This is a genomic window from Massilia psychrophila, assembly GCF_002760665.1.
Classification (GTDB): Bacteria; Pseudomonadota; Gammaproteobacteria; order Burkholderiales; family Burkholderiaceae_D; genus JAFCUW01.
Genome location: NZ_PDOB01000002.1, coordinates 57672 through 173014, shown reverse-complemented (window position 1 = coordinate 173014; position 115343 = coordinate 57672). Strand labels below are relative to the sequence as shown.

The 115343-nt window shown below is 63.1% G+C and carries 103 protein-coding genes, 1 tRNA gene, 4 pseudogenes and 1 riboswitch (2 of these 109 cut by a window edge); of the genes and pseudogenes, 56 read left to right on the top strand and 52 right to left on the bottom strand.

The features are described from left to right. The 5 genes from CR103_RS02620 to CR103_RS02600 form a co-directional block, all read left to right on the top strand. Positions 1–681, top strand: partial view of a S1/P1 nuclease gene (locus CR103_RS02620; protein WP_099914518.1) — the 3' portion only. The gene continues 369 nt to the left of window position 1, outside the view; the window shows 681 of its 1050 coding nt (coding positions 370–1050); its start codon lies off the left edge, out of view; it ends in the stop codon at positions 679–681. A gap of 3 nt (positions 682–684) precedes the next feature. Continuing rightward, positions 685–1518 carry a MipA/OmpV family protein gene (locus CR103_RS02615; RefSeq protein ID WP_099914455.1) on the top strand — a complete coding sequence of 278 codons (834 nt, stop codon included), beginning with the start codon at positions 685–687 and terminating at the stop codon, positions 1516–1518. Positions 1519–1594: 76 nt separating this feature from the next. After that, complete coding sequence (locus CR103_RS02610) at positions 1595–2695, top strand: sensor histidine kinase (protein ID WP_218968440.1); 1101 nt, start codon at positions 1595–1597, stop codon at positions 2693–2695. Next, a complete protein-coding gene (locus tag CR103_RS02605) occupies positions 2692–3474 on the top strand; it encodes a LytR/AlgR family response regulator transcription factor (protein ID WP_099914454.1) in 783 nt (260 codons plus the stop codon). Before CR103_RS02610 ends, CR103_RS02605 begins: the two co-directional genes overlap by 4 nt. A gap of 57 nt (positions 3475–3531) precedes the next feature. After that, positions 3532–4461 (top strand): DUF2306 domain-containing protein, encoded by a 930-nt coding sequence (locus CR103_RS02600; protein WP_218968439.1) that lies wholly within the window; start codon positions 3532–3534, stop codon positions 4459–4461. 37 nt (positions 4462–4498) lie between these two features. On the opposite strand, the gene CR103_RS02595 is transcribed toward CR103_RS02600, so the two are convergent. The 7 genes from CR103_RS02595 to CR103_RS02565 all read right to left on the bottom strand — a co-directional run bounded on the left by CR103_RS02595 (position 4499) and on the right by CR103_RS02565 (position 12459). Beyond that, a complete protein-coding gene (locus CR103_RS02595) occupies positions 4499–5467 on the bottom strand; it encodes an ABC transporter permease (RefSeq protein ID WP_099914452.1) in 969 nt (322 codons plus the stop codon). 3 nt (positions 5468–5470) lie between these two features. Further along, the gene (locus CR103_RS02590) at positions 5471–6556 is read right to left on the bottom strand and encodes an ABC transporter permease (protein WP_099914451.1); all 1086 of its coding nucleotides are present in this window, start codon (positions 6554–6556) and stop codon (positions 5471–5473) included. Then, a complete protein-coding gene (locus CR103_RS02585; RefSeq protein ID WP_099914450.1) occupies positions 6553–8082 on the bottom strand; it encodes an ABC transporter ATP-binding protein in 1530 nt (509 codons plus the stop codon). Before CR103_RS02585 ends, CR103_RS02590 begins: the two co-directional genes overlap by 4 nt. A 116-nt stretch (positions 8083–8198) precedes the next feature. Then, entirely contained in the window at positions 8199–9194 is a 996-nt protein-coding gene (locus tag CR103_RS02580) for a BMP family lipoprotein (RefSeq protein WP_099914449.1), read from the bottom strand. A 258-nt stretch (positions 9195–9452) separates the two neighbouring features. Beyond that, positions 9453–10358, bottom strand: a complete 906-nt coding sequence (locus CR103_RS02575) for a LysR family transcriptional regulator (RefSeq protein WP_099914448.1) — start codon at positions 10356–10358, stop codon at positions 9453–9455. 23 nt (positions 10359–10381) lie between these two features. Beyond that, positions 10382–11320: a pseudouridine-5'-phosphate glycosidase gene (locus CR103_RS02570; RefSeq protein WP_099914516.1), complete on the bottom strand. Its 939-nt coding sequence runs from the start codon at positions 11318–11320 to the stop codon at positions 10382–10384. Positions 11321–11322: 2 nt separating this feature from the next. Then, on the bottom strand, positions 11323–12459 hold the full coding sequence (locus tag CR103_RS02565) for a carbohydrate kinase (protein WP_370659411.1): 1137 nt from the start codon (positions 12457–12459) through the stop codon (positions 11323–11325). A 283-nt stretch (positions 12460–12742) separates the two neighbouring features. On the opposite strand from CR103_RS02565, the gene xapA reads away from it, so the two are divergent. The 7 genes from xapA (at position 12743) to CR103_RS02530 (ending at position 21420) form a co-directional block, all read left to right on the top strand. Beyond that, on the top strand, positions 12743–13615 hold the full coding sequence (xapA, locus tag CR103_RS02560; RefSeq protein ID WP_099914515.1) for a xanthosine phosphorylase: 873 nt from the start codon (positions 12743–12745) through the stop codon (positions 13613–13615). Between the two features lie 27 nt (positions 13616–13642). Beyond that, positions 13643–14836, top strand: a complete 1194-nt coding sequence (locus tag CR103_RS02555; RefSeq protein ID WP_099914446.1) for a phosphopentomutase — start codon at positions 13643–13645, stop codon at positions 14834–14836. Continuing rightward, a complete protein-coding gene (deoC, locus tag CR103_RS02550; RefSeq protein ID WP_099914445.1) occupies positions 14833–15789 on the top strand; it encodes a deoxyribose-phosphate aldolase in 957 nt (318 codons plus the stop codon). The genes CR103_RS02555 and deoC overlap by 4 nt, the downstream gene beginning before the upstream one ends. A 37-nt stretch (positions 15790–15826) precedes the next feature. After that, a complete protein-coding gene (locus CR103_RS02545) occupies positions 15827–18241 on the top strand; it encodes an aldehyde dehydrogenase family protein (protein WP_370659410.1) in 2415 nt (804 codons plus the stop codon). A gap of 184 nt (positions 18242–18425) precedes the next feature. Beyond that, positions 18426–19766, top strand: a complete 1341-nt coding sequence (deoA, locus tag CR103_RS02540) for a thymidine phosphorylase (RefSeq protein WP_099914443.1) — start codon at positions 18426–18428, stop codon at positions 19764–19766. A 13-nt stretch (positions 19767–19779) separates the two neighbouring features. After that, a complete protein-coding gene (locus CR103_RS02535) occupies positions 19780–20184 on the top strand; it encodes a cytidine deaminase (protein WP_099914442.1) in 405 nt (134 codons plus the stop codon). Positions 20185–20199: 15 nt separating this feature from the next. Next, entirely contained in the window at positions 20200–21420 is a 1221-nt protein-coding gene (locus tag CR103_RS02530; protein ID WP_099914441.1) for a nucleoside deaminase, read from the top strand. 138 nt (positions 21421–21558) lie between these two features. Here CR103_RS02530 and CR103_RS02525 read toward each other — a convergent pair. Next, positions 21559–21696: pseudogene (locus CR103_RS02525) on the bottom strand (VOC family protein); the annotation flags it as partial. A 170-nt stretch (positions 21697–21866) separates the two neighbouring features. Between CR103_RS02525 and CR103_RS22415 the strand changes: the two are divergent. Then, positions 21867–22034, top strand: coding sequence for a hypothetical protein (locus CR103_RS22415; RefSeq protein ID WP_180279251.1), 168 nt, complete (start codon positions 21867–21869; stop codon positions 22032–22034). A 27-nt stretch (positions 22035–22061) separates the two neighbouring features. On the opposite strand, the gene CR103_RS02520 is transcribed toward CR103_RS22415, so the two are convergent. The 6 genes from CR103_RS02520 to CR103_RS02495 all read right to left on the bottom strand — a co-directional run bounded on the left by CR103_RS02520 (position 22062) and on the right by CR103_RS02495 (position 27142). Continuing rightward, on the bottom strand, positions 22062–22904 hold the full coding sequence (locus CR103_RS02520; protein ID WP_099914440.1) for a LytR/AlgR family response regulator transcription factor: 843 nt from the start codon (positions 22902–22904) through the stop codon (positions 22062–22064). Then, entirely contained in the window at positions 22894–23796 is a 903-nt protein-coding gene (locus CR103_RS02515; protein WP_099914439.1) for a sensor histidine kinase, read from the bottom strand. The genes CR103_RS02520 and CR103_RS02515 overlap by 11 nt, the downstream gene beginning before the upstream one ends. 2 nt (positions 23797–23798) lie before the next feature. Continuing rightward, on the bottom strand, positions 23799–24047 hold the full coding sequence (locus CR103_RS02510; RefSeq protein ID WP_099914438.1) for a hypothetical protein: 249 nt from the start codon (positions 24045–24047) through the stop codon (positions 23799–23801). Between the two features lie 118 nt (positions 24048–24165). Further along, positions 24166–24729, bottom strand: coding sequence for a GNAT family N-acetyltransferase (locus CR103_RS02505; RefSeq protein ID WP_370659416.1), 564 nt, complete (start codon positions 24727–24729; stop codon positions 24166–24168). A gap of 236 nt (positions 24730–24965) precedes the next feature. After that, a complete protein-coding gene (locus CR103_RS02500; RefSeq protein ID WP_099914436.1) occupies positions 24966–25664 on the bottom strand; it encodes a TetR/AcrR family transcriptional regulator in 699 nt (232 codons plus the stop codon). After that, a complete protein-coding gene (locus CR103_RS02495) occupies positions 25661–27142 on the bottom strand; it encodes an aminotransferase-like domain-containing protein (RefSeq protein WP_099914514.1) in 1482 nt (493 codons plus the stop codon). Before CR103_RS02495 ends, CR103_RS02500 begins: the two co-directional genes overlap by 4 nt. Before the next feature lie 171 nt (positions 27143–27313). Between CR103_RS02495 and aptA the strand changes: the two genes are divergently transcribed. From aptA to CR103_RS02460, 7 genes are all read left to right on the top strand, one after another. Next, on the top strand, positions 27314–28630 hold the full coding sequence (gene aptA / locus CR103_RS02490; RefSeq protein ID WP_099914435.1) for an omega-aminotransferase AptA: 1317 nt from the start codon (positions 27314–27316) through the stop codon (positions 28628–28630). Between the two features lie 13 nt (positions 28631–28643). Beyond that, complete coding sequence (locus CR103_RS02485) at positions 28644–30173, top strand: CoA-acylating methylmalonate-semialdehyde dehydrogenase (RefSeq protein WP_099914434.1); 1530 nt, start codon at positions 28644–28646, stop codon at positions 30171–30173. 62 nt (positions 30174–30235) lie between these two features. After that, positions 30236–31630: an NAD(P)-dependent oxidoreductase gene (locus CR103_RS02480; protein WP_099914433.1), complete on the top strand. Its 1395-nt coding sequence runs from the start codon at positions 30236–30238 to the stop codon at positions 31628–31630. Further along, positions 31618–32889 (top strand): NAD-dependent dihydropyrimidine dehydrogenase subunit PreA, encoded by a 1272-nt coding sequence (gene preA / locus CR103_RS02475; protein WP_099914432.1) that lies wholly within the window; start codon positions 31618–31620, stop codon positions 32887–32889. Before CR103_RS02480 ends, preA begins: the two co-directional genes overlap by 13 nt. Before the next feature lie 213 nt (positions 32890–33102). Further along, a complete protein-coding gene (locus tag CR103_RS02470) occupies positions 33103–34599 on the top strand; it encodes an NCS1 family nucleobase:cation symporter-1 (RefSeq protein WP_099914431.1) in 1497 nt (498 codons plus the stop codon). 13 nt (positions 34600–34612) lie between these two features. Next, on the top strand, positions 34613–36007 hold the full coding sequence (gene hydA / locus CR103_RS02465) for a dihydropyrimidinase (protein WP_099914430.1): 1395 nt from the start codon (positions 34613–34615) through the stop codon (positions 36005–36007). A gap of 12 nt (positions 36008–36019) precedes the next feature. Continuing rightward, positions 36020–37261 carry a Zn-dependent hydrolase gene (locus CR103_RS02460; protein ID WP_099914429.1) on the top strand — a complete coding sequence of 414 codons (1242 nt, stop codon included), beginning with the start codon at positions 36020–36022 and terminating at the stop codon, positions 37259–37261. An 82-nt stretch (positions 37262–37343) separates the two neighbouring features. Here CR103_RS02460 and CR103_RS02455 read toward each other — a convergent pair whose 3' ends face one another. The 3 genes from CR103_RS02455 to CR103_RS02445 all read right to left on the bottom strand — a co-directional run bounded on the left by CR103_RS02455 (position 37344) and on the right by CR103_RS02445 (position 41525). Further along, positions 37344–38546 carry an ammonium transporter gene (locus CR103_RS02455; RefSeq protein ID WP_099914428.1) on the bottom strand — a complete coding sequence of 401 codons (1203 nt, stop codon included), beginning with the start codon at positions 38544–38546 and terminating at the stop codon, positions 37344–37346. A 189-nt stretch (positions 38547–38735) separates the two neighbouring features. Beyond that, a complete protein-coding gene (locus CR103_RS02450) occupies positions 38736–40493 on the bottom strand; it encodes an allantoate amidohydrolase (RefSeq protein ID WP_099914427.1) in 1758 nt (585 codons plus the stop codon). Between the two features lie 96 nt (positions 40494–40589). After that, entirely contained in the window at positions 40590–41525 is a 936-nt protein-coding gene (locus tag CR103_RS02445) for a LysR substrate-binding domain-containing protein (protein WP_099914426.1), read from the bottom strand. A 133-nt stretch (positions 41526–41658) separates the two neighbouring features. On the opposite strand from CR103_RS02445, the gene CR103_RS02440 reads away from it, so the two are divergent. Next, positions 41659–42873 (top strand): urate hydroxylase PuuD, encoded by a 1215-nt coding sequence (locus CR103_RS02440; RefSeq protein WP_099914425.1) that lies wholly within the window; start codon positions 41659–41661, stop codon positions 42871–42873. A 24-nt stretch (positions 42874–42897) separates the two neighbouring features. After that, positions 42898–44127 (top strand): M20/M25/M40 family metallo-hydrolase, encoded by a 1230-nt coding sequence (locus CR103_RS02435; RefSeq protein WP_099914424.1) that lies wholly within the window; start codon positions 42898–42900, stop codon positions 44125–44127. Positions 44128–44292: 165 nt separating this feature from the next. On the opposite strand, the gene CR103_RS02430 is transcribed toward CR103_RS02435, so the two are convergent. Further along, positions 44293–44559, bottom strand: a complete 267-nt coding sequence (locus tag CR103_RS02430) for a hypothetical protein (RefSeq protein WP_143752499.1) — start codon at positions 44557–44559, stop codon at positions 44293–44295. Between the two features lie 267 nt (positions 44560–44826). Between CR103_RS02430 and CR103_RS23950 the strand changes: the two genes are divergently transcribed. Then, positions 44827–45312 (top strand): glycine zipper 2TM domain-containing protein, encoded by a 486-nt coding sequence (locus tag CR103_RS23950; protein ID WP_307719661.1) that lies wholly within the window; start codon positions 44827–44829, stop codon positions 45310–45312. 22 nt (positions 45313–45334) lie between these two features. Here CR103_RS23950 and CR103_RS02420 read toward each other — a convergent pair whose 3' ends face one another. The 5 genes and pseudogenes from CR103_RS02420 to CR103_RS02405 form a co-directional block, all read right to left on the bottom strand. After that, positions 45335–48172: a M16 family metallopeptidase gene (locus CR103_RS02420; RefSeq protein WP_099914421.1), complete on the bottom strand. Its 2838-nt coding sequence runs from the start codon at positions 48170–48172 to the stop codon at positions 45335–45337. A gap of 227 nt (positions 48173–48399) precedes the next feature. Next, positions 48400–49629, bottom strand: coding sequence for a hypothetical protein (locus CR103_RS02415; RefSeq protein WP_099914420.1), 1230 nt, complete (start codon positions 49627–49629; stop codon positions 48400–48402). A gap of 141 nt (positions 49630–49770) precedes the next feature. Next, complete coding sequence (locus tag CR103_RS02410; protein WP_099914419.1) at positions 49771–49992, bottom strand: hypothetical protein; 222 nt, start codon at positions 49990–49992, stop codon at positions 49771–49773. A gap of 194 nt (positions 49993–50186) precedes the next feature. Further along, positions 50187–50339 (bottom strand): annotated as a pseudogene (locus CR103_RS23150) (transposase); the annotation flags it as partial. A 162-nt stretch (positions 50340–50501) separates the two neighbouring features. Beyond that, positions 50502–50846 carry a hypothetical protein gene (locus CR103_RS02405; protein WP_099914418.1) on the bottom strand — a complete coding sequence of 115 codons (345 nt, stop codon included), beginning with the start codon at positions 50844–50846 and terminating at the stop codon, positions 50502–50504. 502 nt (positions 50847–51348) lie between these two features. On the opposite strand from CR103_RS02405, the gene CR103_RS02400 reads away from it, so the two are divergent. Together CR103_RS02400 and CR103_RS02395 are read left to right on the top strand one after the other, a co-directional pair. After that, the gene (locus tag CR103_RS02400) at positions 51349–52074 is read left to right on the top strand and encodes an NADPH-dependent F420 reductase (protein WP_099914417.1); all 726 of its coding nucleotides are present in this window, start codon (positions 51349–51351) and stop codon (positions 52072–52074) included. Between the two features lie 67 nt (positions 52075–52141). After that, a pseudogene (locus CR103_RS02395) lies at positions 52142–52574 on the top strand (IS66 family transposase); the annotation flags it as partial. Between the two features lie 235 nt (positions 52575–52809). Here CR103_RS02395 and CR103_RS02390 read toward each other — a convergent pair. Then, positions 52810–52971 (bottom strand): annotated as a pseudogene (locus tag CR103_RS02390) (aldo/keto reductase); the annotation flags it as partial. Positions 52972–53220: 249 nt separating this feature from the next. Between CR103_RS02390 and CR103_RS02385 the strand changes: the two are divergent. Together CR103_RS02385 and CR103_RS02380 are read left to right on the top strand one after the other, a co-directional pair. Next, positions 53221–54585: an NAD-dependent succinate-semialdehyde dehydrogenase gene (locus CR103_RS02385; protein ID WP_099914415.1), complete on the top strand. Its 1365-nt coding sequence runs from the start codon at positions 53221–53223 to the stop codon at positions 54583–54585. Positions 54586–54754: 169 nt separating this feature from the next. After that, positions 54755–55801, top strand: a complete 1047-nt coding sequence (locus CR103_RS02380) for an NAD(P)-dependent alcohol dehydrogenase (protein WP_099914414.1) — start codon at positions 54755–54757, stop codon at positions 55799–55801. Between the two features lie 541 nt (positions 55802–56342). Here CR103_RS02380 and CR103_RS02375 read toward each other — a convergent pair. Genes CR103_RS02375 through CR103_RS02315 form a run of 13 tightly spaced genes read right to left on the bottom strand, consistent with a single transcriptional unit; the run spans position 56343 to position 73268 of the window. Beyond that, a complete protein-coding gene (locus tag CR103_RS02375; protein ID WP_099914413.1) occupies positions 56343–57710 on the bottom strand; it encodes a cobyrinic acid a,c-diamide synthase CobB in 1368 nt (455 codons plus the stop codon). Further along, a complete protein-coding gene (bluB, locus tag CR103_RS02370) occupies positions 57703–58386 on the bottom strand; it encodes a 5,6-dimethylbenzimidazole synthase (RefSeq protein ID WP_099914412.1) in 684 nt (227 codons plus the stop codon). The genes CR103_RS02375 and bluB overlap by 8 nt, the downstream gene beginning before the upstream one ends. After that, the gene (locus CR103_RS02365; protein WP_099914411.1) at positions 58383–59507 is read right to left on the bottom strand and encodes a CobW family GTP-binding protein; all 1125 of its coding nucleotides are present in this window, start codon (positions 59505–59507) and stop codon (positions 58383–58385) included. The genes bluB and CR103_RS02365 overlap by 4 nt, the downstream gene beginning before the upstream one ends. Then, positions 59504–61054: a precorrin-3B C(17)-methyltransferase gene (gene cobJ, locus CR103_RS02360; protein ID WP_099914410.1), complete on the bottom strand. Its 1551-nt coding sequence runs from the start codon at positions 61052–61054 to the stop codon at positions 59504–59506. The genes CR103_RS02365 and cobJ overlap by 4 nt, the downstream gene beginning before the upstream one ends. Next, positions 61051–61833 (bottom strand): cobalamin biosynthesis protein, encoded by a 783-nt coding sequence (locus CR103_RS02355; RefSeq protein ID WP_099914409.1) that lies wholly within the window; start codon positions 61831–61833, stop codon positions 61051–61053. The genes cobJ and CR103_RS02355 overlap by 4 nt, the downstream gene beginning before the upstream one ends. Next, positions 61833–62645: a precorrin-4 C(11)-methyltransferase gene (cobM, locus tag CR103_RS02350; protein WP_099914408.1), complete on the bottom strand. Its 813-nt coding sequence runs from the start codon at positions 62643–62645 to the stop codon at positions 61833–61835. Before cobM ends, CR103_RS02355 begins: the two co-directional genes overlap by 1 nt. Next, positions 62646–63383, bottom strand: coding sequence for a precorrin-2 C(20)-methyltransferase (cobI, locus tag CR103_RS02345; protein ID WP_099914407.1), 738 nt, complete (start codon positions 63381–63383; stop codon positions 62646–62648). After that, a complete protein-coding gene (gene cbiD, locus CR103_RS02340; RefSeq protein ID WP_099914406.1) occupies positions 63380–64534 on the bottom strand; it encodes a cobalt-precorrin-5B (C(1))-methyltransferase CbiD in 1155 nt (384 codons plus the stop codon). Before cbiD ends, cobI begins: the two co-directional genes overlap by 4 nt. Beyond that, positions 64521–66170, bottom strand: coding sequence for a precorrin-8X methylmutase (locus CR103_RS02335; RefSeq protein WP_099914405.1), 1650 nt, complete (start codon positions 66168–66170; stop codon positions 64521–64523). Before CR103_RS02335 ends, cbiD begins: the two co-directional genes overlap by 14 nt. Beyond that, positions 66167–66871: a cobalt-precorrin-7 (C(5))-methyltransferase gene (locus tag CR103_RS02330; protein ID WP_099914404.1), complete on the bottom strand. Its 705-nt coding sequence runs from the start codon at positions 66869–66871 to the stop codon at positions 66167–66169. The genes CR103_RS02335 and CR103_RS02330 overlap by 4 nt, the downstream gene beginning before the upstream one ends. A gap of 40 nt (positions 66872–66911) precedes the next feature. Next, positions 66912–68852: a magnesium chelatase subunit D family protein gene (locus CR103_RS02325; RefSeq protein WP_099914403.1), complete on the bottom strand. Its 1941-nt coding sequence runs from the start codon at positions 68850–68852 to the stop codon at positions 66912–66914. Beyond that, positions 68849–72964 (bottom strand): cobaltochelatase subunit CobN, encoded by a 4116-nt coding sequence (locus CR103_RS02320; protein ID WP_099914402.1) that lies wholly within the window; start codon positions 72962–72964, stop codon positions 68849–68851. The genes CR103_RS02325 and CR103_RS02320 overlap by 4 nt, the downstream gene beginning before the upstream one ends. Next, a complete protein-coding gene (locus CR103_RS02315; RefSeq protein WP_229442641.1) occupies positions 72957–73268 on the bottom strand; it encodes a (2Fe-2S) ferredoxin domain-containing protein in 312 nt (103 codons plus the stop codon). The genes CR103_RS02320 and CR103_RS02315 overlap by 8 nt, the downstream gene beginning before the upstream one ends. A 168-nt stretch (positions 73269–73436) precedes the next feature. After that, positions 73437–73668, bottom strand: a riboswitch (cobalamin riboswitch). Between the two features lie 341 nt (positions 73669–74009). On the opposite strand from CR103_RS02315, the gene CR103_RS02310 reads away from it, so the two are divergent. The 7 genes from CR103_RS02310 to CR103_RS02280 are packed head-to-tail and all read left to right on the top strand — an operon-like array spanning position 74010 to position 80583. After that, positions 74010–75068, top strand: coding sequence for a HoxN/HupN/NixA family nickel/cobalt transporter (locus tag CR103_RS02310; RefSeq protein ID WP_099914400.1), 1059 nt, complete (start codon positions 74010–74012; stop codon positions 75066–75068). 39 nt (positions 75069–75107) lie between these two features. Beyond that, entirely contained in the window at positions 75108–75719 is a 612-nt protein-coding gene (gene cobO / locus CR103_RS02305; protein ID WP_099914399.1) for a cob(I)yrinic acid a,c-diamide adenosyltransferase, read from the top strand. A gap of 25 nt (positions 75720–75744) precedes the next feature. Further along, positions 75745–76311: a bifunctional adenosylcobinamide kinase/adenosylcobinamide-phosphate guanylyltransferase gene (cobU, locus tag CR103_RS02300; RefSeq protein WP_099914398.1), complete on the top strand. Its 567-nt coding sequence runs from the start codon at positions 75745–75747 to the stop codon at positions 76309–76311. After that, positions 76296–77252: an adenosylcobinamide-phosphate synthase CbiB gene (gene cbiB, locus CR103_RS02295; protein WP_099914397.1), complete on the top strand. Its 957-nt coding sequence runs from the start codon at positions 76296–76298 to the stop codon at positions 77250–77252. The genes cobU and cbiB overlap by 16 nt, the downstream gene beginning before the upstream one ends. Next, positions 77245–78234 carry a threonine-phosphate decarboxylase CobD gene (gene cobD, locus CR103_RS02290; RefSeq protein ID WP_099914396.1) on the top strand — a complete coding sequence of 330 codons (990 nt, stop codon included), beginning with the start codon at positions 77245–77247 and terminating at the stop codon, positions 78232–78234. Before cbiB ends, cobD begins: the two co-directional genes overlap by 8 nt. Then, entirely contained in the window at positions 78227–79117 is an 891-nt protein-coding gene (locus CR103_RS02285; protein ID WP_099914395.1) for a cobalamin-binding protein, read from the top strand. Before cobD ends, CR103_RS02285 begins: the two co-directional genes overlap by 8 nt. Next, positions 79114–80583 (top strand): cobyric acid synthase, encoded by a 1470-nt coding sequence (locus CR103_RS02280; protein WP_229442640.1) that lies wholly within the window; start codon positions 79114–79116, stop codon positions 80581–80583. The genes CR103_RS02285 and CR103_RS02280 overlap by 4 nt, the downstream gene beginning before the upstream one ends. A 6-nt stretch (positions 80584–80589) precedes the next feature. Here CR103_RS02280 and CR103_RS22410 read toward each other — a convergent pair whose 3' ends face one another. The 3 genes from CR103_RS22410 to ispB form a co-directional block, all read right to left on the bottom strand. Next, positions 80590–80784, bottom strand: a complete 195-nt coding sequence (locus tag CR103_RS22410) for a hypothetical protein (protein ID WP_099914393.1) — start codon at positions 80782–80784, stop codon at positions 80590–80592. 416 nt (positions 80785–81200) lie between these two features. Beyond that, positions 81201–81277 (bottom strand) — tRNA-Pro (locus CR103_RS02270). 38 nt (positions 81278–81315) lie between these two features. After that, complete coding sequence (ispB, locus tag CR103_RS02265) at positions 81316–82305, bottom strand: octaprenyl diphosphate synthase (RefSeq protein WP_099914392.1); 990 nt, start codon at positions 82303–82305, stop codon at positions 81316–81318. Between the two features lie 260 nt (positions 82306–82565). Here ispB and rplU point away from each other — a divergent pair, with 260 nt between their 5' ends. The 5 genes from rplU (at position 82566) to proB (ending at position 86013) form a co-directional block, all read left to right on the top strand. Next, positions 82566–82877: a 50S ribosomal protein L21 gene (gene rplU, locus CR103_RS02260; protein ID WP_054268134.1), complete on the top strand. Its 312-nt coding sequence runs from the start codon at positions 82566–82568 to the stop codon at positions 82875–82877. 70 nt (positions 82878–82947) lie between these two features. Then, positions 82948–83226, top strand: coding sequence for a 50S ribosomal protein L27 (rpmA, locus tag CR103_RS02255; protein WP_099914391.1), 279 nt, complete (start codon positions 82948–82950; stop codon positions 83224–83226). Positions 83227–83329: 103 nt separating this feature from the next. Further along, complete coding sequence (gene obgE, locus CR103_RS02250; RefSeq protein WP_099914390.1) at positions 83330–84442, top strand: GTPase ObgE; 1113 nt, start codon at positions 83330–83332, stop codon at positions 84440–84442. A 55-nt stretch (positions 84443–84497) separates the two neighbouring features. Further along, on the top strand, positions 84498–84872 hold the full coding sequence (locus tag CR103_RS02245; RefSeq protein ID WP_229442638.1) for a DUF4345 family protein: 375 nt from the start codon (positions 84498–84500) through the stop codon (positions 84870–84872). 22 nt (positions 84873–84894) lie between these two features. Then, positions 84895–86013 (top strand): glutamate 5-kinase, encoded by a 1119-nt coding sequence (gene proB / locus CR103_RS02240; protein WP_099914388.1) that lies wholly within the window; start codon positions 84895–84897, stop codon positions 86011–86013. A 66-nt stretch (positions 86014–86079) separates the two neighbouring features. Here proB and CR103_RS22985 read toward each other — a convergent pair whose 3' ends face one another. The 3 genes from CR103_RS22985 to rsxB are packed head-to-tail and all read right to left on the bottom strand — an operon-like array spanning position 86080 to position 90451. Then, positions 86080–89025 carry a bifunctional diguanylate cyclase/phosphodiesterase gene (locus CR103_RS22985; protein ID WP_218968438.1) on the bottom strand — a complete coding sequence of 982 codons (2946 nt, stop codon included), beginning with the start codon at positions 89023–89025 and terminating at the stop codon, positions 86080–86082. A 57-nt stretch (positions 89026–89082) separates the two neighbouring features. Next, positions 89083–89730 (bottom strand): endonuclease III, encoded by a 648-nt coding sequence (nth, locus tag CR103_RS02230; protein WP_099914386.1) that lies wholly within the window; start codon positions 89728–89730, stop codon positions 89083–89085. Positions 89731–89773: 43 nt separating this feature from the next. After that, the gene (rsxB, locus tag CR103_RS02225) at positions 89774–90451 is read right to left on the bottom strand and encodes an electron transport complex subunit RsxB (RefSeq protein ID WP_229442636.1); all 678 of its coding nucleotides are present in this window, start codon (positions 90449–90451) and stop codon (positions 89774–89776) included. Between the two features lie 175 nt (positions 90452–90626). On the opposite strand from rsxB, the gene CR103_RS02220 reads away from it, so the two are divergent. After that, positions 90627–91424 (top strand): ABC transporter ATP-binding protein, encoded by a 798-nt coding sequence (locus CR103_RS02220; protein ID WP_099914384.1) that lies wholly within the window; start codon positions 90627–90629, stop codon positions 91422–91424. Between the two features lie 5 nt (positions 91425–91429). After that, positions 91430–92620, top strand: a complete 1191-nt coding sequence (locus CR103_RS02215) for an ABC transporter permease subunit (RefSeq protein WP_307719664.1) — start codon at positions 91430–91432, stop codon at positions 92618–92620. An 88-nt stretch (positions 92621–92708) separates the two neighbouring features. Here the strand turns inward: CR103_RS02215 and CR103_RS02210 are convergent, their stop codons facing one another. From CR103_RS02210 to CR103_RS02195, 4 genes are all read right to left on the bottom strand, one after another. Further along, positions 92709–93944 carry a polyhydroxyalkanoate depolymerase gene (locus CR103_RS02210; RefSeq protein ID WP_099914383.1) on the bottom strand — a complete coding sequence of 412 codons (1236 nt, stop codon included), beginning with the start codon at positions 93942–93944 and terminating at the stop codon, positions 92709–92711. Positions 93945–94256: 312 nt separating this feature from the next. Next, the gene (gene fdxA / locus CR103_RS02205; protein ID WP_099914382.1) at positions 94257–94580 is read right to left on the bottom strand and encodes a ferredoxin FdxA; all 324 of its coding nucleotides are present in this window, start codon (positions 94578–94580) and stop codon (positions 94257–94259) included. 178 nt (positions 94581–94758) lie between these two features. After that, complete coding sequence (locus CR103_RS02200; RefSeq protein WP_099914381.1) at positions 94759–95040, bottom strand: protealysin inhibitor emfourin; 282 nt, start codon at positions 95038–95040, stop codon at positions 94759–94761. Positions 95041–95063: 23 nt separating this feature from the next. After that, a complete protein-coding gene (locus tag CR103_RS02195) occupies positions 95064–96599 on the bottom strand; it encodes a gluzincin family metallopeptidase (protein ID WP_229442632.1) in 1536 nt (511 codons plus the stop codon). Between the two features lie 216 nt (positions 96600–96815). On the opposite strand from CR103_RS02195, the gene CR103_RS02190 reads away from it, so the two are divergent. Then, complete coding sequence (locus CR103_RS02190; protein WP_099914380.1) at positions 96816–97097, top strand: polyhydroxyalkanoic acid system family protein; 282 nt, start codon at positions 96816–96818, stop codon at positions 97095–97097. A 60-nt stretch (positions 97098–97157) separates the two neighbouring features. Here CR103_RS02190 and CR103_RS02185 read toward each other — a convergent pair whose 3' ends face one another. Continuing rightward, entirely contained in the window at positions 97158–97415 is a 258-nt protein-coding gene (locus CR103_RS02185; RefSeq protein WP_099914379.1) for an acyl-CoA-binding protein, read from the bottom strand. A gap of 38 nt (positions 97416–97453) precedes the next feature. Then, positions 97454–97810 (bottom strand): FKBP-type peptidyl-prolyl cis-trans isomerase, encoded by a 357-nt coding sequence (locus tag CR103_RS02180; RefSeq protein ID WP_099914378.1) that lies wholly within the window; start codon positions 97808–97810, stop codon positions 97454–97456. Between the two features lie 175 nt (positions 97811–97985). Here CR103_RS02180 and CR103_RS02175 point away from each other — a divergent pair, with 175 nt between their 5' ends. The 6 genes from CR103_RS02175 to CR103_RS02150 all read left to right on the top strand — a co-directional run bounded on the left by CR103_RS02175 (position 97986) and on the right by CR103_RS02150 (position 107068). Continuing rightward, the gene (locus tag CR103_RS02175; protein WP_099914377.1) at positions 97986–98957 is read left to right on the top strand and encodes a YVTN family beta-propeller repeat protein; all 972 of its coding nucleotides are present in this window, start codon (positions 97986–97988) and stop codon (positions 98955–98957) included. Between the two features lie 14 nt (positions 98958–98971). Beyond that, on the top strand, positions 98972–99760 hold the full coding sequence (locus CR103_RS02170; protein ID WP_099914376.1) for a polysaccharide deacetylase family protein: 789 nt from the start codon (positions 98972–98974) through the stop codon (positions 99758–99760). Next, positions 99757–100737 (top strand): sterol desaturase family protein, encoded by a 981-nt coding sequence (locus CR103_RS02165; protein WP_099914375.1) that lies wholly within the window; start codon positions 99757–99759, stop codon positions 100735–100737. Before CR103_RS02170 ends, CR103_RS02165 begins: the two co-directional genes overlap by 4 nt. Before the next feature lie 34 nt (positions 100738–100771). After that, a complete protein-coding gene (locus tag CR103_RS02160; protein ID WP_099914374.1) occupies positions 100772–101599 on the top strand; it encodes an EI24 domain-containing protein in 828 nt (275 codons plus the stop codon). A gap of 423 nt (positions 101600–102022) precedes the next feature. Then, positions 102023–105628, top strand: a complete 3606-nt coding sequence (locus tag CR103_RS02155) for a transglycosylase domain-containing protein (protein ID WP_229442630.1) — start codon at positions 102023–102025, stop codon at positions 105626–105628. 111 nt (positions 105629–105739) lie between these two features. Next, the gene (locus CR103_RS02150; protein ID WP_099914512.1) at positions 105740–107068 is read left to right on the top strand and encodes a TAXI family TRAP transporter solute-binding subunit; all 1329 of its coding nucleotides are present in this window, start codon (positions 105740–105742) and stop codon (positions 107066–107068) included. Here CR103_RS02150 and CR103_RS02145 read toward each other — a convergent pair. Continuing rightward, positions 107065–107529, bottom strand: coding sequence for a rhodanese-like domain-containing protein (locus CR103_RS02145; RefSeq protein ID WP_099914373.1), 465 nt, complete (start codon positions 107527–107529; stop codon positions 107065–107067). The genes CR103_RS02150 and CR103_RS02145 overlap by 4 nt on opposite strands. 24 nt (positions 107530–107553) lie before the next feature. Between CR103_RS02145 and CR103_RS22980 the strand changes: the two genes are divergently transcribed. The 6 genes from CR103_RS22980 (at position 107554) to corA (ending at position 113712) form a co-directional block, all read left to right on the top strand. Next, positions 107554–107856 (top strand): hypothetical protein, encoded by a 303-nt coding sequence (locus CR103_RS22980; RefSeq protein ID WP_218968437.1) that lies wholly within the window; start codon positions 107554–107556, stop codon positions 107854–107856. Between the two features lie 9 nt (positions 107857–107865). Further along, positions 107866–109281 (top strand): type I glutamate--ammonia ligase, encoded by a 1416-nt coding sequence (glnA, locus tag CR103_RS02140; protein WP_099914372.1) that lies wholly within the window; start codon positions 107866–107868, stop codon positions 109279–109281. 203 nt (positions 109282–109484) lie between these two features. Then, complete coding sequence (locus CR103_RS02135; RefSeq protein WP_099914371.1) at positions 109485–110006, top strand: DUF4124 domain-containing protein; 522 nt, start codon at positions 109485–109487, stop codon at positions 110004–110006. Positions 110007–110013: 7 nt separating this feature from the next. After that, positions 110014–111084, top strand: a complete 1071-nt coding sequence (gene glnL / locus CR103_RS02130; RefSeq protein ID WP_099914370.1) for a nitrogen regulation protein NR(II) — start codon at positions 110014–110016, stop codon at positions 111082–111084. Positions 111085–111156: 72 nt separating this feature from the next. Then, on the top strand, positions 111157–112668 hold the full coding sequence (gene ntrC / locus CR103_RS02125; protein WP_099914369.1) for a nitrogen regulation protein NR(I): 1512 nt from the start codon (positions 111157–111159) through the stop codon (positions 112666–112668). A 78-nt stretch (positions 112669–112746) separates the two neighbouring features. Then, a complete protein-coding gene (corA, locus tag CR103_RS02120; RefSeq protein WP_099914368.1) occupies positions 112747–113712 on the top strand; it encodes a magnesium/cobalt transporter CorA in 966 nt (321 codons plus the stop codon). Here corA and CR103_RS02115 read toward each other — a convergent pair. Continuing rightward, positions 113690–114079 (bottom strand): hypothetical protein, encoded by a 390-nt coding sequence (locus CR103_RS02115; protein WP_502510044.1) that lies wholly within the window; start codon positions 114077–114079, stop codon positions 113690–113692. The genes corA and CR103_RS02115 overlap by 23 nt on opposite strands. 46 nt (positions 114080–114125) lie before the next feature. Between CR103_RS02115 and CR103_RS24400 the strand changes: the two genes are divergently transcribed. Both CR103_RS24400 and CR103_RS21925 read left to right on the top strand, forming a co-directional pair. Next, entirely contained in the window at positions 114126–114314 is a 189-nt protein-coding gene (locus tag CR103_RS24400; protein ID WP_502510100.1) for a DUF7933 domain-containing protein, read from the top strand. Continuing rightward, positions 114244–114726 (top strand): hypothetical protein, encoded by a 483-nt coding sequence (locus CR103_RS21925; protein WP_143752497.1) that lies wholly within the window; start codon positions 114244–114246, stop codon positions 114724–114726. Before CR103_RS24400 ends, CR103_RS21925 begins: the two co-directional genes overlap by 71 nt. Here the strand turns inward: CR103_RS21925 and CR103_RS02105 are convergent. Next, positions 114648–115343, bottom strand: partial view of an NAD(P)/FAD-dependent oxidoreductase gene (locus CR103_RS02105; RefSeq protein WP_099914365.1) — the 3' end only. Its footprint extends 939 nt past the window's final position; only the last 696 of its 1635 coding nucleotides appear in the window; its start codon lies beyond the right edge, outside the window; the stop codon is at positions 114648–114650. The two genes, CR103_RS21925 and CR103_RS02105, sit on opposite strands and share 79 nt — an antisense overlap.

The window sequence follows — 115343 nt, the reverse complement described above, 5'->3', positions numbered from 1 at the left end:
ATCGCCGTCTTGCAGGGTAAGCTGGACCCGGCGCTGAACCCGCATGGCTTTTCGAAGCGCCAGGCGCTGCTGCTGGTAGCCCATATGACCGGCGACATCCACCAGCCGCTGCACGTCGGCGCCGCCTTCGTTGGCAAGGACGGCAAATTCGTGGTGCCCAACAAGCACACCGACATCGACGCCGTGGCGATCTTCGATTCGCGCGGCGGCAATAACTTCCTGATGGACGACGACAAGGTCGCCGCCATGGGCGCAAGCCACATCCCGGGCGAAAATCCGAAACCGCGCGAAGGCGTGCCGCGCGCGCTGACCAAGCCGTTCCACTCGTACTGGGACAGCACCACGGTCGATTACGCAATGCGCCGCATGAGCACCCGCACGCCGGAAAAATTCGCCCAGGCCGTGATCGACGGCAAGCCGGCGGTCAGCAAAAACAATGGCGACCCGGCCACCTGGCCGTACCAGTGGGCCGACGATGTGCTGGTGGTCGCCAAGCTGGCCTACGCCGGCGTCACTACCGGCCCCGGCATCCGGCAGACCAGCAAGAAGGGCGACGTCTATTACAACTGGAACCTCGAAGTGCCGGCCAACTATCCGGTGCCCAGTTCAGCGATCGCCAAGACGCAGCTGATCAAGGGCGGCTACAAGCTCGCCGCGCTGTTGCAAACCATCTGGCCTTAAGCCATGCGCCCGCTCATTTTTGGCGCATTGACGCTCACTTTCATGCTGCCGGCCGTCGCGCAGCAAGCCTCGGCCCCGGCCCCGGCCTTGCCCTTATGGGAGGCCGGCCTGGTCGGCGGCGCCGTGTCGGGACCGGCCTATCCCGGCGCCGATCAGCGCTCCTCGCGCGCGCTGGCGGCGCCGTTCCTGATTTATCGGGGCAAGGTGCTGCGTTCGGACGCGTCCGGCATCGGTGCGCGCCTGCTGCGCAGCGAGCGCTACGAACTGGACATCGGCTTTGCCGCCTCGCTGCCGGCGCGCTCAAATGCCGGCGCCGCCCGCGCCGGCATGCCGGACCTGGGTTTCCTTGGCGAGTTCGGGCCGCGCGTAAAAGTCTTGTTGGCCAATCCGACGCCGACCAGCCGCTTGCGCCTCGACTTGCCGCTGCGCGCCGTGATGGAGTTTCGCGGCGGCGTGCGGCGCCAGGGCACCACGTTCGAGCCGCGCCTGACATACGCAACGCGCGACATCGGCAGCGACTGGAGCATCGACGCCAGCGTCGGCCTGGTGGTCGGCGACGGCGGCATCAATCGCTATTTCTACGAAGTGGCGCCGCAGTATGCGACTGCCGCGCGGCCGGCGTACCGGGCCAGATCGGGCCTGATGCTGGCGCGCGCCGGACTATCGGCGTCCTACCGGCTCAACGAGGACGTGCGCCTGTTCGGCTACGTGCGCGGCGAGAGCTATGCCGGCGCGGCCAACCGCGACAGCCCTTTGATGAGGAGAAACAGCGGCACATCGATCGGCGGCGGCTTTTCGTGGACGCTTGGCCGTTCCAGCGTGCTTGCCGCCGACTAGGAGGCGTAGCGTCGGCGACCCCGCTTATCCGTTCACCCGATGCAGCTTGCCGGGGCTCGCACCCCGCGCTACAGTCATGCATCACCAGCCTTGGGCCGACATGATCCACAACGCAATGCACTTTATTACACGAGAATGCGTGCGCGTGCTCGCCCGCCGGCTGAAATACACCTTGGGCTTCGCGACCCTGTTCGGCCTGGTCCTCAGCCTGACGTCCGTTTCTCCAACCATGGTGGTATTGCAGCGCGCATGGGGGGTTGGCCTGGGTGCCTTGCTGGCCTTCTGTATCCTCGAGCGATGGCCGCGCAATTTGCCGGCCTGGCTTGCCCGCTGGGTCTTGCAACTGATCGGTGTCGTGCTGGCTATTCCATTTGCGGCACTGCTGGCATACTGGATCGGTACGGGTGGCAGTTTCGGATTTTTGCAAGACACGATGCGCGTGAAGGGCCTTGCGAGCCTGAGCTTGATCGGCATTTTTTTCGCGCCATGGATAGCGCTTGGCGCCATCGTTCGCCAGCGCGAGGCGTTCGCGCGCGGCCAGCAATCGGCGTTCGAGCTGGAGCGAAGCAAGCTCGAACGCGAAGCGCTGGAAGCGCGCATGCGCCTTCTGCAGGCCCAGGTCCAGCCGCATTTTCTTTTCAATACGCTGGCGAACGTCCAGGCGTTGGTCGATACCGGTTCGCCAAAGGCGTCGCACGTCCTGGGCACGCTGATCGCCTATCTTCGCGCGGCAGTTCCCCTGCTCGACGAGCCCTTCAGCACGCTGCGCGATGAGCTGGCGCTGGCGCGTGCCTATCTCGAGCTGATGCACCTGCGCATGCCAGACCGGCTGGACTATGTCATCCATGCCTGTGAGGAATCGAACGCCATGCGCTGCCCGCCGCTTACGCTGCTGACACTGGTGGAAAACGCGGTGCGCCATGGAATCGATCCAAGCGAAGAAGGCGGCCGCATCGAGATCCACGTCCAGCTGTGGCAACAGCGCTGCCGCGTGCTGGTCAGCGACACCGGCGTCGGCCTGCAAGAGACCGGCCATGGCCTTGGTACCGGACTGACGACCTTGCGCGAACGGCTGCAACTGAGCTTCGGCGCCGGTACCGGCCTCAAGCTCACCGAAGTCCGGCCGCACGGGGTCTGCGCCGAGTTGCTGTTCCCCGCACAAAAGAGCATGCCATGAGCTGCCGGCCGAGCGCATTGATTGCAGACGATGAACCCCTGCTGCGCGACACCATGGTGCGCCTGCTTGCGCGGGTCTGGCCCGAACTGCACGTCGTCGCGCTTGCGCGTAATGGGCGCGAAACGGTGGCCATGTATGAAGAGTTCAAACCTGATGTATGTTTCCTCGACGTGCACATGCCGGGTCTGTCGGGAATGGATGCCGCGCACGCCATCGGCAGGCGCGCCCACCTGGTGTTTGTGACAGCCTTCGATCAGTATGCGGTGCGTGCATTCGCCGAGGGCGCGCTCGACTATCTGGTCAAACCGGTCGAGGTGGAACGCTTGTACGACACTGTCGCCAGGCTCAAGCTGCGGCTGCAGACGGCCGCGCCGGCGCTCAATACCGAAGCGTTGTTGCAGCAGCTTGCGGAGCGCATGCGTCCAGCCGCGGCGCCTGCCGCTTTGCGCTGGATTCGCGCCAGCGTCGGGCAATCCCTGCACTTGATTCCGGTCGACGCTATCGATTACCTGCGCTCGGACGAGCGCTACACCCTGGTGGCCTGGCATGACGGTCACGGTATGCAGGCCGAAGCATTGATCCGAACCCCGTTACGTGAACTGGTTACGCAGCTCGACGCCGGCCAATTCGTCCAGGTGCATCGCTCGGTCGTCGTCAACCTGCACGCGATCAGCCACGTTTTGCGCGGTGCAAATGAAACGGCCGATATTCATCTCAAACGCCGCAAGGACGTGCTGAAGGTCAGCCGGGCTTACCTGCACCTGTTTCGGCAAATGTAAGGCTGCGGCCTGTACGCACAGGCCGTAACGCGCAACGCGATTTCCGTCACTCGTCGCATGGCAGTGTCATTCGATTGCCGGTCCCGATACCTTGCACTCTTCCCGCAACTTCTCGAGGATCAAATGACAATCGCCAGCCCGAACGCCGTTAATTCACTACACGCAAAGCCGAAAGAGCGCGCGCACGGCGCGCTGTCCGCTTTTTCGGGCAAGGCGCTCAGCGCTGCCGCAACCACCTGGTTTGTCGTCGCGGTCGCGGGTCAGCTCATTTTCGTCCTCTATATCCTGTCGTTCTATGCCAGTTCGGCATTGCAGGGGAATATGCAGGCATGGAACAAGGTGCTGCCAACCGGGCATGTGCCGGGCGATACGCTAGGCAACATCGCTATCGCGATCCATGTCCTGATTGCTGCGGTTGTAACCATCGGCGGGCCGCTTCAACTGATGGCGAAGATCCGGGCCGGCTTCCCGCGCTTTCATCGCTGGAACGGCCGTGTCTACATCGCCACGGTTGTCGTGGCCAGCATTAGCGGCCTGTTTGTCGTATGGACGCGCAGCGCGAACGGCAGCTTCCTGCAGCACCTCACCATCAGCATCAATGCGGTCCTTATCCTGATTGCAGCCTGGTTTGCGCTGCGCCATGCAGTGGCTCGCCGATTGGCCGAACACCGCCGTTGGGCGCTTCGCCTGTTCCTGGTAGTGAGCGGCAGCTGGTTTTTTCGGGTGATATTGATGTTCTGGATTGCGCTCAACGGCGGCCCGGCCGGCTTCGATCCAACGACGTTCCAGGGGCCGGCACTGGTGGCTATCGGCTTGCTTCAGTACGTCCTGCCGCTTGCGGTGCTCGAGTTGTACTTTTTTGCGAAAAGCAGCGCGCGGCCGGCCGCGCGGATATCGGCAGCCGGCCTGGTGTTTGCGCTCACCGGCGCCATGGCGGTCGGTATCGCGGTCGCGACGATGGGAATGTGGCTACCGAAGATGCTGTGATTTGCCGCGCATCACCTCCACCGCGTCCATGCTGCGCTCAGCGCGACTTGACGAACGGTTTGCCGATCGATTTCGGCGCCACCGACTTGGCCATCAGGCCGGCCAGCACGATGACGGTGACGACGTACGGGATCATCTGGATCAGCGAGCCGGGGATGCGGCCCACGCCCGGCAGGTCGACGCCCTCCATTTGAATCTGCACCGCCGAAAAGAAGCCGAACATGACGCAGCCGAGCGCTGTATGGATTGGCCGCCAGTTGCCGAACACGAGGGCGGCGAGGGCAAGGTAGCCGGCGCCGGCCGACATGTCGCGCAAGAAGAAGCCGCTTTGCACGATCGCCAGGTAGGCGCCCGAAAACGAACACAGTACGCCGGCGATCAGCATCGCCATGTAACGCGTCGCTACGACGTTGACGCCGGCAGCGTCGGCCGCGTGCGGGTTTTCGCCGCAGGCGCGCAGGCGCAGGCCGAATCGGCTGTGGTAGACGACCCAGTGCACCAGCGGGATCAGGGCGAACGCCAGGTACACCAGCACCGAATGGCCGCCAATCACGTGGCCGTAGAACCAGCCGATGAAGGGGACGTTTGCCAGCGCGGCGGTGCCGGGCAGGACGATGTCGAACAGGCGGGCACCGCCGAGGTCCGGCGTGCGCCCGCCCTGCTGGTAAAAGAACTGCGCCAGCACGAACGTCAGCCCGCTCACGGCGATGTTAATCGCAATGCCGGCCACCAGCTGGTTGCCTTTTTGCGTGATGCTGACATACCCCTGCAGCAGCGCCAGCGTGGCCGACACGGCCAGGCCGGCGGCGACGCCATACCACGGGTTTTGCGTCGTGTAGGCGACCGCCGCCGAGGCGAACGCGCTGGCCAGGATCTTGCCCTCGAGCGCCAGGTCGATCACGCCGCTGCGTTCGGCGAACAGGCCGGCCAACGCGGCGAAGATCAATACCGGCGCGCTGCGGATGGTCGCCACCACGATGCTGGCTAAATGCAGGTCTTCGAACATGGCTTATCCCTTCCGGCGCAGGTTGATCAGCTTGAGGACGGCGGGGCCGTAAAAATTTTCCATCGCGCCGCAGAACAGGATGATCAAACCCTGGATGAAAATGAAGGTTTCCTGCGGGATGTTCGGTTTTTCCAGCGACAGGTCGAAGCCGCCCTGGATCAGCGCGCCGAACAGCACCGCCGACAGGAAGATGCCGACCGGGTGCTGGCGCCCCATCAGCGCGATGGCGATGCCGACAAAGCCGGCGCCGGCCGGGAAATTGAGCGACAGGTAGTGGGTCGAACCCATGATCGAATTGACGGCGGCCAAGCCGGCGAGGGCGCCGGAGATCAGCATCGCGACAATGATGGTGCGGTTGATCGACACGCCGGCGTAATGCGCCGCGTGCTGATTGAGGCCGGTTGCGCGCAGCTGGTAACCCCACGCCGAGCGCCACACCATGACGCCATAAATGACCAGCGCCACGATGGCCAGCAGGAAGCTGACGTTGAGCGGCGTGTCGCCCAGCACCGGAAACCACGCGTTCAGGCGCGGCATCGCACCAGCATCGGCGGACACGCGGCTGGCCGGATTTTGCTGGCCCTCGGGAATCAGGTATTTGACGATGATGAAATTCATCAGGCTGGCGGCGATGAAGTTGAACATGATGGTGGTGACCACCACGTGGCTGCCGCGTTTCGCCTGCAGGTAGCCGGGAATGAAGGCCCACAAGGCGCCGAACAGCGAGGCCCCCAGCATAGCGGCGGGAATCAGGAGCCATGCCGGCAGCGACGCGTCGAACGCCAGCATCGCCAGCGTCAGGCCAAGGCCGCCGAGATACATCTGGCCTTCGCTGCCAATGTTGAACAGGCCCGCCTTCATCGCGATCGATACCGACAGCCCGGTGAAGATGAAGGTCGAGGCATAGAACAGCGTGTACGACAAACCTTCCGGATTGATGATGGCGCTGTTGATCAAAATCGTCATCGATTCGACCGGGCTTTCGCCAAGCAGGTGGATTACCAGCGCGGCGACCAGCAGCGCCGATACCAGGTTCAGGACGGGCAGCACCAGTGCGGTGGCCCAGCGTGGGAGTTCGGTCGTTTTCATGATGTATGCATCCCGCCCATCAACAGGCCAAGGCGGGTGGTGTCGAATTCTTCGATGTTCAGTTCGCCGGTGATGCGCCCGCCCGACATGACGATGATGCGGTCGGCCAGCGCCCGCACTTCCTCCAGTTCGACCGACACCAGCAGGATCGCGACGCCTTCGTCGCGCATTTTCAGTAATTGCTTGTGGATGCTCTCGATGGTGCCGATGTCGACCCCACGGGTCGGCTGGCCGACCAGCATCAGTTTTGGCGCGGCCGACACTTCGCGCGCGATCACTACCTTCTGCTGGTTGCCGCCTGAAAGCAGGCCAATGCGGATGTCCGGATTCGCCGGGCGCACGTCGAACGCCGTCAGCAGGTGCGCGCAGCGTTGGGCGATGGCGGCGAAGTCGAACAGCCCCCAACGGTTGCGAACCCGGTCCTGGTAGCCGAACACGGTGTTTTGCATGACCGAGAAATCCTTGATCACGCCGTCGCGCAGGCGGTCTTCCGGCACGTGGCCGATGCCCAGCTTGCGGAAGGTGGCCGGCAGGCCGTCGGCATCGACCCTGCCGGCGAACGGCAGCGCCTTGCCCAGCACCTCGACCTGGCCCGACGTCGGCAGGCGCATGCCCGACAGGATCTCGAGCAGCTCGCTCTGGCCGTTGCCGGAGACGCCGGCAATGGCCACGATTTCACCGGCGCGCAAGGTAAAACCGACGTCGGCCAGCAGGCGCACGCCAGCCTTGTCGATCAGCTGCAGTTTCTCGACCTTGAGCACCGCGGCGCCCGGCTTGAACGGCGCGCGCGGCAGTTCGCCCTCGATCGGCCGGCCGACCATCATGGTGGCCAGTTGTTCTTTCGACGTGGTGGCGGTGGCGACGGCGCCGACCACGCGGCCGGCGCGCATCACCGTCACCTGGTCGGTGATGTCGAGGATCTCGCCTAACTTGTGGGTGATCAGGATGATGGTCTTGCCCTGCTCCTTGAACAGGCGCAGGATCTCGAACAGCGACGCCGTTTCCTGCGCCGTCAGCACCGCTGTCGGCTCGTCGAGGATCAGGATATTCGCGCTGCGGTAGATCTGCTTGAGGATTTCGACGCGCTGCTGGGCGCCGACCGACAGGTCGTGGATGGTCGCCAGCGGATCGACGTCGAGCCGGTAGCGGGTGCAGATGTCGCGCAGCTTGGCCTCGATGGCGGCGCGTTGCAAGGCCAGGCGGAAACCGCCTTCGGCGCCGAGCATGACGTTGTCCAGCACCGTCATGTTCTCGACCAGCATGAAGTGCTGATGCACCATGCCGATGCCGAGCGCGATCGCCTCGTGGCTGGTGCGGATCGAGCGCGCCTCGCCGTCGACCAGCAACTGGCCGCTGTCGGCATTGTAGTAGCCGTACAGGATGCTCATCAGGGTCGACTTGCCGGCGCCGTTTTCGCCGATCACGCCATGGATCGACCCCTTGGCGATGGTAAAGCTGACGTCGGCGTTCGCCTGCACCGGGCCGAAGGCCTTGCATATGTTGCGAAATTCTACGGCTGGCTGCATAGCGAATCAGTAGGTGAGGTGGTAGTCAAATGAAGTTGATGGTGAGCTTAAAAGCGCGCCGCACCGGAAGCCCGGTGCGGCGCGCTTTTTTATGATGCTGTCGAAAGCCGAAAAGATCAGACCGGGCAGCTGCTGCCAACGCGGTAATCGATGACCTTGATCTTGCCGCTGATGATGGCGGCCTTCGCTTCGTTGACCTTCTTCTCGATGTCGGGCGACACTACGCTGCGGTTGTCCTTGTCGATCACCCAGTCGACGCCGCCTTCTTTCAGGCCGCGGTAGCTCACGCCCGGCTTCCACGTACCGTTCTTGACCGCCATGAAGGAGTCGTAGACGGCGCCGTCGACCCGCTTGACCATCGAGGTCAGCATGGTGCCCGGATGGAGGTGGTTCTGGTTCGAGTCGACACCGATGGCCAGCTTGCCTTTTTCCTTGGCCGTCTGCAGCGTGCCCATGCCGGAACCGCCGGCCACCGCGAACACCACGTCGACGCCGCGGTCGAACTGCGCGCGCGCCAGTTCGCCGCCCTTGGCCGGATCGTTCCAGGCGGCGCTGGTGGTGCCCACCATGTTCTGCAGCACATCCACTTTCGCGTTGTTCGCTTTCGCGCCCTGGCTGTAGCCGCAGGCGAAGGCGCGGATCAGCGGGATGTCCATGCCGCCGACGAAGCCGAGCTTTTTCGATTTCGACGCCATCGAGGCGGCCACGCCGACCAGGTAGGAGCCTTCTTCCTCGCGGAACAGCACCGAGTTGATGTTCGGACCCTTGGCGATGCTGTCGATCAGCACGAACTTCACGTTCGGGAATTCGGCCGCGACCTTTTGCACTGCCTGGGTCTGGGAAAAGCCGATCGCCGCGATCAAATCGAGCTTCTTGCGCGCCAGGCCGCGCAGCACCTGCTCGGCCTGCGTATCGCTGCTGGCCTGGACTTCGATATAGCCGATTTTTGTTTCAGCCTTGAAGCGGTTGGCGCCCTCGAAGGCCGACTGATTGAACGATTTGTCGAACTTGCCGCCGGCGTCGTAGACGATAGCCAGTTTCGGATCGGCCGCCACGGCGCTGGCCGCGACGCACAGCGCCGCGATCGTGATACTGAGTTGCTTGAGTTTCATGGACGCTCCTGGAATATCGATATTGTACCCGGCGCAACGGCTGAGTTGGGAGGGGCGGTGTAGCTTAATCAAAACTAAACAGGCGAACTCTCCAGTTCAGCATTCCCGTGCCCGCATTGTGTCAGACCGACAGGCGGCAGGTCGTTACCAATTGTATCGATCGGATTCTTTCAACTATGCGTGACGATTAATATGTATGGCAAATACGTTTTTTCTTAATGATTTATATTTTTACAGTATATATCTTGCCGACCCCAATTATTCGGCAGCGGCGGGGTTGAGTATATTGAGGAAAGCGCGCACCACGGGCGCGTCGTCCTGGGCCGTGTAGGCGATGTACAGGTTGGCCGACGGCGGGTTGGTCTTGATCGGCAAAAAGATCACCCCTGGCCAGCCGATCCGGCTGGTGGTCTCGGGCATGAGGGCGACGCCGAGGCCGGCGCCGACCATCGCCAGCAAGGTCTGCGGCTCGGACGCTTCCTGGAAAATGGTCGGCTGAAAACCCGCGTCGACGCAGCACTGGATCAGGTAGCGCGGGAAGGCCGACTTGTCCAGCGCCAGCGTCAGCATCGGCTGGTCGGCAAGGTCGGTCAGTTCGACGTAACCCTTGCTGGCGAGCCGATGGTGTTCGTTGACGGCGACGCAGACGTTCTCGCGAAAGCACAGCTCCTGGCGCAGGTTGTCATGCTTGAGTTCGTCATCGCCCAGCTTCGGTTCGCGCCAGAAACCGACGTCGATCTGCTTGGCGCGCAGCGCTTCGTACTGCACGTTCGGCCCGGCCTCGTGCAGCGTCCACGTCACGCGCGGGAATTTGGTCTGGAACTGTTCGAGCAGGCTCGGAATCGGTCCCCACATCGCCGAGCCGACGATGCCGACCCGCAGCCGGCCTACTTCGCCGCGGTCGATCTGGCGGATGGTGTCGATCGTCATGCGCATCTTGGCCAGCAGTTCGGATGCCTCCACCATCAGCGCCTTGCCGGCCACCGTCAGTTCGAACGTGCGGGTGGTGCGGGCGAACAGTTTGACTCCCAGCTCGCTCTCGAGCTTCATGATCTGCTGGCTCAGCGGCGGCTGCGAAATATGCAGCCGTTCGGCCGCGCGCGAGAAGCTCTTTTCTTCCGCGACGGCGAGGAAGTACTTCAGCTGTTTCAGGTCGATGGACATGGCGTTTTTCAGTCAGATCGCGGTCAGAGCGGGGTCAGGCCGGGCAGGCCGGGTAACTGCTGCAACGCCAGCGCCAGGTGCGCGCCGACCAGCGCGTTGTGTTTGACCAGGGCGATGTTGGTGGCTAAGCTGCGCCCGCCGGTCAGCTCCTTGATCCGGCCAAGCAGGAACGGCGTCACCGCCTTGCCCGTCACGCCGTGCTGCTCCGCTTCAAACAGGGCCTGGCTGGTAATACGGTCGATTTCTTCCTTTTCCATCGCAAACGCGGCCGGCACCGGATTGGCGACGACGACGCCGCCAGCCAATCCCAGCGCCCACTTGGCGTGGATGAACCCGGCCTGCTCGAGCGCGCTGTCGCAGCGGAAGTCGGCATCGAAGCCGCTCTCGCGCGTAAAAAAGGCCGGGAAACCGGCCTGGCCGACGCTGATCACTGGCACGCCGTGTGTCTCGAGGTACTCGAGCGTGAGGCCGATGTCGAGGATCGACTTGACGCCGGCGCACACCACCGCCACGCTGGTGTGCGCCAGTTCTTGCAGGTCGGCCGAGATGTCGAAGCTGGTCGCGGCGCCACGGTGCACGCCGCCAATGCCGCCGGTGACGAACACGTTGACGCCGGCCAGCGCCGCGCAGATCATGGTGGCGGCCACGGTGGTGGCGCCGAGCCGGCCGGTGGCGACGACGAACGGCAGGTCGCGCCGGCTTACCTTCATCGCGTCCGGCGCGGTGCCCAGCAGTTCGAGCTGCTGGTTTGACAGGCCAATGCAGATCTTGCCTTTGATGATGGCGATCGTCGCCGGCACGGCGCCGGCGTCGCGGATGACTTGTTCGACTTCGCGCGCCATCGTCACGTTCTGTGGATACGGCATGCCATGCGAAATAATGGTCGATTCGAGGGCCACCACCGGTTTGCCGGCGGCGCGCGCGGCGGCGACTTCGGGAGAGAACAAGAGAAACTGCTGCATGGTCATTCCTGGTAGAGGGTGTTGAAATCGGTGCCCGGGGTGTGGGCCTCGTCGTCGATCCCGTCGAGGCTGTCGGCGCGTAGCCACGGGCAGACCGTTGCCGCGCAACCGAGCGTGATGGCGGAGAGCTTCAGCCCGCGCCGGCATGCCAGTTCAAGGTCATCGCTGCCGTGAAACAGCGACCAGCATACGGCTGCCGCAAAAGCGTCGCCGGCGCCGGTGACGTCGACCACGTCGGCATCCCGCGCGGCCAGATGCCTGACGCCGCCGGCATGCGTAAACAGTACACCGGCGGCGCCGCGCGTGACGATCACGTCCTGCGCGCCCTGTTCCTGCACGGCAGCGCAGGCGGCGGCGAAGTCGGCGTCGGTGCGCAGCGGCGCACCGACCCGGGTTTCGAGTTCGCCCTGGTTGAGGATCAGCACACGCAACCCGCGCAGATCGATCGGCAGGCGCGCCATCTTCGGCTGCGACACCGCCACCATCACCAGCGGCGCTTGCGCTTGCTCGCGCCGGCTTTCGGCCAACAGCATTGCCAGCGTCTCGCGCGGCAGGTTCAGGTCGGCCACGATCAAGGCCGGGGCAGCGCGGCGCGGCTGGCGATTGGCCAGCACATCGGGCGTGATCAGGTCGTACAGCGCCATGTCGGCCAGCGCCAGCATCATCTCGCCGTGCTCGTCGAGCACCGCGGTGTAGGTACCACTGCAGGCGTTGTCGAGTTTGAGGGTGTGGCGCATGTCGATGCCGGCCGCCTCGGCGTGGGCCAGCAGCGCGCGGCCCGACGCGTCGTCGCCGATCGCCGTCGTCAGGCTGACGGGGGCGCCAAGGCGTGCCAGGTTTTCGGCGATGTTGCGCGCCACGCCACCAAACGATTCGTCCTGGCGCGCGGGATTGGAAGTGCCCATCGTCAGCGTTGCCAGCGAACGCAGTTTGCGGTCCAGGTTGGCCGCGCCGATGCAGGCGATCGGGCGCAGGCTTGGGATGACGTAGGCGCGCCCGAGCAGGCGGCCGTCGCGGATCAGGCCGGCGACATGGCCGGCCACCGCCGAGCGCGACAGGCGCAAGCGGGCCGCCAGGTCCTGCTGGGAAATGAAAGGATCCGCACAAATCAGTTGATAGAGCTGTTCTTTTTTCGACACATCACTCACTTGGCACTATCCGGTAAACAATTGTCTTTGATCGTAAACAGTTGTTTTCAAAGTGTCAATCGATCCCGGCTGTTCGCTCTGTGCGCTGGAAAAGATCGTCATGCACCATTTACAGTTTCACAGAGCATTTATACTATAAAGCTCTAAATGGCAAAGAAAATTGGTATTTGCCATACATATTCGAATTAATGCATAGTAGTAAAAGGTGGTTAGCAATAAAAATTTCACGCCGGCCGCCGATACCACGATCATTCTTACCCAACAAGGAACCAGCATGTCCAACAACACTCCCTTCGAAGCGGCCGACCTGATCCGCGCGCGCAAACCTGGTTTCGCGCCGCGCGTGGCGTTGATCCTCGGTTCCGGACTGGGCGTGTTGGCCGAGCAGATGACGGACGCAGTGACCATCGGTTTCGACGAACTGCCGGGTTTTCCGATCTCCACCGTGCACGGCCACGCCGGCGAACTGGTGGCCGGCACCCTGGCCGGCGTCGACGTGGTGTGCATGAAGGGGCGCGGCCACTTCTACGAAGGCTACGGCATGGGCGTGATGACGTCGGCCGTGCGCACCATCAAGCTGCTCGGCTGCGAGATGCTGTTCGTGACCAACGCCGCCGGTTCGCTGCGACCTGAAGTCGACGCCGGCAGCCTGGTCGCGCTGACCGACCATATCAACCTGTTGCCGGGCACGCCGATGATCGGACCGAACGACGAGCGCTTCGGGCCGCGCTTTTTCAGCATGGCCAATTGCTACGACGCCGACATCCGCGACCGGGTTTTGGCAACGGCCGCCGCCAACGGCATCACCTTGCACCAGGGCGTGTTCGTCGCCTACCCGGGACCGAACTTCGAAACCGCCGCCGAAATCCGCATGATGGCCCGGCTCGGCGCCGACGTCGTCGGCATGTCGGTGGTGCCCGAAGTGGTCTCGGCCCGCCACTGCGGCCTGAAAGTGACGGGCGTGTCGGTGATTACCAACCTGGCCGAAGGCATGTCGCCGTTTCCGCTATCGCACGAACAGACCCTCAAGTATGCCGCGATCGGCGCCAAGGAACTCGTCAAGCTGATCCTCGCTTTTCTGGCCGACCTGGCGAAGACGCCGAGCGACGCTTCGCCGCGCGACGCTTCGCCGCGCGCCAACGCCTGACCTACCTACTTTTTTCGAGCCACCATCATGTCCCGTGCATTCATCCTCCTGCTTGATTCCTTCGGCCTTGGCGCCGCGCCCGATGCCGAAAAATTCGGCGACGTCGGCGCCAACACGTTCGGCCACATCGCCAGCTGGGCGCAAGACGCCGGCGCGCCGCTGCGGCTGCCGAACCTCGAGCGTCTCGGCCTTGCCGCCGCCGCTCACCAGGCTTGCGGCGAATGGGCTGCGGGTTTTACGCTGCGCGACGGTTTTACGGGCGCTTACGGCGCTGCCTGCGAGCGTTCGACCGGCAAGGACACCCAAAGCGGCCACTGGGAGATCGCCGGTGTGCCGGTCACTTTTGAATGGGGCTATTTTCCGCGCGCGGTGCCGTCGATGCCGCTTGACCTGACCGACAAGCTGCAAGCCATCACCGGCGTGGCTGGCTTTCTCGGCAACTGCCACGCCTCCGGCACCGACATCATCAATTTGCACGGCGACGAGCATGTCGCCACCAACAAAGTGATCATTTATACGTCGGGCGACTCGGTGATGCAGATCGCCGCGCACGAAGAACACTTCGGCCTCGAGCGCCTGTATGCCGTCTGCGAAGCGGCGTTCGAGCTGGTCAAGCCATACAACATCGGCCGCGTCATCGCCCGTCCTTTCGTGGGCGCGAACGGCAACTACCGCCGCACCAGCAATCGCCACGATTACGCAGTACCGCCGCCAAGCCGGACCTTGCTCGACCATGTGAAGGACGCGGGCGGCGAAGTCGTCGGCCTCGGTAAAATCAGCGACATCTTCGCTACCCAGGGCATCTCGCGCGTGGTCAAGGGCATCGATAACATGGCGCTGTTCGACGCGCTGCTCAAGGTCACCGACGAAGTGGGCGACAAGTCGCTCAGTTTCGTCAATTTCGTCGACTTCGACCAGGCTTTCGGTCACCGCCGCGACATCGCCGGCTACGCCAACGCGTTGCAGGAACTGGACGCGCGCCTGCCCGAATTCATCGCCAAACTGAAGCAAGGCGACATCGCCGTCATCACCGCCGACCATGGCTGCGACCCGAGCTGGCCGGGGTCGGACCATACGCGCGAACACATCCCGATGATTTTCTTCGGCCCGGGCGTGCCACCGCGCGCGCTGCCGATATCGAACACCTTCGCCGACATCGGCGCCACCTTGGCAAGCCACCTGGGCGTCACACCTCTCTCCAACGGAACACCTTTGCTATGATCCAAGCTCTTGATTTCAAACGCAACGAAGCCAGCGGACTCGATCTCGGCTGGGTCAACCAGATCAAGGTCAACCGCAACGCCGCCGACCGCCGCGCGGTCAGTTTAGCCAACCGCCGCACCGTCAAGAAGGAGTACCAGGCCGCGTGGCTGGTCCAGGCGATCAAGTGCATCGACCTGACCACCCTCGGCGGCGACGACACGCCGGGCCGCGTCGAGCGCTTGTGCATGAAGGCGATGCGCCCGCTGCGAACCGACATCATGGAGGCGCTCGGCGTCGCCAGTCTCTCGACCGGCGCCGTCTGCGTGTACCACGAGATGATCGCCCCGGCCGGCAGGATCTTGCAAGGCCGGCTGCCGATCGCCGCCGTGTCGACCGCTTTCCCGGCCGGTCTGGCCAGCATGGAAACGAAGGTGCGCGAGATCGAACTGTCGGTCGCCGCCGGCGCCACCGAAATCGATATCGTCATCACCCGCCAGCACGTCCTGAACGCCAACTGGCAGGCGCTATACGACGAGATGGTCGCTTACCGCAAGGCTTGCGGCGATGCGCACATCAAGTCCATCCTCGGCACCGGCGACCTGACCACGCTGGAAAACGTCGCCAAGGCGTCGTGGGTGTGCATGATGGCCGGATCCGACTTCATCAAGACGTCGACCGGCAAGGAAGGCGTCAACGCCACTATTCCAGTCGCGCTGACGATGGTGCGGGCAATCCGTGAATACCATGAGCAAACGGGCTTCCAGGTCGGCTTCAAGCCGGCCGGCGGCGTCAGCTCGGCCAAGAGCGCGCTGCAGTACCTGGCGCTGATGAAGGAAGAACTGGGCCGCGAGTGGCTCGAGCCGCACCTGTTTCGCATCGGTGCGTCAAGCCTCCTGACCGACATCGAGCGCCAACTCGAACACTACGTCACGGGCAACTACTCGGCGAACCACCGCCACGCGCAGCCATAAGCACCCATAATCAGCACTAAACCGTAACGGATTCGCCATGCCAACTATCAACGAGATTCTCACCACCATGGATTACGGCCCAGCTCCCGAAAGCACCAAAGAGGCGCTTGCCTGGCTCGACCGGCACGAGCGCCGCTTCGGCCTGTTCATCGACAACGCCTGGAGTGCGGCGTCCGACACCTTCGCCTCGACCAATCCGGCCGATGGCGTTGAACTGGCGCAGCTGACGCAAGCCAGCTCGCAGGACGTCGACCGCGCGGTGGCCGCGGCGCGCCGCGCCCAGCCGGGCTGGGTCGGCCTCGGCGGCCATGGCCGCGCGCGCGTGCTGTACGCGCTGGCGCGCCTGCTGCAAAAGCATGCGCGCCTGTTCGCGGTGATCGAGACGCTCGACAACGGCAAGACGATCCGCGAAACGCGCGACGCCGACCTGCCGCTGGCCGCCCGCCATTTTTATCACCACGCCGGCTGGGCCCAGCTGCAATCGGAAGAATTTGCCGACTACCGCGCCGTCGGCGTGGTGGGGCAGATCGTCCCCTGGAATTTTCCGCTGCTGATGCTGGCGTGGAAAATCGCCCCGGCCCTGGCCGCCGGTAACACCGTCGTCTTCAAGCCGGCCGAATTCACCTCCTTGTCGGCGCTGCTGTTCGCCGAGATCTGCCAGCAGGCCGGCGTGCCGGCCGGCGTCGTCAACGTCGTCACCGGCGATGGACGGGTAGGCGAAGCGATCGTCAACCATCCGGGTATCGACAAGCTGGCGTTTACCGGCTCGACCGAAGTGGGCCGCCTGATCCGCAAGGCGAGCGCCGGCAGCGGCAAGAAGCTCTCGCTGGAATTGGGCGGCAAGTCACCCTTCATCGTGTTCGAAGACGCCGACCTGGACGCCGCCGTCGAAGGCCTGGTCGATTCGATCTGGTTCAACCAGGGCCAGGTCTGCTGCGCCGGTTCGCGCCTGCTGGTGCAGGAGTCGATCCAAGAACGCTTCCTTGGCAAGGTGCGCGCACGCATGGAAAACCTGCGCCTCGGCTCGCCCCTCGACAAGTCGATGGACGTCGGCGCGCTGGTCGATCCGGTGCAGCAGCAGCGCATCCACGGCCTGGTCGAAGCGGCCCGCGCCGAAGGCTGCACCATCTGGCAGCCGAACTGCGAGATCCCAAGCACCGGTTCCTGGTTCCTGCCGACGCTCATCACCGGCGCCTCCACTTCGGCCGCCGTCGCGCAGGCCGAGATCTTCGGGCCGGTGCTGGTCGCCATGAGTTTCCGTACTCCGGCCGAAGCGATTCAATTGGCCAACAACACGGTGTACGGCCTGGCCGCCTGCGTCTGGTCGGAGTCGATCAGCCTGGCGCTCGACGTCGCGCCGCAGATCAAGGCCGGCGTCGTCTGGATCAACACCGCCAACCAGTTCGACGCTGCCTGCGGCTTCGGCGGCTACCGCGAATCGGGTTTTGGACGCGAAGGCGGCAAGGAAGGCATGTACGAATACATGACGGCGCTGTCGGAAGACGCCCGTCCGGCGTTGCCGGTGGTGGAAGCGAAGGGCGCGCTCAAGTCGTCGCCGTCGTCGCTGTCGTCGCCGTCGTCGCAGTCTTCCGGCTCAGGCAACGTGTTCGGCATCGACCGCACCGCCAAGCTGTACATCGGCGGTAAGCAAGCCCGCCCTGACGGCGCCTACAGCCGCGCCATCGTTGGCGCCGACGGCGCCTTCATCGCCGATGTCGGCGAAGGCAACCGCAAGGACATCCGCAACGCCGTGGAAGCGGCGCACAAAGCGTCCGGCTGGGCCAAGGCGACCGCGCACAACCGCGCGCAAGTGCTGTACTACATCGCCGAAAACCTGGCAATCCGCGCCGACGAATTTGCCGCCCGCCTGGCCGCGATGACCGGCTCGGCCAATCCCGCAAAGGAAGTGCAGGCCTCGATCGAGCGCCTGTTCTACTACGCCGCCTGGGCCGACAAGTACGACGGCCTGGCGCACCAGCCGCCGATGCACGGCATCACCGTCGCGCTCAACGAGCCGGTCGGCGTGATCGGCATCATCTGCCCGAATGAAGCGCCGCTGCTCGGCTTCATCTCGCTGGTAGCTCCCGCGCTGGCGCTGGGCAACCGCGTCATCGCCGTGCCGTCGGAAGCGTACCCACTGGCCACCACCGACTTGTACCAGGTGCTCGACACCTCGGACCTGCCGGGCGGTGCGCTCAATATCGTCACCGGCAGCGCCGACGAGTTGGCGCGCACGTTGGCGACCCACTCGGACGTCGATGCGGTATGGCGCCACGACGGTTCTGCAGAGGGCTGCGCCGAAGTCGAGCGCCTGTCGGCCGAATCGCTCAAGCGCACCTGGGTCGGCGGCGCCAAGGGCCGCGACTGGTACAGCACCAGGCAGTCGGGCGGTCGCGCGGTACTGGCGCACGCCAGCCAGGTCAAGAATGTCTGGATTCCATACGGCGTTTAGTTGCCCCAAAACAGGGTCAGACCCGTTTCTTAGTCGGTGTAAGCGCAGGTCTGCCGTATAAAAATGGGGTCAGACCCGTTTCTTATTCGGTTTATGGGCACGTCTGTCGTATAAAAATGGGGTCTGACCCCATTTTTTTGGAAGCCGGGGTTGCAAATCGGTTTCTTTTTTATAGCGAGAATGTATGTTTTTAAACCAAGAGATCATCCGTAAAAAGCGCAACGGCCTCGCCCTGAGCGTTCAGGAGATCGAGTTTTTCGTCGCCGGCATCACCACCGGCGCCACCACCGAAGGCCAGATCGCCGCACTGGCGATGGCGGTCTATTTCAACGACATGGACATGGACGAGCGCGTTGCCTTCACGCTGGCGATGCGCGATTCGGGCCGGGTGCTGGAGTGGCGTTCACTCGATTTGCCCGGTCCCGTCGTTGACAAGCATTCGACCGGCGGCGTGGGCGACGTCGTCTCGCTGATGCTCGGACCCATGGTGGCCGCATGCGGCGGCTTCGTGCCGATGATCTCCGGCCGCGGCCTCGGCCACACCGGCGGCACGCTCGACAAGTTCGACGCCATCCCCGGCTACAGTACTGTGCCCGATGCGGCGCTGTTTCGCAAAGTCGTGCGCGAAGTGGGCGTGGCCATCATCGGTCAGACCGCCGAGCTGGCGCCGGCCGACAAGCGTTTCTACAGCATCCGCGATACCACCGCCACGGTCGAATCGGTGGCCATGATCACCGGCTCGATCCTGTCGAAGAAGCTCTCCGCCGGTCTCGACGCGCTGGTCATGGACGTCAAGGTCGGCAGCGGCGCTTTCATGCCGAGCTTCGACAAATCGGTCGATCTGGCCGAGAGTATCGTCGCCGTCGGCAACGGCGCCGGCACCCGCACGTCGGCCATTTTGACCGATATGAACGAGTCGCTTGGCCCTGTCGCCGGCAACGCCCTCGAAGTGCGTCTTGCCATGGATTACCTGACCGGCCGCTCGCGCCCGGCGCGCCTGCATGAAGTAACGATGGCGCTGTGCGCCGAAATGTTGGTGTTGAGCGGGCTTGCCGCCACCGGCACCGAGGCCCGCGCAAAGCTGCAGCTTGCCCTCGATTCAGGGGCGGCGGCCGAACGCTTCGCCCGCATGGTGGCGGCGCTGGGCGGACCGGCCGACCTGCTGGAGCGTCCCGATGCCTACCTCGAGCAGGCGCCGGTCATCGTGCCGGTGCCGTCGCTGCGCGCCGGTTTTGCCACTACCGTCGATTGCCGTTCGCTCGGCCTGGCCGTGGTCAGCCTGGGCGGCGGGCGCCGCCGTCCGCAAGACGCGATCGACTTCGCGGTCGGCTTGACGGGGCTGGCGGAACTGGGCCAGGAACTGGCCGTCGGCGCGCCGCTGGCGATGGTTCACGCGCGCACCGAAGCGGCGGCCGAACAGGCAGTGCGCGAAGTGCAGGCGGCCTACCAGCTCGGTCCGATCAAGGCCGCGCCGAACCTGGTCACGTATCGTACTATCCGCACCATCCGCACCATCGGCCCATAAAAGAGAAAACGCCATGAAATACGCAAAACTGATCGACGAAGCCCGCGCCGCGCGCGAACTGGCTTACGTGCCTTACTCGAATTTCCAGGTGGGCGCCGCCCTCGAATGCAAGGACGGCCGCATTTTCCGCGGCTGTAACGTCGAAAACGCCTCTTACGGCTTGTGCAATTGCGCCGAGCGCACCGCGTTTTTCAGCGCCATCGCGCATGGCTACAAGCCGGGCGACTTCACGGCGCTGGCGGTGATCGGCTCGACCGATGGCCCGATCGCCCCCTGTGGCGCGTGCCGCCAGGTGGTGCTCGAATTGGGTGGCAACGACCTGCCGGTGATCCTCACCAACCTCAAGGGAGATTTGCTGGAAACCACCGCTGCCGACCAGTTGCCGAACGCGTTCGGCGGCTGGGACCTGAAGAAGTAAGTTGAAAGAAGCGAGTTGAAAAAAACCATCGACGTCCAGGCCGCTGTCGCGCTAGCCGCCGGAGAGGCCATCGCCGCCAGGGCGCAGGGCAGTTTCGGCGTCGGCGGCGTGCTGCTGGACCAGTATGGCAACGTACTCAAGACGCTGCAAAATAACGTCGTGAAGGGCGGCCTGGTCTTCGATCCGACTGCCCACGGCGAACGCCAGCTGATCGACTGGTATTTCGCCGAGCGCGCCAAAGGGCGCATGCTGCCCGCGCCGCACGACGTCACCCTCGTCACGTCGCTCGATCCGTGCGCCATGTGCGGCGGTGCGATCCTGGCGGCCGGTTTTAACGTCGTAATCGCCGCCAATGATCCGAAAGCCGGCATCAATCATGACGAAACCGCGACGTTCGGGGCGCTGCCGCAAGACCTGCGGCAGGCGGCGGCGGCCAGCTTCTGCTATCCCGCCGTGCTGGGATCGTCCGCCTATGCGCGCGAGGGCAGCGGGGCCGCGCCGAAGTCTTTTTTCATTGGCAAGACGATCGCCGAGCCAACCTTGGCGCTGTGTTCGCTGTTGATCGAGGCGACGACCGAAAAAGTACAGGCCTTCCTCCACAGCGATGCTGCGCAAGGCGAGTTGCAAGACCCGGCCACGCTCGCGCCCAGCCATCCGCTGCTGCGCAAACTCAAGTCGCTGTACCCGCATGCGCTGGCGTATCGCGGCGCGCCGCATGCGCCCGATGTGGGCCTGGCGCCTTTCCTGCTCGCCGCGATGGAGCAGGACCGCCGGCAGGGCGGCGATGGCGACTGCGCGGCGCTGTTAGATGGCTTCGGCAACCTGTTGCTGTGCGTGCCGGGCCGGCGCGCGCAATCGGCCATCTGTACGGCGTTCATGGAATGCACCCGCCAGTACGCCCAGCTGCGCTACCAGCTGATTGCCGGGGCCGGGGCCGACGCTGGAATGCGGGACACGGTACGCCGCTACCTGGCCCATCCGAAGGAGGGGACGTTCGTGTTCGCACGCGGCCCGGGCGCATGCGCCGAAAGCTTCATGGACCTGGGCGCCTACGGCTCGACGATGGAGGGGCCGCTGCCGGCCAACAATCCGCACCAGTTCCAGTATGTGCTGCCGAGGGTCGAAGAATCGCAATTGCACGCGCTATGCGAGGCGATGCCGCCGCTGTACCGTGACACCATCCGCATCCGCCCCGTGCAGGTTGGCGACGATGCGCTGATTGCGGCGCTGGCGTGACCGTAATCTTGGTCGTGTCCCGGTCGGGCCGCGTTTAACCAGGCGCCGCCAGCAGGTCAGGCCCCGGATCGCCTGCTCATCGTTCGCTTCGTTCACCATGGCAGTTTCGCCGTCGGGCCGGATCTATGCCTGTGCTTGTCAGGGATAGTAGCTGCCGATGCTCCAGATGTGGCCTTCGGGATTGCGGCAGGTGCAGCCGCGCCCGCCGTAGTCTTCGTCGACGACCAGGTAAGTGGTCTGGGTCTGGGCGCCGCCGATGTCGCCCGGCTGCACCATCAGCTCGCCGGAGTTTTTCCAAAAGACACCTTACATCGCTTCCTGCAGGCGTGCAAATGCTTTGCGTGGCCTCAATTTTAGATTGTCAATAATTGCTATTATTGCAATAATGCAGCAGTTTGGTCGCCGCGTCACTGGTGAACTGCTGGTCAACAACAAGGGGTGGCGCGATGCTCGCGATGAAACTGCGGTTTTACATTTATCTGGTGATTTTCGTCGCGCTGCTGGTCATGCTGGTACTCGACCCGCACCTGCTGGCACGCGCGTCGTCCGCCATCGCGGCGACCGTCGCTCCGTTTGTCAACAAGGTACGCGGCACATTTGCCGCGTTGACCTGAAACGCATGCAACGCAGACGCCACAGCCTCACATCTGCTGGAATAAATGTGCGTGATTGCGGCTGACTTCGAGCTCTTCGGCGAAACCGCGCAGCTTGAGCATCTGCCGCCCGCGCATGTCGCGCGTGACGGCGGCAATCGCGTCGACCCGCACCAGGGTCGAGCGGTGGATGCGCCAGAACTCGTCGGGGTCGAGTTCGTCGGCCAGTTCCTTGAGCGTTTTACGGATCAGCAGTTCGGCCTGCGCGGTCTGCACCCGCGTGTATTTGTCGTCGGAGCGGAAGAATAGCACCTCGCGCGTGCTGATCATGCGCAGGCTGCCGCCTACTTGCGCCTGGATCCAGCGCAGCCAGGCCGGCTTGGCCGCGCCGCCTTTGGCAAGCGCGTCGGCCAGCGTCGCCAGGTGCGCCAGTTGCAGGCCGATGTCCTGTGACGCCAGGTCCGACCGTAGCGGCAGCCCCAGGCGCAGGCGCCGCCGCAGCCGTTCGCAGGTGTTCTCGAGGCGTGCCGCCGACACCGGTTTGAGCAGGTAATCCATCGCGCCCTGTTCGAACGCATCGACCGCGTACTGGTCGTAGGCGGTGACGAAGACGATATGGCAGCGCTTGCACAGTTCGCCCGCTGCTTCGATGCCGCTTTGGCCCGGCATGCGGATGTCGAGGAACACGATGTCGGGCGCATGGCGGGCCGCCATCGCCAGCGCTTGCCCGCCGTTGGCCGCTTCGCCGACAATCGTCAACGCCGGCCACACCTCGGCCAGGCGCGCGCGCAACTGGTCGCGCATCGGCGCCTCATCGTCGACGATCAGCGCGGTAATTTCCTTCTGCGCCTTCTGCGCAAGCGGCGTTTCAGCTGCGATGTCAGCTGCCATCTTGGTGAACTTCCATCATCGAGTAGGGAATCCGGATCGATGCCAGGGCCCCGCCGCCGGGCGGCGCCTCGATCACCAGTTCGGCCTGGGTACCGTACAGCAGGCGCAGGCGCTCGCGGATGTTGGCCAGGCCGACGCCGTCGTCCGCATGCACATCGAAGCCGGCGCCGTTGTCGCGGACGTCGACCTGCAGCGTGGCGTGCACCACCTTTGCCGTGATGTCGATGCGCCCGCCCTCGATCTTCGGCTCCAGCCCGTGCTTGATGGCGTTCTCGATCAGCGTTTGCAGCATCATCGTCGGGAACGGCGCGCTGGCGAGGAAATCGGGCACCTCGAAGCCGACCGCCAGCCGCTCCTTCATCCTGGCCTGCATGATGGCCAGGTAGGCGTGCGACAGTTCGACCTGCTTGCCCAGCGTGCCGCCGCCGGACGCGCGCATCTGCGGCAACGTGGCGCGCAGGTAGTCGATCAGGCAGGCGTGGATACGCGCCGCTTCGGCTGGATCGGTCTCGATCAGCTGGCCGATCAGGGCCAGCGTATTGAACAGGAAGTGCGGCTCGACCTGCGCCTGCAGGGTCGCCATCTGCGCTTCCATCAGCATGCGCTCGAGCGTCGCCACATCGGCCTTGCGGCCGGCCGTTGCCGCTTCCAGCTCGGCCTTGCGCTTGGCGCCGGCCAGCACCTTGACGGCAAACGAGATCAGCACGAACCACACCGCCGGCTCGGGCGTTTGCAGCATGCCGAAAGTAACCAGGCCGAGCAACCAGATGATGATCAGCTGGCGCCATTCCGTCACCGCCAGCCAGTCGAAGAAGCGCCACCAGGTCGCGCTGACCACGGCGCCGGCTTCTCGCACCACGTCGACTGCGCGGTTCAGCTGCGATGCCTGCACAGTTACTCCTTGCGGCGGCGGGTGTTGATGACGATTGCCGCCACCGCCAGCTTGATCGCCATGAAGACGATGAACAGGCAGAGCGCCAGCGGCAGGATGGTGAGGACCAGCGCCAGGGCGACGCAGGTCACCAGCAGTTGCGGCCACGCCATGGTGGCGATGGTGCGCGAGCCCTGGCGCAGCGCCTGGGCCAAGGCCCGGCCGATCTCTCCAAGCAGTTCGGTGAACGAGGCGAAGGTGGCGTTTTTCATACTTGAACTCCTGGTCGTGTCGGTTGTCGATAACGGAACTTTAGCAAGGGCGCCGTTTTCATACCATCCGCGTCCGACGAAGCAGGCAAACCACGGCATAGCCGGTCAATCGGGGCGATTAACGGGAACGGCGCTCGTCCCAGTCGCTCTTGAGCAGGCCATAGAAGGCGGTGTCGCACACCTCGCCGGCGACGATCCAGCGTTCGCGCAGCAGGCCTTCGCGCTCAAAACCCATCCGCTCCAGCAGCCTGGCGGAGGCAGCGTTGCGCGGGTCGACGTCGGCTTCGACCCGGTTCAGATCGAGCGCGCTGAAGCCATGGTCGAGCATTGCTTTCATCGCCTCGCCAAGGTAGCCGCGGCCCCAATAGGGGCGGCCGAGGGCGTAGCCGACTTCGCAGCGCCGGTTCTGCTGGTCGAAACGGTGCATCCTGATCTGGCCGGCCAATTCACCGCTGGCGGCGAGCTCAATCCCCAAGCGCAGCATGGCGCCGCTGGCCAGGCCTTCGCCGGCACCGGCGATGTCGTGATCTGCCTGCGCGATGCCGGTCCACGGCGCGCAGCTCCAGTAACGCATCACTTCGGGATCGGAAAACACGGCAAACAGGGCGCCGGCGTCGGTCGCCACCAACGGGCGCAGCACCAGGCGTTCGGTATGAAGTACGGTTTCGGTCAACATGTTTATCCTGGTGATGTTTGGTAAAAACCCATGTCACCATCTTCCATGATGTCGTAGGTTACTGAAGCAGGTGGACCGCGAACGGTACCGCCAGCATCTTGACCGGCAGGCTGAGGTAAGTGCCGTCAATGCCAGGCGCGAGAACGCCGAGCGGCTGGTATTTGTCCACCAAACGCTGGCGTACCCGCCAACCGCGCTTGCATGAAACACCGGGGGCGCCGCCGCCATGGCGCTCATTGCGCTCATTGCGCAGCCCCCGCCGCTTGCACCTGCACCGGCAGCGCCACCGCGGACAAGACCATGTTGACGATCATTTCCTCGGCGTCGTCGAAGTCACGGCGCGTGAGCTTGCGGCCTAGTACCAGCGCCATCTGGGCGCCGAAGTCGGCGTACGACTGCGTCATCGCCCAGATCGCGAACAGCAGGTGGGTGGCGTTGACGTGGCCGATGCGGCCCTCATTGATCCAGCGCTCGAACACATCGATATCCTTGCGCATCAGCGGCACCACGCTTGCGCGGATCTGTTCGCCGTACAACGGCGCGCCGCTGATCACCTCCATTGCATACACCCGCGACGCGAACGGCTGCTCGCGCGAGAAGCGCAGCTTGGCCTGGACGTAGGCGCGCAACATGTCGCGCGGCTTGCCTGTCGGGTCGGCCAGCGTGTCCATCCGCGCCAGCCATTCGTCGAGCACGTCGTCCAGCACGCGCTGGTAGAGTGCCTGCTTGGTCGGAAAATAGTACATCAGGTTTTGCTTCGACAGCCCGGCGTTGTCGGCCACGGCGGCGATCGAGGCGCCTTCGTAGCCGTATTCGGCAAACACGCGCACCGCTCCCGCCAGGATCTCGGCTTCCAGCTTGTCGCGGTTGAGGGCGCGGCGCTTGATCGCGGCGGGGGCGGCGTCAGTACCGTGCGCGTTGACCGTTTTGCCAATCCTCATGCGCGCTCGCGCCGAATCGCGTTGAAGAAGTCGACCAGCGCCGGCGTGTCGGCGTAGGCGACATTGAAGCGGAACCAGATCGAGCTTGATGGGCGCAGCATGAAAAATTCGTTCGGCGAGAGCAGGATGCCGGATTTTAAAGCCAGGTCGGCGATCACCTTGCCGTTCCATTCGACCGTGGGGGCCAGGGCCCAGCCGGCGCTGACGAACATGCCGCCGCGCGGTTTGGCGATCGGCGTCATGCCTGCCTCGAGCAGGCGCAAGGTGGTGCGCTCGCGGCTGGATGCCAGTTTGCCGACCAGCTTGTCGAGCATGCGCTTGTACGGCCGCGCGGAAACCGCGTGGTACACTGCGCGCTCATTGATTTCGGACGTCGTCAGGCCGGCCAGCATTTTGACCCGCAGCAGTTCCGGTACCAGCGAATGGGACGCGCAGATCGAGCCGACCCGCAGTACCGGCGACAGCGTCTTCGAAAAGCTGCCGACCCGGATCACCCGCCGCAGCCCATCCATCGCCGCCAGCGACGCTTCGCCGCGGGTTGCCAGTTCGCGGTAGATGTCGTCTTCCACCAGCCAGAAATCGAACTGCTCGGCTGTTGCAAGAAGTCGGTGGGCCTGGGCCTGGGTCAGCGAGGTGCCGAGCGGATTTTGCAGCACCGTGTTGACGAACATGAGCTTGGGCTGGGTCACGGCCGCCTGCGCCATGAGCACCTCGAAGTCGAGCCCGGATTCAGTGCGCGGGATGCCGACCGCGATGCAGCCGTGGTGGCGGATCAGCGACAACAGGTTGCTGTAACCGGGATCCTCGACGAACACGGTGTCGCCCGGTTTCGTCAAGGTGCGCAAAATCAGGTCGAACGCGTGGGTGGCGCCGTGCGTGAGCAGCACCTGCTCCGGTTCGGCCGTGAACAGGTCTTCGGTCAAGGTGCTTGCTACGTGCTGGCGCAGGGTAGGGAAGCCGAGCGGATGGCCGTAGCCGCGCAGGCGGCTGGCCGGGATCTTCATTGCATGGCGCACCGCATCGAGGACGGTGGTCTCGCCATACCACTCCGGCGGCAGCCAGCCGGCGCCCACCGGCAACGCCTCCGACACGCCCGAATACAGGTCCGGCGTGAGGGCGTCGATGGCGGTGGGCGTGCTTGAGAGCGCCCACTGGGGCGCAGGGGCGACATCGCTGCGGGCGACGAAAAATCCGGAACCGCGGCGCGACGATAGCAGGCCGACACCCAGCAGCCTGTCGTAGGCCTCGACGACGGTAAAAGTGCTGACGGCGTTACATTTTGCGAATTGTCGCACCGATGGCATTTTGGTACCGACCCGTAAATCGCGCCGGTTTACCATCAGCGCAATCGCTGCCACAATCTGGTCGACCAGGCTGCCGCGTTTTGCGCGGTCGATCGCCAACACGGGCCAGCCGATGGCACTTGCGCCGCTGTTGTCGACCTGAACATGTTCAGTCGATGCCGCCGTTTCATCCATCCGCGCCTCGTTGTGTTGCATCGCGTAAAACTGTACAGTGACTCAGACCAATACGGTTGGCCGCTTTTGCGATTCGTGTATCTGTGTGATCATTGTCTCGCTGTCTATTATTGCACCATCATTTTGCCAACTGGTAAATAATTTTTAGCCGTAAAAATTTTGGAGAGTCGCATGAACCAGTCCCGACCCGCATCGATGTCTTCGTTCTGGATGCCATTTACCAATAACCGCGACTTCAAGGCCAACCCGCGCCTGCTGGTGTCGGCGGAAGGCATGTATTACAAGGACGTCGACGGCAACAGCGTGCTCGACGGTACAGCCGGATTGTGGTGCGTCCCTTGCGGCCATGCACAGCCAAAGATTGTCAGCGCCGTGCGCGAGATGGTCGGCCAGCTCGACTTCGCCCCGACGTTCCAGATGGGCCACCCGGCCGCCTTCGACCTGGCTGAGCAACTGATGGAGTACAGCGGCCACAAATTCGGCCATGTGTTCTACACCAACTCCGGCTCCGAAGCGGTCGACACTGCCTTGAAAATGGCGCTGGCGTATCACAAGGCGCGCGGCGAGGGCAGCCGCACGCGCCTGATCGGCCGCGAGCGCGGCTACCACGGCGTCGGCTTCGGCGGCCTGTCGGTGGGCGGCATCGGCGGCAACCGCAAGAGTTTCGGCCCGCTGCTGCCTGGCGTCGACCACCTGCCGCACACCCATAACCTCGAGCGCAACGCCTACACCCGCGGCCAACCCGACTACGGCAGCCACCTGGCCGACGAACTCGAACGCCTCGTCGCCCTGCACGACGCTTCCAACATCGCCGCCGTGATCGTCGAGCCGGTGGCCGGCTCCACCGGCGTGCTGATTCCCCCGAAGGGCTACCTGAAGCGGCTGCGCGAGCTGTGCACCAAGCACGGCATCCTGCTCATTTTCGATGAAGTCATCACCGGCTTCGGCCGCCTCGGCACGCCATTCGCCGCCGATTATTTCGACGTCGAGCCGGACATGATGGCGACCGCCAAAGGCTTGACCAACGGCGTCATCCCGATGGGCGCGGTGTTTACCAAGAAGCATATCCACGACGCTTTCATAGACGTGCCGGCCGGCATCGAACTATTCCACGGTTATACCTATTCCGGTCACCCGGTCGCCTGCGCCGCCGCGCTGGCCACGCTCGAGGTGTTCAAGGACCAGGATATCCTCGGCCATGCCCAAAGCGTGCAAGGCTACTGGGAAGACGCGGTCCACTCGCTCAAGGGCCTGCCGCACGTAATCGACCTGCGCACCATCGGCCTGATCGCTGGCATCGAGCTCGCGCCGATCGCCGGTAAACCTGGCACGCGCGCCTTTACCGCTTTTAAAAAGGCGTTCGCCGACGGCCTGCTGATCCGCACCACCGGCGACATCATCGCCCTGTCGCCGCCGCTCGTGATCGACAAACACCACATCGACGAATTATTTGGCAAACTGACTACCGTTCTTAACAACCTCGACTGACCGAAAGCACCTCATGAGTAACCTTGACACCATCGATACCACCGACACCATCGACACCATCACCCATTTCATCAATGGCCAGAAAGTCGACACCGCCAGCGGGCGTTACGCCGACGTTTTCAATCCGGCCATCGGCAGCCCTTGCGCGCGCGTCGCGCTCGGCTCCGCCGCCGAAGTCGATCAAGCCGTCGCCGCGGCCTCGGCCGCTTTCCCGGCATGGTCGAACACGCCGCCGCTGGCGCGCGCGCGGGTGCTGTTCAAATTCCTGCAACTGTGCCAGCAGCACACCGACGAATTTGCCACGATGCTCACGCGCGAGCACGGCAAGACGTTCGACGACGCCAAGGGCGAAGTGGCGCGCGGCATCGAGGTCGTCGAATTCGCGGTCGGCATCCCGCACCTGCTGAAAGGCGAATTCACCGACCAGATCGCGCGCGGCATCGACGCCTGGTCGATGCGCATGCCGCTTGGCGTCGTCGCCGGCATCACCCCGTTCAATTTTCCAGTAATGGTGCCGATGTGGATGTTCCCGGTCGCCCTCGCGTGCGGCAACTGCTTCATCCTCAAGCCATCCGAGCGCGATCCATCGGCGTCGCTGCTGCACGCCAGACTGCTGAAAGAAGCCGGTTTGCCGGACGGCGTCTTCAACGTCATCCAGGGCGACAAAATCACCGTCGACGCACTGCTCGACCATCCTGAAGTGCAGGCCATCAGCTTCGTCGGCTCGACCCATGTCGCCGAATACATCTACGCCCGCGGCAGCGCCGCCGGCAAGCGCGTCCAGGCCCTGGGCGGCGCCAAGAACCACATGGTGGTCATGCCCGACGCCGACATGGAGATGACGGTCGACGCGCTGATGGGCGCCGCCTACGGCTCCGCCGGTGAGCGCTGCATGGCCATCTCGGTGGTGGTGGCGGTTGGCGACGCCGCCGACAAGCTGGTCGACGCACTGGCAAAACGCACCGCTGCACTGAAAGTAGACGACGGCATGGAGCACGGCGCCGAAATGGGGCCGGTCGTTACCGCCAGCGCCAAAGCGCGCATCGAAAAGCTGATCGGCGAAGGCGTCGAGCAGGGCGCCAGCCTGCTGGTGGACGGGCGCAATTTCAAGGTGCCGGGCCGCGAAAACGGCTTTTTTGTCGGCGGTACCTTGTTCGATCACGTCACGCCCGACATGACGATTTACAAGGAAGAAATTTTCGGGCCGGTGCTGTGCGTGATGCGCCTGCCGGACGTCGGCAGTGCGTTGCGGCTGATCAACGCCAACGAGTACGGCAACGGTGTGGCGATCTACACCCGCGACGGTGGCGTGGCGCGCGAATTCGTGCGCCAGATCCAGGTCGGCATGGTCGGCGTCAACGTGCCACTGCCGGTGCCGATGGCCTTCAACAGCTTCGGCGGCTGGAAGCGCAGCATGTTCGGCGACCATCACGCTTACGGTCCGGAAGGGGTGCGCTTCTACACCCGCCACAAGGCGGTGATGCAGCGCTGGCCGAACACCGCCAGCGCGGGCGCGGAATTTTCTTTTCCACAGATGAAGTAGTCATGCGGGTGCAGCAAGCGCCGCTTGCTGCACCATAAAACCTACCACGCCGGGGGATGCATATGATCGATTCATTCAACCATTTGCCGCGCGCGGCGGCTGCCGCCGGCGCGCAACTGGAGGCGCAATTCACCGACCTGGCGCCGCCGCTGACCGCGCGCCAGGCCACCATCGAAGCGGCGCGTTGCCTCTACTGTTACGACGCGCCGTGCACCCGCATCTGTCCTACCGGGATCGACGTCGCCAGCTTCATCCGCAACATTCACGAGCACAACATCAACGGCGCCGCCCACGGCATCCTCAAGCAGAACATCCTCGGCGGCAGCTGCGCGCGCGTTTGCCCGACCGAAATCCTGTGCGAAGACGCTTGCGTGCGCAACCATGACGCAGAAGGCCAGCCGGTCAAAATTGGCCTGCTGCAGCGTCACGCCCTCGATTCGGCCAGTTTTATCCAGCATCCGTTTGAACGCGCCGCGCCCACCGGCAAGCACATTGCGGTGGTCGGGGCCGGTCCGGCCGGGCTGGCCTGCGCGCACCGCCTGGCGATGCTGGGCAACGACGTGGTCATCTTCGAAACGCGCGAAAAATCCGGCGGCCTGAACGAATACGGCATCGCCAAATACAAGCTGACGGGTGACTTCGCACAGCAGGAAGTCGACTTCCTGCTGTCGATCGGCGGCATCGACGTGCGCCACGGCCGCACCCTCGGCGTCAACCTCAGCTTGCAAGAGCTGCACACGCAATACGACGCGGTGTTTCTCGGCCTGGGCCTGAACGCCAGCCGCCGGCTCGGCCTGACGGGCGAAGACGCGCCGGGCCTGTTGGCCGCGGTCGATTACATATCCGCGCTGCGCCAGTCAAGCGACCTGGCGGCGCTGCCGGTGCCCAAGCGCGCCATCGTGATCGGCGCCGGCAACACCGCCATCGACATGGCGGTGCAGATCAAGCGCCTCGGCGCCGAACAGGTCACGCTGGTGTACCGGCGCGGCTTCGAGTCGATGAGCGCAACAAGCCATGAACAGGCTATCGCCAAGGCGAATTTCGTGCGCATGCGTACCTGGGCCGCGCCGCTCGAAGTGTTGTTGGATGACGCCGGCAGCGTGCGCGCCATGCGTTTCGAGAAAACCCGGCTTGAACAAACCGGCAGGAATGGCGGCTCTTTGGTCGGCACCGGCGTTTTTATCGACATCGCCGCCGACGCCGTGTTCAAGGCGATCGGCCAGAGCCTCGACGGTTCCAGCCTTGCGGACCCGATGGCCATGCAACTCGGGCGGGCCGGCGACAAGATCCACGTCGATGCGCAGTTCCGCACCGCGCTGGCCGGCATCTACGCCGGCGGTGATTGCGTCGCCCCGGGGCAGGACCTGACGGTGCAAGCCGTCCAGCACGGCAAGCTCGCCGCACACGCGATCCACAACGACATCCACACCAAAGCGGGGGCAGCATGGCCGACCTGAGCATCGATTTCTGTGGCATCAAGTCGCCCAATCCGTTCTGGCTGGCGTCCGCGCCGCCGACCGACAAAGCCTACAACGTGGTGCGCGCCTTCGAGGCCGGGTGGGGCGGGGTGGTGTGGAAAACCCTGGGCCAAGACCCGGCTGCGGTCAACGTGTCGTCGCGCTACTCCGCCCTCTACGGCAAGAACCGCGAAGTGCTGGGCTTTAACAACATCGAACTGATCACCGACCGCAGCCTGGAGATCAACCTGCGCGAGATCACCCAAGTAAAAAAGGACTGGCCGGACCGCGCCATGATCGTCTCCTTGATGCTGCCGTGCGAGGAAACGCTGTGGGCGGAAATTTTGCCGAAGGTCGAGGCGACCGGCGCCGACGGCATCGAACTCAATTTCGGCTGCCCGCACGGCATGCCCGAGCGCGGCATGGGCGCCGCCGTCGGCCAGGTGCCCGAATACGTCGAGATGGTCACGCGCTGGTGCAAGCAGCACTCGACGCTGCCCGTCATCGTCAAGCTCACGCCCAACATCACCGACGTGCGCGCGCCAGCCAGGGCCGCGCTGGCCGGCGGGGCGGACGCGGTCTCGTTGATCAACACCATCAATTCGATCACCCACCTGGACCTGGACCGCATGATCGCCTTGCCGATCGTCGGCAACGCCAGCACCCACGGCGGTTACTGCGGCTCGGCGGTGAAACCGATTGCGCTCAACATGGTGGCTGAAATTGCGCGCGACCCGGCCACCCGCAATTTACCGATTTCCGGCATCGGCGGCATCGGCAACTGGCGCGACGCGGCCGAGTTCATCGCGCTTGGCGCCGGCTCGGTGCAAGTGTGCACCGCGGCCATGCTGCACGGCTTTCGCATTGTCGAACAGATGAAGGATGGCCTGTCGCGCTGGATGGACGGCAAGGGGTACCAAACGATCGCCGATTTCGCCGGCAAGGCGGTGGTCAACACCACCGACTGGAAATACCTCGACATGAATTACCAGGTGATCGCGAAGATCGACCAGGACATGTGCATCAAGTGCGGCAAGTGTTATGTCGCCTGCGAAGATACGTCGCACCAGTCGATCGCCCAGTTGATCGACGCGGCGGGTAGCCGCAAGTACGAGGTGATCGGGTCGGAGTGCGTCGGCTGCAACCTGTGCGAGATTACCTGCCCGGTGGAGGCGTGCATCACGATGGTGCCGGTCGACAGCGGCAAGGGGTATATGAACTGGACGCAGGATGAACGCAATCCGCATCGGGTAGCTTAGAAATTGGGTCCCCGCATGCGCGAGGACGACGGCGTTGAGACCACCGTCATCCTCGCGCATGCGGGGACCCAATCGACGGCGTTGAGACTACAGGCTTTAAAACCGTCATCCTCGCGCATGCGGGGATCCAATCGACGGCGTTGAGACTACTGGCTTTAAAACCGTCATCCTCGCGCATGCGGGGATCCAATCACTCAACCTACGAACACCACCATGGAGTCACCCACTGTGAGTAGCGACAAATACCGCAGCACCAGCCTGTGGAACGAAGACCTGGCTCCAACCACCGCCGCGCAGCGCACCTGGCGCTGGTATCACTTCGCCGCCCTGTGGGTCGGCATGGTGATGTGCATTCCGGCATACACGCTGTCGGCCAGCCTGATCGAAGCGGGCATGTCGGGCTGGCAGGCGGTGATGACGGTGTTCCTGGCAAATACCATCGTGCTGGTGCCGATGCTGCTGATCGGCCACGCCGGCACCAAATATGGCATTCCGTTCGCGGTACTGGCGCGCGCCTCGTTCGGTACCGCCGGCGCGCGCGTGCCGGCACTGATGCGCGCGGTCGTCGCCTGCGGCTGGTACGGCATCCAGACCTGGTTCGGCGGCAGCATGATCTACACGCTGCTCGGCGTCATGTCCGGGCACGAGATCGGCGGCGGCAAGCTGCCTGGCCTGGGCATCAACGGCGCGCAGCTCGGCTGCTTCCTGCTGTTCTGGGCGATCCAGTTCTATTACATCGTGCACGGCATGGACGCGATCCGCAAACTGGAAACCTACACCGCGCCGGCGAAGATCGTCATCTGCTTCGTGCTGCTCGGCTGGGTCTACAACCGCGCCGGCGGCTTCGGCCCGCTGCTGGACGCGCCCTCGCAGTTCGTCGAAGGCGGTGCCAAGGCCGGCCAGTTCTGGTCCGCTTTCTGGCCGTCGTTGACGGCAATGGTCGGGTTCTGGGCCACGCTGGCGCTGAACATCCCCGACTTCACGCGCTTCGCCAAGACCCAGCGCGACCAGCTGCTCGGCCAGTCGATCGGCCTGCCGGTGCCGATGGGGTTGCTCGCCATGCTGGCGGTGATCGTCACGTCCGCCACTGTCGTCTTGTACGGCAAGGCGATCTGGGATCCGGTCGACCTGGCCAGCCGCATGACCGGCGTGGCCGTGCTGGTGGCGCTGATCGTGCTGCTGGTCGATACCGTCAGCGTCAACCTGGCCGCCAACCTGGTCGGCCCGGCCTACGATTTTTCGGCGCTGGCGCCCAAGCACATCTCGTATCGCACGGGCGGCTACATGACGGCCGCGATCGCGCTGGTGATGATGCCGTGGAAAATCCTCGAGACGACCCAGGGCTATATTTTTACATGGCTGATCGGCTACTCGGCGCTGCTCGGTCCTATTGCTGGCATTTTAATCATCGACTACTACTTGGTGCGCAAGACCGAGTTGGACGTCGACCAGTTGTACCGGCACGACGGCATTTACTCGTACGGCAACGGCTGGAACATGGCCGCCATCGTGGCGTTCGCCGCCGGCGTGCTGCCCAACATTCCGGGCTTTCTGAACGCTGCCTTCCCCGCTGCCTTCCCGTCGGTGGGCGCGGCCTTCAAACTGATTTATACCTACGCCTGGTTCGTCGGTATCGCCATTTCCGCCCTGGTGTACGGCGTCATGATGAAGCGGCGCGCCAGCCCCGCCATGACCGTCGTCCACCGCTAATGAGGAGAGTCACATGAGCATATTCATTCGCGGCGGCACCGTCGTCAACGCCGACCGCGCCTTCAAGGCCGACGTCGTTTGCTTCGGCGACAAGATCATCGCCGTCGGCGACCATCTCGACGTGCCGGCGCATGCCACCGTCATCGACGCCAGCGGCCAGTACATTATGCCGGGCGGGATCGACACCCACACCCACATGCAGCTGCCTTTCATGGGCACCGTTGCGGCCGACGATTTCTTCGACGGCACCGCGGCGGGCCTGGCCGGCGGCACCACCACCATCATGGACTTCGTCATTCCCGATCCGAAGCAGTCGCTGCTCGAGGCGTACCACATGTGGCGCGGCTGGGCGGCAAAGTCCGCCGGCGACTACACCTTTCACGTCGCAGTGACTTGGTGGGGCGACTCGGTGCACGCCGACATGGGCACGCTGGTGCGCGACCACGGCGTCAACAGCTTCAAGCACTTCATGGCCTACAAGAACGCTATCATGGCCGACGACGAAACGCTGGTGCGCAGTTTTACGCGCGCGCTGGAACTGGGGGCGATCCCCACCGTCCACGCCGAGAACGGCGAACTGGTGTATCAACTGCAGCAGGACTTGCTCAAACAGGGTATTCGCGGCCCCGCCGCCCACCCCTTGTCGCGCCCGCCGGAAGTCGAAGCCGAGGCGGCCAATCGCGCCATCGCCATCGCCAACGTGCTCGGCACCCCGGTCTACATCGTGCACGTGTCGTGCGCGGAAGCGCTAGAGGCGATCGTGCGCGCTCGCGCCAAGGGCCAGCGGGTGTACGGCGAAGCGCTGGCCGGCCACCTGGTGATCGACGACAGCGTCTACCAGAGCGCCGACCTGGAATACGCGCGCGCCCACGTAATGAGCCCGCCGTTTCGTGCCAAACACCACCAGGCCGCGCTGTGGCAGGGCCTGCGCGGCGGTAACCTGCACACGACCGGGACCGACCATTGCACCTTCTGCGCCGAGCAAAAAGCGGCCGGCGCCAACGACTTTACCCGGATACCGAACGGCTGCGGCGGCGTCGAAGAGCGCATGGCCGTGGTGTGGGACGCCGGCGTCAACACGGGCCTGTTGACACCATCCGAATTCGTCCGCGTCACCTCCACCAATGCGGCGCAGATTTTCAATATGTATCCGCGCAAAGGCATCGTCGGCGCCGGCGCCGATGCCGACCTGGTGGTGTGGGATCCGCAAGGCACGCGCACGATCTCGGCCGCCACCCAGTTTTCCAACAGCGGCTTCAACGTCTTCGAGGGCCGCACCGTGCGCGGCATCCCGTCGCACACGCTGGCGGCCGGCAAGGTCGTTTTCGAGCGCGGGCAATTGCGCGCGGTCGAGGGCGCCGGGCGCCACATCGACAGGCCAGCCTTTACCTCAACCCGCGCAGCCTGACAGGAGTCATTAATGAACGAACTTCGAATCGACGGCAGCCGCCTGTGGGCGTCGCTGATGGAACTGGCGCACATCGGCGCCACGCCGAAAGGCGGCGTCAAACGCCTGGCGTTGACCGACCTCGACCGCCAGGGCCGCGACCTCGTGGTCGGCTGGGGGAAAAAAGCGGGCCTGGCGGTCACGGTCGACCAGATCGGCAACGTCTTCATGCGCCGCGAAGGCAGCAATCCGGCACTCGCGCCGATTGTCACCGGCAGCCATATCGACACCCAGCCGACCGGCGGCAAGTTCGACGGCAACTACGGCGTGCTGGCCGGCCTCGAGGTGGTGCGCACGCTGAACGATGCGAACATCACCACCGAGGCGCCGATCGAGGTCGCGTTCTGGACCAACGAGGAAGGCTCGCGCTTCGTGCCGGTGATGATGGGTTCCGGCGTCTTTTGCGGCGCCTTCAGCCTGGAGACGGCATATGCGGCGAAAGACCTCGAGGGCAAGACGGTAAAGGATGAACTGGCGCGCATCGGCTACCTGGGCGAGCAGGTGCCGGGCCAGCATCCGATCGGCGCGTATTTTGAAACCCATATCGAGCAGGGACCGGTGCTGGAAGACGCCGACAAGGTGATCGGCGTGGTGCCGGCGGTGATGGGACTGTCGTGGTACGACTGCGTGGTGACCGGGATGGAAGCGCATGCGGGACCGACGCCGATGGGCTTGCGCAAGGATGCGCTGCAGGTGTCGACCCGCATCATGCAGGAAGTGGTGGCGATCGCCAACCGCTACCCGCCGTATGGCCGCGGCACCGTCGGCATGGTGCAGCTGTTCCCCAACAGCCGCAATGTGATTCCAGGCGAAGTCAAATTCAGCATCGACCTGCGCAACGTGAACGACGAACTGTTAGACACCATGCACCGCGAGATGCTGGCGTTTATCGACCAGACGCGCGTGGGCAGCGGCCTGGCGATCAGCATCGAGCGCGTGTCGTACTACCCGCCATGCGCGTTTCACCCCGATTGCGTGGGCGCCGTGCGCGCGGCCACCGAAAAGCTCGGCTACTCGACGATGGACGTGGTGTCCGGCGCCGGCCACGACGCCATCTACGCGGCGCGCCTGGCCCCGGCCGGCATGATTTTCGTGCCATGCAAGGACGGCATCAGCCACAACGAAATCGAGGACGCGAAAGCGGAGCATCTGGAAGCGGGCTGCAACGTGCTGTTGCATGCGATGCTGGCGTGCGCCAAGGTGGTGGTGAGTTAAAAGCCACCTCGTCGTCGTCGCGCATACGGGGAGCTTGGGTCCCCGCGTGTGCGAGGACGACAACGCTGAAAGGTCGGCCCCCTTAAAACGAGGTCTCGCGCTCCGGCGTCGCGCTGATATTGTGAATCGACAGGTCGGCGCCGTCGAATTCCTGCTCGGGATCGAGGCGCAGGCCCACCGTTATTTTAATCAAACCGTACACCGCGAAGCCGCCGCCGGCGGCGATCGCGATCCCCAGCGCGGTGCCCGCCAGCTGTGCCAGGAACGATACCCCGCCCAGCCCGCCCAGCGCCTTGCTGCCAAAGATGCCTGCGGCCAGGCCGCCCCACGCGCCGCACAGGCCGTGCAGTGGCCACACACCCAGCACGTCGTCCTTCTTCCACGTGTTCTGCGTCCAGGTGAACATCAAAACAAAGATCGCGCCCGCCACCGCGCCGGTTGCCAGCGCGCCAAGCGGATGCATCAGGTCCGATCCGGCGCACACCGCCACCAGGCCGGCCAGCGGCCCGTTGTAGACGAAGCCCGGATCGTTACGGCCCATCACCAGTGCGGTAAGCGTGCCGCCGACCAGCGCCATCAGCGAATTGACTGCCACCAGCCCGTTCATCTTGTCGAGCGTCTGCGCGCTCATGACGTTGAAGCCGAACCAGCCGACCGTCAGGATCCACGCGCCCAGCGCCAGGAAGGGAATCGACGACGGCGGATGGGCGGCGATCTTGCCTTCCTTGGTGTAGCGGCCGCGCCTGGCGCCCAGCAGCAGGATCGCCGGCAGCGCGACCCAGCCGCCCACCGCGTGCACCACCACGGAACCGGCAAAGTCGTGGAATTCGAAGCCGAACAGCGACTGGAACGCCGCCTGCACGCCGAAACGATGGTTCCACGCGATGCCCTCGAACAGCGGGTAGACCAGGCCGACCAGCAAGGCAGTGGCCACCACCTGCGGATAGAACCGGGCGCGTTCGGCGATGCCGCCCGAGACGATGGCGGGAATCGCCGCGGCGAAGGTGAGCAGGAAAAAGAACTTCACCAGTTCGTAGCCGTTTTTGGCAACCAAGGTGTCGGTCGCGCTGAAAAAATTGATACCGTAGGCGATGCTGTAGCCGACAAAGAAATAGGCGATGGTCGACATGGCGAAATCGACCAGGATTTTAACCAGCGCGTTGACCTGGTTTTTCTTGCGCACCGTACCCAGTTCGAGAAAAGCGAAGCCGGCGTGCATCGCCAGAATCATTATGCCGCCGAGCATGATAAAGAGTGCATCCGCACCGTTTTTATATCCGTCCATCCGAAAACTCCCTGAAAGTGTGCAGCAACGCGGCCGATGGATTGGTGTAAAGCAAAAAACGTGCCAATTAAGTGCGGGCTGCGGCGCGGTGATGTGCGCTCTGCGTAGAGGATTGCACCTTTACTGCGCACGGATTGCACCAACATTGTGCGCCGCCAGGTGATGCTGACGCCGTGAGGGGTGTTTGGGTCAGGATTGCCGCGGCCTGAACGAGCGCAGGAAATCGAGCAGCACCCGCGCGGCGATATCGGCGTCGTCGGCCGTCATCGTTTCCAGGCGATTATGGCTGATGCCGCCATTGCCGCAGCGCGTGAAGAGCATTGCGACGTCCGTCATTTTTGCCATCGCCATCGCGTCGTGCCCCGCGCCAGAGGCGAGGTCGAAACGCGGCAAGCCGGCGCGTTCGATCGCCGCTTTCATCTGGTCCATCAGCCATGGCGCACACGGCGCCGCTTGCGCCGACACCACCTGGCGGATGTCGGCGTCGACGTGGCGCCGCGCGCAGATTGCCGCGATCGCGTCGCGCACATCGCGCACCGCCGCCAACCGCACCGCGTCGTCCGCCGCCCGGATGTCGAGCGACAGCTTGCAATGACCGGCAATCACGTTGACCGAGCCATTCGGCACCTCAAGCTGGCCGACGGTGCCGACCAACGACGCTGCTTGACTGCAGCGTGCCTCCACCATCAGCACGATTTCAGCCGCCGCGGCGGCAGCGTCGCGGCGCATGGTCATCGGCGTCGTGCCGGCGTGGCTGGCCAGGCCTGTCAGCTCGACCAGGTAGCGCGAGCTGCCGGCAATCGCCGTCACCACGCCCAGCGCCAGGCCGTGCTCGAGCAGCACGGGACCCTGCTCGATATGCACCTCGACAAAACCGAGCACGTCAAACGGATTCCGCGCGATGGCGCCGATCTGCTGGATGTCGTGGCCGGCTTCGGCGAGCGCAGCGCGCATGGTGATGCCGTCGGCATCGACCCCGTCGAGCAGCGCCATGTCGAATTGCCCGGTGACGGCGTTACTGCCCAGGAATGTGCTTTTGAAGCGCACGCCTTCTTCTTCGGCGAAGCCGATCACCTCGAGGTGGAACGGCAGCCGCTCGCCGCGCTCATGCAGGTGGCGCACGATCGCCAGCGGCAGCAGGATGCCAAGCCGGCCATCGTATTTGCCGCCGTCGCGCACGGTGTCGTAATGCGAACCGGTGAGCAGGGTTTTGGCGTCAAGCTGGTCCGACAGGTAGCGCCCGACGACGTTGCCGACGGCGTCGATGTGCGCCTGCATGCCGGCCTCAACCATCCAATCGAGCAGCTGCGCGGCGGTGCGCCGGTGCGCCGGCGTCAGGTAGGAACAGGTCAGGCCGTCCTCCATGTCGCTCCAGGCGGCGAGGTGCTCGCACCACCCCATGATGGCCGGGCCGAACGCGAGCCGGATCGATAACAGGTCGTTGATACGCAGTTCGGCGATGCGGTCGATCTGGCGTAGGCATTCAGCCATTTCGCCGGCATGGGCGTTTTTCAGCCGCCGCGCGAACGTCTCGATGATGGCCTGGCGCGTCAGGCCATTGCCGTCCGGGCCTTTTACCGCGAGGATAAAAGGAAAGCCGAACTTGCGCCTGTAGTCGGCGTTGAGCTGGTGCAGCGCCACGTACTCTTGCGCGCTGCACAGGGTCAAGCCGGATTTCGCCTGCTCCTGCGTCGACTCTTCGGTCAGCTCGCCGGCGAGGGCGGCCTTGCCGGCCAGTTCGGGATGAAAGCGGATCAGCGCCAATTGTTCGTCAAGGCTGGCGGCGGCGACCACGGCGTGCAGCGCCAGCTTGAGCGCGACGACGCTGGCGAACGGACGGCTGCTGGCCGCACGCTGCGCAATCCACGGCGAATACTCGTAAATTCCTTTTAGCGAGTCGATGAAAACGTCCTCGGCGCAGCTGTTTAATTCCGAAAGTGTCGTCATGGCTTGTTATCCGACTTGTTATCCGACTTGTTATCCGATTGTGCAGGCGTTCGATGATATCGCATCGCAGGGCCGAGTTTAACTCCGCCACGGTGCCTACCGCGTCAGCGCCGTGGCGGTCGCGCTGACCTGGTCGCGCAGCCATTTGTGTTCGGGCGCCTGGTGCACCCGCTCGTGCCACAGCTGGTAGAAGCGCATCGGCGGGAACTTGACCGGCACCGTAAAACTTTTCAAAGGCAGCGTCTTTTCATAGAAGCGCATGAACTGGCGCCCGGTGGTGAGTACCAGGTCGGTTTGCGTGAGCATGTAAGGGATCAGGCCGAAGTAGGGCGACTCCACCGCGACGTTGCGCCGCATGCCTTGACGCTCGAGGAAGGAGTCGATCACGCCGAGTTTGCCCGGCACCATCTGCGACGGCGCCACGTGCGGCAGCAGCAGGTAGTCCGCGACCGTCATGGCGTCGCTGGCGGTGCGCTTCGCATACGCACTGTCGGCGCGCATGGTGCAGATAATCGGGTCTTCGAACAGCTTCGAGATGTGCAGGTGGGCGGGCGGCTCGTCCCAGTTGGCGATGACGAGATCCATGTCGCCGTCGGAGAGCATGCGCGTGTAGTCGACGCCGGCGCCCAGGCTATGGATCACGACGCGGCTGCCGGGCGAACCGCGCCGCAGCGCCGCCACCACGTTCGGCAGGAACTGGCTGTCGAGGTAATCGGGGGCGGCGATCTGGAAGGTGCGCGACTCTTGCTGCGGCACGAACGGCGACTTTTTGATAAACAGGCTCTCGGTCTCGTCGAGGATGCGCTTGGCCGGTTTCAGCAGGCTCTCGCCGTGCTGGGTCGGCACCATGCCGCGCGCGCCGCGCACCAGCAGCGGGTCGCCCGTCAGCTCGCGCAGTTTGCGCAGCGACGCCGAAATCGAGGGCTGCGGCTGGTTCAGCTTGAGGGCGACGCGCGAGACGTTTTTTTCGACCAGCAAAAGGTACAAAATGCGGATCAGGTGCAGGTCGAGGTGCTGGGGTAGACTGGCCATGTCGGGTATATGCAATCGAAGATGTTGAATATACGCCGATTTTTATGTTGCGCGGCAGGAATCAGACTATCTTGCCCACACTGCCGGCGCTGTTTTCCCAGCGTTCGCAACCCCGGCAACCCCAGGAACCCCCATGGACGTGTTCGACTACCTGATCCCGTACGCCCTCGACTGGCTCAACCTGGTCGTGCGCTGGCTGCACCTTATCACCGGCATTGCCTGGATCGGCGCGTCGTTCTACTTCGTCTGGCTCGACAACACCATCCGTGCGCCGGCGGCCGGCTCCGAACTGGCGAAAAAAGGCGTGTCGGGCGAACTGTGGGCGGTGCACGGCGGCGGCTTCTACAACCCGCAAAAATACCTGGTGGCGCCAAGCGAACTGCCGAAGGAACTGCACTGGTTCAAATGGGAGGCCTATTCGACCTGGCTGTCGGGCTTTGCGCTGCTCACCATCGTCTACTACTTCAACGCCCAGGCGATGATGGTCGACAAGTCGGTCGCCGACATCGGCAGCTGGCAGGCGGTCGGCATCGGCCTTGGCAGCCTGCTGCTCGGCTGGACCGTGTACGACCTGCTGTGCCGCTCGAAGCTGGGCCAGCGCGACGTTGCGTTTGGCGTCGTCATGTTCGCCTTCCTGGTCGCCAGCGCCTGGGTGCTGGGCCACTATCTGAGCGGACGCGCGGCCTACATCCATGTCGGCGCGATGATCGGCACCATCATGGTGGCCAACGTGCTGATGCTGATCATCCCCGGCCAACGCAAGATGGTCGCGGCGATGGCGGCCGGCGGCAAGCCTGACCCGATCCATGGCCTGCGTGCCAAGCAGCGCAGCGTCCACAATAATTACTTCACCTTGCCGGTGCTGTTCATCATGATCAGCAATCACTACGCGATGACCTACCGCCATCAGCACGCGTGGGCGGTGCTGGCGGTGATCATGGCGGCCGGCGTCGTCATCCGCCATTTTTTTAATTTGCGCCACAAGGGCCGCACCGAATGGAAGTACCCGGCCATTGGCGTGCTGCTGTTGCTGGCGCTGGTGGTAGCGCTTGCGCCGCAGCCCCCAAGGGCGGCCGAGGTGGCCACCAAGGCGGTCCAATTCGCGCAGGTGCAGGCGATCGTGATCCAGCGCTGCGCCACCTGTCACGCAGACCATCCGACCCAGCCGGGATTTGCCACGGCGCCGGCCGGCATCGCGTTGAATACACCGGAAGACATCCGCCAGAATGCGGTGAAAATCTACCAGCAGGCGGTGCAGATGAAAGCCATGCCGCTGGCGAACCTGACCAACATGACGGACGCCGAACGCGCGCAAGTAGGCGCCTGGTTTGAAGCGGGCGCGAAATGAGAAAAGAACCAAAAGAGGACTGCCATGGACGCACGACAAAAACTGGTCGACTGGATCGATGCCCACTTCGACGAGGAAGTCGCCTTCCTCCAGCAAGTGATCCGGATTCCAACGGACACGCCACCGGGGGACAATGCGCCGCACGCGGACGCGGTGGCCGCCATGGTCGAGGCGTTCGGCTGGAGCGCCGAAAAACACCCGGTGCCGGCGCAGGCGGTGCGCGACTACGGCATGCAGAGCATCACCAACCTGATCGTGCGGCGCCCCTACCAGGCCGGCGGCCCGACGATTGCCCTCAACGCCCATGGCGACGTGGTACCCCCCGGCGAGGGCTGGACCAAGCCACCCTACGGCGGCGTCATCGAAGACGGTTTTATTTACGGGCGCGCGGCGGCGGTGTCGAAATGCGATTTCGCCACCTTCATTTTCGCCGTGCGCGCGCTCGAGGCGCCAGGACTGCCGCTCAAGGGCGGCGTGGAGCTGCATTTTACTTATGATGAAGAATTCGGCGGCCTGCTCGGCCCGGGCTGGCTGCTCGAACAAAAACTGACCCGGCCCGACTTCGTCATCGCCGCCGGCTTCAGCTACAACATCGTGACCGCCCACAACGCCTGCCTGCAGCTCGAAGTGACGGTGCACGGCAAGTCAGGCCACGGCGCGATGCCGGAGACCGGCCACGATGCACTGCAGGCGGCGACGAAAATCCTCAACGCGATCTACGACGAGCTGCCGGCGCTGAAAAAGATCAAGTCGAGCGTGCCGGGCATCGATTCGCCGACCATGCTGGTGGGCCGCATCGATGGCGGCACCAACACCAATGTGGTTCCCGGCAAGGTGGTGCTCAAAATGGACCGCCGCATGATTCCGGATGAAGATCCGGTGGCGGTCGAGGCGCAAGTGCGCGCGTTGATCGACCATGCGGTGCAGGGCTTGCCGGGCATCCGCGTCGAGATCCGGCGCCTGCTGCTGTCGCACGCGCTGCGCCCGCTGCCGGGTTCAAGCAAGCTGGTGGCCAGCCTGCAGAAGAACGCCATGCAGGTGCTCGGCGAAGCCGTTACCGCACAGGGCACGCCGCTGTATGCCGACGCCCGCTTGTATGGCGAGCACGGGATTCCCGCCGTGCTGTACGGCGCTGGCCCGCGCACGGTGCCCGAATCGAATGCGAAGAAGGCCGACGAGCGGCTGGCGCTGGACGATTTGCGCAAGGCGACCAAAGTGCTTGCGCTGACGCTGCTGGATTTTTTGCAAGCGTGAAAGCGACGTTTGCTGCCCTTGCCGGGCATTGCGCGACCGGCAAGGGCAGCCGTCAGGGTTACTTCCTGACCGCGCCCGCGCGGGGGTGGGGACGAATCATGGCAACGCGGACAAAAGTGGCGATCACGGCAAGCGCTACCAAAATGGTTTCGACGAATTCCGTCATCAATCCCGCCCAGCGATGGCGCGCAATTCGGCCGACAGGTTCGGCGAAAAGCCTTCGTGCTGCTTGGCCAGCGACAGCATCTGGCGGCGGCCTTTTGCCATGTCGCGCGCGGATGCGGCTTGCGACGTGCGTACTTCCTGGGCGACGAACTGGCGGCTTTGCGCTGCGAACAGTGCTTCCGCGAAGGCGCGGGCGGCAGTGCCGACATCTTTCAGGTAGTGGCGCAGCGAACCGGCTGGCGCGGTGGTGAAAGTAGCGGTGGTCATGGTGAACTCCTTAGGCAGAATGCGTTGTTGCATTGCAGTATAAGTGGCTTGACGCCATAAATGAAATTGCGATTTATGATGTCACCCATACAAAATGTGAATGTCTGGTTGTATCCGCTTCATAACTTACCTGAATGACATTGCCAAGCGGCTACGCGTTGCTGTTACAAATGCTTTCGCTTGAAACGTTCACGGCCTACCCGTGGCGGCCGCACTGCGGTAGGCTGAGTTCTCGCCACAGTGGCCACCATCACAGTCAGGAACAACATGAACGAGTTCTCCCACCGAATTTCGGCCTTGCGCGCGCACGCTGCACGGGGGGCAAGTGCGGCGGCTGTAGTCGTTGCCATGTTTGCCATGTTCGCCATGGCGCCCGTTGCCGTGCAGGCAGCGTCGTCCAACCACGGTTCAACTGCCGCCCGTTGTTCCAATTGCGGCACGGTGATTTCCACGCACACCTATCAACGCGCGGCGCAACGCGGCAGTGGCCTTGGTATTGCGACGGGAGCGGTGGTGGGTGGGTTGTTGGGCAACCAGATTGGCGGCGGCAATGGCCGTTCGTTGGCCACCGTGGCGGGCGCAGTCGGCGGCGGCTATGCCGGCAACGAGATCGAAAAACGTTCGCGCACGACGACAATGGCGGAAGTACGGGTTCGGATGAGCAATGGCAAGGTGCGGACCTTTACCGAATCCGGCGCCAGCCACCGCCGCGCAGGCCAGCAGGTTCGCGTCCGGAATGGCAGTTTGCATTAACTGCCATCCGGATTGCTGCGATTTACTTGCCGATCAGGACCGGCTCGCCGAAGCCAAGGTCCTTCATCCTTGGTAATTGCGTTTTTGCATCCCCGACCACCAGCCAAACCATCTTCGAGGGGTTCAGGTATTTTTGCGACAGTGCCTGGATCTGCGGCAGCGTCATTGCCTTGACGATCTGTTCGCGGTCCTTGACGTAGTTGGCGCGCCAGCCGTACTTGCTGATATTGTCGAGCATGCCCAGTTTGGCGCCAGACGTCTCGAAGGCGCGCGCGGTGCTCTTGATGAGGAAGTTTTTGGTCGTTTCCAGGTCGGCTTCGGAGTAGGTTGGGGCGTAGTCCAGGAGGATCTGTTTCACCAGTTGGGTGGACTCGAGCGTCACGTTACTGCGCACGCCGCTGGCGATCGTAAATGGCCCCGCGCTCTTGCTGCCGGAGAAATTCGAACTGATGCCGTAGGTGTAACCCTTACCTTCACGCAATTGCTGGGTCAGGCGCGAGGCGAAGCTGCCGCCGCCCAGGATATAGTTCGCCACCGTGGCCGGGTGATAGTCGGTATCGGTCGCCGCCAGCGCGCGATAGCCGACGTGCACGACCGATTGCTTCGCATCGGGCACATCGACAAAATACACTTTGGCCGGAACCTGATCGGTCGCCGCCGTCGCCGCCGGCAGCGTGACCGGCCGGGCTTGCCATTTTCCACTGAGTTCGGCCAGCGAACGGCCAACGGCCTGTTTCGGCAAGGCGCCGATCACATGCATGCGCGCGACCGATGGCGACAAATTGGCACGGTAGTACTGCTTCAAGTCCGCGATCGCGATCGCGTTCACGGTCTCGGCCGTACCAAGGATATTGCGCGAACGGATAGTGTCGTTTCCGTAGATGAGATTTCTGTAATTGCTGTTTGCCAGCGCGTTCGGATCGGCTTCCTGCTGGCGAATCTGGCTCAGCACGCTTTGCTTGATCAGGGCAAATTCCTTCTCGTCCCAACGCGGCTGCAACAACATTTCCTGGACCAGGGCCAAGGTTGCCTGATAATTGCGGGCCAGGGTCGTCACGCTGACGCGCACCTCTTCGGTGCCAGCCGCAACATTGATCGTCGCGCCCAATTGCAAGATCGCTTCTTCCAGTTCCTGCGGCGTCCTGTTGGCGGTTCCCTGTGTCATCATGCGCGCCATCAGGTTGGCGACCCCTACCTTGTCGAGCTGGTCGAGCAGCAGGCCGCCGTCGATGGCGATATCGAACTGCACCAGCGGCACTTCGCTGTTGCGGATGCCATGCACGCGCATGCCGTTCGACAGCCTGGTGTCCCACACCTGCGGTACCTTGACGGCGAGCGCTGCGCCGTAGGCAGGTTCACGGCTGCGATCAAACCGCGACGGGGTTTTCGTATAAGCGGCATCGGCGCTGGCGTCGACCGCATCCTCCGCCCCTTGCACAAGCTTCTCTTCGACGACCTCGGCCTTGTCCGAGCCGCTCAGGGCCAGCGACAGTTGGCCTTTCGGGACGAAACTGGTCGCAACAAAAGGCTTACCCTTGATATAGGTGTTGTACACCCGCCGCACGTCGGCCGGCGTGACGGCGAGCGTTTTCTTGACGCCTTCCTCGACATAGCCTGGGTTGCCGCTCAAATAATTGTATTCGGCAAGCAGTGCCGATTTGCCGAGTACGCTGGAAACCGCGTTGTAGAACCTGGTTTCGAGACCGGCCTTGATCCGGTTCAGGTCTTTCTGGGAAATGCCTTCCTGTTCGAAGCTGGCAAAAGCCTGGTCGACTGCGGCGACGACGTCATCGAGCTTCTTTCCTTCGAAGGCGCGCACCGTCAGCATGAACTGGCCCGCCAGTTCGGACGTGAGGTTGTTGATCCTTACTTTCGAGGTCAGCTTGCTGTCTTCGACGAGCACTTTGTAGAACGGCGCGCGCTTCGTCTCCGACAGGTATTCAGCCAGCACTTCGAGCGCATAGGAATCCGCGTGCAAGTCCTCCACGCTAGGCCATGCCATATTCAACTCCGGCAGTTTGGCGAAGTTGTCTTCGTGCGCCAGCTTCACGTTGTCCTTGATGACGCCAGGGCGTTTGGCCATTGGCTTGATCGACTCGCCGCGCTTGATCTCGGAAAAATACTTTTCGACCCACTTGCGCGCCTGCACAGGATCGAAATCGCCTGCCAGCACGAGTGTCACATTGTTCGGCACGTACCAGAGTCGAAAGAATTCCTTGACGTCGTCGACGTTCGCATTCTGCAGGTCGTCGAGCGAACCGATGACCTGCCAGTTGTACGGGTGGTCCGTCGGGTACAAGGCCTTGTTGATGACGTAAAACGTGTGGCCGTACGGCGCGTTGTCGACGCTCTGGCGCTTTTCATTTTTGACGACCTGTTTTTCTTTGGCCAGCACCGGTTCGGTGACGGTGTTGATAAACCAGCCGAGCTTGTCCGCTTCGGCCCAGATCATTTTTTCGAGCGCATCTTTGGGAACCGTCTGTAAATAATTGGTACGGTCCTGCGAGGTCGACCCATTGGCGCCGGAGCCGCCGATGCGCGCGCTCATCTTGTCCAGGCCTCCCTTGCCCAGGTTCTCCGATTCCAGAAACAGCAAGTGTTCGAACAAATGCGCGAAGCCGGTGCGCCCGGCCTTTTCACGGGCCGAGCCGACGTGCGCCGTCAGGTTCACGGCAACCACGGGATCGGAGCGGTCGATGTGAAAAATCACCTCCAGGCCATTTGCCAGCGTGAACTTCTGGAAGTCCACTTTCAGCACCGCGTTCGGCGCTGGTGCTTTCGGCGTTGCGGCGTGCGCCGGGATCAGCAAGGCTGACGTGAAGCACGCCGCCAGCAACAGAGAGGAGGGAACAGTCTTCATGCAATCGAGTCCTTACAATATAACGAGAAGCCGGTGCGGCACACCGTGGCGTTCCAGATAGTATTGCAATTTACTCATTGCGACAACATCGAAGCGCGGAGGCTTTTTTTTGCTGCGTGAAGGCGGTGCTGGAGGCGCAGGGCGCGCCCGACGGAGGAAGCGCGTGTGTCTGGTCGGGGTGAGAGGATTCGAGCCTGCGGCCTCTGGTTCCGCAGGCGCCGGGTCTCTCACTCCATCAACTGTCGTGCCAGAACTTTTAGAACGAAGTCGCCGCCGGTGCCGCTGGCAGCGATTAGCTCCCTCACCCTGGACTTCACCCTTGCCTTATCCACTCCCCCAGCGCTGGCCGCCGCCATAACGGCGGCGTACGCGTCCAGCACGTCGACACCGGTGATGTCGTAACCCCATCCATTGGCGATACCACGCAGCCCAGTCATGCCGGCCGCCAGCGCAAACTCTGGCCGTTCCAGCGCGAAGTCCCGTGCAGCTCGTATGAGCGTGCGCGGGTCTGACGGACTGCTGTTGGCCAGTTCGATGGCAAGCTCGAAGAACCCGGCGTCCTTGGCAGCAGCAAACCATTTGCCCTCTTGGCCCGGCTGGCTCGCAACCAGGTCGCGCAAGATGGTCTCCCTTGGCCTGCCCGGGTACTTCTTTACGATGGCCTTAAATGTCGCCAGGTGGGTCGTCGCGTACGTCGCCTCGATCGCGTAGCGCGAATATGCTTCATCCGCAAATCCAGACGCTAACAAGACGCCTTCACAGAACGCCGCAATGGCCGCAAGCGGCGCATTCAGTCCTGTCGAGTCCTCAGCGTACTGAATCGCCTCAACCCGCTTACCGGCCTTCGCCAGGGCCTTCGCACCCCACACTCTGTTGTGCCACGACTTATATTTGTACTCTGACTTGGCTATCAAAGACATCAGCTCGTCTTCGCGGCCAGCGGTATACAGCGCGCTCAAGCATGCGCTCGTCCCCTTGAAATATCCATATCCCCCACTGCGCGCGCATTGGTCCCACATGGTCGTCAACGTCGGAGACAGGTAATCAGCCCAGTTGGATGCAATCTCCGGCGTCACACATAGCTCGCCCCAAAACTCCCCGAGGTACTCGAGGTAGGGTATGTCATCCTCTTGAAGAGCTGCCCACAGACGCTCCAACCATTTCTGTCGCACCGCGCCGCTGACATCGGCCTTTGTGATGATCGGGACGAGGGTTTCGATGGCGCGGTTGACAGCAGAACCAATCCTGCCTGAGCTGCTGTCCACTTGTTCAATAGCCGGCGCCAGCTTCTCCAGGAACAGAACGGCACCCTCGGCAGCTAGCACCGGTTCCTTCTTCGCGACAGCTTTGATTTCGCTGAGGGCTTCCTTGATGCGCTGTATCGGCGTGTCGGACTTCCAGCCGAATGCTCGGCGACGAAAGCGCGGCGCGAACTGAAATTTGTATGCTGTAGCCATTGTTCGGAATTTGCCCTGTAAGTTTTCTTGTTGGCGGCCATCGCGGGCCGGTCTGCCACTGAATCGTATTCCCGCATCGTTGTCGAAGCTAGGCTATTCATCGTATAAACGATTTATTTTGAAATTTTCACCTTCGCTGACCTACTTTGAAGTAGTCAGCAGCTCCACGATGTCCGTGACTACTTTCTCCAGGCTCTTGTTGCCGAGCGACGTCGTTGGATATTCTGGGCGGCCGGGTCCTTTCAAGCTGTTGTAGCGCTCAATGATAGTCATCTTTGTCCACCGCTTTTTAATTGTCAGGGGCGAGATGGCCATGTGCTCCGAATACAGGGCGCGCTTGTTCAGGCCGACCTGTTCGGACATGAGCTCGGAAGTTCAGCCTTGGTCTACGTCGGCGGTTCTACATCGTTAACGTCGTTTTTTGTCCCCGTGGCATTGACGCGGAGAGCTTATCGAACAGCGAAAGCCGCCTTCCGGTGCGTTTTGCCACAATCTGAGCCTGGCAGTTTGTCGGACTCAGCAATTTGAGTGGAGATGAGTCGACGGCGTCCGCACTACGCGACCGAGTCGAAGGTGGCACGCGCAATCTTGCGGCTCGACGCAATTCCGGTCACGTAGGCGTAGATCAGTAAACCGAGCAGAACTGCCGGGTGGTGCGCGGCGGAGCCGCGGCCGCCATAAGACCGCGTCAACTCAGTCAAGTCCAGTCGATTTCCACCGATGGCGGCAGCAGCTAATCCGTCTGACGATTTACTGTCATGACGCCGCGCATTCCTACCCGGTTCGTCTTGTTATGCGGGTCAACACTTTACCCAACGGCGTTAGTGTTTTCCAGTGTAAAGTCCGACCGGCTGCTATAGGCGCAAGTACGCTTACTGTGACGAGGCGAGGCCCACTTTTGCCAGGACCATGAGAATATCCTCGCTATGACTCCCGTTCGCGCCTGGGTATCTGAAGTCGATGACGCGGTAGTTACCCACCTTCTTGCCGCTGACGCTGACCGAAAATTCCTCCTTCGCGTCCTGCGGCAGTGTCCCGGAACGATACAATTCAAGAGCCAACATCGCCGGGAACCAGAGACGAATTTCTTGTCCCTCGCTTGTGAAGCGAATCCGACTCTTGGGGTACCCGAGGCTGCTTACCGTGCCCTTTTGGTACGGCTCCATGAGCATCCGAACTTCGTGCAGCATCGTTCCGTTTATGGCAATTCCCTGCATATTGCTTTGTCAATCATGGCTGTGGTCCCGCAGTTCAGGAAGAACGTTCCGCTATTGCTGGCCGTCACGTTACGACTTGCCGACAACACTGACGCCCATCTCGGGCACGGCTTGCCGGCTGCAATTCATCGCCTGGCATTTTAGCTGAGATTGGTAGGTTTTGGCAGTTGCCAGGGTACGCCTTCGGCAATGCACTGTACCCTTTCGGAGGGAATCTCATTTTTCAATTAACAACGCGACAAAGCCCCGCAAGGCGCTGATGTTCTTTCCCGAAGGCCAGGCAACCCGCTGTACGAGTATGTTACTACTGACATGCCACACTGCTGGGTCTTGTCGGACACTCCGCGATTTTAGGTGTAGTATAAATTTTTTTCAAGTTCGCTTGATTAACAGGCATCGTAAACGCCGGTGGCTACCCGCCAAAAAAAGCAGTTCGTCGTCGCTGTTTAACTCCTGCGGAGGCAATTCCTAGCCGTGCAAACCTCTTAAATCTAAGGAATATATGAACGTTGGAATCATCGGGGCCGGCCACATCGGCAGCGCCCTCGCTGTGCGGCTCGTCAGCCTCGGACACTCGGTGTACATCGCTAACTCGCGCGGGCCAGAAACGCTGAAAGACGTGGCCCAAAAAACCGGCGCCAAGCCGGTGACGGCCCAGGAAGCGGCCCGCCACGGCGAAATCATCGTGGTCACCATCCCGCTCAAAAACATCCCCGACCTGCCCAAAGACCTGTTCGCGGGCGTGGCGGCCAACGTGCCGGTCATCGACACTAGCAACTACTACCCCATCCTGCGCGACGGCCAGATTCCGGAGTTGGAAACTGGTGACCTCACAGAAAGCGAATGGGTGCAGCAGCACCTGGGCCGCCCGCTGGTGAAGGTATTCAACAACATCCACGCCGACCACCTCCAAAATAAGGGCCTGCCCGCCAACGCGCCCGGCCGCATCTCCCTGCCGGTGGCCGGCGACGATGCGGCGGCCAAGCAGAAAGTGATGGCCCTAGTTGAGGAACTGGGCTTTGACGTCGTTGACGACGGCAGCCTGCACGAGTCGTGGCGGCAGCAACCCGGTACCCCCTGCTACGGCGCCGACCTGCCCGCCGACAAACTGCGCGAGCATTTCACCAGTCTGGGCACCCGACGCACCGAGGCTCAACACGCCGAGTACCTGGCCAACCACGCCAAGCAGGAACAGGCAATGGCTGCGCAAGGCGACGACCTGAAGTAGCGGCCTGTTGGCGCTGGCTCCGAATTGACCCAGGCCGCTGGAAATAGTTGACCCGCCCGCGTGCACGGCACGGGCCTGGGTGACGAAGCTGATGCCGGCAGCCGTATCGCTGCTAGAACCGATCTTCGATGCCCAACTGGACTCAATCCGGCTCTCGCGCGTCATCGCGATGGACGAAACCCCGATCAAGGCCCGACGCGATCGCCGCCCTGTACAAGGTCGAGCAGGCGATTCGCAACGCCGGCCTGACGGGGCCGGCGAAACACGCAGGCCGGCAGGAACAATTCAAGCCGATCCTCGATGGTTTCTTTGTCTGGATTGACGAGCAGTTCGACAAGCAGGGTTTCCTGCCGAGCAGCCACTTTCTCGGTGCGCTGGCCGATAGCCGAGAGCGCCGCATCGGCCTGTTCGTCTACCTGGATGACCCGGACGTTTCGATCGACACCAACCACCTCGAGCGTGCCTTGCGGGTCATTCCGACGGGCAAAAAGAATTGGCTGACCAGATTACACTTAAGCCGGTGCACGCGACCTTTCTCCTCTTCCGAAAACAGCAGCGACCAGTCCCGCACGCAGCGGGGCGACGGCGGCAACTGAAAGCCGGGGTGTGAGCCGTCCTTGAGGCGGCCGACGACGGGGAAGAGGATAGGCGCGCTATCGGACCAGATGTCCGCATGCCGCTGCCGCATGAATTCCTTGCTGGCCATGACGTCAAACAGGTCGCGCAGCTCCGCGCCTACCCAGCCGCCGGAACAGCCGCGTGCAGCGCGGCTTGGTCCTCTGCGATACGTTCGGACCGGCTCGCGCCCGGAATCACGGCGGCCACGGCCGGGTTGGCGAGCGCGAACTGCAAGGCCGCCGCCTTCACGCCCACATCATGGCGCGCGGCGATCGCCTTGCGAACGAAAACATCCCGTTAAGCGAGATAGCGTACCGACCCGGCCGAAGTATTTGCCTATCTTGAACAGCAATCGTAGCTTGCCGGAAAATGTACAAACCCTCGATGAAGCGGTTCAGAAAACACTCATTTGGGCGGCGCGGCAGGCGCCGCCGCCGCCGCCTTCTGCAGCGGCGGCAATCCGAGATAGAAAGACTAGGCTTCCTTGTGAAGAAGTGGACACATCCAATTTAAATCGACGAGGAAACAATGGCATATCAAACTACTAACCCCTACAACGAAAAAGCGGACAAGCCGTTTTCAGAGTGCAAGCCAGAACAACTCGAAGCGAAGCTTGAAGCCGCGGTGACATGTTATGACAGCTGGCGCGCGACCAGCTTTTCACAGCGTAAGAGCATCCTCACGCGCGCCGCCGCGCTCATGCGCGAGCGCAGCGAACAACTGGCCGGATTGATCACGCTGGAAATGGGCAAGCGGATCGCCGAGAGCCGCGGTGAAGTCGCGCTGAGCGCAGCAATCATCGATTATTACGCCGAGCATGCCGAGCGCTTCCTGGCACCTGAAAAATTGCCGACTAAAAAAGGTGAGGCGATCCTCGAGAGCAGTCCGATCGGCGTGCTGTTTGGCGTTGAGCCGTGGAATTACCCGTATTATCAAATCGTCCGCTTCGCCGCGCCCAACCTGATGGCCGGCAATGTTGTGATGGTCAAGCATGCATCGAACGTGCCGCAGTGTGCTCTTGCATTCGAGCAATTGATGGCCGATGCCGGCATGCCCGCCGGCGCCTACACCAATTTGTTTATTTCCAAGGATCAGGTCGCGCAGGTCATCGATGATCCGCGCATCCGCGGCGTGGCCCTGACCGGCAGTGAAGCGGCCGGCGCAGTCGTCGCTGCCAGGGCGGGACAGAATTTGAAAAAAACCACGATGGAGTTAGGCGGTAGCGACGCCTTCATCGTGCTCGAAGACGCCGACCTTGACCTGGCGGTCAAGCATGCCGTAATTGGGCGCATGGGCAATACCGGGCAGGCGTGCACGGCATCGAAGCGGTTCATTGTCGTCGAGTCCATGGCAGAGCAATTTCTGAGCCGCTTTAAGGCTGCCTTGGAGCAACTCAAACCCGGCGATCCGATGGACGAAAAAACCACGATGGGGCCGTTGTCGTCTGAAACTGCGCTGACCAATCTGCTCGATCAGGTCAAGCGAGCCCGCGCCAATGGGGCGAGCGTAGTGGTGGGCGGCGAACGGCTGGAGCATTCCGGCTTTTTCATGCAGCCGACGATTCTGTCCGATGTCGACGCCGGCAACCCGGTCTACAAAGAAGAGTTTTTTGGTCCGGTAGCCATGTTCTTCCAGGTTCCGGACGAAGACGCGGCAGTTCACCTTGCCAACGATTCCCCGTTCGGTCTCGGCGGCTCAGTATTTACCAAAGACATCGAGCGCGGCAAGCGGGTCGCGGGCCGGATCGAGACAGGCATGGTGTTCATCAACGCGGCATTGTCGTCATCGCCGGAATTGCCCTTTGGCGGTATCAAGAATTCCGGCTACGGCCGCGAACTGTCCGCCGCGGGCATCCAGGAGTTCGTCAACAAGAAGCTGATCAGGGTCGCTTAAATCGCGCGCTGCGGCTCGTATCCGGGCCGCAAGCGCATTCAATCCTCCGTTTTCTCGCGGGCAACCGGCGGCAAGGCCGCGAGACGCTGCGGCACCTCGGCTCTGGCGGGGAAGTGGTTTCACCTTCACGTTTAATTTGCGTGTAATTTTATTTTGGATAGAGAATCAAATGTCAGTTACTTTAGGATTTGCGGCATCAGTTGCCAAGGGAAAGTTGCAACCCTACACATTCGAACGCCGGACGCCGCGCGAGGACGATGTCTCGATCGACATTAAATTTTGCGGCGTCTGTCACTCGGATATTCACCAGGTCCGTGACGAATGGGGCGGTGCCATTTTTCCGATGGTGCCGGGTCACGAAGTGGCCGGCATCGTCAGCGCGGTGGGCAGTAAAGTGAGCAAGTTCAAAGTGGGCGACCATGTCGGCGTCGGCTGCTTCGTCGACTCTTGCACCACCTGCTCCACCCGCAACGTTGACCTTGAACAATACATGCCAGGGCTGGTGCAAACCTACAACAGCGTCGAGGCCGACGGCGTGACGCCGACGATGGGCGGTTACTCCAATCACATGGTCGTCAAGGAAGGCTACGTGCTGTCGATTCCTGAGAACCTGCCACTCGACGCGGCTGCGCCGCTGATGTGCGCCGGCATCACACTGTATTCTCCGCTGCATCACTGGAAGGCGGGTCCCGGCAAAAAAGTCGCCATCATCGGCATGGGCGGACTGGGCCATATGGGCGTCAAGATTGCCCATGCGATGGGGGCCGAGGTGACGGTGCTCAGCCAAAGCTTGTCGAAGCAGGAAGACGGCCTGCGGTTTGGCGCGGCCCACTACTACGCGACGAACGATCCTGAAACCTTCATCAAACTGGAAAATCAATTCGACCTGATCATCAACACGGTCGGTGCCGGCATCGACCTGGATGCGTACCTGAAGCTGGTGAAGACGGATGGCACGATGGTGCTCATCGGTGTCCCCGAAAAGCCGGTTGCGCTAAATGCCCCGTCATTGATTGGCGCGCGTCGCACCTTGGCCGGTTCGATGATCGGTTCGATCAAGGAGACCCAGGAAATGCTCGATTTTTGTGGCAAGCACAATATTGTGGCCGATATCGAGCTCATTCCCATTCAATCCGTCAACGAAGCATTTGACCGCGTCGTGAAAAGCGACGTACGTTATCGTTTCGTGATTGACATGGCTTCTCTGAAGGCCTAAGTACCCGCCAAAAAATAAATGTGCATTTTGGCGTCCATAACCGCCGCGCTGCTGTGTTGGCCGCTGCTTGCAGTGCTCGCACTGCGGCGCACCGACCGCCTTGCATCGCATCCGGTTCTGTTTGCCAAAACCTCACATTTATTTCTCGACGAGTACTTAGTCGTGCCAGGCAGGCAGGCGCGGCGAGGGCCCCCCTGCCTGTCGACAGCGCCGTAGAGGCATTCCACACACACGCGGCCTTGCCTGCTGGCGGGTAAGGGATTGCCCATCAGTTCGATCAGTAGCCCTACGGTAACCGGCCATCAGCCGGCGCCCGCACGCCGCACGCCGTACGCCAAGGTCATGCAAGTCGGACCGCAGCGGGTCGGCGGCGAACTTCTGCTTCGCAAGCGCGTTATTTCCCCCACCTTCCATGCTGATCTTCGGCCTCCGGAACCGGGATTCCATTAACTCTGGGAGCGACCCTTCGCGTCCTGCGGCAGTGTCCCGGCACGATACAATTCAAGAGCCAACTATCCAGCCCGCTACAGGCGCTGAACAGTCACGAAATAATTTGCCCGCTGGTGTTACCCAAAAAAGTCGTTTTTGAATCACGCCGTGTCTTTTTCCAAAACAAGGCCGCCGCAGCCTGCGGGCAGGAAGGAAAATAGGCATGGAAATAGGATGCCAACAAAGAGCCGTGACAGTACACGGCCTCGCCGGCAAGGCGCGAGGGGTTTTTCAGCGTGACGCAAAAAGGCGTGAGCGCCGTTTCCAGCCGCGAATAGTGGAAAGTGTGGCCGCGTAACACCCCTTCCGGCAGCGTCATCGCTTGCGGTCCCAGTCCAGCGAGCCGCGCTTGCATCATGACCGCGCCCGGCAGCACGCCCGCCATCGGCCAGGTCCGGCCGGCTTGGTCGAGCAACGTGTCGGCCAATGCCATCATGCCGCCACATTCGGCCCAGATCGGCATGTGATCGGCATGCGCTTGCCGGATCGAGGCTTGCCAGATTGTCGCCTCCGATAAAGTCTGCGCATGCAACTCCGGATACCCGCCAGGCAGATACACGGCGTCGGCGTGGGCCGGCACCGGCTCGTTGTTCAACGGCGAAAAAAACTGCAACTGCGCACCAAGCGCGCGCAAACACGCCAGGTTCGCAGGATATAAAAACGCAAACGCGGCGTCACGCGCCACCCCAATGTTCATGCCAGCCAAGCTGGGCGCGATCGCCGCAGCAGGCTGCGGCACGGCGAGTCGCAGCAAGGGCAAGCGCGCCCACGCGGCGTTGTCGAACACCAGTTGTTGCGCCAAATGGTCGAGCAGCGCATCGAGATCAGGCACTTCGGCCGGCGTCACCAGGCCCAGATGACGCTCAGGCAGCGATTGAACCTGCTTGGCCAGTGTCGCCAGCAAGGGCACATTGCGCAGCGACGCGGCCACCATGTCGGCGTGGTGCTTGCTGCCGACGCGGTTGGCGATGACGCCAGCGACCTCGATTGGGCCATAGTCGCGCAAGCCTTGCACCAGCGCGCCCGCCGTTTGCGCCATCGCGCCGGCGTCGATTACCAGCAACACCGGCACCCCGAAGGCGCGCGCCAGGTCGAACGAGGACGGCGTGCCGTCGTACAAGCCCATCACGCCTTCGATCAACACCACATCGCATTCGCCCATTGCCTGTGCCAATTGCGCGCGGCACGCCTCGAGGCCAACCATCCATACATCGAGCGACCCGACCTGCGCTCCGCTGGCCCGCTCCAATAACATCGGATCGAGAAAATCGGGCCCCGTTTTGAACAAGCGCACCCGCAGGCCTTGATGCTGCAAGGTGCGCGCCAAGGCCGCTGTCACCGTGGTTTTCCCCGTGCCGGACGAGGCGGCCGACACCAGGAACACGCGTGCTTCGACGTGCTTTTCAATTGCATCATTCATCGCCATGTTCCGTTTCCGTTTCCGTTGCCGCTTGGTCCCACCTGTTTTCAAACATCACCGACGCCAGGCTTTCGCGCTTGGCCCAGCCTTCCATTTCCAGCATCGGTTGCGGATAAAACGATGCCACCTGGCCCAGGCACAGCAGCGCGACCGGCTTGGCGCCCGAAGGCATCGCCAGCGCCGCGCTCACCTGATCTGGATCGAACATCGACACCCAGCCCATGCCGATGCCCTCAGCGCGCGCCGCCAGCCACATGTTCTGGATCGCGCAGGCGACCGACGCCAGGTCCATCTCCGGCAGCGTGCGCCGGCCAAACACGTGCTGCTCGCGCCGCGCCATCAGGGCCACAACCAGCAATTCGCCACACTCGCGCATGCCTTCCACTTTCAAGCGCATGAAGGCATCTTCGCGCAGGCCCAGGGCATGCGCGGTGGCGATGCGTTCCTGTTCGACGATCTGATGCAGCGTCACGCGCAGAGCCGGATCGGTGATGCGAATGAAGCGCCACGGCTGCATGAAGCCGACACTCGGCCCCAGGTGCGCCGCCTCGAGCACGCGCTGCAACAGCGCAGCATCGACCGGGCCGGGTAAAAAATGACGGATGTCGCGCCGTTCGGCGATCACCTTGTAGATGGCTGCCGTTTCGGCCGCGCTGTACTGATGGGGATTGCTCATTGCCAGAGCGTGCCGGTCAGCTCGGACAGCTTGGCGGCGACCTGCTGACGCTTCAGATGGTAGCCGATGAACACGAGTTCGGAGCGGGTGCGTGCGCCCGGCTCGGTGGCAGCATGCAGTTGCAAGCGCGTGCGCACGCCTTGCACCAACAGCGTGCCAGCAGCATCGGCGAGGCAAATAAAGCCCTTGCTGCGCAATACCGGCTCGGCGATCGACACCGCCAGCATGGCCGCCTTGAATGCTGCTTCGTGCTGCGCGGCGTCGCAGCGCAACACGAAGGACAGCCAGCCCGGGTCTTGTTCATGAAAGTGCTGGTGCGTGCGCAAGCCGTGACTATGGCCACTCAAGCCCGAGTGAGCGTGGCCATTCAAGCGGCTCTGGTTGTCCAGCACACCCGCTTGCGGACAGGGCATGCTCGGCAGCAGCGTGTAGCTGTGGGCATGTTCGATCTTGGTCGGCTGGTGCAGGCGCAGGCCGAGGGCGAGACGGATATCGAGCTTGGCGTCGTACGCCAGTTCGAGGAAACGAATGTTGGGCGCGCGCTGGCGCAAGGCGGTTTCGGCCAGCAGCAGCGCGGCGTCGTCCAGACCGTCGATTTTGTTGAGCACCACCACGTCCGCGTATTCCAGCTGGCGCTCAAACAGCGCCGCCACCGAGTTGGCGACCGTCTCGAGCGTGTCGTCGGTGCCGTCGACGTCGAACTGATTGCTCAACAACAGGGGCGTGTCGACAATCGCCAGCGTGGCGTCGAGAATGAAGTCGTCCGCCAGCTCGGCGCTTTGCAGCATTTCCATCACTGCCGTCGGCAATGCCAGGCCCGACGTTTCGATCAGCACATGGTCGACGTCGAAACGCCGCGCCGCGATCGCTTGCATGGTTGGAATAAACAGCGCGTCGTCGCCATACGCAATCAAACCATACGGAAAATCGACGATCTGGATGTGTGCTTGCGTGCCAGCGGTTTCGCGGATCAGCGCGCCATCGATGGCCACTTCACCAAATTCATTGATCAACAGCGCCAGGCGCCGGGTTTGCCGACGCTCGATCAAGCTGCGCAACAAGGTGGTTTTCCCCGAGCCTAAAAACCCGGTGACGATGGTGACGGGAATCAGCGTTTTCATGGAATTTGCAAGGCCACCAATTGCTGCGCCACGCCGTCGAACGTTTCGCTCACGTGCGGGTAATCGAGTTGCGGACGCGCAATGACCAGCAAGGCAATGCCCAACTCGTGCGCCGCCGCCGCTTTGGCGGCATAACCACCGGCCGCGCCAGACTCTTTCGTGACCACGCAATCGATCTGCCAATCGCGCCACAAGGCGCTGTTGAACGCGGCCGAAAATGGCCCTTGCATGGCGCAGATGCGGTCGCGCGGCACGCCCAGGTCGAGCGCACGCTGCAAAAATTCAGGCTCGGCAGTCAAGCGCACGAACCATTGTTTTTGATCGGCGCCGGGTGCTTGCAAAAAGGTGGCCAGGTCTTTCGAACCGGTGGCGAGAAAGATGCGCTGGCCTCGGGCGATCGCTTGTTCGGCGGCGTCGCGGGGGGAAGCGCAACGAATCACATCGTCAGCGAGCGGCGTCGCCGGCCGTTCATAACGCAGGTACGGAATACCCAGCTCGCGCGACAACTCGATCAACTGCGCCGACATGATCTGGGCATACGGATGGGTCGCGTCCAGCACCACCCGCGCTTTGCTCTGCACCAGCGCCTGACGCCGCGCTTCGATACCCTGCCGTCCGGACCAGAGCGCGACGCCGGGACAATCTTTGAGTGCAATCTCGCCGCCGTACTCGGTGGCGCTCGAGACGATGACCGGGCTGGCGCCGGATTTGGCGAGCTGCGCGGCCAGGGCGTTGCCATCGCTGGTGCCGGAAAAAATCCACACGCCATGCTCGGGCAGGACGGGGGCCGGCGCCACGGCCAGGTCCGGCGCGCTCCAGTCGTTGTACCCGCGCGGCGTAAAGATCTGGCCGCGCTTGCGCTGGGTAAAACGGTTGCCGATGACGATGGTGGTGAGCATGTCAAACTTTAAGCTCATCATTTCGTCGAGGCGATAAATCGCCACTTCCTGGCCTGGCCGGTAAGCGTTCTTGACCACCCCGCACAGGGTATGCGGCGCCTTCGATTCGAGCATCAGGCTCAGGACCCGGTACACGCCTTCCTGCCGGCCGGCGCTTTGCACGTTGTACAGCACGCAGGCCAGATCGGCCTGGGCGATATGGCGGGCGCGGTGTTCGATCCACTCCCACGGGCACAGCAAATCGGACAAGCTGAGGGTCGCAAAGTCGTGCGACAGGGGCGAACCGAGCAATGACGCGCAGGCGTTGGCCGACGTCACGCCGGGAATCAGCTTGACCTCAAAGGTGTCGTCCTCGCGCATTTCCTCGTAGGCCAGCGCGGCCATGGCGTAAATGCCGATGTCGCCGCTGGAAATCAAGGCGACCTTGGCGCCGCCGCGCGCCTTCTCGATGGCCAGCAAGGCGCGTGCCCGCTCTTGCGTCAACGGCGGCGTGTGGATTTCTTTCCCCTCCAGATACGGCTCGATCCAGCGCAAATACAAGTCATAGGCGACGATGACGTCGCTCTCTTGCAGCGCCGCAATCGCCCGCGGAATAATCAAATCCGCAAAACCCGGCCCAACCGACACCAAATTCAATACACCATTCATGCTATTTCCATCCATTTATCTTCAACAATTGCCACGGCGACGCCGTTCAAGGCAGTTTTAGGGACGATCAAATGACCGCGCGGGCTGGCGATCAAGGCGCACGGCTCGCACACGCCATCGAGGCCGACGTTGTGCCGCACCCAGTCGGAAGGCTGGCGCGTCCATGGCCGCGCCGCGACCGTGGCGTGACCGAGCACGCGCAGCGGCAAGCCATGGCGCGCGCAAAACGCCAGCAGCCCGGGCTCGTTGGCCTTCAAATCCACCGTTGCCACTTCGCGCACATCGGTTAATTCACGCTCGGCCAGTGCAAACAAGACCGCCGCCGCGATCTGCTCCTCCGACACATTTTTACGACAACCAACACCGAGCACCAGTGGCTTCAACGCTTCGGTCGCGGTACTGAGCACCGGCGCCGCACCGACTGCATTGGCAACCCGGTACGCCAGCTGATTGGCGCCGCCTTCATGGCCGGCCAGCAACGCCACCGCATGGCGGCCCGCTTCATCCAGCAGCACCACGGCAGGATCGCTGTGTTTATCACGCAGCAAGCCATCGAGAAAGCGCACTGCGATGCCGCTCGCGGCCAACATGACCCATTGCCGGTGCTGGCGATACGCGGCGCCAAACTGCTGCTGCTGCGGCAGATCGGGCGTCAGCCAGGGCCGGTACAGCGTGACGCGCACGCCGTCGACGCCCAAGCGGCGCTGCAGACACAAGGCCAGGGCTTCGCTTTCTGCGCGCACCAACCAGATGCCGAGCGTTTTTTCCGCGATTTCCATCACCCCTCGACCTGATCCGCCGGCACTGGTAGTTCGGCTTTTACCGCGCGTTTTTTCGCTTTGGCCCGGAACAAATGCTTGAAGTCTTTCGAGTACAAGCGCGATTCGACTTGCGGACCATGGCCAATCGCCGCACCCACCAGCATCATGGTCGTCAGATTCCACTCGCCGCGCTTGTTTTCCTTGAGCACGGTGCCCAGCGTGCCTTGGTAGACGCGCTCGTCGGGCCAGCTGGCGCGGTACACCAGCGTCACCGGGGTATCGTCCGGATAATGCAATTGCAGGTCAGTGACGATTTTTTTCATGTGCGGCCCGGATAAAAAGATGCACATCGTGGCCCGATGCGCGGCCAGCAGGGCGATCGATTCCAACGCCGGCACTGCCGAAGCACGGCCGGAAACGCGCGTGATGATGATGCTTTGCGACACTTCTGGCTTGGTCAGTTCGGAGCAGACCACCGCCGCCGCCGCCGTAAACGACGATACCCCTGGCACCACTTCATAGGCGATGCCTAGCGCGTCGAGCCGGCGCATTTGCTCGGCGGTCGCGCCATAGATGGCCGGGTCGCCTGAATGCAGGCGCGCCACATCGCAATCGGCCAGTTGGGCGCGCACATAGCATGCTTGCTGTTGCTCCAGGTCGAGCTTGGAGGTGTCGAGAATTTCCGCCTCAGGGTGGCAGTGCACCAGTATCCCGGTCGGTACCAGGGACCCGGCATACAACACCATTTTGGCGCGGTTCAAAATGGCGGCGCCGCGCAGGGTAATCAAGTCGGCAGCGCCAGGACCGGCACCGATAATATACACTTTCATTTATCTTCTTTCTCTAGGATTGCGGCGGATCAGCAGCGTTGCCAGATACCCCATCGCTTCGGTGGCATCCAAGGTCTCCAGGCCGGCAGCCAGCATTTCGCCAGGCAAGCCAATGCGGCGCGCAAAGGCGCAATGCTGCGCAATGCCCATCTCGCGCAGCAGGTCGAGCACCCACGGCAAGCGCGTGCCCACTTTCATCAACACCACGATGTCATGGGTCTCGATGTCGAGGCGCAGTGCCGCTTTGGTGTCGGGACAGGGCAAAATCAATACCCGCTCCTTGCCCTCGCCCAGCGGCCAGCTCAGCGCCGCAGCCGCCGCAGCGTAACTGGTAATGCCGGGAAAAGTGCGATGCACCAGGTTCGGCAGCAAATCCGTCAGCGCGATCAGCAGGTAACCGTAGGTTGAATAGGTCAGTGAGTCGCCGATGGTCAGATACGCCACATTGCGCCCCGCCACCAACTCGGCGGCGACACTGGCCGCCAATTGCAGATAATGCTCGCGCAGCACGCTGCGGTCCGGGTCCATGTTGAACTCGATTTCGCGCAAGGACGCCGGCGCCAGCTCGATCCCGGCCAAGCATTGCTGTGCCACCGACAACTCGGCGCCGCGCGCCCGCGGCAAATACACCAGGTCGGCGTCGCGCAAGGCCGCCAAGGCCGCCAACGGCAAATAGCCGGCCGGCCCGGGACCGACGCCGATCCCCGACAAGGTTCCCTGTTTTATCGGCGCGCTCATGCGTCCACTCCCAGCGCGTTACCGCTCAAGTCGAACAGGCGCACTTCCAGCCGCTTGACCAGCGGCACACGGGCGTGCGCCAGGGCGCCGATCCGCTGCTCGATATCGATCCACAAGGCTTGCGCCCCCGGCTCATTTTTGATTCTTTCCATTGCCGCTTCCACTGTGTTTGACTGTTGAATTTCTTTCACCAATCCGGGAGAAAACCCCCGTTCCAACGCCACTTGCGCCACGCTGGCCATGGCCATATTGCTTTTACTCGAATGCGTATCCCATACCCCGTCGAGCACTTTTGCCAGCTTGCCCGGATGGCCGGCCAGCCACAGCACATCGAGGCCGCGGCCTTCTTCCATCAGCGTCTTTTGTGTAAAGTCGAGCGCGTCGCCCAGGAAATTGGCGATTTGTACCGTGCATTTCTCGGCCAGCCCCAGCACGTCGCGCGCATAGTCGCGCCCGATTTTCCCCGGCAAATACGCAACGCACTGCGCGTTGCCCCCGAGCGCGACCCGGACATACACTTCAATCGACGCAATCCACGACGCCATCGACATCGGCTCGACAATCCCGGACGTGCCCAAAATCGAAATACCGCCCACGATGCCCAGGCGCGGATTGAAGGTTTTGCGCGCAATCGCGGCGCCGTTTTCGCAGCCGATCGTCACATCAAAGCCAGCCGCATCCGGTGCCAACCCCAGTTCCAGCTCCTGCAATACCTCGGCCACCGCGCAGCGCATCATCTGGCGCGGCGTCGGATTGATCGCCGGCTCGCCGACCGCCACCCGCAGTCCAGGCTGGGTCGCGGTGCCGACGCCCTCGCCGGCGAAAAAGCGCACTTGTCCGGCGCCATTGGGCCGCACTTCGGCAAAGATGGTGGCGCCATGGGTACTATCGGGATCGTCACCGCCATCCTTGAGCACATCGGCGCGCACGCCGTCATCAGCCAGGCGCGTTACCAGCTCGATCGGCACCACCAGGTAATGCACGCCATCTGGCAGCGACACCTCGACTTGTTCGCGGCGCACGCCCGCCAGCAACCAGTAAAGCGCGGCCTTGAGCGCCGCCGTGGCGCAACTGCCCGTGGTCCGCCCGCGCCGCAAGCCATTCGGCGCGCGCAGCGTCAAGTCATATTCACGCCGTTCAGGTTTCCCCATTGCTTGTGCGTTCATTGCTTGCGAGTTGATTGCTTGCGAGTTCATTGAGCGCATCGATCATCAAGCCATTGACCACGCTGGCGGCCCAGGGCGAACCGCCGCGCGTGCCACTGTTGGTAATGCGCGGCACTTGCAAACAGCGCTGCAAATCAGCCTTGCTTTCGCGCGTGCCAACAAATCCTACCGGCAAACCAATCACCAGTTGCGGACGCCAGCCGTGATCGCGGATCAGGCGCGTCGCTTCCATGATCGCCGTCGGCGCGTCGCCGATCGCCAGCACGATGTCGTTGCCAAACTTTTCCCAGGCGCGCCGAATTCCGGCCGCCGAGCGCGTGGTGCCAAGCGCTGCCGCCATCAAAAACGTTTCGCGCTCGTGGACACCACACCAGGTGTCGATTCCCAGCTGTTTCAACAGCTCGCGCTTCAAGCCCGTTTGCACCATCGTCACGTCCGTCACCACCAGCTTGCAGCGCAGCAGTGCGCGGATGCCGTTTTCGACCGCGCCAGACGAAAAATAGATATCTTCCACCACGTCGAAGTCGCCGCTGGTGTGAACCAGTCGTTGCAGCACCGTCAAGTGCGCCGCTGGGAAAGGCGTCCAGTCGCGCCCGGCGGCGATGATCTTAAAACTCTCCGCTTCGATCGGATGCGGCAAGTATGGTTGAAACACCGGCGCTTCGACAGCGGCGACAGCACCGCTGCGCTCCTGTTCCAGCAACCCGCGCACCGCCATATGGTGGCCTTGCTGCGGCTCGCCGACCTGATTTTCGAAGCCGACAATCTGGACCCGGTATTTGCACAAAGAACAATTCATCGCTGCCCGGCCTTCAACCGCTTCAACAGCGCGCTCGATGATGACATCGGCGACGTGCGGGTGCGCGCCCAGATACGCCGCTTTCAGCACTTCCAGGCCCGGCTCGCGCAGCTGCAGTTCCTCGACAGCTGCGTAAATGCGCTTGATGAGCACGCCGTCGAACAGAAAAAACGGCAGCACCACCAGGCGCGCGAAGCCCAGTTGCGCAGCAGAACGCAAGCCATCCGCCACCAGCGGCTTGGCGGTGCCTGAATAACAGACATGGACGCCACCGAAACCCATACCCTCTTCGAGCATGCGCGCCAGCTTGGCAATGTCGCCATTCGCATCCGGGTCGGTGGTGCCGCGCCCGACCAGCACCAGGCAGGTATCGCTGCGCCGCACCGTCAAGGGCGATGTGGCCTCCGCTTCCAACACCCGCTCCTGCGCCAGTTGCAGCAGGCGCGGGTGCGGGCTCAATGGCGCGCCAAAATATAAGTCGATGGACGGATAGGCGAGCGTCAAGGCCTGCACCTCGCTGGGCATGTCATTTTTTGCGTGACGCGCCGCCAGCAGCACGCCCGGCACCACCGCTACCTGCTTGGCGCCTGCGGCGATATTGGCGGCGACCGCTTCGGCAATGGTCGGGCTGGAAAACTCCAGGTAGCCGTGGTGGACGACATGCAGCGGCGCGCGCAAGCGCACCAGTTCGACCAGCGCCTCGAATTCGCGCACCGCATCCGGATCGCGGCTGCCGTGGCCGGCCACGACGATGCCCAATTTGCCCAATTTGTCGAATTTGTCGACCTGGGCCGTGCCGTCAATGTTGTCGATGTCGTTCATGCTGGTTCTGCTGCCTCAATTTGACTGGCCATCGGCTGCGGCGTGCGGATCAGGATGATGCTCATGTCGCTAAATTCGATCTGCGCGCAGGCGGCCAGGGTGCCGTGCCATTCCGCCTCGGCGCGGGTTAGATTTTCCCACACTTCAATCGGCTGCCCGGGATCGATTCCTTGCTCGATCAGATAGGCGGCAATGTGGCGCGGCATGAATGAGCGCGCCGCATCCCACGGGCAGGGAATGACAATGGCATTGCGACCGTCTTGCAACACATGCAGCAGATGGCGCTTGAACGGGGCCAGATCGCCACGCCGATGAAAGGTAATGAACGTCGTTTCATCGAAACAGACCTTGGCGCGCGAGGCCAGGATTTGCGCCGATGAAATGCCCGGCAAAGTGTCGACCGGATGGCCGCAGGCGCGCTCGACCCGTTCCAGGTATTGAAAGCCGCTGAAATGAATGTCGCCCATGAACACCACCACGCAGCGCTTGCCGGCGTGGTGCGCTTCGGCCACCTGCGCCAGCATCGCCACCTGGTCGCGATACGTCATCGTCACCGTTTGCGCAGCTGCCGGGATGATGCTGTGCACCACCTCCAGCACTGCTTCAAAACCGGCCACGACATCGGCTTCGCCAATCAAGCGCGCGCCGTGCTGGGTCAAGTAGCCGATGTCGCCCGGTCCCGCGCCAATACAAATAATCATGTTTTCTATTCCTCTATCGTTGATTGGGTGCGCAAGCTGATCAGGCGGACAAGCTGGCGCGGATCGTCAGCGCCAGATTGTCCGCCGAGAGCTGCTCCAAAGTCAGGCATTGTGCGCCCAGCGCCTGCGCCAGCTGGGCGGCACGGCCGAGGCGCAAGTAGCCGGTTTCGGTGTCGAACACCAGCGCCGGCACGGCGCGCTCGGCCAGCAAGGCCGCCAGCGCCAGCGTGTCGCGCCAGGGATCGCTGTCAGCAGCGCCTGCGTCGAGCGCGACATTGGCCTTGCCGTCGCTCAGAATTACCAGCAGCGGCGGCGCGTTGGCGCTGGCCCGTTGCAACGTTTCCAGCGCCAGTTGCAAGGCATGGGGCAACGGTGTGCGCCCGCCCGTGGGTAACGAGCGCAACGCCTGCTCGGCGCGCTCGACGCTGCGCGTTGGCGCCAGCAGCACATGCGCGGTCGTACCCCGGAAAGCGATGACGGCCACTTCGTCGCGCCGTTGATAAGCGTCGGTCAGCAACGCCAGTACCGCGCCCTTGACCGCTTCCATCCGGCTTTGCGCCGCCATCGAGCCGGAGGCGTCGACCACAAATAAAATCAGATTGGCGCTCTTGCCGACCCGGATTTGCTGATGCAAGTCGCTTTTGGTGACGTGAAAATGCTGCGGGTCGCGCAAGGCCGCGCTGCGCAAGGTCGCGCCCAGGGCCAGGCTGCCGGGCTGTTCGTCCGGCACCGCTCGCACTGCCCGTCCGGTAGCCGCATCGTAGGCCTTGCTGCGCCGGCCGGCGACGATGCCGAGCGGACTGGCGTCGAGCGCAATCGGGCGCGCTGTCGCGCCAGGCGCGACGGAAAACACTTGCTGCTGCGGTGTTTCCGACTGGCTCGGCGGGCTTGGCGCGTTCTCTTGCGCCGGATCCGCGTCCGCTGGCGCGTCCGATGGCGCGTCCGCTGGCGCGTCATCACCCTGCTGTGGCCCATGGCCGGCTTGCTGCATCGCCTCGTCGAGCCGCCCGGCGTCGAGCCCCGATTGCTCAAACGGGGTACGCCGGCGCCGATGTGGCAACACCAGCTCGGCGGCGCTGCGCACATCGTTGGCGGTGACCGTGGTGCGGGCGTCCAGCGCGGCAATTGCTCGCGCCGTCTTGTGCATCACGATGTCGGCGCGCAAACTGGCGACGTCGAATTCGCAGCACAGGTGACTGATCAAATCGAGCAAGGCATCGTCCAGCACCACGTGCGCCAGCAAACGCTGAGCGTCGGCCAAGCGGTTTTGCAGCGCCGCTTGCGGCGCGGCCCACGCCGCGACATACGCAGCCGGATCCGCTTCGAAGGCAATCCGGCGCCGCACCACGTCGGCGCGCAGGGTTTTCTCGCGCGGCGCCGTCACTTCCACCATCATGCCAAAACGGTCCAGCAGTTGCGGCCGTAAATCGCCTTCTTCCAGGTTCATCGTGCCAATCAAGGTGAAGCGGGCCGGGTGCTGGATCGACAAACCTTCCCGCTGCACCGAATTGACGCCCATCGCGGCGACGTCGAGCAACACGTCGACCAGATGGTCGGCCAGCAGATTGACTTCATCGATGTACAAGATGCCGCGGTGCGCCGACGCCAGCAAACCGGCTTGAAAAACGCGCTCTGCCCCGGCCAACGCGCGCGCCAGGTCGAGCGTGCCGAGCACCCGGTCTTCGGTCGCTCCCAGAGGCAAGGTAATGAAGGGCACGTTAAAAGACTGCGCAGTCGCGTCCGGCGCCAGGCAGACCTCGCAATGGACGCCGGGTGCGCCGGGCGCGCAATTGAAAGCGCAACCGGGCACGCGCGCAATCATCGGCAACACGTCGGTCAAGGCGCGCGCCGCCGTGCTTTTGGCGGTGCCCTTGTCGCCGCGGATCAAGACGCCGCCCAGACTGGGATCGACCGCGCACAACAGCAACGCGGTTTTCAATTGCGGCTGGCCGACAATGGCGGAAAAAGGGAAATGGATCATGTGCCGACACGCGGCGTTTCGCCACGCGCTTCCAGTAAGGTTTCACTATCGAGATACAGGGCGCGCAAGGCGGCCAGCGTGTCCGCTTTGGGCTCGGCCCACATGCCGCGGCTGGCCGCTTCCAGCAAGCGCTCGGCGATGGCGTTTTGCGCCCAGGGATTGGCTTCCTGTAAAAACTGCTGCATCGCCGGATCGAACGCGTAGCTGCTGGCCACGTCCTCGTACATCCAGTCTTCCATCACCTGGGCGGTGGCGTCGTAACCGAACAGATAATCGACCGTCGCCGTCAATTCCAGGCCGCCCTTGTAGCCATGGCGCCGGATGCTGGCCAGCCATTTCGGATTGACGACGCGCGAGCGGAACACGCGCAAGGTTTCTTCCTTCAAATCGCGCACCTGGGCCCGGTCGGGATCATGGCTGTCGCCAAAATAATGGCGTGGCTGCTGCCCGCTCAAGGCGCGCACGGTGGCGATCATGCCGCCATGAAACTGCAAGTAGTCGTCGCTATCGAAAATATCGTGCTCGCGGTTGTCCTGGTTGTGCAGCGCCACTTGCACGCCGCGCAAACGGACGCGAAACGCGTCGCGCTGATCGGCGCCCGGCGTATTGCGGGCATACGCATAACCGCCCCAATTGACGTATGCCTGGGCGAAGTCGGCGTCGGTTTGCCAGTTTTTCTGGTTGATCAACGGTAAAATACCGGCGCCATAACTGCCAGGCTTGGCGCCAAAGATGCGGTACGCCGCACGCTGCTTCGCTTCTTCCGGCGGCAAGCCTTGAGCGATCCAGTCGCCCAGTTCCGCCAGATAATGCTTGCGCACGAAATTGTCTTGCGGTGGCTCCTCGAGCACAATCACCGCCTGTATGGCGTCGTCGATCAGATCGATCAATTGCGGAAAAGCGTCGCGGAAAAAACCGCTGATGCGCGTCGTTACATCGATGCGCGGGCGTTTTAGTTCTGCCAGGGGGATCACTTCAACCCCCGTCAATTGCCGGTTTTCCGGGCGCCAGACGGGACGCACGCCGAGCAATGCCAGAATTTGAGCGACGTCGTCGCCATGGGTGCGCATCGCGCTGGTGCCCCAGACGCTGATGGCGACACTTTCTGGATAAGCGCCGGTTTCGCGCAGATGGCGCGCCAGCACTTCGTGCGCCAATTGCTGGCCGACGCGCCACGCCGATTGCGAGGGCACGCTGCGCGGATCGACCGAATAGAAATTACGCCCGGTCGGCAGGATGTGCGCCATGCCGCGGGTGGGCGAGCCGCTCGGGCCGGCCGGGATGTATCCACCATTTAAACCGTTGAGCAAGTTGTCGATTTCGTCGGTCGCCCGCGCCAGATTCGGCACCAGTTCCACGCAGGCGAAAGCGAGCACCCGGCGTAGTGCGGTGTAACGTAAATCCGAACCCAGATCAGCAGCGAGCGGCGCCGGGGCGGGGCGCACAACGTCCACTTTGTCCACTTTGGCGCGTGGCTTACCCATTTGCGACAGCAGGTTGCTGCGATTGCGTACGGCCGGCTGCAACAGCGCCGTGCCGACGTCGGTATGTTCAAGGAACGTCAGCGCGATCACCTCGTCGATGCTCGCGGCAAGGTAGGCCCGCGCATCGAGCGCCACAAACAGCTGGCGGCACAAGGCATCGATGGCGTCGAGCGCATCGGCGCGGGTCACGACGGCGCACTTGGCCAGTCGCGCCAGCGCGTCGGTCACATTCAAGCGCCGCCCCTTGTTTTCCAGCAGCATATCCATGCTCAAGCCGAACAGCTGCGCCACTTCCGCCTGCAGGCCGGGAATGTCCTGGTTCGGCAAACGGGTCAACGACACCAGCATGTCGACCAATTGCGCGCTGGCCGGCGCCTGACCAAGAATATGCAAGCCGTCGCGGATTTGCGCTGCGCCCAATTCGCACAGATAACCGTCAAGGTCTTCGATCAAGTGGGCGACATCGGCGCCTTTCATGCTGGCCAATGCGGTTGGCAACGCTTCAGCCTCGTGCGGATGGTCGTGCCCGTGCGCGTCATGAGGATGCGGATGCGGATGCGGATGCGCATGGCCGTGATCATGCAAATGCGCGTGGTCATGTGCGTGGTCGTGGTCGTGGTCGTGATCGTGATGCAGTAGCCGGGCTTGCAAATCGGTATCCAGATTGGTTTGCTTGACCAGTTCCCATATCTGTTGCTGCAACAGCGGCAACTTGGCCGGATCGAGCACTTCGACCTGATAATATTCATCGACCAATTGCGTCAACTGGGCCAGCGCGCCATAGGTATCGGCGGTTGTCATTGGCGGCGTCAAATGGTCGACGACAACGGCATGCGCGCGCCGCTTCGCTTGCGAACCCTCGCCTGGATCATTGATGATGAACGGATAAAACAAGGGCATGTCAGCGAGCAGCGCATCGGGAAAGCACTGCTCCGACACCCCCACACCTTTGCCCGGCAGCCATTCAAGGGTGCCGTGCTTGCCAACGTGGACAATCGCATCGGCGCCCCAGACATCGCACAGCCAGCGGTACAGCGCATAGTAATGGTGGGTCGGCGGCAGGTCGGGCTGGTGATAAATGGCGTCCGGGTCCATGCCGTAGCCGCGCGGCGGTTGCAGCGCGACAAACACATTGCCCAATTCAACGCCGGCCAGGGCCAGATGGTCGTCATGCACATAGGCGACGCCGGGCGCGGCGCCCCATTGCTGCGTCATTTTATGCTGCATTTCCAGCGGCAAGTCGGCAAACCACTGCGCATACAGTGCGGCTGGCACGCGTCCGACTGCGTGCTGCAACTGTTGCGCCGTGAGGTAGGTATTGTCGTAGGCGCAGCGGTCGATCAATTGATGAATCAAGGCGGTGCCGTCGGCCGGCACGTCGCCCAGCAGATAACCGGCATTGCCCATCGCCTGCAAGATCGCCATCAGCGAAGCGGGGGCATCCAGGCCGACGGCGTTACCGATTTGCGACGCTTTGCTGTTCGAATTGGTAAAAATGAACGCGATGCGCTTATTCTTGTTCGCTTTCCATTTCAATTGGGCGAAACGGGCCGCCAGACCGGCCACGCGGGCAATTCGGTCCGGCACCGGCGCATAGTCGACCGTTTCATTCGGCCCGGTGGCGCGCGTCTTGAACGAGATCGGCACCGTGATAATGCGGCCATCGAATTCGGGCAACACCACGTTCATCGCCGCGTCGAGCGGATTCATACCGCGCTTTGATTCTTGCCACTGGCTCAACGTCATGCCACTGGTGATCGCTTGCAGGACCGGCACATTCAGACTTTCCAGGACACCCACCGACCAGCCAGCCGGCGTTGGTCCGCCGGGCGTGATTTCACCCATCGCGAACGAAGTGGTGTTGATCAGCACGTCGATGAGCGCACCTTGCTGGCCCAAAAAATAGCGCAAGGCGGTCGGTAATTGCTGGCCACCGTCGCTCCCGGCGCGCAGCGACGCGGTAAAGATCGGCAACACATTCAGGTTGCGCTGTTCCAGCGCGTCGACCAGTGCATCGATGAAGCGCGTATTGCCACTCATCCAGTGCGCCCGATAAAATACGATGCCCACGCTGGGGCGCTGCGCTGCCCGTAGAGCCAGCCAGTCGGCGATGTCGGCGTCTTCCGCCAGGTCGGGATGGTAAATGCCGTGCTCGGGCAGCGCCAGCGCGGGCGCGTAACCAAAACCGGTCAACAGCAAGCGATCGGCCAGATAGCGCAGCAATTGCGCCAGATTGACGCTGCCACCGGCTTGAAAATACGTCAACGCCTGTTGCAACACGTCCGCCGGCACCGTCGACACGGCCGCCAGTTCCGGATCCGGCTCGCCAGTGCCGCTGATCGCAATCAAATACCGGCCTTGACGGCGCGCTTCGCTCACCAGTTCAGCAAAACCGGGTACGCTGCCAAGGCGTCCCAGCACCCGCAACACAATGATGCGCGCCGCGCCCAGTTGCTGCGCCAGCAAGGACGTCATGTGCGCCTCATCGTCCAGCGCCTGCAAATTGATGCCGGTCACCAGCGGAAAATCGGGCGGCATTTGTGCCAAGGCGCTGTGCAGCACCGTCAAGTCGTTCGAGGCGTGGGTCAACAGCGCAATGGCGGCGCCAGCGGCGGCAGTATCAGCCATGTTCGGCCTCCAGGGAGTCGATGTCGCCTTCGCCGAGACGATGAAAAATAAGTTCGCCCACCTCGCGTCCGCCTTCCAGGTGTTCGCTCACGATCCGCTCGAGCGCCGCTTCGTCAGGACAGCGATACCAGACGCCCTCGGGATACACCACCAGCACCGGCGCACCGGCGCGGCACGCGACCATGCAATGGGTGCGCGTGCGTTTGATGGCGAGATGTGGCCGAGCATCTATTTTCTCTCCCACCAATGCAAACATTGCTTGCGCGGCAACACCGTCTTCGGTGCAGCGCGGGCCGACACACATGAGGACATGTTTGGTGTGCGTTCTCATTGGATGGCAAACGGAACAAAAAATTGAAGGACGGACAGCATGGCATGCTTTCTTTGAAAAAAGAGCGCATTCATACGAGGAGGAAAAACAAGAGATGGCTGCGCAGCGGGGCAATCCATCTGAATCGCCCGCCGCGATACAAACGCTTAAGTCCTTCAGGCTGGTTTCCGGGCTCACGAGAGGCAAGGCCTGATGGCATCACCCAGATTTGCGCCTTCCCATGCATGGCACAGTGGCTGAAAGCAAACCGGATACTCGATTACCGTTGCGGGGGCAGCGTCGGGCTCGTTTTTCAAGGTCAGAAAAACTCACCGACTTCCCATTTAACTTTTCAACAAAAAAGTTGAAAAGCACCTGAAAGTAATTGCAACCAGTCTACGGCGAGAGCCACGAATTTGCAAGCTGAACACAAGCACAAGCGGCGCATTGCTGGCCCGACGAGGACCAGAAACACCACGCCAAGCAGCTGCGTTTTCACCATCGACAGGAGCCGGACCATACGCACCGACCGCGGCGCACGGAACGCCCATCGCCCATCTTCGCGCTGCACTGGCGCACTGGATCGTTTTAAGAATGATCAGTTTCGGGGCGCGTCAAAGCGTGCATAATCATGCACTTTTCTAACGACAGCGCGGCTGTCACGGCAAAAAAAAGACACTTTTGTTCTTGCCGTGCACTGTCACACTGCGTGATGCAATCTTTTGGGAAATCTCAATGCTTACTTTTTTTTGCAGCATCTTCGATGATCGTGACGATAACGTCCGCCAAAAGACGATTGCGCTCTACACTTTCCTGGTGGCCGCCAACATCGGCGCCTGGGTCTGGGCATGGATTGTTTTTCAAGACCATCCCTATTTGCTGGCCTCGGCGGTGCTGGCCTATACCCTCGGTTTGCGCCACGCCGTCGATGCCGACCACATCGCCGGGATCGATAATGTCAGCCGTAAATTGATGCAAGAGGGCAAACGCCCATTGACGGCAGGTTTATTTTTTTCGCTCGGCCATTCCACTGTTGTGACGCTGATGTCGGTGGCAGTCGGGGTCGCCGCTGTTACCATGCAAGCCCATTTCGGGTCCATGAAACACATCGGCGCGTTGATCGGCACGAGCGTGTCCGCCTTTTATTTGTTTTTGCTTGCATTGGTGAACCTGACAGTCTTGATCGCGGTGTGCCGCACCTTCGCCGCGGTCCAGCGCGGTGAAGCGCTGCGCGAATTCGACCTGGATTTGCTGCTGAACCAGCGCGGCCTGGTGGCACGCTGGTTTCGTCCGCTGTTTCGCATCACTACCCGCAGCTGGCATATGTATCCGATGGGCTTCCTGTTCGGTTTGGGCTTCGATACGGCGACCGAAGTGGCGCTGTTTGGCATTGCAGCCGCTCAAGCGGTTGACGGCATGTCCCTGTGGACCATCATGGTGTTTCCGGCCCTGTTTGCGGCAGGCATGTCCTTGGTTGACACCGCCGACTGCACCTTGATGCAAGGCGCGTATGGCTGGGCTTTTGCCAAACCGATCCGCAAGCTGTACTACAACATCACCATCACCTTCATATCGGTGCTGGTCGCCTCCGGTATCGCGAGCATTCAAGTACTGGGCTTGTTGCGCGAGCGCTGCGCCATGACGGGTGTTTTCTGGGATGGCGTGGGCGCCCTGAATGCGCATTTCGGTTTGCTTGGTTATGGCATCATTGGCATCTTCATTGCATGCTGGATTATTTCATTTTTGGTCTACAAATTCAAACGCTACGACGCCATTGAAGTGCGTTTTCAATAACCTCGTCTACTTTTTATCTTCCTTTTCGGAGCACATCTGATGGACCATAGTACCGACATCAACCAGCGCCACCAGGCACGCATGGAGCGTAAAAAAGCCTTCATCGACAAAAAAATCGCCGCGGCGGACAAAGAAATTGGCATCATCATCGTCAACACGGGCAACGGCAAAGGCAAAAGTTCGAGCGGCTTCGGCATGGTGATCCGCGCCCTCGGGCATGGCATGAAAGTGGGCGTGGTGCAGTTCATCAAAGGCGCCATGTCGACTGGCGAAGAAACCTTTCTGCGCCGTTTTCCGGACGAAGTGAGTTTTCATGTCATGGGCGAAGGCTATACCTGGGACACCCAGGACCGCGAGCGCGACACCGAAAAAGCGCAGTTGGCGTGGCAACAGGCGCAAGAATTCATGCGCGACCCTGCGATTGGGTTAATCCTGCTCGACGAACTCAATATCGCGCTGAAATACCGCTATCTGGACGTTCACAGCGTCATCGCCGATTTGCTCGAACGCCCGCCAATGCAGCACGTCGTCATCACCGGTCGTGGCGCGCCGGCGGAATTGATTGCCATTGCCGATACGGTCACCGAAATGGCGGTCGTCAAGCACGCCTTCGCGGCCGGCATTACCGCGCAAGCCGGCACCGAGTGGTGATGCGGCAATTGAACCCATTGCGCGCATGAGCCGCACCCTGGTTTTTGGCGGCGCGCGCAGCGGCAAAAGCGCGTACGCCGAACGGCTCGCGCTGGCCTCGGGCAAAGAGGTGATATATCTCGCCACGGCCGCGGCCGGCGACGCCGAAATGGCGCAGCGCATCGGCCTGCATCGTCAACAGCGCCCGGCCGCCTGGCCGACGCTGGAAGAACCGCGGGCCCTGGGCGCAGCACTGCGCGCCTGGTGCCAGCCAGGGCGACTCATTCTCATCGACTGCCTCACTTTGTGGCTGTCGAATTTGATGTTTTCCAGTGCCGAACATTATCCGGACGTGGGCGCCATCACGCTGCCGCCCTTGTTCGACGTCGAACGCGCCGATTTTTTGCAGGCGCTGACCGAAGTCGAGGGCGACGTGATCCTGGTGTCCAATGAAGTCGGCATGGGGATTGTGCCCAATGGCGCCATAACACGCCGGTTTACCGACGAAGCCGGGCGCTTGAACCAGGCGGTGGCGGCGCGCTGCGAGCGCGTCATGCTGGTCGCCGCGGGTTTGCCGCTGGTATTGAAAGGCGCGCCATGCTCGCTGGCTTGAGTTGGCCCGCCATCGCGCTGCTGATGGTGGCCGGGGTGCTGCTCGATTTATTGCTGGGTGAAGCGCGCCGCTGGCATCCGCTGATCGGCTTTGGCAATCTGGCCAATCTACTCGAGCGCCGCCTTAACCGTTGCCACCGCGCCCGCCTGTCGTTTTGGCGCGGCATGCTGGCCTGGCTGCTGGCGGTGCTGCCGCTGGTCGCGCTGAGCATGGCGATCTGCAGCGTTCTGGGCTGGGCGGCGCATGTGCTGCTGCTGTATTTTTGCCTCGGTTTGCGCAGTTTACGCGAGCACAATTTGCCGATCGGCGTCGCGTTGGCGCACGGCGATCTGGCGCAGGCGCGCATGCTGACGGCGCGCATCGTCAGCCGCGACACGGCGCAAGCGAGCGAAACCGACCTGGCCAAAGCGAGCACCGAATCGCTGCTCGAAAACGGCAACGACGCCGTGTTTGGCACGCTGTTCTGGTTTTTGATCGGCGGTGGTCCCGGCGCTCTGCTGTTTCGTCTGGCCAATACGCTCGATGCGATGTGGGGCTATCGCACGCCGCGCTTCGACTGGTTCGGTTGCTGCGCTGCGCGCATTGACGATGTGCTCAATGTCGTCCCGGCGCGCTTGACGGCGCTATCGTATGTTCTGCTGGCCACGCGCTGGCAAGACAAACGCCACGCCTGGCGTTGCTGGCGCAGTCAGGCCGGCAGCTGGAGCAGCCCAAACGCCGGCCCGGTGATGGCCAGCGGCGCCGGCGCACTTGGCTTGCAGCTCGGTGGCGCGGCAACCTATGACGGCGTGCTCGAACAGCGCGCCACGTTGGGCAGCGGCCGCAGCGCCAGCGGCAGCGATATTGCGCGGGCCTGGCGCCTGATCGCCCGTACGACCATGCTCTGGCTCGGCTGCGTCGGCCTGGCCGCCACCATCTATTTCTGGAGCACCCATGCTTGAACACGGCGGCAATCTGCGCCAAGCCGCGCAGGCGTTTAACCGCCCGCTGGCCGACTGGATCGACCTCTCGACCGGCATCAACCCGCATGGCTATCCGGCGCCGGCACTGGACCCGCAAGCCTACCATCGCTTGCCGGAAACCGATCCGGCCCTGGCGCTGGCAGCGGCCGCTTATTATCATGCGCCGTTGATGTTGGCCGTGGCCGGCACGCAGGCGGCGATTCAGGCCTTGCCGCGCTTGCGCTCGCCCTCCCGCGTCGTGGTCGCCGCGCCGTCGTATGCGGAGCATGCCCAGCATTGGGCGCTGCACGGCCACAGCATGCGCCAGGTGCCTTACGCCGAACTCGATGCGGCGCTCGACCAATGTGATGTCATGGTGGTGTGCAATCCGAACAATCCAACCGGCGCGACGCTCGATGCGGCCGTGCTGATCGACTGGGCGGCACGCCTGGCCGCACGCGGCGGCTGGCTGCTGGTCGATGAAGCGTTTGGCGACACCGTACCGCAGCTGAGCGTCGCGGCGCACAGCGGGCAGCCAGGCTTGATCGTTTTATGCTCGGTGGGTAAATTTTTTGGCCTGGCCGGTCTACGCCTGGGATTTGTCGCAGCCCATCCAACGCTGCTGGCAGCGCTGGCAGATTTGCTCGGCCCCTGGGGCGTGAGCGGGCCGGCGCAAACCATTGCATACGCGGCGCTGACCGATCTTGGCTGGCAAAGCGCCATGCGCACGCAGCTGGTGGCCAGCGGCAAGCGGCTGCAAAGCCTGTTGGCGCACCACCACATCGAGGCGAACGGCTGCGCATTGTTTCAATGGTGGCCGGAAGCGCGCGCCACCGCTTTTTGGCAGCATATGGCCGAACGGGGGATCTGGGTCCGTCTGTTTCGCGCTGCCGCTGGCGGCATCCGTCTTGGCCTGCCGCCGGACGAAACAAGCTGGCGCCGCCTGGCGCAAGCACTGGAAGAATGGAACGCAAATGCATAAACGGACGTATCAATGTGTACTGGCAGCACTGCTGGCGCTGATGGCGGCCCAGGCCGGCGCCGCCATCAGCGTGCGCGATGACGATGGCAACGCAGTCACCTTGCAACAGCCGGCGCAACGCGTCATCGCCCTCGCGCCGCACGTCACGGAACTGCTGTTTGCCGCTGGCGGCGGGGGCCGTATCGTGGGCGCCGTCAGTTACAGCGATTATCCCGAAGCGGCCAAACAGATCAAAAATATTGGCGATAATCGCCAAGTCGATATCGAACGCTTGATCGCCCTGAAACCGGATTTGATCGTGGTCTGGCTGCACGGCAGTTCGGCGCGGCAGCTCGATCAACTGCGAACATTGGGCATTCCGCTGTTTCATAGCGACCCCAAAACCCTGGAAGCGATTCCGGACAGCGTGCAGCGGCTCGGTCAGTTGATGGGCACCGAGCACGTCGCGCAAGCGGCAGCGGCCAGCTTGCGGCGCCAACTGCTCGATCTGCGCGTGCGCTATGCGAAGCGTCCCACGGTGCGCCTGTTTTATCAGGTGTGGGACCAGCCGCTGTACACGCTCAATGGCAGCCATATCGTGAGCGACGCGATGCGCTTGTGCGGTGGCGAAAACATCTTCGCCAAGATGGCGGTAACGGCGCCCGTGGTCAGCATCGAAGCGGTGCTGCAGGAAGACCCGGAAGCCATCTTCGGCACTGGCGAAAAAAATACCGACGGCGTCAATCTGTGGCGCCGCTATCCCGGCATGAAGGCGGTGCGCAACGACAATCTGTTCACCCTGGATGGCCAGCTACTCAATCGCGCCGGCCCGCGCATGATCGCCGGTACGAGCGCGCTGTGTGAAAAACTGGAGCTGGCGCGCCAGCACAGGAGGCCACGATGAGTGACGCGCAAGCTGCCGCTGATCGGCGTTTTCCATTTCACACACTGATGGTGCAAGGCACCACTTCGGACGCCGGCAAAACCACGCTGGTGGCCGCGCTCTGTCGCCTGCTGCTGCGCGACGGCGTGCGGGTGGTCCCGTTCAAGCCGCAAAACATGGCCTTGAACAGCGCCGTCACCTCGGATGGCGGCGAGATCGGCCGCGCCCAGGCGCTGCAAGCGATCGCGGCCGGACTGGCGCCGCACACCGACATGAATCCGGTGCTGCTCAAACCGTCCTCCGACACCGGGGCGCAAGTCATCATTCACGGCAAGGTGCGCGCCGACATGAGCGCGCGCGATTATCAGCAGTACAAAATTACGGCAATGGCGGCGGTGCTGGAATCGTACCAGCGGCTCAGGGAACAATACGGCGCCATCATCGTGGAAGGCGCCGGCAGTCCGGCCGAAGTCAATTTGCGCGCGCGCGACATCGCCAACATGGGCTTCGCCGAGGCAGTCGACTGTCCGGTCATCCTGGTCGCCGACATCGATCGCGGTGGCGTCTTCGCCCACATCATCGGCACGCTGGCGTGCCTGTCCGAGAGCGAACGCGGGCGCATTATCGGTTTCGTCATCAACCGCTTTCGGGGCGACGTCAAGCTGCTTGAACCGGGTGTGGCCTGGCTCGAAGCGCAGACCGGCAAACCGGTGCTGGCGGTGCTACCGTACTTGCAAGGCCTGTTTCTGGACGCCGAAGACGCGGTCGAATCGACCCAGGCGGCGCGCGGCGCCTTTCGCGTGCTGGTGCCGCAACTGCCGCGCATGAGCAATCACACCGACTTCGACGCCTTGCGCGCGCACCCGGAGATCGACTTGCAATTCGTCGGGCAAGGCCAGCCGATCCCCGCCGCCGATCTGATCATACTGCCCGGCAGCAAAAACACCCGCGGCGACCTGGCCTGGCTGTTGCAACAAGGCTGGCAAGCCCATTTGCTGCGCCATTTGCGCTATGGCGGCAAGGTCATCGGTATTTGCGGCGGTTTTCAAATGCTCGGGCAGTCGGTCAACGATCCGCACGGGATCGAAGGCGCACCCGGCAGCTCTCCCGCGCTCGGTTTGCTTGACATGAGTACCGAACTGGGCCGGACCAAACGCCTGGCCCAAATCCATGGCGTGTGCGAGTTTGCTGAGGCCAGCGTCAGCGGCTATGAAATTCACATGGGCACGTCGCACGGTGCGGCGCTGGCGCGGCCAGCCTTTCGCATCGATGGCCGGCCCGAAGGCGCGCTCTCGCCGGACGAGCAAATCCTCGGCACCTATCTGCACGGCGTGTTCGACACGCCGCAAGCGGCGACAGCCTTATTGGCGTGGGCTGGTCTCGCCAGCCAGATCGAGGTGGATACCGCCCGCCTGCGCGAACAGAGCCTGGATCGTATCGCCGATGCGGCCCAACCTTTGTTCAACAGATTGAAGCTCCTAAAATAACGATTTTTAATCGACAGGGTCATTTAAAAGAGGGGCCGCAGTATCGCTCAAGCGCAACAATCCGCGCGTCGCGTTGACCCTCGATGCTTCGAGGCGCCGTTCAATCGACGTCTGGGCGTCTTCGTCATACGCAGCATTGAGCAATCGCGCTTCTTCCCCGTCCTTTAATCGATGGTCACGCTCGTTGAAGTCCTCGGGCATGAGGTCGCCAAAGGGCTTGCGAATGAAGCATGAAGCAGGAGAGGGTGTTCGCACTGCTTTGCCCGTTGGTTTGCGGAATCTCAGTTTGGCCAGGCTGGCATGCGTTGGCTTGCAAGCCACAGCCTTCAGCTCGGCAATGTAGGATTTCGCTTCTTTTTCGCGGGTTTAAGCGCAGGACTTGGTGACGTCTGCTTGTTTTGGTACAGTGACCACGAAACGAGACCGGTTTTCGATAGATGCCATGCCATTTGCTCCAATAGTCGAGGAGCAAGGTCCAACGTAGGCTGTTTAGCCCTCCAGCATGTAGGTGGCACGAAAACTTAGAATGTGCCACTAATTTGCCACTAAAGGGGCCAGAAATGACAAAGCCCCAGTGGCTGGGGCTTTTCTAAGTTCTTAATTTACAGGAAGAACGTTGGTCGGGGTGAGAGGATTCGAACCTCCGGCCTCTGCGTCCCGAACGCAGCGCTCTACCAGGCTGAGCCACACCCCGCCGGTGCGACACGCAAAGAACAATTCAGTGTAAAAATATTAATGGTTTCTGTCAACCGCAAAGACGCAGAGCTGGAGCAAGGATTGTTTGTATTCGCTGTCCGGCAGGCCGGCAATGGCGCCCGCCGCACGTTTGGCGGCAACTTCAGCCGCGCGCCGGGTATAGTCGAGCGCGCCGCTGGTGGTGATGGCCGCCAGGATGGCGTCGAAATGCTGCTCGTCGCCTTGCTCGATGCAGTTGCGCACCAGCGCGCATTGTTCGGGCGTGCCGTTTTCCATCAGGTAGATCAGTGGCAAGGTCGGCTTGCCTTCGCGCAGGTCGTCGCCGACGTTCTTGCCGATTGCCTCGGCGTCGCCGGCGTAGTCGAGCACGTCGTCGATCAGCTGGAACGCGGTGCCCAGCGAGCGGCCGTATTCGCCGGCGGCGTCGATGTCGGTATCGCCGGCGCCGGAAATGAGGGCGCCCAGTTGCGCCGCCGCCTCGAACAGCTTGGCTGTCTTCGAACGGATCACGTTGAGATAGGCTTGCTCGCTGACGTCGGGGTCGTGCATGTTCAGCAGTTGCAGCACTTCGCCCTCGGCAATCACGTTGGTGGCGTCCGACAAGATCTGCATCACCCGCATGTTGGACAACCCAACCATCATCTGGAACGAGCGCGAATACAGGAAGTCGCCCACCAGCACCGAGGCGGCGTTGCCGAACAGCGCGTTGGCGGTCTTGCGGCCGCGCCGCATTGACGATTCGTCGACGACGTCGTCGTGCAGCAGGGTGGCGGTATGGATGAACTCGACCACCGCGGCGAGCTCGTGGTGGGCGGTGCCCTTGTAACCGTAGGCGTTGGCCACCAGCAGCACCAGCGTCGGCCGGATCCGCTTGCCGCCCGCGCTGATGATGTACTCGGCAATCTGGTTGACCAGACTCACTTCGGAATGCAGGCGCTGGCGGATGACCAGATTGACGGCCGCCACGTCGGCGGCGATCGACTGGGCGATGTTATTCGTTTGAGCGTGTAAGATGGCGGCGGACAAGGCGGACCTGCAAGTGGCGTTAAGTACGTGAATTATACGACAAGCCCGCGAAATCAGTCCCGCTGGTGGCAGCGCCGCCCGGCCAGCGCGCGCCGCCGTCAATGTTGTCGTTGTGCGCATACCACGAACCAGCTGACTTGTGCATCGTTTTGACGAAAAATTTCAATCCATGTATAATCGCAGGTTCCCCCGGTACCGCACAGGCTCGACGTGATGTCACCGGGAGAGATTCTTTTAAACATTTGATGAGGTTTCCTATCATGTACGCGGTCATAAAAACCGGTGGCAAGCAGTATAAAGTTGTCGCTGGCGAAAAACTTAAAGTAGAACAGATACCGGCAGACATTGGTTCCGAACTCACCATCGATCAAGTTCTCGCAGTAGGCGCGGGCGACACCATCAAGTTTGGTGCGCCATTGGTCGAAGGTGCAACGGTGCTGGTTACTGTTGTGGCACACGGTCGTCACGATAAAGTGAAGATTTTCAAGATGCGTCGTCGTAAGCACTACCAGAAGCACCAGGGCCATCGCCAGAACTTCACCGAAATCCAAATCGTATCGATCAACGGCTAATTGCTGTTTGCCGGGCGCGGTCAGCCCGGCGCAGCAAGCCCAGTTCAGCAGAGCTATCAAGGAGCATTAAATGGCACACAAAAAAGGCGGCGGCACAACGCGTAACGGCCGCGACTCAGAATCAAAGCGCCTCGGCGTCAAGGTGTATGGCGGCCAGGCAATCAATGCCGGCGGCATCATCATCCGTCAGCGCGGCACCCCGGTGCGCGCAGGCGAAAACGTCGGCCTGGGCAAGGATCACACCTTGTTCGCGCTGGTCGACGGCAAGGTGAAGTTTCTCGTCAAGGGCGCCGGTTCGAAGCAATTCGTCACCGTCATCCCGAACGAAGTGGCTGCAGTCGCTGCTTAAGTTCCACGCGCTGCTTGCGGCGCACACTTTGTAAGGCGCAAGCCTTCAATCGAAAGGCTCTGCCAACGGTAGGGCCTTTTTAGTTTTATGGCGGTACAAAATTATGAAGTTTATCGACGAAGCAAAAATCGAAGTCATCGCCGGCGACGGTGGAAATGGCTGCGCCTCGTTCTGCCGTGAGAAATTCCGCCCGTTCGGCGGACCTGACGGCGGCGACGGCGGCAAGGGCGGCTCGATCTGGGCCGTGGCAGACCGCAACATCAACACGCTGGTCGACTTCCGCTACTCCAAGATGCACAAGGCCAGGGACGGCGAGCCCGGCCGCGGCGCCGACTGCTACGGCAAGGGCGCGGACGACATCCACATGCGCATGCCGGTGGGCACCTTGATCGTCGATAACAACAGTGGCGAGATCATTGCCGACCTGACCGAACACGGCCAGGTGGAATTGCTCGCCAAGGGCGGCGAGGGCGGCTGGGGCAACATCCACTTCAAGTCCTCGACCAACCGCGCGCCGCGTCAAAAAGGCGAAGGCAAGGAAGGCGAACGGCGCGAACTGCGCCTGGAGCTGAAGGTGCTGGCCGACGTCGGCCTGTTGGGCATGCCGAACGCCGGCAAGTCTACCTATATTACTGCCGTCTCGAACGCCAAGCCGAAGATCGCCGACTACCCGTTCACCACCTTGCACCCGAACCTGGGCGTGGTGCGGGTGTCGCACGAGAAGAGCTTCGTGATCGCCGATATTCCGGGCCTGATCGAAGGCGCGTCGGAAGGCGCCGGCCTCGGCCACCAGTTTCTGCGCCATCTGCAGCGCACGGGTTTGTTGCTGCACATCGTCGACCTGGCGCCGTTCGAGACCAATGTGGATCCGGTCAAGGAAGCCAAGGCGCTGGTCAAGGAGCTGGAAAAATACGACGAATCGCTGGTGGAAAAACCGCGTTGGCTGGTGCTCAACAAGCTCGACATGGTGCCCGAAGAAGACCGCAAGAAGGTCGTCAAGGACTTCGTCAAGCGCATGGCCTGGAAAGGCCCGGTGTTCGAGATCTCGGCCCTGAGCCATGCCGGCTGCCCTGAGCTGGTGAACGCCATCTACAAGCACCTCGAAGAGAAAAAATCGCTCGAGCACCGCGCCGAAGAAACGCAGATGACCGAGGAAGCGCGCGGCATCGCGTCGATCGATCCGGACGATCCGCGCTTCAAGATCCTCGAAGACTGAATCGACGGCACGACCCTTGTCGATGACCCGGACCCGGACTCGGACCTGGGCGCCATTGCGCGCCTGGCTGCGCTGTCAGCTGCTGCAGCTGACAGCGCTCGTGTGTTCGCTGGCTGCTTTGATGGCCATGCTGGACCCGGACCGGGTGGCGATCGGCATGGGAGAATTCCCCGTTGGCGTCAATGGCTACAGCCAGTTTTACGCCATCTATGTCGGTGTTCGTCTCGCTACCGCGGGATTGGCGCTGTTAGCGGCAAGGCGAGGCGATCAGCCAATCCTCGGCGATATCACCGCCTTGTTCATCCTGGCGCAGCCGGCGGGCCGCTTTGTCGCCGCTTTTGCAATCGGTCTGCCCCAGGGATTTTTATTAGTCGTATGCGGGATCGAATTGGCTGGCGGCGTCGCGCTGCTGGCCTTGCGCCCGCGCTGATCGTTGAAATGGGCCGCCGCCGATGAAATCCGTCATACAGAACGCCTCCCGCATCATCATCAAGGTCGGCTCCTCGCTCGTCACCAACGACGGCCGCGGGCTCGACTCAGCCGCCATCGCGCGCTGGGCGCTGCAGATCGCCGGCTTGCGCGCGCTCGGCAAGGAAGTCGTGCTGGTGAGCTCGGGGGCGATCGCCGAAGGCATGCTGCGCCTCGGTTTTGCGCGCCGTCCCACCGATATCCATGAACTGCAGGCCTGCGCCGCGGTCGGCCAGATGGGCCTGGCGCAGATGTACGAGTCGAGCTTTCGCGCCCACGGCCTGGGCACCGCCCAGGTGCTGCTGACGCACGCCGACCTGGCTGACCGCGAACGCTACCTGAACGCCCGTTCGACCTTGATGACCTTGCTGCGCCTGGGCGTGGTCCCGATCATCAACGAGAACGACACAGTGGTCACCGACGAAATCAAGTTCGGCGACAACGATACCCTGGGCGCGCTGGTGGCCAACCTGATCGAGGCCGATGCGCTGGTCATCCTCACCGACCAGCACGGCCTGTTTTCGGCCGACCCGCGCAAGGACCCGCTGGCTACCTTGATTGCCGAAGGACAGGCGGGCGACCCGGCGTTAGAGGCGATGGCCGGCGGCGCCGGCAGCAGCATCGGCAGCGGCGGCATGCTGACCAAGATCCTGGCGGCGAAGCGGGCGGCGCGCTCCGGCGCCCACACCATTATCGCCTGGGGCCGCGACAGCGACGTTTTGACGCGGCTGGCCAACGGCGAAGCGATCGGCACCCAGCTGACCGCGCAGACCGGGCGCATGACCGCGCGCAAGCAATGGATGACCGACCATCTGCACACCGCCGGCAAGGTCACGCTCGACTCCGGTGCGGTGCAAAAGCTGACGAAAGAAGGCAAGTCGCTGCTGCCGATCGGCGTTGTCAAGGTGACGGGCGAATTCGGCCGCGGCGCGGTGATCACGTGCGTGCGCGAGGACGGCACGGCGGTGGCGCGCGGGCTGTCGAACTACAGCAGCGGTGAGGCGCGCCGCATCATGCGAAAACCGTCGTCGGAGATCGAGAAGGTGCTTGGCTTTCTCGAGGGGCCTGAGCTGATTCACCGCGATAATCTGGTGCTGCTTTAAAGGCCGTCTTGCGTCGTCCTCGCGTGCGCGCGGATGACGGTCTTGAGATGGGCGGCTTCGGCCTGTTCAATGCAAACCCGGCGCACCCTGCGCCAGGCGCAGCTCGATGCCGCTGATGACCGCATGGATGTCGTCGGACGAAACCGGCGCGCTGAAATAGTAGCCCTGGCCGAGGTGGCAGCCATGTGCCAGCAGCCAGTTCATCTGCTGTTCGCTTTCAACGCCTTCGGCCACCACCAGCATTTTCAGCGCCACCCCCATCGCCACGATGGCCTGGGTCAGCTTTTCGGCATTCGGGTCTTCCAGCATGCTGAAGGTGAACGATTGGTCGATCTTGATGCTCTGCAAAGGCAGCTGGCGCAGGTAGCTGAGCGATGAAAAGCCGGTGCCGAAGTCGTCCAGCGTGGTCGAGATGCCGCGCAGGTTGAGTGCGGCCAGCACGCTGCGTGTCTTGCCCAGTTCGCGCATCGCGCACGACTCGGTGACTTCGACTTCGATGGCGGCGGCCGGCACCTGGAATTCGTCCAGCAGGTCGCCCAGGTATTCGACCAGGTTGGTCGACATGATGTCGGCCATCGACAGGTTGACCGCCATCGGCAGCGTCGCCAGGCCCTGTGCGCGCCATCGCGCCTGCGCTTGGACCGCGTGGCGCATTACCCAGCGGTCGATCCGCACGATCTGGTCGCTGCGCTCGGCCAGCGGGATGAAGGTAGTGGGCGGCGTCTCGCCGCGGGTCGGATGGTTCCAGCGCACCAGCGCCTCGATGCCGACCACGTGCCGGCTGGCCAGATCTACCTTCGGCTGGAACACCAGCGACAGCTCGTTCTTCTTAACCGCCTCGTTCAGGTCGCGCTCGAGCAAATACAGGTTCATCTGGTCCGACTCCATCGACGCATCGAACACGGCGCTGCGCGAACGGCCCTGCGACTTGGCGTGGTACAGCGCGAGGTCGGCGCGGCGCAGCAGTTCGCTGACGGCGCGGCCGTGGTCGGGCGGAATGGCGAGGCCGACCGAGACCGTCATGCGCAGCTGTTGTCCGTTGATGTCGAACGGCTTCGCGACGGTCTGGTGCAATCGTTCGGCGAAGGCGAGCGCGACGGCCGGGTCGAGGCTGTCCATCTGAAACACCAGCACGAATTCGTCGCCGCCCAGGCGCGCCAACAGGTCGCAGTCGCGGATCTCCGCGCTGAGGCGGCGGCTGAACTGCAGCAGTACCTGGTCGCCGGTGGCATGGCCGTAGGCGTCATTGATTCTCTTGAAGTGGTCGAGGTCGAACAGCAGCAGTGCGGCGTCGAACTGGCGCGCCTCCAGCCGTCGGTTGACTTCGTCTTCCATGGTGCGCCGGTTGTACAGGCCGGTGAGCTGGTCGTGGTGGGCGCGCCAGTGCAGCTTTTCGTGGAGCGTGCGGTTGACGCGCAGCTTGTTCACTTCGCTCAGTAACTGCAGCAGCGATTGCAGCGCCTCCGCCTCGGCCGCGCTCCATGGCGCACAGCGGCCTTGCACCTGCTGCTGCCATTCGGCGAACGAGCGGCGCGGCTCGAGCCGCACCTGGCCATCGGGCAGCGCCGCGGTTTCCTTGTGCGGCTGGCCGGCCCAGCGCACCTGCTGCACCACTTCCGGACGGGTGACGAAACAAAAAATCGTGTGCTCCTCGTAGCGGTGCGCCAGCAGCATGCCGGCCGCCTGCGGCAGCGACGGCAGCGCGCTCTGGTCCAGCGTCAGCAGGTCGTCCCACATGTGCACGCCCGGCGCGCGCTGGGTCTGGTCAAGCCGTGCCAGCACGTCGGCAACCACGTGGTCGGCCGGGTGCGGCCGCCGCCCGGGACCGGCGACGTAGACCAGGCCGTTGACGCACACGCCGAGCGTGTTGGCGTCGAACGCGGCGAGGAGTTCGGGCAGCCGCTGGCGCAGCACCTCGGTGATGTCCTCGCCCAGCATCAGCGCCTGGTGGAGCTGGCTGAGTATGGCGTTGAAGCGCAGCCGCACCTCGGCCGCTTCGAGCTTGGACAGCGTCTCGATGCGCATGTTGGTCACTTCGGCCGCCAGTTCGCAGACCTGGCGCAGGCCTTCGCGGATCTGGTAGGGCGGCACCTTCGGCGCGTGGTGATGGCAGGCGATCAGCCCCCACAGCTTGCCGTCGATGACGATTGACATCGTCAGCGTTGCCCGCACGCCCATGTTGCGCAGATAAACCAGGTGCACCGGCGACAGGCCGCGCAGCATGCAGTGGCTCTGGTCGAGTACCGCGCCGCCGGGCAGCTGTGGCGGCACCAGCGTGTCCGGCGCTGCCTCGACGTCGGCCAGCACGCGCAGACGGTTGGTCAGGTACAGCGCGCGCGCCTGCGCCGGGATGTCGGTGGCCGGAAAGCGCAAGCCGATGAATTTGGGCTGGTAGCGGTCCGACGTATGCTCGGCCAGCACTTCGCCGCTGTCGTCGGGCAGGAAGCGGTAGATCATCACGCGGTCGAAATCGGCGAAAACCTGCACGATGCGTGCGCATTCAGGCAGGAACGTATCGGTCCGGTCGTTGTGGCGCAGGCGGGCGATGACGGCAACGATATCCGAAATGGTCCGGCTTTGCACGTGCAACTGCTCGGCGGTGGTGGCCTGCGGCAGCCATTCGAGCACCGCCAGCTTGCCGCTGCGGTGGCCCAGGCATTCCCAGTCGGCCGAGTTGGTCGACATGGCCGACTCGGGCGGCGATCGATCGGGAGCCGTGCGTTCGAAGCGCGCGCGCCATGGCAGCGCCATCGGCTGCGTGAGCGGCAGCGCGTCCAACGCGTCCGGCCGGTCGCCGCGCTCGACCCACTCGAGTAGCGGTGCGCCGACCAGCGCCTCGGCATTTGCCAAGCCTGGCCAGTGGCGCGCGATGCCGCTCGAAACCTGGACAATGGTGCCGCTGGCGACATCGACCGCCATCAAAAAACCGTGCGGCTGCACTGTGCCCAACAGATGTATCGGTTCCTGGGCACACGCTTTTTCCAACTCTGCTGAAATAGTGTCTTTTCGCATGCATGCCGGCTTTTTGACGGAGCGAATCACCGTAAGACTCATCTTACGGCAAGGAGTTCACACGCCGTCGGGCGCCGGCGTCTTCGGCTTGTAGTCGCACAGGTCGGCAATCAGGCAGTTCCAGCACTGCGGTTTGCGGGCGATGCAGGTGTAGCGGCCGTGCAGGATCAGCCAGTGATGGGCGTCGTGCAAAAACGCCTTCGGCACGAACCTGAGCAGCTTCTGCTCGACGATGTCGACATTCTTGCCCGGCGCTATGCCGGTGCGGTTCGACACCCGGAAGATGTGGGTGTCGACCGCCATGGTCGGGTCGCCGAAGGCGGTGTTGAGCACCACGTTGGCGGTCTTGCGGCCGACCCCGGGCAGGGCTTCGAGCGCTGCGCGCGAATGCGGCACTTCGCCGCCGTACTGGTCAACCAGGATCTGGCAGGTGGCGATGACGTTCTTCGCCTTGGTGTTGTACAGCCCGATGGTGGCGATGGCGCTCTTCAGTTCATCGACTCCCAGTGCCAGTATCGACTGCGCCGTGTTGGCCACCGGGTACAGCTTGCGCGTGGCCTTGTTGACGCCGACGTCGGTCGACTGGGCCGACAGCAGCACGGCGATCAGCAGCTCGAACGGGGTGGTGTAGGCGAGCTCGGTCGTCGGGTGCGGATTGGCGGCGCGAAAGCGGGTGAAAATTTCGAGGCGCTTATTTGTATTCATCGGTATTCATCGGAATTCATCGGAATTCATCGGAATTCATCGATCAGTCTTCGGCCGGCGGCGTGGCCGCTTTTGCGCGCGCGCGCTCTATGGCGGCGGCAATGATGGCGCGCTTGCGCTCCTTTTCGGCCAGTTCCTGCGCCGTGTTGGCCGCTTCATCGTTCACTGCGCGCAGCTTGGCGATCGCCTTGGCGGCCAGCCTGGCATCGTTCTCGAGGCGTTCGCGTTCGAGACGCCGGGTGCGAAAATCGTGGCGTTCGCGGGCGGCGTCGGCCTGCGCCTGCGTCCACCCATCCCAGCCGGTGGCGTCGCCCGTGACCGGGAACATGACGATACAGTCGACCGGGCAGGGCGCCACGCACAGGTCGCAGCCGGTGCACAGGCTCGGCAGGATGGTGTGCATCTGCTTGGCCGCGCCGAGGATGGCGTCGACCGGGCAGGCCTGGATGCACAAGGTGCAGCCGATACACAGCTGCTCGTCGATGAAGGCGACCGGGCGCCCCCGCTCGAAGCCGTTGGCCGGGTTGATCGGGATGACCGCATGGCCGGTGAGGGCGGCGATGCGGCGCACGCCCTCGATGCCGCCGGGCGGGCACTGGTTGATGGCGGCGCTGCCAATGGCGACCGCCTCGGCGTACGGCCGGCAAGCCGGGTAGCCGCACTTGCTGCACTGCGTCTGCGGCAACACGTCTTCGATCAGGTCGGCAAGGGTCTTGGTCACGGTGTCGGGAAGGCTGAAAACGTCATGGCTGAAAACTCCATTATCCGACAAATGGCGCGCAGCCGGGCGGTGACCGGCACCAGCGCACGCGGATTGCATGGGGTAAAGGTTTTATTTAGTAACATTGTTACTTATAATATAATTAATATCCCGTTTCATCCATGGTGACAATTCGATGATTGAAGTCAAAAATCTTTCCAAGCGGTTTCCACAGGCGAACAAGCCGGACAAGTCCGCACGGCGCGACGTGCGTGAAAGCGAGGGCTGGTTCAACGCGGTGCGCAACGTCAGCTTTCACTGCGCGCCGGGCGAAGTGCTCGGCCTGCTCGGCCCCAACGGCGCCGGCAAGACCACCACCTTGCGCCTGCTGGCCACCGCCCTCACGCCGGACAGCGGCACGGCCTCGATCAACGGCATCGACATCATCGACCAGCCGATGCTGGCGCGCCGGCAGATCGGCTTTCTATCGGGGACCACTGGCCTGTATGGCCGCCTGACGGCGCGCGAAAACGTCGAGTACTTCGGCCGCCTGCACGGCATGGCCGCGCCCCAACTGAAACGCCGCTGCGACGAGTTGTTCGATCAGTTGCAGATCCATGACTTCAGCCACAAGCGCACCGACGAGCTGTCGACCGGCATGAAGCAGAAATGCTCGATCGCCCGCGCCGTCGTGCACGAACCGCGCGTGATCATCCTCGACGAACCGACCACCGGACTCGATGTCATGGCGGCCAAGGTCTTGCTCGACTTCATGGCCAGCAGCAAACGCGCCGGCATCCCGCTCATTTTTTCGACCCACCATTTGCACGAGGTGGAGAAACTGTGCGACCGGGTCTGCGTCATCAATGGCGGCGCCAGCGTCTTCGACGGCACCACCGCGGCATTCCGCCAGCAGGGCGGCGGCGATATTTTCGACGCCTTCGTCGATGTCATCAATCGGACCAACCAGTCCAACGAAAGGAGCGCGGCCTGATGTGAATCGTCTACCTGAAGGAAATGCGCTCGCTGCTGCGTGACCGCAAGACGCTGATTTTTACCATACTGATCCCGATTTTCGCAATGCCGTTGATCGGTTTCGGGTTTGCGTACGTGGCCCAGTCAATGAACGCCAGGGCGCAGGCGCAGGAAATAAAATATGCGATCTTCGGCGCGCACAATGCGCCTGCCGTCGCCGCCCTGTTCGCCCGCGAGAGCGGGTTTCGCACGGTGCCGCTGGATAAGTCCGTGAACATCAAGGACGCGATCGGCGACGGCCGCATCAAGGTCGCGTTTAACCTGCCGGAACGCTTTGATGAGGTGATCAATTCGAGCCAGCAGGCCGGCCTCGAGCTGCACTTCAACAGCGCCGACGCCGGCGACATCGTGCGCAAGCGGGTGGGCGCCGTCGTCGAGAAATACAATAGCGCGCTGCGCCAGAAGGCCCTGGCCGATTTCAAGCTCACGCCGCCACAGTTGGCGTTCGTGCTCAATCCGGTGCGGCTCGACGAACGCTCGACGGCGAACCAGCGCGAACGGATCGGCGCCCTGATCGGCGGCATGCTGCCGTACTTCCTGCTGTTCGTTTGCCTGCTGGCGGCGACCTATCCGGCGATCGACCTGGGCGCCGGCGAAAAGGAAGCCGGCACACTCGAAACACTGTTGCTGGCGCCGATTGCGCGCAGCGAACTGGTGATGGGCAAGTTCATGGTACTGTTTTCGGTCGGCCTGGCGGCGGCGCTGCTGATGGTGACCAGCCTGGGTGTGGTGCTGCGTTTTTTTGCCGCGCGTATCGACGCCGACCTGGCCGCGGTGGTGTCGACGCTGGGCTTGGGCGACCTGGCGCTGGTCGGCCTGATGCTGGTGCCCACCGCTGCCATCTTCGCCTCGGTGCTGCTGGCCATGTCGATCTATGCCAAGAGCTACAAGGAAGCCACCGGCATGATGCAGCCGTTGGTGATGGTGACCATCCTGCCGGTGGTGCTGGCGATGGTGCCGGGCGTGGAGCTGAACTGGCTGTGGGCATCGGTACCGCTCACCAACATCGCGCTGGCGATGAAGGAGATCGTCAAGGGCACCATGGATTATCAGAAATTTTTGATGATCCTGTTTTCCAGCAGCGTCATCGCGGCCCTGTTGCTGGCGTGGTGCCGCAACTGGTTCGGCCGCGAACAGGTGCTGTTTCGCGACTAGAAAGCGGCTGACGGCCAAAAAAAATCGCCTGCCCGGAAACCCGGGGAGGCGATTTTTGCATTTTAGGCGTTTAAAACGACCGGCGCGATCAGCCGTGTTTTGCGATGAATTCGCCAATTTTCGGGCAGATCATCTCGCGCCAGCGGCGGCCCGAGAAAATGCCGTAGTGGCCGCATCCCGGCGCCACGAAGTCCTGTTGCATGGCGGCCGGAATGGCGCTGCACAGCACGTGCGCGGCCTGGGTCTGGCCGGCGCCGGAGATGTCATCGAGCTCGCCTTCGACGGTGAACAGCGCCACCGTCGTGATGTCCTGCGGGCGTACCAGCTGGCCGCCGACGACCCAGGTGCCCATCGGCAGGCTGTGCTCCTGGAACACGGTCTTGATGGTGTCGAGGTAGTACTCGGCCGGCATGTCGAGCACCGCGTTGTATTCGTTGTAGAACTGGCGGTGGCTTTCGGCCGGCTCGTCGTCGCCCAGCACCAGGTGCTGGTAGAACTCGCGGTGGCTCTGGGCGTGGCGGCCCGGATTCATTGCAATGAAGCCGGCGTGCTGCAGGAAGCCCGGATAAACCCGGCGCCCGGAGCCGGGATAGTTGTTCGGCACCGCGTAAATCACGGTATTTTCAAACCACGAAAACGGTTTTTCGACCGCCAGGTCGTTGACCGCGGTCGGCGACTTGCGCGGGTCGATCGGGCCGCCCATCATCGTCATGGTCTTCGGCAGCTTCGGATCCTTGGCGGTGGCCATCAGCGAAATGGCCGCCAGCACCGGCACCGTCGGCTGGCACACCGAGATTACGTGCAGGTCAGGGGCCAGCAGGCGGATGAAGTCCTGCACATAATAGATGTAGTCGTCGAGGTGGAAAGCACCTTCCGACAACGGCACCATGCGGGCGTCGGTCCAGTCGGTGATGTAGACGTCATGCTGGGGCAGCAGGCCGCGCACGGTGTCGCGCAGCAAGGTCGAGTGGTGGCCCGACAGCGGGGCGACCAGCAGCACCTTCGGCTGGGCGAGCGCGCCGATCTTCTGGTCGGAGAGGTCTTTCTTGAAGTGCAGCAGGCGGCAGAACGGGCGCGTGACAACGGTGCGCTCCATGATTCCGACGGTTTCGCCGTTCACCAGGACGGTGCCGATGTCGAACGCCGGCTTCTCGTAATCCTTGCCAAGACGGTACATCAGCTCGTAGCCGGCGGCGATGCGCTGGGAAAACGGTGTGTGGGCAAACGGCGATACTGGATTTGAAAACAGTTTTGAGGAAGCGTCAGCCCATTGCATCATCGGGGTCAGGAAAGAGCGCTGCATCTCGTGCAATTGGTAAAGCATAAAAGTTTCCTTCGTGATAGCAAAGCGTCGCAAATGCGCAGCCTGTGCTGTAATTATAGGCTAAACCGCCTTGCTTACTACGACTTGACGTTCCACTTGGCAATGGCAAATGCCCGATAAGTTTGCATCGCTTTAAGTGCCATAACAACTGTTTATCACGTTTTGGACACGCCGTCGGTTTTATGCCGCACATATAAAACAAATGCCCCGCAAGCGGGGCATTTCAGGGCAAGTTCATCACGTTGATGAACTTCAGCGCGCGGTCGACGCCCGGGATTGCGATCGCCGGGACGAAAAACAACGGCGCCTGGTTCAGCGAATCAGCTGGTCGAGCTTGTCCTTGACGTCTTTCCACTTCTCGGCGTCAGGCAGGGCCGATTTAGTCTTGGTGATGGATGGCCAGGCGCGCGACAGATCGACGTTGATCTTGATGAACGGCACCTGATCGGCCGGCACGTCTTCCTCGGCAAAAATGGCGTTGACGGGGCATTCGGCCACGCAGACGGCGCAGTCGATGCACTCGTCAGGATCGATGATCAGGAAATTCGGGCCTTCCCGGAAACAATCTACCGGGCATACATCGACGCAATCGGTGTAACGACAGCTGATGCATGATTCGGTGACAACGTGGGTCATAACAGTCCTATCAATGAAGGTGGCGCGCCCAGGCGGTGGTCCACCCGAGCACGGCAAAGCACTGTATTTTAGGGCAATTCGGGTATTCCGACAAATCACGCTCAGACACAATCCGCATAAGCATATGAAGATCGGGAGTCCAGGCCCGGTACACGCCGGCTTACCGGCGGGATCGGCCTCAGGCGAGGTTGCGCAGCTGCGACACCAGCGCCTGCCATGGCGCCGAGTCGGGGCTGCCGTCCTCGGCGAAGGTGACGGTGTGGTGGCGCGCGCCGTCGGCGACGGTGATGTTCCAGCGTCCGATGTCGGCGCCGATGGTTGGCGGTGGGACGGCGCCGAAAAAATCGAGAGAATGGAGCAGCGCCTCGATCGATGCGCCTTGGTCGAGCTCGCCGGTGTCGAGCTCGTAGTGTTCGCGTAAGCCGCTGAAGCCGCCGCTGCCGGTCGCCGAAATTTTCATGATGTCGACAAGATTACCCCAAACTACCGCAGCCGCGCCGGGCCGGCAAACGGCGCGTGCTGGCCGGCGCCGGTTTTTTCGCCGTCCGGCCGGTCGTCGCCAGGGGCCGGCGGCGCTTCCGGCGGCATGGCCGGGCCGTCGCGGCCGTGCTCGGCGCACCAGCGCGCCAGCGCCTGCGCTTCGGCGTCGAGCACGTGGGCAAGGTTGTAATACTCGGCCAGGTTCATGGTGCCGCAGCAGGCACGCCGATCCTGCACCGCGCCGGGGGAATCCTGCACGCCCGGCAGCAACACCTGGGCGGCATAATCTTCGGCCAGGGGCACTGGCGACTCGACTACTTCGCGCAGGGTGAAGCGGTTGCGGATGCTGTTGCGGTACTCGATTGGCCTGGCGTCCTCGGCGCACAGGCGCAGCATCTGGTTAACCACGTCGGCGTAAGTGGCGCCGACGTCGGGCGCGGCCACCAGCGCGCGCAGCACCAGGGCTCCCAGGTACGCGCCGACGCCGTGCAAGGTCACGGCGTCGTCCTGCAGCGCCGGGTTGCGCTCGAACGCGAACAGGTCGGCCAGGATGTCGTATACGGCGCCGGTAAACACCTGCGACAGGGCATGCACCTCGGTGCCGGCGTCCGACAAAGTCAGGTCGTTGTCGGCGTTGCGCAGGCCCGTGGAGGTGCCCAGCGCCAGGCCGAACTGCTCGGCGATGTCGGCCAGGAAGGTTTTGTCGTGCAGCCGCGCCTTGGTCTGGGCGATGACCGCTTCGCACTGGTCGAGCTGGGACAGCGCCAGGAAGATCGCCGTCAGGTCGCCGAACGACTCGTGCAGGCCGCCGGTCTGGGGCGGATTGTCGGCGCCGAGCCAGTCGGGCTTGAGGCCGTCAAGCACGGCGTGGCCGGTCTCGTGCGCGACGATGTCGAAGGAACGGCAGGTGAACACCCGCTCGGCTTTGCCGTCAGGTACAAAGTCGCCGAACTTCAGGCAGCCCTGGGAGCGGCTGTAGAACGCATTCATCACGTTCGGCAAGCCGTAGGGAAAGACTTGTATCGGCGAGGTGTCGACGCTGCTGTTCCATTGCCACGGCAGCGGCATGTCGTTGCCCGCCGCCGACAGCGCGCGCTGGTACATCGTCAGGGTCTGGCGCACGACGGCGAAGGTGTGGACGGCGTCGAACTGCGGGCTGTCGGGCGTGGCAATGAAGTCGCCAAAGGCATTCGGGCTGACCGGCGCGATGCCAGGGTCGCCCGAGATGATGCGGGCGTCGCGCGGACCGTCGAGCACGATGCCGGGCAGGAACGCCTTGCGGGTGCCGATCTCGGACACCGACGGGTCTTGCTTCCACATCAGCACGCGCGCGCCGAAGGCAAACGGCAGCGGTATGGGGCGCGGCGCGGGCGTGTCGTTGGCGCCGGGGCCGTGGCGCGGCGCGCCGGGTTCGTCGAGCAGTTGCGCCGACTTGCGGTGCTGGCGGTAGGCGGCGCTCGGGGTCGGCACATAACTGACCGGCGCCGGGGCGCGTTCGGTGGACAAGGTATCGTCGGGCAGTGGATCGCGGGGATTCATCGTTATTTCTCCTTCGAAAGCTGCGGTTTTTCTCTGGGAAATAGTCCCGCCATGTGCGGTCGGCGTGTTTGATCTGTGTCAAGATGCTCGACAGTGAGTGGAAATGTGCCGGCGGCGCGGCCTTTTTGCCCATGCAGGCAATGCCGGGCTGGCATCCGGCCTGACGGGCTGGCATGATACCGGCTTGTTCAGGAATTATTCGGAAGGCAGCACGACATGGCGGACATCAACATCAATCAGGCGCACAGCCTGAGCCCGGCAAAAGCGCGCGAAGCGGCCCAGAAAGTGGCCGACAAGATGGCGCGCGACTATCAATTGGACTGCCAGTGGGATGAGAACGTGCTCAGGTTCGAGCGCAGCGGCGTGCACGGCGCGCTGACGCTGGGCGAGCAGCGGGCCGACATGGTGATCCGGCTCGGCTTTTTGATGAGCGCGTTTTCGGCGACCATCGAAGCGAAGGTCGCCGAAAACATGCGCAAGGTGTTTGGCGCAACTTAGCGCACTGAGCGGACTTAGGGTAGAGCGTCGTTTCTGCCGATGGTAGAAACGACAATATTATTACTCGTCCTTCAGCTCTTCGATCAGGTCGACGTACTGCTGCATCGCGTCGTCCTCCGACACGCTCTTGAAACCGTCCCAGGCGTCGAACTTGGCGCGCCCGACCATGTCGGTGAAGCCGGGACGCTCGCCCGTGGCGTCGCCAGCCGAGGCCTGCTTGTACAGGCCGTAAATCTTCAGCAGGGTCATGTTGTCGGGACGCTCAGGCAAATTCTTGGAATCGGCCTGTGCCTGGACAAACTGTTCTTGCAAGCGCATAAATACTCCTGGAGACGGGAAGGAAAGGCCTGGGCGAATCAGACTGCCAGCAGCTCGACGTCGAAAATCAGGGTGGCGTTCGGCGGAATCGCGCCGCCGGCGCCGCGTGCGCCATAGCCCAGGCTGGCAGGAATCGTCAGGCGGCGCGCGCCACCGACTTTCATGCCTTGAACGCCTTCATCCCAGCCCTTGATGACCTGGCCGGCGCCCAGCGAAAACTGGAAAGGATCGTTGCGGTCCTTGCTCGAATCGAACTTGGCGCCGGCGCTGCCGTCGTCGTTGCGCAGCCAGCCGGTGTAGTGGACCGTGACATGCTGGCCGGCCTGCGCCTCGGCGCCTTCGCCGACCTTGCTGTCTTCGTACTGCAAGCCGGATTCAGTGGTAATTGTGGACATGATGTGCTTTCTTGATCAGGGTGATTGGCGATTGTAGTGCATGGCGTGTCAAAGCGCCATTAAACCCAATCGCAGCAGTGTTGTAGAGGCACGCTTGAATCTACGGCCACAGCGTTTCGCCCCATGCATTTCCACGTAAAATAACCATTTTTGCCTCCTCAAGCGACCCGTTCCCATGCTGCGCAGTGTTCACCGTCTTTTTCTTTCTGCCCTTTGTCTCGCTTTGCTCACAGTCAGCGCGCGCGCCAACGTCGTGGTGGTACTCAATTCGCGCGATGCCACGATCAAGCTGCTGAACCCGCAAACCTATGCCGAACTGGCCACTATCCCGGTCGGCAAGGAGCCGCATCACCTGATGTCGACACCGGACAACAAGTCGCTGATCGTTGCCAGCTCGGTCGGCAATGAACTGATTTTCCTCGACCCGGTCACCGGCCAGATCCAGCGCCGCTTGAAGGACGTGCTCGACCCGTACCAGATCGGCTTCTCGCCGGACCAGAAATGGTTCGTCAGCGCCTCGCTGCGGCTCGACCGGGTCGACATCTACAAATACGACGGCGCCAACCTGGTGCTGACCAAGCGCGTCCCGCTGGCCAAGCTGCCGAGCCATATGGCTTTCAACAAGGCCAGCGACACCGTCTTCATCACCCGCCAGGGCAGCGACCAGGTCAGCGCCATCGATCTCGCCACCCATGCCGTCAAGTGGACCGTCCCGGTTGGCAAGCTGCCGGCGGGGATTGCCATGACGCCGGACGACAAGCACCTGCTCGTTGGCATCATGGGCAGTGACTACGTCGAGGTGATCGACTGGCGCACGCAAAAGACGGTCAAGCGCATCAAGGCCGGCGACGGCACCCACAACTTCCGTTCGCTCGGCGACAAGCGCCATACCTTCGTGTCGAACCGGGTGTCGAATACGATTAACATCATCGACCAGGTGACGCTGGAAAACGTCGGCACCATCAACGTGCCGGGCGGCCCGGACTGCATGGAACTGACGAAGGATGGCAAGACACTGTGGGTGACGCTGCGCTGGATCAAAAAAGTCGCTGTGATCGACGTCGCCAGCCGCAAGGTGATCAAGCTGATCCCGGTCGGCCGTTCGCCACACGGCGTGTTCTTCGTCGACGCCGCGGCGCGCCTTTAATAAACGTGAGCGCCATGGTGTGGGGAAGGTTGGCGACAGCATTGGCGGCGACCAGCTTGCTGCTCGCCGCCAACGCTGCCGTTACCGCGTCTGTCAAGGATGGCTGCCGCGGCACCATCTACCTGACGTTCGACACCGGCAGCCAGTCACAGGCCGAGTTCATCGCGGCGACGTTAAGCAAGCACCACGTCAAGGCCACTTTTTTCCTGGCCAACGAAAAGAGCACGCGCGGCGATTTTTCGCTCGACCCGTCGTGGGCGCCGTACTGGACGGCGCGCGTGGCCGAGGGCCATGCCTTCGGCGGCCATACTTTCGATCACGTCTACTTCAAGGGCGACGGGCCGAACGGCACGATCAACGTCAAGCCGCAATTCGGCGCCAGTGCCGGCAAGCCGCTGGCATGGTCGGCGGATGACTACTGCAGCGAACTGAAACGGGTCGACCAGCGCTTTCATCAACTGACCGGCAGCAAGCTCGATCCGATCTGGCGCGCGCCGGGCGGCAAGGTGTCCGGACGCACGCTCGCCGCCGGGAAAGCCTGCGGCTATACGCACTTCGGCTGGGCCCAAGCCGGCTTCTCGGGCGACGAGACGTCGAGTGCCACTTTCCCCAACAGCGTACTGCTCAGGCGCGCGCTGGCGAACCTGAAGGACGGCGACATTTTTCTTGCCCACCTCGGCATCTGGTCGCGCCAGGATCCGTGGGCGCCGGCCAACCTCGCGCCGTTAATTACCGGCCTCAAGCAAAAAGGCATGTGTTTCGCTACACTGCGTGATCATCCTGATTTCTTAAATACGCCATGATCCAGTTTTTCATCGACCTGTTCGGCGCCGTCCAGGGCTGGCTGTTCGAGCATGCGGTCGCACCGTTCATGTTCGTCAGCGGCTTGGGCGCATTCACCGAGGAAGCCTTCGATGGCACCGAGTGGTTCCTGATCGGCCTGGTCGAACTGGCCGCGCTGTACCTGGTGCTGCGTCCGCTCGAAGCCTTGATTCCGGTGCATCGTTTGGCCGACAAGCGCGCGCGCTGGAACGACTTCGTGTATGCGCTGGTGCACCGTCTGGGACTGTTTTCGATCGCCGTCTTTTTTACCGTCGACCCGCTGATGGACCACTTCGCCGGCCTGCTGCGGCTCGAAGGCGTCCATCCGTTCAACCTCGAATCGCTGCTGCCTTTGACGCCGCCGCTCGCCGGCTTCCTGCTGTACCTGGTGGTGCTCGACTTCTGCGATTACTGGTTTCACCGCGCCCAGCACCATGTCGAATGGTGGTGGGCTCTGCACAGACTGCACCACAGCCAGATGGACATGAACCTGTGGAGCGACAATCGCAATCATCTGCTCGACGACCTGCTGCGCGACGTCATGATGGCCATCGTCGCGCTGGCGATCGGCGTGCCGCCAGGCCAGTTCGTGCTGCTGGTGTCGGTCTCGCGCGCGCTGCAAAGCCTGCAGCATGCCAACGTGCGGATCCATTTCGGCCGCCTCGGCGAGCGATTGCTGGTGTCGCCGCGCTTTCATCGCACCCACCACGCGATCGACCCTGGCCATGAGTCGCTCGGCCAGAGCTCACTCGGCGGCTGCAATTTCGGCGTGCTGCTGCCGCTCTGGGACCAGTTGTTCGGCACCGCCCGCTTCGAGCGCGGTTATGCCGCCACCGGCGTGCGCGACCAGCTGCCCGGCGAGCACGGCGCCGGCCGCAACTACGGCCGCGGCTTCTGGCAGCAGCATTGGCTTGGCCTGAAGCGGATGGTCGAATTTTCTCGCCGCGGGGCGCCATGAACGCCGTCGTTTGCGCCCCATTGCGGCTCGCCTGATGGCCGCCGTCCTGACCGCCTACGGCCGCGCGCTCGCTTCGCAGTTCAGCGCGCGCATCATGCTGCTGTCGCTGGTGCCGTTGCTGCTGTCGGTGGCGTTGTGGGGCGCGCTGCTGTACACCGGCCTGCAGCCGGTGATCGACTGGGTGCAGGTGCTGTTCACCGACTACAACGTGTTTGGCGCCAGCGCCGGCATGCTTGGCATGTTGGGGCTCGGCATGCTCAAGACAGTGGCGGTGCCGCTGATGGCGATGTTGCTGCTGTTGCCGCTGATGATACTGACCTCGCTGCTGTTCATGGGTCTCGCCGCCATGCCGGCGATCGGCCGCCACGTCGGCACGCGCCAGTTCGCCGGGCTCGAAATGAAGCAGGGCGGCAGCCTGCTCGGCAGCCTCGGCCTGTCGCTCGGCTCGGTGCTGTTGTTCGTGTTGCTGTGGATATTGACGTTGCCGCTGTATGTTTTCCCGCCGCTGGCGCTGGCCGCCCAGGTTGCGCTGTGGGGCTGGCTGACCGCGCGCGTGATGAGCTATGACGCGCTCGCCGCCTACGCCAGCTTTGATGAGCGCCGCGCCCTCATGCACCGCCACCGCTGGCCGCTGCTGGCGATCGGCATGGTGTCGGGGGCCGCCGGCGCCTTGCCCGGCATCGTCTGGGTCGGCGGCGCGCTGATCTCGGTGGTGCTGTTCCCGTTCCTGGCGATGCTGTCGATCTGGATTTACCTGGTGATCTTTATCTTCACCGGCCTGTGGTTCCAGTATTACTGCCTGCAGGCGCTGCGCGAGCTGCGCACCGGCAACGTCGGCAACGTCCAATCGCCCCGTCCGTAAACCGGTTTCGTGGCACACTATCGGAACCCAACCTGCGGATTGACGCAAGGTTCACCTGCATCCGCGCCGGCCTGCGCCACGGCCCCGTTTCCTCGTCATGCCAGCTGCGCTGGCGCCGGCCAATAAGCGCACTCGGCCGCGGCCCTTTTAACAAGTTGTCGAAGTGTTTTCAATGCTCGGCAGGGGGCGTTGTTTTTTTGCGAAATTATTCAGCCATACGCGTTTTTGTCGATCAGTGCTACGTCGCTGGCGCGTCGATGTGGTGGAATGGTAAGCATGCGATGGCCAAGTTCTGGAGTGGGATTGTGGTTGTAATTCGTACAAACTTTAAGCGGCCTCGCTCATTCAACACCGACCCACGCACGCATGGTGAAGGTCGGGACGGAGCACGCGGGACGATTGATTCATACCGGTTGATCCATCATGGAAAGCAATAGCCCAACAGGGCGGTCGAGTACCGTCGCCAGCGCAGTGCGCAAGCTGCGTGCGCGCGCCGCATCGATGAACATGGGCCGCACGCGCATCGAGCCGACCCTGGCCGGCAATGGCCAGGTGACCGACGACGATCCGGCCCGCCCTCATTACCCGCAACCGCATCTGGCGCTGGTGCCCGAGCCCGGCGTGGATGCCGCGAGCGTTGGAGGCGCCGGGGGTGCCGGGACCGCGCCCGACGGCAAGCCGCCGAAGCGGCGCAGGCACATCAAGCCGGCGCTGGTGCTGTTGCTGCTGATGCTGGTGTCGCTGTTCGCTTGGTGGCTGGTGCAGGAAACCCGCAGCTCGTCGATGCAGGCGCACTTTTTCACCAGCCTGGCCAAAAAAATAAGCTACAAGGTCGAGCCGGGCCCGAGCAACGCGATCCGCTTCCCGTCCGACAGCCCGTACGACGAGCGGCTCGGCTACGCCAACCTGCCCGAGTATTTGGCCAAGCTGAAAAGTCACGATTACGAAATCGTCGCCCAGGCGCGCCTCTCGCCCAAAGCCATCGAGCTGGCCGACATGGGCCTGTTTGCCACCTACCGCGAAAAAACCAAGGTCGGCCTGGCGATCTACGACTTCAAGCAGCAGCCCTTGTTCAGCGCGCGCTTCCCGGAGCGCGTGTATGACGGCTTCGACACGGCGCCGCTGCTGCTGGTCAAGAGCCTGCTGTTCATCGAGAACCGCGAGTTGCTCGATTCGACTTATCCGAAGCGCAACCCGGCGGTCGAATGGGACCGTTTCAGCAAGGCCGTATTCGACAAATCGCTGCACGTATTCACCGGCGACGACAGGCGCTCGGCCGGCGGCAGCACGCTGGCCACCCAGATTGAAAAATACCGCCATTCGCCGGACGGTCGCACCAGTTCGCTGTCCGACAAGATGCGCCAGATGGTCTCGGCCACCCTGCGCGCCTACCAGGGCGGCGAAGACACTACCGAGGCGCGGCGCCGGATCGTGGTCGACTACATCAACACCGTGCCGTTGTCGGCCAAGATGGGTTACGGCGAAGTGAACGGCATCGGCGACGGCATGTGGGTCTGGTACGGCCGCGATTTCGCCGACTTCAACGGCGCCCTGAAAAGCTCGGTCGACAGCGCCGAAGCGGCGCTGGCCTACAAGCAGGCGCTCAGCCTGTTCATTGCCCAGCGCCGTCCGGCCCATTACCTTGGCGCCGGCGCCCGGGACCTCGAGGACCTGACCAACGTCCACCTGCGCGTGCTGGCGCAGGCCGGCGTCATCACGCCGCAATTGCGCGACCTCGCCAGCCAACAAAAGCTGCATCCGGCGTCCGGCACCGGCGTGGCGCCGCCGGTGGCCAACTCGTTTACCACCCGCAAGGCGTCGAACGCGGTGCGCACCCACCTCGCTGGCCTGCTGGGCGACGCGCGTTTGTACAACGTCGACCGCCTCGACCTGACGGTTGCCAGCACCCTCAACGCCGAAGCGCAAAAAGACGTCACCGAACGGCTGCGCGGACTGCGCGATACCAATTCGGCAACTAGCGCCGGCTTGACCGGCAAGGGCATGCTCGGCAACGGCAATCCTGCCAACGTCGTCTACAGCTTCACCCTGATCGAACGCGGCGCCGAGGCCAACTACCTGCGCGTCCAGACCGACAACTACGACCAGCCGCTCGACATCAACGAAGGCGCCAAGCTCGACCTGGGCTCGACCGCCAAGCTGCGCACCCTGGTCACCTACATGGACATCGTCGACCAGCTGCACCAGCGTTACGCGCCGATGTCTGCGGCCGACCTGAAAAAAGTCGTCGTCGATCCGAAGGACCGCATGTCGCAGTGGGGCGTCGAATACTTCCAGGGCTTGAAGGCGGGTGGCGACCGCACGCTTGCGCCGATGCTCGAAGCGGCGATGGAGCGCAAGTACTCGGGCAGCCCGGGCGAAGGGTTTTTCACCGGCGGCGGGCTGCACCACTTCGGCAATTTCAGCAAGCTCGATGATTCGAAGATCCTGACCGTGCGCCAGGCGTTGCGCAACTCGACCAACCTGGTGTTCGTGCGGCTGATGCGCGACGTCGTGCGCTATTACATGTTCCAGCTGCCCGGTTCGTCGGCGACGCTGCTAGCCGACGCGGACGATCCGCGCCGCGCCGAATACCTGGCCCGCTTCGCCGACCGCGAAGGCCGTGAATTCCTCGGCAAATTTTTCAACAAGTACAAAGGCAAGAGCCCGGCCGACGCCGAAAAAGTGCTGCTGGCGAGCTTCCGGCCGACCCCGAGCCGGCTGGCCGCCGCTTACCGCACCATCTGGCCGGAAGGCACGCAGGCGCAGTTTGGCACCTTCCTCAACACCAACCTGGTGTCGGCGGGCGAAGTTCCGCCCGAGCGCATCGCCAGGATGTACGACATGTACGCGCCGGCCAACATGTCGCTGGCCGACCGCGGCTACGTGTCGTCGATCCATCCGCTCGAGCTGTGGGTGGTCGGCTACCTGCGCACCCACCAGAAAGCCGGCTGGAAGGAAGTCGCCAACGCCAGCGTCAAGGAGCGCCAGGAAGTGTACTCGTGGTTGTTCAACACCCACCGCAAGCATGCCCAGGACAAGCGCATCGCCGGCCTGATCGAAGTCGAGGCCTTCCTTAAAATCCACGCGCAATGGAAGAAGATGGGCTATCCGTTCGACTCGCTGGTGCCGTCGTACGCCACGACGTTGGGCGCCTCGGCCGACCGCCCGGCCGCGCTGGCCGAGATGATGGGCATCATCGTCAACGGTGGCCTGCGCAAACCGGTGCAGCGCATCGACTCGCTGCATTTCGCCAAAGGCACGCCGTACGAGACGCTGGTCAAGCATGCCAAGGCAGATAAATTCGAACAGGTGATCGCACCCGACGTGGCGCGCGTCGTCGCCGGGGAGATTCGCGGCGTGGTCTCGGACGGCACCGCCAAGCGCGTCAAGTCGGCCTTCGTCGCCGCCGACGGCAGCATCATCGCGGTGGGCGGCAAGACCGGCACCGGCGACCAGCGCTTCGACGTCTACGGCGGCGGCGGGCGGCTGATCGAGTCGCGCTTCGTCAACCGTTCGGCGACCTTCGTATTCAACATCGGCGAGCGCTTCTTCGGCAGCATGACGGCCTACGTTCACGGCCCGGATGCCGAACACTACGACTTTACCAGCGCTTTGCCGGTGCAGCTGCTGGTAGTGCTGGCGCCGAGCCTGATGCCGATGATCGACCCGGAAGCGGCCGCCAAGGCCAGGATCGCCGCGGTGGAGGCTGCTGCGGCAAAGGCGGCAGCAGCGGCGCTGCCGGTTGTGGCAGCGGCGGCGAAGCCAGGGGGCGACGCCGCCGGGCCGGCCGCTGCAAAGCCGGCAGCTGCGAAGCCAGTCGCTACAAAGCCGGCAGCTGTGAAGCCGGCAGCTGTGAAGCCGGCGCCGAAGATCAAAGAAGCCGGCGCCAAGCCAGCTGCGGCCAGGGACGACAGCGCTAGCCGTCCAAAACCGGTGGCGAAAAAAGCGCCATCGCCAGCTGCTGGCGACAAGCCGGCCAAGCCTTTGAAACCGGCCCCGGTTGCGCCGCGTCCGCAAGAGCTTTTTTAACGTTGCCCTCCACACCGTCGTTTCGATCGGTTACCGGTATCTGTACGCGACGCTTGCGTTGTTGGGCAATTGTTGGCATCGTAGCCACCCATGAAACCAGCGCGCAGCTTTATGTCCCGAATTCGCACGTTCTCCCAGTTCTCGTTACGCGACCTGGTCGTCACCGCTGGTCCCGCCATCGTGCTGATTGCAGCCCTGTGCGCGATCGCCTACGTGATCGTCGATCCGGCGCCGCCGCGCCACGTCGTCATCGCCACCGGCCAGGAAAACAGCGCCTACGAACAATTCGGCAAGCTGTACGCGCAAGCGCTGGCCAAGGACGGCATCAAGACTACCTTGAGCCGCTCGCTCGGCTCGCAGGACAACCTGCAGCGTCTCAATGACGGCAAGGTTGACGTCGCATTCGTGCAAAGCGGCTCGACCGACGAAGCCGAATCGCAGCGCCAGGGCCTGGTCTCGCTGGGCAGCCTGTTTACCGAACCGGTCTGGCTGTTCCTGCGCGAGCCGGTCCAGATCACCCAGCTGAACCAGATGAAGGGTCTTCGGATCAACCTCGGGCCCGAAGGCAGCGGCATTCCCAAGCTGTTTCGCCAGGTGCTGGCGCTGAACGGCGTCGAGCCGGCCGACCTCACCATCGGCAGCCTTGAAAACACGCCGGCCACGGTGGAGCTGCTTGGCGGGCGCATCGATGGGCTGGTGTTCAGCTCCGGCCCGGATGCGCTGCTGGTGCAGATGCTGCTGCAAACGCCGGGCGTAAAACTGTTCAACTTCGACCAGGCCGAAGCGTATTCGCGCCGCCTGCCGTTCCTGTCGCACGTGGTGCTGCCGCGCGGGATCGTCGACCTCGGGCGCGATTTGCCGCCACAGGATTATCACCTGATTGCGCCGACGGCGACGCTGGTGGCGCGCGCCAACCTGCATCCGGCTTTGACCGAATTGCTGGTGCAGGCGGCGAGCGACATCCACGGCGGCGCCGGCTGGTTCCAGCAGCAGGGCCAGTTCCCGTCGGCCCGCTACACCGAGATCCCGGTCGCGCGCGAGGCGGCCAAGTTCTACAAGGACGGCGCGCCGCTGCTGCAGCGCTACATGCCGTTCTGGGTGGCCAACCTGTTCGACCGCCTGTGGGTGGTGGTGGTCGCGCTGGCCGCGCTGATCATCCCGTTTTCAAAAGTGGTGCCGCCGCTGTACGTGTGGCGCATCAAGTCGCGCCTGTACCGCTGGTACGGCCAGCTGCGCGCGGTGGAGCAGGCCCTCGACGAAGCCGACGGCCCGCGCCGCGCCCAGGTCTGCGCCGAACTGCTCAAGCGGCTCGACGACATCGAGGCGCGGGTCAACCGGATGTCGATCCCGCTGGCCTTCGCCGACGGGTTGTACGGCCTGCGCAGCCATATCAATTTCGTGCGCCAGCGCGTGCTGGCGCTAAATCAGGCGGCCGCTTAGCCGCCGATCCAGGGCAACCCGGCCTTGCACCAGCCGGCGACGCTCTTGCGGTGTCCCTCGCTGTCCTTGTCCCCTTCAAAACCTTCGAGCACGTCGAACGCGTTGGCGAAGCCATGTTCGGCGGCTAACCGGGCGGCATGGCGCGAGCGTACGTCGGAGCGGCACAGGAACAGCAGTACATCGTCCTTGCCGGCTGCCGCGCTTAGCTGCTCGATGAAGCGGGGGTTGGCCATGCCGCCCGGCCAGCTGCTCCATTCGATTGCCGCGTGCTGGCCGGCCGGCAGCGCGACTTGACCGACCCAGTGGCGCTCCGCATCGGTGCGCACGTCGACCAGCTTGGCGCTTGGGTCCAGCTGCAGCAGTCGATACGCTTCCCGCGGCGTCACGGCGCCGGCATAGGGCAGGGCGAGGCTGGCGGCGCGGTCGCGGGCGGTGGCGATGAGTTGGTCGGCTGGCGTCATGATCGGTACCCGGTAAATGGTGAAATGGTTATTATAGAGTCATGCGCCGTCATGGTTCGATCTCCACGCCTGCGGCAAGCAAACCTCGCCATTTTGGGGCGGGGCGCGTTAATTTGGTGCGATACCAAAAAAACGCACCAATCCGGTGCGTCTTTGCAGCAGCGCAAATTGTCTGGCATGATGATCCATCCGGTTTTTGGCCGATCTTGCAGCCTTGCGGGCACAAACCGTCGTTTTGGTCAGAAATTAGCCGCTGGCATGGTTTCTGCTATGATCCCCATGAGTTTGCGTGCGCCGAAGCGCGCGCGCACCCCCCTTTTCATCTAGGAGATTTGAATGGCAAAGACAGCCGCAGAAGTGTTGCAGATGGCAAAAGACAACGAAGTCAAATTCGTTGATTTCCGCTTCGCGGATACGCGTGGCAAAGAACAGCATGTTACCGTGCCTGTGTCGCATTTCGATCTCGACAAGTTCGAGTCGGGCCACGCGTTCGACGGTTCGTCGATCGCCGGTTGGAAGGGCATCGAAGCGTCGGACATGATCCTGATGCCCGATCCTTCGACCGCCAACATCGACCCGTTCATGGAAGAGACCACGCTGTTCATGCAGTGCGACGTCATCGAGCCGTCCGACGGCAAGGGTTACGACCGCGACCCGCGCTCGATCGCCAAGCGCGCCGAAGCTTACCTGAAGTCGTCCGGCCAGGGCGACACCGCCTACTTCGGCCCCGAGCCGGAATTCTTCATTTTCGATTCCGTGCGCTGGAAAATCGACATGTCGGGCTGCTTCGTGAAGATCGACTCGGACGAGTCATCGTGGGCGACCGACGCCAAGAGCGAAGGCGGCAACCACGGCCACCGGCCGAGCGTCAAGGGCGGCTACTTCCCGGTGCCGCCGGTCGACTCGTTCCAGGACATGCGCTCGGAAATGTGCCTGATCCTGGAGGCGATGGGGATCCCGGTCGAAGTGCACCACCATGAAGTGGCCGGCGCCGGCCAGAATGAAATCGGCACCCGCTTCTCGACCCTGGTCGAACGCGCCGACTGGACCCAGAACATGAAGTACGTGATCTGGAACGTCGCTCACAGCTACGGCAAGACCGCCACCTTCATGCCGAAGCCGATTGTCGGCGACAACGGTTCGGGCATGCACGTGCACCAGTCGATCTGGAAGGACGGCGTCAACCTGTTCGCCGGCGACGGCTATGCCGGCCTGTCGGATACCGCGCTGTTCTACATCGGCGGCATCATCAAGCACGCCAAGGCGCTCAACGCCATCACCAACCCGGGCACCAACTCGTACAAGCGCCTGGTGCCTGGCTACGAAGCGCCGGTCAAGCTGGCCTACTCGGCCCGCAACCGTTCGGCCTCGATCCGCATCCCGCACGTGGCGAACCCGAAAGGCCGCCGCATCGAGACGCGCTTCCCCGATCCGCTGGCAAACGTTTACCTGTGCTTCGCCGCGCTGCTGATGGCGGGCCTGGACGGCATCGCCAACAAGATCCACCCGGGCGAAGCGGCGTCGAAAGACCTGTACCACCTGCCGCCGGAAGAAGACGCGCTGATCCCGACCGTCTGTGCATCGCTCGAAGAAGCACTCGAGAACCTCGACAAGGACCGCGAGTTCCTCACCCGCGGCGGCGTCTTCAGCAACTCCATGATCGATGCCTACATCGAACTGAAAATGCAGGACGTGCAGCGCATGCGCATGACGACCCACCCGGTCGAATTCGACATGTACTACTCGCTGTAAGCGAAACAGTCGTAAATGTCGTGAAAGCGTTATGCAGATGTCAGCAGCTGTGATCGTGCTGTCATCGAATGTGTAAACAAGGTGTAAAAAACGGGAAAAGCCACGGCTTTTCCCGTTTTTTTTGATAGACGCGGCAATCGATGTTGTATATTCGGGCTGAATCTATTTTGAGTACGCATCGCCGTGATCCCATGCTGACATTAATGACAACGAGGTTTTTCGCAAGCCGCATCAAGGTGTCCGTGCTGGCCGCGCTGGCGCTGGCGCTGCCCGGCGCCGCGCGCGCCCAGGCGGTCTACAAGTGCGTCGATGCCGGCGGCGCCACCTTGTACACCGATACTGCGCGGCCCAATTGCAAGACCCTCGACTTGCCATCAAGCGGCGCGACCACCGCCATTCCAGGGCCGGCGCGGCGCGCCGGCGCGCCGGCCCGCGTTGCCGGTGCGGCTGCGCCGGCCGCGCCGTCCGACTTCCCGAAGGTAAATACCTCCCAGCAGCGCGCTCGCGACGACGACCGCCGCGAGATCCTCAACGACGAATTGCGCAGCGAGGAAAGCAAGCTGACCGAGCTGCGGCGCGAGTTCAATGGCGGCGAGCCCGAGCGCCAGGGCAACGAGCGCAATTACGCCAAGTATCTCGATCGCGTGGCCCACTTGAAGGACAACATCGGCCGCGCCGAAAAAAACGTCGACGCCCTCAAGCGCGAAATCGCGAATATCAAATGACAGTCAAATGACAGACCTTGCATCGCGCTCGGCGTTCGCCGGCCTCGATTTACTGGCGTCGGCGGTGCTGCTGGTCGGCGCCGACGGGCGCATCACCTATGCCAATACGGCCGCCGAGCACCTGCTCGAAAGTTCCCTGAAGGCGCTCTCGCGGCTGCAGCTGACGGCGCTGTTCGTCAACGCCGATGAACTGGACGGCCTGTGCCAGCAAGCGCTGGAGCACAAGTACGCCGACCTGCGCCAGGACCTGACGCTCGAGCGCATCGGGCGCGAGCCGTTGCAGGTGCACAGCATCGTCAGCGCCACCGGTAACGAGATCGTCATCGAGCTGCGCGAGAACGTCCAGCAGTTGAAACTCGACCGCGAAGAGCGCATCCTCGACCAGAGCCAGGTCAACAAGGAACTGATCCGCAACCTGGCGCATGAAATCAAGAACCCGCTGGGCGGCATCCGCGGCGCCGCCCAGTTGCTCGAACTGGAGCTGCCGGCGGTGCACCTGGTGGCGCTGCGCGAATACACCCAGGTCATCATCAAGGAAGCCGACCGGCTGCAGACGCTGGTCGACCGCCTGCTGGCGCCGCACCGCCGCCCGCACATCGTCGGCGACGTCAACATCCACGAGGTGTGCGAGCGGGTGCGCAGCCTGATGCTGGCCGAGTTTCCCAGCGGCCTGTCGATCCGGCGCGACTACGACGCCTCGATCCCGGAATTTCGCGGCGATATGGAGCAGTTGATCCAGGCGGTGCTCAACATTGCGCGCAATGCTGCCCAGGCCCTCCATCTTCGTATCGAAGCCGGCGACGCCGAGCTGGTTTTCCACACCAGAGTGGCGCGCCAGGTGACGTTGGCCAAGGTCCGCTACGGGCTGGCATTAGACTTGCATATCATCGACAATGGACCGGGCATCTCACCCCAGATCCGCGATCGTATTTTCTACCCGCTGGTGTCGGGCAGGGACGGCGGCAGCGGGCTGGGGCTGACATTGGCTCAGACCTTCGTGCAACAGCACCTGGGCGTGATCGAATGCGAGAGCCGGCCTGGATTGACGGACTTCAGGATTTTGCTGCCTTTGCCATAAGGAACGTACGCGAAATGCCTGAAGACGGATCCCACACAATCGAAGATCCATATTGCGGGGAAGCGCGAATACATGAAACCGATCTGGATAGTCGACGACGACGCGTCGATCCGCTGGGTGCTGGAAAAAGCACTGGCGCGCGAGAACCTGGCCACCCGCAGCTTTTCCAACGCCCGCGATGCGATGGCCGCGCTCGAGACCGAAACACCGCAGGTGCTGGTGTCCGACATCCGCATGCCGGGCGAATCGGGCCTCGGCCTGCTGGCAGCCGTCAAGGCGCGCTACCCGGGCCTGCCGGTCATCATCATCACCGCGTTTTCCGACCTCGACTCGGCCGTCGCCGCGTTCCAGGGCGGCGCCTTCGAATACCTTGCCAAGCCGTTCGACATCGACAAGGCGGTCGAGCTGATTCGCCGCGCGCTGGAAGAAAGCCTGCGCGAGACGAGCGTCGAATCCGGGCCAACTGAGACCCCCGAAATCCTCGGCCAGGCGCCGGCCATGCAGGAAGTATTTCGCGCCATCGGCCGCCTGTCGCAGTCGAACGTGACGGTGCTGATCACGGGCGAATCGGGCACCGGCAAGGAACTCGTGGCGCGCGCGCTGCACAAGCACAGCCCGCGCGCGCAGCAGCCGTTCATCGCCCTCAATACAGCGGCAATCCCGAAGGACCTGCTCGAGTCGGAGCTGTTCGGCCACGAGCGCGGCGCCTTCACCGGCGCCCAGGCCACGCGGCGCGGCCGCTTCGAGCAGGCCGAGGGCGGCACCCTGTTCCTCGACGAAATCGGCGACATGCCGTTCGACTTGCAAACCCGGCTGCTGCGGGTACTGTCGGACGGCCACTTCTACCGCGTCGGCGGACACCAGCCGATGAAGGCGAACGTGCGCGTCATCACCGCCACCCACCAGAACCTCGAGCAGCGCGTGCGCGACGGCCTGTTCCGCGAAGACCTGTACCACCGCCTCAACGTGATCCGCCTGCGCCTGCCCAGTTTGCGGGAGCGGCGCGAGGATATCCCTCTTTTGGTGCGCTACTTCCTGGTGCAGAGTGCGCGCCAGCTAGGGGTCGAAGCGAAGCGCATGAGCGACGGCGCGCTGCAGTTCTTGTCCGGGCTCGACCTGCCGGGTAACGTGCGCCAGCTGGAAAACCTGTGCAACTGGATCACCGTGATGGCGCCTGGCCAGACGGTCGACATCAAGGACCTGCCGCTCGAACTGACGCAGGCGCCCGAGGGCACCGAGCCGGCGCCGGCGCCGATCGAATTTTCTGGCGGCCAGCGCGGCGCCCATGCGGGCGGCCACGTGCTGATCCACCCGGTTGCGGCGGCGGCGCCGGCCCTGGCGGATTTTAACGCAGCGGCTGGCTGGATCGGCCTGCTCGAAATGCAGGCCGCCAGCATGCTCAGCGCCGGCCAGTCCGAGGTGATGGACGTGCTGGGCCGGCAGTTCGAATCGGCGCTGATCAAGACAGCGCTGAAACACACCCACGGGCGCAAGAACGACGCCGCCGTGCGGCTCGGGATCGGCCGCAACACTATTACCCGCAAGATCGCCGAACTGGGCATCGACGGCGCCAAGGACGAGTAGGGCACTGTCTCGCACCCGGTGCTCCGATATAGTAAGCTCTCGCATCGGGGCGCTTGGCCCCGGCTATAGTGGATGCCCATGCTGATCAATTGCGTCGCCTACCAGGCAGGCAAAAAACTGTCCGACATACCGATCGAGGAAATCAGCGATTACCTCGACCGGCCCGACACGTTCGTCTGGGTTGCGCTGCGCGAGCCGGCGCCGGAAGAGCTGGCGGTCATGCAGAAAGAGTTCGGCCTGCACGAACTGGCGATCGAAGACGCCCGGCGCGGCAACCAGCGCCCCAAGGTCGAGGAGTACGGCGACTCGCTGTTCGCGGTAATGCAGACGGTCGAACTGAAGGACGGCAAATTGGTGATCGGCGAAGTGGACGTGTTCGTCGGCCCCAACTACGTGCTGTCTTCGCGCCTGAACGCTTCGCAAGGCTTTCTCGGCGTGCGCGCGCGCGCCGAGCGCGAGCCGCACCTGCTGGCGCTCGGCGCCGCCTTCGTGCTGTATGCGCTGATGGACGCCGTCGTCGACCGCTATTTCCCGGTGGTCGACATGCTCGAGACCGAACTCGAAACGATCGAGGACCGCATCTTCATCCGCGGCTCGCAGCGCGCCAACATCGAGCATTTGTATGAGCTCAAGGCCAAGGTGCTGGTACTGCGCCGCGCGGTGTCGCCCCTGATGGAAAGCGTGGGGCGGCTGTATGGCGGCCGCGTGCCGGCCATGTGCGTCGGCACCGGGGAGTACTTCCGCGACGTTCACGACCACCTGTACCGCATCGCTTCGAGCCTAGACACCATCCGCGACACCATCAGCACCGCCATCCAGGTCAATCTGTCGATGGTGGCGATCGACGAAAACGAGGTGAACAAGCGGCTGGCAGCGTGGGCGGCGATCTTCGCGGTCGTGACGGCGTTCGCCGGCCTGTGGGGCATGAATTTCAAGTTCATGCCGGAGCTCGAATGGAAGTACGGCTATCCGATGGCGGTCGGCATCATGCTCACCGTGTGCTTCGTGCTGTACCGGCGCTTCAAGCGATCCGGCTGGCTGTAGCGGCGCCGTTTTTTAAGTTTGGCGGCAGTAGCCTGGAAGCCGTCGTTGGCGCGCACGCGGCTTGTGCTTCCAGGTTGCCGGGATAGCACAGGGTGAATGGCTCGGAAAGAAAAACCTGTAATAACCAGAGCGTGCCTTCAGCGGCGTCATTCATGCTGCGGACGCGGTAGCGGCGCTGGCTCAAAATGCCAATACAACCGCCTATAACGCCCTGGCGAGTCAGGCCTGCGATACGACGTTTGGCGTACCAACCGATCTCGTCGGATTGACGCTGGTGCCGGGGCCTGACGACCAACGCGACCCTTGCAGGCAGGGCCCTGGCGCAAAACGGCGCCGTCACGCTGGACTCGAACGTGTCGGTCGCCACGTGCGCGGTGCCGCCCACGCTCGGCAAGGCCTTCAGCCCGGCGACCATCGCCCAGGGCGGCAGGTCGACGCTCACGCTCACTCTGAGCAATTCTGCCAGTGCTCCCGCCACCTTGTCGCCGCCGCTGGTCGACAATTTACCCAACGGCGTGAAGGTTGCCGGCTATGGCAGCAATACCTGCGGCGGCGGGTTGCTATGTCAACACTTTGCCCGCTGGCACCTTGCAAACTTGTAACGGCAATAATCTGGCGGCGGCGGCGATGGACACCCTGGACGTCACCGCAGTTCGCGTCGCCCCGACACTGAAAAAAGCGTTCAGCCCGGCCAGCATTACAAGGAGAACGGGGGTGTCGACGCTGACTCTCATCTTGGGCAACGCCTCCCTGACCGAGCCGCCCGTCGACAAGCTTCCCGACATTCGAGGCTGCGGCCGGTGCTGCCATCGAAAAAACCCCTCGGAAGCTGACGCTGCCGAGGGGTTTTCGCTGTTACTTGACTGTATGTTTTGGGAATCGGTCCCTGCAAGGACCGATCGCTCCGTAGGCGAGCGGCTTGCCGCCCGATTTCCTTACTTCGCCATCGACAGCGCCACCGCTTCGGCTACCTTGATGCCATCGACCGCCGCCGACAGGATGCCGCCGGCGTAACCGGCGCCTTCGCCGGCCGGGAACAGCCCGCGCGTGTTCAGGCTTTGCAGGTCGTCGTCGCGGCGCTTGATGCGGATCGGCGACGAAGTGCGCGTCTCGACCCCGGTCAGCAGCGCGTCGGGTTGGTAGTAGCCCCTGATCTGCTTGTCGAACGCGGGAAACGCTTCGCGCATGGCCAGGATGGCGTAGTCGGGCAAAGCACTCCCGAGGTCGGTCAACCGCACCGCCGGCGTATATGACGGCACCACCGCGCCAAATTCGGTCGAGGCACGGCCCTTGACGAAGTCGCCCATCAGCTGGCCCGGCGCCTCGTAGGTGCCGCCGCCCAGCGCAAACGCGGTTTCCTCGATCCGGCGCTGCAGTTCGATGCCGGCCAGCGGGTGGCCCGGATAATCGCTTGGGGTAATGCCGACCACGATGGCGCTGTTGGCGTTGCGCTCGTTGCGCGAATACTGGCTCATGCCGTTGGTGACCAGCCGGCCCGGCTCGGACGCGGCGGCCACCACGGTGCCGCCTGGGCACATGCAAAAGCTGTATACCGAGCGGCCGTTGGAGGCATGGTGCACCAGCTTGTAGTCGGCCGCGCCGAGGATCTTGTTGCCGGCGTGCGGGCCAAA

What these genes read in the sequence shown, in the direction of transcription:
- CR103_RS02615 (WP_099914455.1), top strand. Translation starts at nt 685, where the DNA reads ATGCGCCCGCTCATTTTTGGCGCATTGACGCTCACTTTCATGCTGCCG.
- CR103_RS02610 (WP_218968440.1), top strand. Translation starts at nt 1,595, where the DNA reads ATGCATCACCAGCCTTGGGCCGACATGATCCACAACGCAATGCACTTT.
- CR103_RS02605 (WP_099914454.1), top strand. Translation starts at nt 2,692, where the DNA reads ATGAGCTGCCGGCCGAGCGCATTGATTGCAGACGATGAACCCCTGCTG.
- CR103_RS02600 (WP_218968439.1), top strand. Translation starts at nt 3,532, where the DNA reads ATGGCAGTGTCATTCGATTGCCGGTCCCGATACCTTGCACTCTTCCCG.
- CR103_RS02595 (WP_099914452.1), bottom strand. Translation starts at nt 5,467, where the DNA reads ATGTTCGAAGACCTGCATTTAGCCAGCATCGTGGTGGCGACCATCCGC.
- CR103_RS02590 (WP_099914451.1), bottom strand. Translation starts at nt 6,556, where the DNA reads ATGAAAACGACCGAACTCCCACGCTGGGCCACCGCACTGGTGCTGCCC.
- CR103_RS02585 (WP_099914450.1), bottom strand. Translation starts at nt 8,082, where the DNA reads ATGCAGCCAGCCGTAGAATTTCGCAACATATGCAAGGCCTTCGGCCCG.
- CR103_RS02580 (WP_099914449.1), bottom strand. Translation starts at nt 9,194, where the DNA reads ATGAAACTCAAGCAACTCAGTATCACGATCGCGGCGCTGTGCGTCGCG.
- CR103_RS02575 (WP_099914448.1), bottom strand. Translation starts at nt 10,358, where the DNA reads ATGTCCATCGACCTGAAACAGCTGAAGTACTTCCTCGCCGTCGCGGAA.
- CR103_RS02570 (WP_099914516.1), bottom strand. Translation starts at nt 11,320, where the DNA reads ATGCAGCAGTTTCTCTTGTTCTCTCCCGAAGTCGCCGCCGCGCGCGCC.
- xapA (WP_099914515.1), top strand. Translation starts at nt 12,743, where the DNA reads ATGTCCAACAACACTCCCTTCGAAGCGGCCGACCTGATCCGCGCGCGC.
- CR103_RS02555 (WP_099914446.1), top strand. Translation starts at nt 13,643, where the DNA reads ATGTCCCGTGCATTCATCCTCCTGCTTGATTCCTTCGGCCTTGGCGCC.
- deoC (WP_099914445.1), top strand. Translation starts at nt 14,833, where the DNA reads ATGATCCAAGCTCTTGATTTCAAACGCAACGAAGCCAGCGGACTCGAT.
- CR103_RS02545 (WP_370659410.1), top strand. Translation starts at nt 15,827, where the DNA reads ATGCCAACTATCAACGAGATTCTCACCACCATGGATTACGGCCCAGCT.
- deoA (WP_099914443.1), top strand. Translation starts at nt 18,426, where the DNA reads ATGTTTTTAAACCAAGAGATCATCCGTAAAAAGCGCAACGGCCTCGCC.
- CR103_RS02535 (WP_099914442.1), top strand. Translation starts at nt 19,780, where the DNA reads ATGAAATACGCAAAACTGATCGACGAAGCCCGCGCCGCGCGCGAACTG.
- CR103_RS22415 (WP_180279251.1), top strand. Translation starts at nt 21,867, where the DNA reads ATGCTCGCGATGAAACTGCGGTTTTACATTTATCTGGTGATTTTCGTC.
- CR103_RS02520 (WP_099914440.1), bottom strand. Translation starts at nt 22,904, where the DNA reads ATGGCAGCTGACATCGCAGCTGAAACGCCGCTTGCGCAGAAGGCGCAG.
- CR103_RS02510 (WP_099914438.1), bottom strand. Translation starts at nt 24,047, where the DNA reads ATGAAAAACGCCACCTTCGCCTCGTTCACCGAACTGCTTGGAGAGATC.
- CR103_RS02500 (WP_099914436.1), bottom strand. Translation starts at nt 25,664, where the DNA reads ATGAGGATTGGCAAAACGGTCAACGCGCACGGTACTGACGCCGCCCCC.
- CR103_RS02495 (WP_099914514.1), bottom strand. Translation starts at nt 27,142, where the DNA reads ATGGATGAAACGGCGGCATCGACTGAACATGTTCAGGTCGACAACAGC.
- aptA (WP_099914435.1), top strand. Translation starts at nt 27,314, where the DNA reads ATGAACCAGTCCCGACCCGCATCGATGTCTTCGTTCTGGATGCCATTT.
- CR103_RS02485 (WP_099914434.1), top strand. Translation starts at nt 28,644, where the DNA reads ATGAGTAACCTTGACACCATCGATACCACCGACACCATCGACACCATC.
- CR103_RS02480 (WP_099914433.1), top strand. Translation starts at nt 30,236, where the DNA reads ATGATCGATTCATTCAACCATTTGCCGCGCGCGGCGGCTGCCGCCGGC.
- preA (WP_099914432.1), top strand. Translation starts at nt 31,618, where the DNA reads ATGGCCGACCTGAGCATCGATTTCTGTGGCATCAAGTCGCCCAATCCG.
- CR103_RS02470 (WP_099914431.1), top strand. Translation starts at nt 33,103, where the DNA reads ATGGAGTCACCCACTGTGAGTAGCGACAAATACCGCAGCACCAGCCTG.
- hydA (WP_099914430.1), top strand. Translation starts at nt 34,613, where the DNA reads ATGAGCATATTCATTCGCGGCGGCACCGTCGTCAACGCCGACCGCGCC.
- CR103_RS02460 (WP_099914429.1), top strand. Translation starts at nt 36,020, where the DNA reads ATGAACGAACTTCGAATCGACGGCAGCCGCCTGTGGGCGTCGCTGATG.
- CR103_RS02455 (WP_099914428.1), bottom strand. Translation starts at nt 38,546, where the DNA reads ATGGACGGATATAAAAACGGTGCGGATGCACTCTTTATCATGCTCGGC.
- CR103_RS02450 (WP_099914427.1), bottom strand. Translation starts at nt 40,493, where the DNA reads ATGACGACACTTTCGGAATTAAACAGCTGCGCCGAGGACGTTTTCATC.
- CR103_RS02445 (WP_099914426.1), bottom strand. Translation starts at nt 41,525, where the DNA reads ATGGCCAGTCTACCCCAGCACCTCGACCTGCACCTGATCCGCATTTTG.
- CR103_RS02440 (WP_099914425.1), top strand. Translation starts at nt 41,659, where the DNA reads ATGGACGTGTTCGACTACCTGATCCCGTACGCCCTCGACTGGCTCAAC.
- CR103_RS02435 (WP_099914424.1), top strand. Translation starts at nt 42,898, where the DNA reads ATGGACGCACGACAAAAACTGGTCGACTGGATCGATGCCCACTTCGAC.
- CR103_RS02430 (WP_143752499.1), bottom strand. Translation starts at nt 44,559, where the DNA reads ATGACCACCGCTACTTTCACCACCGCGCCAGCCGGTTCGCTGCGCCAC.
- CR103_RS23950 (WP_307719661.1), top strand. Translation starts at nt 44,827, where the DNA reads ATGAACGAGTTCTCCCACCGAATTTCGGCCTTGCGCGCGCACGCTGCA.
- CR103_RS02420 (WP_099914421.1), bottom strand. Translation starts at nt 48,172, where the DNA reads ATGAAGACTGTTCCCTCCTCTCTGTTGCTGGCGGCGTGCTTCACGTCA.
- CR103_RS02415 (WP_099914420.1), bottom strand. Translation starts at nt 49,629, where the DNA reads ATGGCTACAGCATACAAATTTCAGTTCGCGCCGCGCTTTCGTCGCCGA.
- CR103_RS02410 (WP_099914419.1), bottom strand. Translation starts at nt 49,992, where the DNA reads ATGTCCGAACAGGTCGGCCTGAACAAGCGCGCCCTGTATTCGGAGCAC.
- CR103_RS02405 (WP_099914418.1), bottom strand. Translation starts at nt 50,846, where the DNA reads ATGCAGGGAATTGCCATAAACGGAACGATGCTGCACGAAGTTCGGATG.
- CR103_RS02400 (WP_099914417.1), top strand. Translation starts at nt 51,349, where the DNA reads ATGAACGTTGGAATCATCGGGGCCGGCCACATCGGCAGCGCCCTCGCT.
- CR103_RS02385 (WP_099914415.1), top strand. Translation starts at nt 53,221, where the DNA reads ATGGCATATCAAACTACTAACCCCTACAACGAAAAAGCGGACAAGCCG.
- CR103_RS02380 (WP_099914414.1), top strand. Translation starts at nt 54,755, where the DNA reads ATGTCAGTTACTTTAGGATTTGCGGCATCAGTTGCCAAGGGAAAGTTG.
- CR103_RS02375 (WP_099914413.1), bottom strand. Translation starts at nt 57,710, where the DNA reads ATGAATGATGCAATTGAAAAGCACGTCGAAGCACGCGTGTTCCTGGTG.
- bluB (WP_099914412.1), bottom strand. Translation starts at nt 58,386, where the DNA reads ATGAGCAATCCCCATCAGTACAGCGCGGCCGAAACGGCAGCCATCTAC.
- CR103_RS02365 (WP_099914411.1), bottom strand. Translation starts at nt 59,507, where the DNA reads ATGAAAACGCTGATTCCCGTCACCATCGTCACCGGGTTTTTAGGCTCG.
- cobJ (WP_099914410.1), bottom strand. Translation starts at nt 61,054, where the DNA reads ATGAATGGTGTATTGAATTTGGTGTCGGTTGGGCCGGGTTTTGCGGAT.
- CR103_RS02355 (WP_099914409.1), bottom strand. Translation starts at nt 61,833, where the DNA reads ATGGAAATCGCGGAAAAAACGCTCGGCATCTGGTTGGTGCGCGCAGAA.
- cobM (WP_099914408.1), bottom strand. Translation starts at nt 62,645, where the DNA reads ATGAAAGTGTATATTATCGGTGCCGGTCCTGGCGCTGCCGACTTGATT.
- cobI (WP_099914407.1), bottom strand. Translation starts at nt 63,383, where the DNA reads ATGAGCGCGCCGATAAAACAGGGAACCTTGTCGGGGATCGGCGTCGGT.
- cbiD (WP_099914406.1), bottom strand. Translation starts at nt 64,534, where the DNA reads ATGGGGAAACCTGAACGGCGTGAATATGACTTGACGCTGCGCGCGCCG.
- CR103_RS02335 (WP_099914405.1), bottom strand. Translation starts at nt 66,170, where the DNA reads ATGAACGACATCGACAACATTGACGGCACGGCCCAGGTCGACAAATTC.
- CR103_RS02330 (WP_099914404.1), bottom strand. Translation starts at nt 66,871, where the DNA reads ATGATTATTTGTATTGGCGCGGGACCGGGCGACATCGGCTACTTGACC.
- CR103_RS02325 (WP_099914403.1), bottom strand. Translation starts at nt 68,852, where the DNA reads ATGATCCATTTCCCTTTTTCCGCCATTGTCGGCCAGCCGCAATTGAAA.
- CR103_RS02320 (WP_099914402.1), bottom strand. Translation starts at nt 72,964, where the DNA reads ATGGCTGATACTGCCGCCGCTGGCGCCGCCATTGCGCTGTTGACCCAC.
- CR103_RS02315 (WP_229442641.1), bottom strand. Translation starts at nt 73,268, where the DNA reads ATGTGTGTCGGCCCGCGCTGCACCGAAGACGGTGTTGCCGCGCAAGCA.
- CR103_RS02310 (WP_099914400.1), top strand. Translation starts at nt 74,010, where the DNA reads ATGCTTACTTTTTTTTGCAGCATCTTCGATGATCGTGACGATAACGTC.
- cobO (WP_099914399.1), top strand. Translation starts at nt 75,108, where the DNA reads ATGGACCATAGTACCGACATCAACCAGCGCCACCAGGCACGCATGGAG.
- cobU (WP_099914398.1), top strand. Translation starts at nt 75,745, where the DNA reads ATGAGCCGCACCCTGGTTTTTGGCGGCGCGCGCAGCGGCAAAAGCGCG.
- cbiB (WP_099914397.1), top strand. Translation starts at nt 76,296, where the DNA reads ATGCTCGCTGGCTTGAGTTGGCCCGCCATCGCGCTGCTGATGGTGGCC.
- cobD (WP_099914396.1), top strand. Translation starts at nt 77,245, where the DNA reads ATGCTTGAACACGGCGGCAATCTGCGCCAAGCCGCGCAGGCGTTTAAC.
- CR103_RS02285 (WP_099914395.1), top strand. Translation starts at nt 78,227, where the DNA reads ATGCATAAACGGACGTATCAATGTGTACTGGCAGCACTGCTGGCGCTG.
- CR103_RS02280 (WP_229442640.1), top strand. Translation starts at nt 79,114, where the DNA reads ATGAGTGACGCGCAAGCTGCCGCTGATCGGCGTTTTCCATTTCACACA.
- CR103_RS22410 (WP_099914393.1), bottom strand. Translation starts at nt 80,784, where the DNA reads ATGCCCGAGGACTTCAACGAGCGTGACCATCGATTAAAGGACGGGGAA.
- rplU (WP_054268134.1), top strand. Translation starts at nt 82,566, where the DNA reads ATGTACGCGGTCATAAAAACCGGTGGCAAGCAGTATAAAGTTGTCGCT.
- rpmA (WP_099914391.1), top strand. Translation starts at nt 82,948, where the DNA reads ATGGCACACAAAAAAGGCGGCGGCACAACGCGTAACGGCCGCGACTCA.
- obgE (WP_099914390.1), top strand. Translation starts at nt 83,330, where the DNA reads ATGAAGTTTATCGACGAAGCAAAAATCGAAGTCATCGCCGGCGACGGT.
- proB (WP_099914388.1), top strand. Translation starts at nt 84,895, where the DNA reads ATGAAATCCGTCATACAGAACGCCTCCCGCATCATCATCAAGGTCGGC.
- CR103_RS22985 (WP_218968438.1), bottom strand. Translation starts at nt 89,025, where the DNA reads ATGCGAAAAGACACTATTTCAGCAGAGTTGGAAAAAGCGTGTGCCCAG.
- nth (WP_099914386.1), bottom strand. Translation starts at nt 89,730, where the DNA reads ATGAATACAAATAAGCGCCTCGAAATTTTCACCCGCTTTCGCGCCGCC.
- CR103_RS02220 (WP_099914384.1), top strand. Translation starts at nt 90,627, where the DNA reads ATGATTGAAGTCAAAAATCTTTCCAAGCGGTTTCCACAGGCGAACAAG.
- CR103_RS02210 (WP_099914383.1), bottom strand. Translation starts at nt 93,944, where the DNA reads ATGCTTTACCAATTGCACGAGATGCAGCGCTCTTTCCTGACCCCGATG.
- fdxA (WP_099914382.1), bottom strand. Translation starts at nt 94,580, where the DNA reads ATGACCCACGTTGTCACCGAATCATGCATCAGCTGTCGTTACACCGAT.
- CR103_RS02200 (WP_099914381.1), bottom strand. Translation starts at nt 95,040, where the DNA reads ATGAAAATTTCGGCGACCGGCAGCGGCGGCTTCAGCGGCTTACGCGAA.
- CR103_RS02195 (WP_229442632.1), bottom strand. Translation starts at nt 96,599, where the DNA reads ATGAATCCCCGCGATCCACTGCCCGACGATACCTTGTCCACCGAACGC.
- CR103_RS02190 (WP_099914380.1), top strand. Translation starts at nt 96,816, where the DNA reads ATGGCGGACATCAACATCAATCAGGCGCACAGCCTGAGCCCGGCAAAA.
- CR103_RS02185 (WP_099914379.1), bottom strand. Translation starts at nt 97,415, where the DNA reads ATGCGCTTGCAAGAACAGTTTGTCCAGGCACAGGCCGATTCCAAGAAT.
- CR103_RS02180 (WP_099914378.1), bottom strand. Translation starts at nt 97,810, where the DNA reads ATGTCCACAATTACCACTGAATCCGGCTTGCAGTACGAAGACAGCAAG.
- CR103_RS02175 (WP_099914377.1), top strand. Translation starts at nt 97,986, where the DNA reads ATGCTGCGCAGTGTTCACCGTCTTTTTCTTTCTGCCCTTTGTCTCGCT.
- CR103_RS02170 (WP_099914376.1), top strand. Translation starts at nt 98,972, where the DNA reads ATGGTGTGGGGAAGGTTGGCGACAGCATTGGCGGCGACCAGCTTGCTG.
- CR103_RS02165 (WP_099914375.1), top strand. Translation starts at nt 99,757, where the DNA reads ATGATCCAGTTTTTCATCGACCTGTTCGGCGCCGTCCAGGGCTGGCTG.
- CR103_RS02160 (WP_099914374.1), top strand. Translation starts at nt 100,772, where the DNA reads ATGGCCGCCGTCCTGACCGCCTACGGCCGCGCGCTCGCTTCGCAGTTC.
- CR103_RS02155 (WP_229442630.1), top strand. Translation starts at nt 102,023, where the DNA reads ATGGAAAGCAATAGCCCAACAGGGCGGTCGAGTACCGTCGCCAGCGCA.
- CR103_RS02150 (WP_099914512.1), top strand. Translation starts at nt 105,740, where the DNA reads ATGTCCCGAATTCGCACGTTCTCCCAGTTCTCGTTACGCGACCTGGTC.
- CR103_RS02145 (WP_099914373.1), bottom strand. Translation starts at nt 107,529, where the DNA reads ATGACGCCAGCCGACCAACTCATCGCCACCGCCCGCGACCGCGCCGCC.
- CR103_RS22980 (WP_218968437.1), top strand. Translation starts at nt 107,554, where the DNA reads ATGGTTATTATAGAGTCATGCGCCGTCATGGTTCGATCTCCACGCCTG.
- glnA (WP_099914372.1), top strand. Translation starts at nt 107,866, where the DNA reads ATGGCAAAGACAGCCGCAGAAGTGTTGCAGATGGCAAAAGACAACGAA.
- CR103_RS02135 (WP_099914371.1), top strand. Translation starts at nt 109,485, where the DNA reads ATGACAACGAGGTTTTTCGCAAGCCGCATCAAGGTGTCCGTGCTGGCC.
- glnL (WP_099914370.1), top strand. Translation starts at nt 110,014, where the DNA reads ATGACAGACCTTGCATCGCGCTCGGCGTTCGCCGGCCTCGATTTACTG.
- ntrC (WP_099914369.1), top strand. Translation starts at nt 111,157, where the DNA reads ATGAAACCGATCTGGATAGTCGACGACGACGCGTCGATCCGCTGGGTG.
- corA (WP_099914368.1), top strand. Translation starts at nt 112,747, where the DNA reads ATGCTGATCAATTGCGTCGCCTACCAGGCAGGCAAAAAACTGTCCGAC.
- CR103_RS21925 (WP_143752497.1), top strand. Translation starts at nt 114,244, where the DNA reads ATGGCAGCAATACCTGCGGCGGCGGGTTGCTATGTCAACACTTTGCCC.